Source organism: Streptomyces spongiae (genome assembly GCF_009377185.1).
Lineage (GTDB): Bacteria > Actinomycetota > Actinomycetes > Streptomycetales > Streptomycetaceae > Streptomyces > Streptomyces spongiae.
In genome coordinates this window covers 1-85,155 of the sequence record NZ_VJZC01000003.1, presented here as the reverse complement: position 1 = coordinate 85,155, position 85,155 = coordinate 1, and the positions used below count along the sequence as shown (strand labels likewise).

Annotated in this window: 73 protein-coding genes, 1 pseudogene and 1 riboswitch; of the genes and pseudogenes, 42 read left to right on the top strand and 32 right to left on the bottom strand. The window is 69.2% G+C overall.

What is annotated here, in order from left to right:
• Positions 1-89 precede the first annotated feature (89 nt).
• From FNH08_RS01245 to pdxR, 3 genes are all read right to left on the bottom strand, one after another.
• Positions 90-1,427, bottom strand: a complete 1,338-nt coding sequence (locus FNH08_RS01245; RefSeq protein ID WP_152769344.1) for a GNAT family N-acetyltransferase — start codon at positions 1,425-1,427, stop codon at positions 90-92.
• Positions 1,428-1,567: 140 nt separating this feature from the next.
• Positions 1,568-3,163: an alkaline phosphatase D family protein gene (locus tag FNH08_RS01240; RefSeq protein WP_152769343.1), complete on the bottom strand. Its 1,596-nt coding sequence runs from the start codon at positions 3,161-3,163 to the stop codon at positions 1,568-1,570.
• Positions 3,164-3,344: 181 nt separating this feature from the next.
• Positions 3,345-4,802 carry a MocR-like pyridoxine biosynthesis transcription factor PdxR gene (gene pdxR / locus FNH08_RS01235; protein ID WP_152769342.1) on the bottom strand — a complete coding sequence of 486 codons (1,458 nt, stop codon included), beginning with the start codon at positions 4,800-4,802 and terminating at the stop codon, positions 3,345-3,347.
• Positions 4,803-4,935: 133 nt separating this feature from the next.
• Here pdxR and FNH08_RS53820 point away from each other — a divergent pair.
• From FNH08_RS53820 to FNH08_RS01220, 4 genes and pseudogenes are all read left to right on the top strand, one after another.
• Positions 4,936-5,205: pseudogene (locus FNH08_RS53820) on the top strand (EamA family transporter); the annotation flags it as partial.
• Positions 5,197-5,790 (top strand): DMT family transporter, encoded by a 594-nt coding sequence (locus FNH08_RS53815; protein ID WP_265579721.1) that lies wholly within the window; start codon positions 5,197-5,199, stop codon positions 5,788-5,790. The pseudogene FNH08_RS53820 and the gene FNH08_RS53815, both read left to right, overlap by 9 nt.
• Entirely contained in the window at positions 5,787-6,674 is an 888-nt protein-coding gene (locus tag FNH08_RS01225; protein WP_322723438.1) for an RNA polymerase sigma-70 factor, read from the top strand. The genes FNH08_RS53815 and FNH08_RS01225 overlap by 4 nt, the downstream gene beginning before the upstream one ends.
• A gap of 129 nt (positions 6,675-6,803) precedes the next feature.
• Complete coding sequence (locus FNH08_RS01220; protein ID WP_322723436.1) at positions 6,804-7,565, top strand: GntR family transcriptional regulator; 762 nt, start codon at positions 6,804-6,806, stop codon at positions 7,563-7,565.
• 113 nt (positions 7,566-7,678) lie between these two features.
• On the opposite strand, the gene FNH08_RS01215 is transcribed toward FNH08_RS01220, so the two are convergent.
• The 3 genes from FNH08_RS01215 to FNH08_RS01205 form a co-directional block, all read right to left on the bottom strand.
• Positions 7,679-8,833 (bottom strand): ROK family transcriptional regulator, encoded by a 1,155-nt coding sequence (locus FNH08_RS01215; protein ID WP_152769340.1) that lies wholly within the window; start codon positions 8,831-8,833, stop codon positions 7,679-7,681.
• Between the two features lie 122 nt (positions 8,834-8,955).
• Positions 8,956-9,618: a response regulator transcription factor gene (locus FNH08_RS01210; protein WP_152769339.1), complete on the bottom strand. Its 663-nt coding sequence runs from the start codon at positions 9,616-9,618 to the stop codon at positions 8,956-8,958.
• A 64-nt stretch (positions 9,619-9,682) separates the two neighbouring features.
• Positions 9,683-10,840, bottom strand: a complete 1,158-nt coding sequence (locus tag FNH08_RS01205) for a sensor histidine kinase (RefSeq protein WP_152769338.1) — start codon at positions 10,838-10,840, stop codon at positions 9,683-9,685.
• A gap of 109 nt (positions 10,841-10,949) precedes the next feature.
• Between FNH08_RS01205 and FNH08_RS01200 the strand changes: the two genes are divergently transcribed.
• Entirely contained in the window at positions 10,950-11,879 is a 930-nt protein-coding gene (locus FNH08_RS01200; protein ID WP_152769337.1) for an ABC transporter ATP-binding protein, read from the top strand.
• Between the two features lie 2 nt (positions 11,880-11,881).
• Entirely contained in the window at positions 11,882-12,604 is a 723-nt protein-coding gene (locus tag FNH08_RS01195) for an ABC transporter permease subunit (RefSeq protein ID WP_152769336.1), read from the top strand.
• 29 nt (positions 12,605-12,633) lie between these two features.
• On the opposite strand, the gene mug is transcribed toward FNH08_RS01195, so the two are convergent.
• The 12 genes from mug to FNH08_RS01130 form a co-directional block, all read right to left on the bottom strand.
• Positions 12,634-13,182, bottom strand: a complete 549-nt coding sequence (gene mug / locus FNH08_RS01190) for a G/U mismatch-specific DNA glycosylase (protein ID WP_152769347.1) — start codon at positions 13,180-13,182, stop codon at positions 12,634-12,636.
• A complete protein-coding gene (gene purB, locus FNH08_RS01185) occupies positions 13,179-14,621 on the bottom strand; it encodes an adenylosuccinate lyase (RefSeq protein ID WP_322723432.1) in 1,443 nt (480 codons plus the stop codon). Before purB ends, mug begins: the two co-directional genes overlap by 4 nt.
• A 106-nt stretch (positions 14,622-14,727) precedes the next feature.
• Positions 14,728-15,510: an SGNH/GDSL hydrolase family protein gene (locus FNH08_RS01180; protein ID WP_152769335.1), complete on the bottom strand. Its 783-nt coding sequence runs from the start codon at positions 15,508-15,510 to the stop codon at positions 14,728-14,730.
• A gap of 93 nt (positions 15,511-15,603) precedes the next feature.
• On the bottom strand, positions 15,604-16,620 hold the full coding sequence (locus tag FNH08_RS01175; RefSeq protein WP_152769334.1) for a hemolysin family protein: 1,017 nt from the start codon (positions 16,618-16,620) through the stop codon (positions 15,604-15,606).
• Positions 16,617-17,993, bottom strand: a complete 1,377-nt coding sequence (locus FNH08_RS01170) for a hemolysin family protein (protein WP_152769333.1) — start codon at positions 17,991-17,993, stop codon at positions 16,617-16,619. Before FNH08_RS01170 ends, FNH08_RS01175 begins: the two co-directional genes overlap by 4 nt.
• A gap of 282 nt (positions 17,994-18,275) precedes the next feature.
• Positions 18,276-18,695 (bottom strand): GNAT family N-acetyltransferase, encoded by a 420-nt coding sequence (locus tag FNH08_RS01160; RefSeq protein WP_152769332.1) that lies wholly within the window; start codon positions 18,693-18,695, stop codon positions 18,276-18,278.
• A 117-nt stretch (positions 18,696-18,812) separates the two neighbouring features.
• On the bottom strand, positions 18,813-20,624 hold the full coding sequence (locus tag FNH08_RS01155; RefSeq protein WP_194238323.1) for an ATP-binding cassette domain-containing protein: 1,812 nt from the start codon (positions 20,622-20,624) through the stop codon (positions 18,813-18,815).
• An 8-nt stretch (positions 20,625-20,632) separates the two neighbouring features.
• Entirely contained in the window at positions 20,633-22,579 is a 1,947-nt protein-coding gene (locus tag FNH08_RS53395; RefSeq protein WP_152769330.1) for an ABC transporter ATP-binding protein, read from the bottom strand.
• Between the two features lie 32 nt (positions 22,580-22,611).
• Positions 22,612-23,946, bottom strand: a complete 1,335-nt coding sequence (locus FNH08_RS01145; RefSeq protein ID WP_152769329.1) for a condensation domain-containing protein — start codon at positions 23,944-23,946, stop codon at positions 22,612-22,614.
• A 10-nt stretch (positions 23,947-23,956) separates the two neighbouring features.
• On the bottom strand, positions 23,957-25,132 hold the full coding sequence (locus FNH08_RS01140; protein WP_152769328.1) for a class I SAM-dependent methyltransferase: 1,176 nt from the start codon (positions 25,130-25,132) through the stop codon (positions 23,957-23,959).
• A complete protein-coding gene (locus FNH08_RS01135) occupies positions 25,129-26,994 on the bottom strand; it encodes a non-ribosomal peptide synthetase (RefSeq protein ID WP_152769327.1) in 1,866 nt (621 codons plus the stop codon). Before FNH08_RS01135 ends, FNH08_RS01140 begins: the two co-directional genes overlap by 4 nt.
• A 72-nt stretch (positions 26,995-27,066) precedes the next feature.
• The gene (locus tag FNH08_RS01130; RefSeq protein WP_152769326.1) at positions 27,067-28,410 is read right to left on the bottom strand and encodes a nucleotidyltransferase family protein; all 1,344 of its coding nucleotides are present in this window, start codon (positions 28,408-28,410) and stop codon (positions 27,067-27,069) included.
• Positions 28,411-28,894: 484 nt separating this feature from the next.
• Between FNH08_RS01130 and FNH08_RS01125 the strand changes: the two genes are divergently transcribed.
• The 22 genes from FNH08_RS01125 to FNH08_RS01020 all read left to right on the top strand — a co-directional run bounded on the left by FNH08_RS01125 (position 28,895) and on the right by FNH08_RS01020 (position 60,531).
• The gene (locus tag FNH08_RS01125) at positions 28,895-30,076 is read left to right on the top strand and encodes a trans-sulfuration enzyme family protein (protein ID WP_152769325.1); all 1,182 of its coding nucleotides are present in this window, start codon (positions 28,895-28,897) and stop codon (positions 30,074-30,076) included.
• A gap of 24 nt (positions 30,077-30,100) precedes the next feature.
• Positions 30,101-31,474 (top strand): chorismate-binding protein, encoded by a 1,374-nt coding sequence (locus FNH08_RS01120; protein ID WP_152769324.1) that lies wholly within the window; start codon positions 30,101-30,103, stop codon positions 31,472-31,474.
• 74 nt (positions 31,475-31,548) lie between these two features.
• Positions 31,549-32,805: a DegT/DnrJ/EryC1/StrS family aminotransferase gene (locus FNH08_RS01115; RefSeq protein WP_152769323.1), complete on the top strand. Its 1,257-nt coding sequence runs from the start codon at positions 31,549-31,551 to the stop codon at positions 32,803-32,805.
• A 105-nt stretch (positions 32,806-32,910) separates the two neighbouring features.
• Positions 32,911-33,729 carry an SDR family NAD(P)-dependent oxidoreductase gene (locus tag FNH08_RS01110; protein WP_194238321.1) on the top strand — a complete coding sequence of 273 codons (819 nt, stop codon included), beginning with the start codon at positions 32,911-32,913 and terminating at the stop codon, positions 33,727-33,729.
• On the top strand, positions 33,726-34,706 hold the full coding sequence (locus tag FNH08_RS01105; RefSeq protein WP_152769321.1) for an aminoglycoside phosphotransferase family protein: 981 nt from the start codon (positions 33,726-33,728) through the stop codon (positions 34,704-34,706). Before FNH08_RS01110 ends, FNH08_RS01105 begins: the two co-directional genes overlap by 4 nt.
• Entirely contained in the window at positions 34,703-35,389 is a 687-nt protein-coding gene (locus tag FNH08_RS01100; protein WP_194238320.1) for a dTMP kinase, read from the top strand. The genes FNH08_RS01105 and FNH08_RS01100 overlap by 4 nt, the downstream gene beginning before the upstream one ends.
• An 18-nt stretch (positions 35,390-35,407) precedes the next feature.
• The gene (locus tag FNH08_RS53810) at positions 35,408-37,513 is read left to right on the top strand and encodes a condensation domain-containing protein (protein WP_152769319.1); all 2,106 of its coding nucleotides are present in this window, start codon (positions 35,408-35,410) and stop codon (positions 37,511-37,513) included.
• A 194-nt stretch (positions 37,514-37,707) separates the two neighbouring features.
• Positions 37,708-38,856: an amidohydrolase family protein gene (locus tag FNH08_RS01090; RefSeq protein ID WP_152769318.1), complete on the top strand. Its 1,149-nt coding sequence runs from the start codon at positions 37,708-37,710 to the stop codon at positions 38,854-38,856.
• Between the two features lie 52 nt (positions 38,857-38,908).
• Complete coding sequence (locus FNH08_RS01085) at positions 38,909-39,550, top strand: dTMP kinase (protein ID WP_152769317.1); 642 nt, start codon at positions 38,909-38,911, stop codon at positions 39,548-39,550.
• Positions 39,551-39,755: 205 nt separating this feature from the next.
• Positions 39,756-41,018 carry a tryptophan synthase subunit beta gene (gene trpB, locus FNH08_RS01080; RefSeq protein ID WP_152769316.1) on the top strand — a complete coding sequence of 421 codons (1,263 nt, stop codon included), beginning with the start codon at positions 39,756-39,758 and terminating at the stop codon, positions 41,016-41,018.
• On the top strand, positions 41,015-41,809 hold the full coding sequence (gene trpA / locus FNH08_RS01075) for a tryptophan synthase subunit alpha (protein WP_152769315.1): 795 nt from the start codon (positions 41,015-41,017) through the stop codon (positions 41,807-41,809). Before trpB ends, trpA begins: the two co-directional genes overlap by 4 nt.
• A 900-nt stretch (positions 41,810-42,709) precedes the next feature.
• Positions 42,710-43,822, top strand: coding sequence for a cupin-like domain-containing protein (locus FNH08_RS01070; RefSeq protein ID WP_152769314.1), 1,113 nt, complete (start codon positions 42,710-42,712; stop codon positions 43,820-43,822).
• A 10-nt stretch (positions 43,823-43,832) separates the two neighbouring features.
• A complete protein-coding gene (locus tag FNH08_RS01065) occupies positions 43,833-45,281 on the top strand; it encodes an FAD/NAD(P)-binding protein (RefSeq protein ID WP_152769313.1) in 1,449 nt (482 codons plus the stop codon).
• Between the two features lie 16 nt (positions 45,282-45,297).
• Positions 45,298-46,566 carry a LeuA family protein gene (locus FNH08_RS01060; RefSeq protein ID WP_194238318.1) on the top strand — a complete coding sequence of 423 codons (1,269 nt, stop codon included), beginning with the start codon at positions 45,298-45,300 and terminating at the stop codon, positions 46,564-46,566.
• Positions 46,567-46,600: 34 nt separating this feature from the next.
• Positions 46,601-48,553, top strand: a complete 1,953-nt coding sequence (locus FNH08_RS01055) for an aconitase family protein (protein WP_228033787.1) — start codon at positions 46,601-46,603, stop codon at positions 48,551-48,553.
• Complete coding sequence (locus FNH08_RS01050; protein WP_152769310.1) at positions 48,550-49,587, top strand: isocitrate/isopropylmalate dehydrogenase family protein; 1,038 nt, start codon at positions 48,550-48,552, stop codon at positions 49,585-49,587. Before FNH08_RS01055 ends, FNH08_RS01050 begins: the two co-directional genes overlap by 4 nt.
• Positions 49,584-50,828 (top strand): ATP-grasp domain-containing protein, encoded by a 1,245-nt coding sequence (locus FNH08_RS01045; RefSeq protein ID WP_152769309.1) that lies wholly within the window; start codon positions 49,584-49,586, stop codon positions 50,826-50,828. Before FNH08_RS01050 ends, FNH08_RS01045 begins: the two co-directional genes overlap by 4 nt.
• Complete coding sequence (locus FNH08_RS01040; protein WP_152769308.1) at positions 50,825-52,051, top strand: aminotransferase-like domain-containing protein; 1,227 nt, start codon at positions 50,825-50,827, stop codon at positions 52,049-52,051. Before FNH08_RS01045 ends, FNH08_RS01040 begins: the two co-directional genes overlap by 4 nt.
• Positions 52,048-53,103 carry a GNAT family N-acetyltransferase gene (locus FNH08_RS01035; RefSeq protein WP_152769307.1) on the top strand — a complete coding sequence of 352 codons (1,056 nt, stop codon included), beginning with the start codon at positions 52,048-52,050 and terminating at the stop codon, positions 53,101-53,103. Before FNH08_RS01040 ends, FNH08_RS01035 begins: the two co-directional genes overlap by 4 nt.
• A gap of 1 nt (position 53,104) precedes the next feature.
• A complete protein-coding gene (locus tag FNH08_RS01030) occupies positions 53,105-54,334 on the top strand; it encodes an MDR family MFS transporter (RefSeq protein ID WP_152769306.1) in 1,230 nt (409 codons plus the stop codon).
• Positions 54,335-54,400: 66 nt separating this feature from the next.
• On the top strand, positions 54,401-54,667 hold the full coding sequence (locus tag FNH08_RS01025) for an acyl carrier protein (protein WP_152769305.1): 267 nt from the start codon (positions 54,401-54,403) through the stop codon (positions 54,665-54,667).
• On the top strand, positions 54,667-60,531 hold the full coding sequence (locus tag FNH08_RS01020; protein WP_152769304.1) for a non-ribosomal peptide synthetase: 5,865 nt from the start codon (positions 54,667-54,669) through the stop codon (positions 60,529-60,531). The genes FNH08_RS01025 and FNH08_RS01020 overlap by 1 nt, the downstream gene beginning before the upstream one ends.
• Positions 60,532-60,602: 71 nt before the next feature.
• Here the strand turns inward: FNH08_RS01020 and FNH08_RS01015 are convergent, their stop codons facing one another.
• From FNH08_RS01015 to FNH08_RS01005, 3 genes are all read right to left on the bottom strand, one after another.
• Entirely contained in the window at positions 60,603-61,484 is an 882-nt protein-coding gene (locus FNH08_RS01015) for an LLM class F420-dependent oxidoreductase (protein WP_152769303.1), read from the bottom strand.
• Positions 61,485-61,546: 62 nt separating this feature from the next.
• Positions 61,547-64,114, bottom strand: coding sequence for an ABC transporter permease (locus FNH08_RS01010; RefSeq protein WP_322723426.1), 2,568 nt, complete (start codon positions 64,112-64,114; stop codon positions 61,547-61,549).
• Positions 64,115-64,118: 4 nt separating this feature from the next.
• Positions 64,119-65,021 carry an ABC transporter ATP-binding protein gene (locus tag FNH08_RS01005; protein WP_152769301.1) on the bottom strand — a complete coding sequence of 301 codons (903 nt, stop codon included), beginning with the start codon at positions 65,019-65,021 and terminating at the stop codon, positions 64,119-64,121.
• A 229-nt stretch (positions 65,022-65,250) separates the two neighbouring features.
• Here FNH08_RS01005 and FNH08_RS01000 point away from each other — a divergent pair, with 229 nt between their 5' ends.
• Both FNH08_RS01000 and FNH08_RS00995 read left to right on the top strand, forming a co-directional pair.
• Positions 65,251-65,487: a toxin-antitoxin system HicB family antitoxin gene (locus FNH08_RS01000; RefSeq protein ID WP_152769300.1), complete on the top strand. Its 237-nt coding sequence runs from the start codon at positions 65,251-65,253 to the stop codon at positions 65,485-65,487.
• Positions 65,488-65,491: 4 nt separating this feature from the next.
• On the top strand, positions 65,492-65,869 hold the full coding sequence (locus FNH08_RS00995; RefSeq protein ID WP_152769299.1) for a fic family toxin-antitoxin system, toxin component: 378 nt from the start codon (positions 65,492-65,494) through the stop codon (positions 65,867-65,869).
• Positions 65,870-65,925: 56 nt separating this feature from the next.
• Here FNH08_RS00995 and FNH08_RS00990 read toward each other — a convergent pair whose 3' ends face one another.
• Positions 65,926-66,594 carry a class I SAM-dependent methyltransferase gene (locus tag FNH08_RS00990; RefSeq protein WP_152769298.1) on the bottom strand — a complete coding sequence of 223 codons (669 nt, stop codon included), beginning with the start codon at positions 66,592-66,594 and terminating at the stop codon, positions 65,926-65,928.
• Positions 66,595-66,750: 156 nt separating this feature from the next.
• A complete protein-coding gene (locus FNH08_RS00985) occupies positions 66,751-67,437 on the bottom strand; it encodes an esterase/lipase family protein (protein WP_152769297.1) in 687 nt (228 codons plus the stop codon).
• A gap of 108 nt (positions 67,438-67,545) precedes the next feature.
• On the opposite strand from FNH08_RS00985, the gene FNH08_RS00980 reads away from it, so the two are divergent.
• Entirely contained in the window at positions 67,546-69,741 is a 2,196-nt protein-coding gene (locus FNH08_RS00980; protein ID WP_152769296.1) for a helix-turn-helix transcriptional regulator, read from the top strand.
• Here FNH08_RS00980 and bioD read toward each other — a convergent pair.
• From bioD to bioB, 3 genes are read right to left on the bottom strand one after another with little or no spacing between them, the layout of a single operon-like run.
• The gene (bioD, locus tag FNH08_RS00975; RefSeq protein ID WP_152769295.1) at positions 69,677-70,372 is read right to left on the bottom strand and encodes a dethiobiotin synthase; all 696 of its coding nucleotides are present in this window, start codon (positions 70,370-70,372) and stop codon (positions 69,677-69,679) included. The two genes, FNH08_RS00980 and bioD, sit on opposite strands and share 65 nt — an antisense overlap.
• A 2-nt stretch (positions 70,373-70,374) precedes the next feature.
• A complete protein-coding gene (locus tag FNH08_RS00970; RefSeq protein WP_152769294.1) occupies positions 70,375-71,655 on the bottom strand; it encodes an adenosylmethionine--8-amino-7-oxononanoate transaminase in 1,281 nt (426 codons plus the stop codon).
• Positions 71,648-72,835 (bottom strand): biotin synthase BioB, encoded by a 1,188-nt coding sequence (gene bioB, locus FNH08_RS00965; protein ID WP_152769293.1) that lies wholly within the window; start codon positions 72,833-72,835, stop codon positions 71,648-71,650. Before bioB ends, FNH08_RS00970 begins: the two co-directional genes overlap by 8 nt.
• A gap of 156 nt (positions 72,836-72,991) precedes the next feature.
• Between bioB and FNH08_RS00960 the strand changes: the two genes are divergently transcribed.
• Positions 72,992-74,119: an 8-amino-7-oxononanoate synthase gene (locus FNH08_RS00960; RefSeq protein ID WP_152769292.1), complete on the top strand. Its 1,128-nt coding sequence runs from the start codon at positions 72,992-72,994 to the stop codon at positions 74,117-74,119.
• Positions 74,120-74,220: 101 nt separating this feature from the next.
• On the opposite strand, the gene FNH08_RS00955 is transcribed toward FNH08_RS00960, so the two are convergent.
• Together FNH08_RS00955 and FNH08_RS00950 are read right to left on the bottom strand one after the other, a co-directional pair.
• On the bottom strand, positions 74,221-74,451 hold the full coding sequence (locus FNH08_RS00955) for a DUF397 domain-containing protein (RefSeq protein ID WP_152769291.1): 231 nt from the start codon (positions 74,449-74,451) through the stop codon (positions 74,221-74,223).
• 9 nt (positions 74,452-74,460) lie between these two features.
• Positions 74,461-75,324: a helix-turn-helix domain-containing protein gene (locus FNH08_RS00950; RefSeq protein ID WP_152769290.1), complete on the bottom strand. Its 864-nt coding sequence runs from the start codon at positions 75,322-75,324 to the stop codon at positions 74,461-74,463.
• A gap of 249 nt (positions 75,325-75,573) precedes the next feature.
• On the opposite strand from FNH08_RS00950, the gene FNH08_RS00945 reads away from it, so the two are divergent.
• A complete protein-coding gene (locus FNH08_RS00945; protein ID WP_152769289.1) occupies positions 75,574-76,032 on the top strand; it encodes an ATP-binding protein in 459 nt (152 codons plus the stop codon).
• Between the two features lie 41 nt (positions 76,033-76,073).
• On the opposite strand, the gene FNH08_RS00940 is transcribed toward FNH08_RS00945, so the two are convergent.
• From FNH08_RS00940 to FNH08_RS00925, 4 genes are all read right to left on the bottom strand, one after another.
• Positions 76,074-76,565, bottom strand: coding sequence for a DUF6328 family protein (locus tag FNH08_RS00940; RefSeq protein ID WP_152769288.1), 492 nt, complete (start codon positions 76,563-76,565; stop codon positions 76,074-76,076).
• Positions 76,566-76,684: 119 nt separating this feature from the next.
• Complete coding sequence (locus FNH08_RS00935; protein ID WP_152769287.1) at positions 76,685-77,158, bottom strand: C40 family peptidase; 474 nt, start codon at positions 77,156-77,158, stop codon at positions 76,685-76,687.
• A gap of 3 nt (positions 77,159-77,161) precedes the next feature.
• Positions 77,162-77,348: riboswitch (cyclic di-AMP (ydaO/yuaA leader) on the bottom strand.
• A 353-nt stretch (positions 77,349-77,701) separates the two neighbouring features.
• On the bottom strand, positions 77,702-78,010 hold the full coding sequence (locus FNH08_RS00930) for a hypothetical protein (protein WP_152769286.1): 309 nt from the start codon (positions 78,008-78,010) through the stop codon (positions 77,702-77,704).
• A 7-nt stretch (positions 78,011-78,017) separates the two neighbouring features.
• Positions 78,018-78,653, bottom strand: a complete 636-nt coding sequence (locus tag FNH08_RS00925) for an ATP-dependent Clp protease proteolytic subunit (RefSeq protein ID WP_152769285.1) — start codon at positions 78,651-78,653, stop codon at positions 78,018-78,020.
• Positions 78,654-78,898: 245 nt separating this feature from the next.
• On the opposite strand from FNH08_RS00925, the gene FNH08_RS00920 reads away from it, so the two are divergent.
• The 9 genes from FNH08_RS00920 (at position 78,899) to FNH08_RS00880 (ending at position 85,128) form a co-directional block, all read left to right on the top strand.
• Positions 78,899-79,033 (top strand): lasso RiPP family leader peptide-containing protein, encoded by a 135-nt coding sequence (locus FNH08_RS00920; protein ID WP_152769284.1) that lies wholly within the window; start codon positions 78,899-78,901, stop codon positions 79,031-79,033.
• Entirely contained in the window at positions 79,030-80,895 is a 1,866-nt protein-coding gene (locus FNH08_RS00915) for an asparagine synthase-related protein (RefSeq protein ID WP_152769283.1), read from the top strand. Before FNH08_RS00920 ends, FNH08_RS00915 begins: the two co-directional genes overlap by 4 nt.
• Positions 80,892-81,149 (top strand): lasso peptide biosynthesis PqqD family chaperone, encoded by a 258-nt coding sequence (locus FNH08_RS00910; RefSeq protein ID WP_322723420.1) that lies wholly within the window; start codon positions 80,892-80,894, stop codon positions 81,147-81,149. Before FNH08_RS00915 ends, FNH08_RS00910 begins: the two co-directional genes overlap by 4 nt.
• Positions 81,146-81,571, top strand: a complete 426-nt coding sequence (locus tag FNH08_RS00905; RefSeq protein WP_152769282.1) for a lasso peptide biosynthesis B2 protein — start codon at positions 81,146-81,148, stop codon at positions 81,569-81,571. The genes FNH08_RS00910 and FNH08_RS00905 overlap by 4 nt, the downstream gene beginning before the upstream one ends.
• Positions 81,572-81,631: 60 nt before the next feature.
• The gene (locus FNH08_RS00900; RefSeq protein WP_152769281.1) at positions 81,632-81,907 is read left to right on the top strand and encodes a type II toxin-antitoxin system Phd/YefM family antitoxin; all 276 of its coding nucleotides are present in this window, start codon (positions 81,632-81,634) and stop codon (positions 81,905-81,907) included.
• A gap of 173 nt (positions 81,908-82,080) precedes the next feature.
• Complete coding sequence (locus FNH08_RS00895; RefSeq protein WP_010355509.1) at positions 82,081-82,383, top strand: urease subunit gamma; 303 nt, start codon at positions 82,081-82,083, stop codon at positions 82,381-82,383.
• Between the two features lie 17 nt (positions 82,384-82,400).
• A complete protein-coding gene (locus tag FNH08_RS00890) occupies positions 82,401-82,712 on the top strand; it encodes an urease subunit beta (RefSeq protein WP_152769279.1) in 312 nt (103 codons plus the stop codon).
• Positions 82,705-84,426, top strand: coding sequence for an urease subunit alpha (locus FNH08_RS00885; protein WP_152769278.1), 1,722 nt, complete (start codon positions 82,705-82,707; stop codon positions 84,424-84,426). The genes FNH08_RS00890 and FNH08_RS00885 overlap by 8 nt, the downstream gene beginning before the upstream one ends.
• Positions 84,427-84,444: 18 nt before the next feature.
• The gene (locus FNH08_RS00880) at positions 84,445-85,128 is read left to right on the top strand and encodes an urease accessory protein UreF (protein ID WP_152769277.1); all 684 of its coding nucleotides are present in this window, start codon (positions 84,445-84,447) and stop codon (positions 85,126-85,128) included.
• Positions 85,129-85,155: the final 27 nt, after the last annotated feature.

The window sequence follows — 85,155 nt, the reverse complement described above, 5'->3', positions numbered from 1 at the left end:
GTCCGGGGCGGAGCCCCGGGGATGGGACGGGTAGGGGCGGCGGGGGCGAGAATCCCACGGTCAGCCACCCCACCGCCGCACGCCCCGTACTAGTCCCGCGCCAACCACCCCTCGCTCCGCTCCCGCTCATACGGCAGACGGGCGGCAGCCACCGGCGTCGCGTCCAGGCGGGCGGTGATGACCAGAGTGCCCTCCTCGACCTGGTAGTCGACAGGGAGCCCCAACCCGCGCATCGCGGCGACCATCCCGGTGTTCGAGGACTGCGTGACGGCGTAGACACTGGAGCACCCGGCCTCGACCGCCATCGTCACCAGCCGGCCCAGCAACTCGCCGCCGATACCACGCCGCTGCCACGCGTCCTCGACCAGTAGCGCGACCTCCGTCTCGTCGCCGTCCCACAGCAGGTGGCCGAGACCGACGACCTTCCCCGAGGCGGTCTGCACGGCCAGGGTGCGGCCGAAGCGGGGGCTCAGCAGGTGGTTGAGGTAACGGTCGGCGTCACCCAGCGGACCGTGGTAGCGCATGCCCAGCGTGCGCGCCGAGCACCGCGCGTGCATCGCCTTCGCCGCGTCGAGGTCGTCCGTGTCGGCGCGCCGCACGGTGATGTCGCTGCCCTCCGACAGCGTCAGCACGTCCTGGCTGCGCGGGATCCGCGGACCCAGCCGGGCGTCCAGTTCCACCAGGGCCCTCGCCCGCGCGAACTCCGTCGGCGTGAACGGCAGATACGGCCGCTCCACCGTGATCACCCCGCCCTCCGGCGCCCGCAGCCGCATCACCGTGTCCTCCAGGGCGCCCTCGACCGGGACGCCGTCCTGGCCCCGGCCCGAGCCGGGCGCGGTGGCAGGGAGCGAGCGGATGGTGCACCGGCCCAGCAACTGGCGCAGGGCGAGCGGGAGCTCCGCCGCGTCCAGCGCCGTCCGCGTGGCGAGGCCCAGTACTCGCGTGGGCCCGTCGACGAGGTCGTGGGCGTCGGCCCGCTCGATCCACGTACTGGCGCCGCCCGCCTGCGAGACCGTGTGAGTGATCTCGTTCGCGGACAACTCCTCGGGCGAACGCAGCAGGAACTCGTCCACCGTGCCCTCGGCCAGCGGATGCGTCTGCAGGCTCAGGATGTCCACCCGGTGGCCGGCCAGTGCCGTGCACAGCGCGGCCAGCGAACCGGGTTCGTCCTTCACCGTCGTCCTCATCCGCCACAGCACCGACGCCTCGTCGTCGGCCGTGTCGGTGCCGGACGGCCCGGCCTGCTCCCCCTCGGGGAGCGGCCGGGCGCCGGTATCGTCCGCCGGTGGTGCGTGACCGTGGCGGCGTGACCACCACGAGTGGAACCCTGCCGTGAACAGCGCGGCGAGTTCGGCCGCTTTCCGCCGCCGGTGGTGTACGGGGCGGCCGTTCGCCGCCCGCCTCACATCAGATTCGTTCGAAGTCATGCAACCACTGTGAAGGTAGGGTGTTGCGTGATCGCGAACGCTTTGTGACTGATCGGTAAAGTGTCTTTCCTCACCTTTGTTGCTGTTTGTATAGTTGCCCGCTTTACTGCCTGGTTTTACCGGCCGGCTTACCGCCCGGCTTACTGCCCGACTCGTCCCGGCTGCAGCACCTTCGTGAACAGCACGGTCCCGTCCTGCTCGCGCAGCCGTACCGTCAGCTCCCCGCTGTCACCGTCGATGTCGACCTCGCCGAAGAACTGGTAGCCGCCGGCCGGTGAGACGTTCGAGGCGGTCGGCGCCTTCACGAACACCCGCTCCGGGCCGAACGTGTTGTCGAGGGCGCTCGCCGGGAACGCACCCGCGTTGAGCGGGCCGGACACGAACTCCCAGAACGGCTCGAAGTCGGTGAAGGCGGCCCGCGACGGCTGGTAGTGCTGGGCGGAGGTGTGGTGCACGTCGGCGGTCAGCCACACCGTGCCCGTGACCTTGCGGCGCTTGATGAACCGCAGCAGCTCCGCGATCTGCAGCTCACGGCCCAGCGGCGCGCCCGGGTCCCCCTGCGCCACGGCCTCGATGTTCTTCTTGCCCTCGGTCGTGTCGGGGACGACCAGGCCGAGCGGCATGTCGGCCGCGATCACCTTCCACACGGCACGCGACCGCGCCAGCTCGCGCTTCAGCCACTCCAACTGCTCGGCGCCGAGGATGCCCTGCGGGTCGGTGGTCTGGTTGTCCGGCGAGTTGGCGTTGCGGTACGTGCGCATGTCCAGCACGAACACGTCCAGCAGCGGGCCGTGGCGCAGCACGCGGTGGACGCGGCCGTCGCGCTCACCGGGCTGCAGCGTGGAGATCGGGTAGTACTCGCTGAACGCCCGCCGCGCACGCGCCGCCAGGACGTCGACGCTCTTCTCGGTGTACCGGGTGTCCGAGTCCGCGATCACCTGGCCCGGGTACCAGTTGTTGCGCACCTCGTGGTCGTCCCACTGGATGACCGACGGCACCCGGGCGTTGAAGTCCCTGAGGTTCTCGTCCAGCAGGTTGTAGCGGAAGTTGCCGCGGAACTCCGCCAGGGACTCGGCGACCTTGGACTTCTCCTCGGTGGTGACGTTCCGCCACACACTGCCGTCCGGAAGCGTCGCCGTCGCCGCGATCGGGCCGTCGGCGTAGATGTTGTCGCCGCTGCAGAGGAAGAAGTCCGGGTCCAGCGCGCCCATCGCGTCGAAGATGCGGTAGCCGCCGAGGTCCGGGTTGATGCCCCAGCCCTGTCCTGCCAGGTCGCCCGACCACACGAAGCGCACCCCGTCACAGCGCTTGTCGGATGTCGTACGGAACGTGCCCGTGACCGGCTCGCCGGTGCGGCGCGGGTCGTCCGGGTCGGCCAGCAGGACGCGGTAGTGGATCTGCTCGCCCGACGGCAGGCCGCGCAGCCGCGTCGTCCCGGTGAAGTCCGTGCCGGAGCCCAGCAGCGGGCCGTGCCATCTGGCCGGGTTGCGGAAGGACTCGGTGGCGGACGTCTCGACGATCATCCGGGCCGGCCGGTCGGAACGTACCCACACCAGGCCGGAGTGCGCGGTCACGTCCCCGGTCTGCACACCCCATCCGGCCTTCGGCCGCCCCGAAAGGGAGAACGCCGGTGCCGCACCCAGCGTGGCGGGCACGGCCAGGGCCGCCGACGCGGCGAGAGAGCCGCGCAGCACGCTGCGGCGGCCGGGCAGGGAGTTCGGCGAACGGTGTGACATGAATGCGCCTCCAGGGACGGATCCGGCCAATGTGCAACGCCACAACTACTGGTGCACCGAGGCGCACACGGAAACCACAAGTGAACAACTGGCCCAGGGAGAAAGGGAACCGGTGTACGGCTCCGGGCGCGTCGCATCCTCACACCGCGCCGGGCCCGTCTTCACACCGTGCCGGGCGTCCTCACACCGCGCCGGGGGCGACCGCGTGCGCCAACAGCCGCACACCCTCACGAATCCGCGCAGGCGACAGATGCGCGTACCCCAGTACCAACCGCACCCCGTCGTCCGGAACCCGCCCGTGGTCCGCGAGCGGACGCACCGAGACCCCGGCCGCCCCCGCACGCCCCACGAACCTCTCCAGCGGCCCGTACGCGTTGGGCAGTGCGGCGATGACGTGCAGCCCCGCCGCGATCCCGGACACCTCGGTGCCCGGCAGGTGCTCCTCCAGGGCGGACACGAGCGCGTCGCGCCGCTCCCGGTAGGCGCGCTGGCAGCGCCGCAACTGCCGGTCGTAGTCGCCCCGTTCGACGAAGCGGGCGAACACCGCCTGGTCGATCGTCGGATGGCCGAGGTCCATGGTCCGCTTCCGCTCCACGACCTCCTCGGCCAGCGCCCGGGGGACGAGCAGCCAGCCGAGCCGCAGCCCCGGGGCGAGGGACTTGCTGACGGACCCGGTGTACGCCACCCGCTCGGGGTCGAGGCCCTGGAGCGCCCCCACGGGCGCACGGTCGTAGCGGAAGTCCCCGTCGTAGTCGTCCTCGACGACCAGCCCGTCCACCGCGCGCGCCCAGTCGAGCAGTTCGGCCCGCCGGCGCGCCGAGTACGCGATCCCGGTCGGGAACTGGTGGGCGGGCGTGGTCACCACGACCCGTACGCCCGCCTCCCGCAGCGGACCGGTGGCCATTCCCTCCGCGTCCAGCGGCAGCGGTATGGTGCCGACGCCGGCCGCGGCGTACAGGGCGTCGTGCTGGGGGCTCCCCGGGTCCTCGACGCCGACGGTGCGCACCCCGCGCGCGTGGAGCACGAAACCGAGCAGGGCCGTCGCCTGGGCCACGCCCGAGACCACCACGATCCGTTCCGGGTCCGCGACCACACCCCGGCGCCGCGCGAGCAGTTCCGCGAGCGCCGTACGCAGCCGGGGCAGCCCGCGTGGATCCGGGTAGCCCAGCGCGTGGTGCGGGAGTTCGGCGAGCACTCCGCGCTGTGCGGCCGCCCAGGCGGCGCGTGGGAACAGCGAGAGATCCGGTGTCCCGGGGAGGAAGTCGGCGCGGGCGCCGGGGGAGCGCGGTGCGAGGTCACGTGCGCGGGGGCGTGCGGACCGTACCGCGTCCCCCACCCAGGTGCCCGCGCCCCGGTCGCTGCGCAGATACCCCTCGGCGGTCAGCTGCTCGTACGCCTCCGTCACCAGCCCCCTCGACACACCGAGATCGGCGGCCAGTTCACGGCTGGACGGCAACCGCGTGCCGGGCGCGAGCCGTCCCGTGCGGACCGCCTCGCGCAGCGCCGCCTGCAACGTGCGCCCACGCGCGCGTGCCGGCGCGGAGGCGGCCGGCAGGAGCAGCTCCCACGCGGCCGTCCATGGAGCGGAATCCGCCGGCGGACCGTGCGCCTCGCCCGAACTGGTCCCCGATGACGTCATGAAAGTGGACCTTAAACCGGACCGCTTCCCTTCATAGCGTCACCGCCATGAACGCCACGACCACCCGCGGACCCTCCTCACCGCCCTCGCCTGCGTCCTCGTCGGCGCCTCCTTCACCGCCAACAGCGTCCTCGGCGACTACCCGTACGCGGGCGGCCAGTTCCTGCGCTACGGCCTCGCCTGCCTGTTGCTCCTCCCGCTGGTCGGCCGCGGCGGCACGGCACCCCTGCGGCGGCTGACCCCACGTCAGTGGGCGAGACTGGCGCTGCTCGCGGCCGTTGGCATGGTCGGGTTCAACCTCGCGGTGATCGCCGCCGAGCGCACCGCGGAACCCGCCGTACCAGGTGTCTTCGTGGGCTGTGCGCCCGTGGTCGTCGCCGTGGCCGTCCCCCTCATGGAGGGACGTCGTCCACAGCGGCTCGTCCTGTACGGCGCGTCACTCGTCGCGGCGGGCGCGTTCACCGTCCAGGGGTGGGGCCGTACCGACGGCGCCGGAATCGCCTTCTCCCTGTGCGCGCTGGCAGGGGAGGTCGGCTTCGCGGTGCTCGCCGTGCCGGTGCTGCGACCGCTCGGGCCACGACTGCTGTCGGCCACGGTGTGCGGGATCGCCGCGGTCGAGTCGGCGGCGGCCGGTGTCCTCACCGACGGCACCGCCTGGCTGCGCACGCCCGACACGACCGAGACGGCCGCGCTGCTGTGGCAGGCGGCGGTCGTCACCGTCATCGGCTTCGTCTGCTGGTACATGGGCATGGAGCGCATCGGCGCGGAGCGCGCCACGCTCTTCTCCGGCCTGATCCCGGTGGCCGCCGCCTGCACCGCCCCACTCGTCGGCACGGGCTCGTACGGCATGGCGCAGGCACTCGGCAGCGCCCTGGTCGGCGCGGGGGTCGCCCTGGGGTCCAGGGCCCCCGCACGTTCCGCGCCCGATCCCTTGGTGGTGGACTCGCCTGGACAGGGCGGCACCCGTCGGTTGGGATGGAGAGCGTGACCACCGACACCGCGACCGAGGTCTTCGAAGAGCACCGTCCCGTCCTGATGGGCGTCGCCTATCGCATGCTCGGGCGGGTGGCCGACGCGGAGGACGTGGTCCAGGAGGCATGGTTGCGCTGGTCCGGCGCCGACCGCTCGGAGGTGCGCGAACCGCGCGGCTACCTCGTCCGGGTCACCACCCGGCTCGCCATCGACCGGCTGCGCCACGTGAAGTCGCGCAACGAGGCGTACGTCGGCCCCTGGCTGCCCGAGCCGTACGTCACCGACTTCGCGGACACCGTCCCGGACGCCGCCGAACGGGCCGTGCTCGCCGACTCCGTCTCGCTGGCCGTCCTCGTGGTGCTGGAATCCCTGTCACCCCTGGAGCGCGCGGTCTTCGTCCTCCGCGAGGCATTCGGCTACCCGTACGCCGACATCGCGGCCGTCCTCGACCGCAGCGAGGCGGCCGTGCGCCAACTCGCCGGCCGGGCCCGCAGGCACGTGGACGAGCGGCGGCCGCGCTACGAGGTGGACCCGGCCGAGCGCCGCGAGATGACCGAGCGGTTCCTCGCCGCGGCGGCGGAGGGCGACCTGGAGGGCCTCATGTCGCTGCTGGCCCCCGACGTCCGCCTGATGGGCGACAGCGGCGGCCTCGCCAAGGCGCCCGTTCGGGTCCTGGAATCGGCCGACAAGGTGGGGCGGTTCGTGCACGGCGCGGCCCGGAAGGGCGTACCGGACGCGTCGTTCCGCTTCATGGAGATCAACGGTGCCGTCGCGGCGGTCGTCCTGTCCGGCGACAAGGTCGACAGCGTGTTCCAACTCGACGTCGCGGACGGCCGCATTCAGTGGGTCTACATCATGCGCAACCCGGAGAAGTTGCTGTCCCTGCCGCTCGACCGGTGACCGCCGCGTACGAGGATTGGTCTTGACCAAGGGTGGGGCCCGCCTTATGGTCGCAGAGAAAGTGCAACAACCTTTAATAAACAAGGGCGCCAAAACGCCGCCGGGCCACGGCGAAACGCGGAGGACAGGGTGGGGACCACGCAGCTGGAAACGGTGCCGGAGCCGAAGTACTGGCATCTCAAGACCGTGCTCAGTGAGGCATTGGACTCCGAGTTCTCGGTGGGCGAGATCCTGCCCAACGAACGTGACCTCGCCGCCCGGTTCGGAGTGGCACGTGCCACTCTCCGCCAGGCATTGGAGCAGCTCGAACTGGAGGGCCGGCTGCAGCGCCGCCGCGGCGTCGGTACCACGGTCGCCCCGCCGCGCATGGGCGTGGCCGTCGGAACCGAGGAGCAGACCTGGCCGGGCGCGGCCGACGACGCCTGGCAGCCCGCCGACTGCGCGATGGCGCCCCCGCCCCCGGCGGTGGCCCACATCCTCGAGTCCGTCCACGGCGAGCAGGTGCACACCGTGCGCCGCTCCCGGGTGAGCCGCGGCCAGCCCGTGGCCGCCGAGCTGCTCTACGTGCCGGCGTCCTCCGTGGCCGCTCTCCCCGCCATAGACACACCCTCCGTCACGGCCCGCGCGCGTGCGGTGCTGCGCGAGCTCCAGCACCTGGAGCTGGAGGGCCAGGACCGTGCGGTGGAGCTCGGCTCGGCCAGCGCGGAGGACGCCAAGGAGCTCGACCGGCTGCCCGGCGCCCCCGTCCTCGTCGTCACGACCCGCTTCTTCGCCGGGGGACGCACGGCGGCGGTCTCCGTGGCCACCTACCGCGCCGACACCTGCCGGCTGACCTTCGGCGCCTCCGGCGGCGTCGAGATCCACCACGGCCAGGAGCGCCGCGCTTCCTGACCCCGCGCCCCGATAGGGGCGCGGGGCTGTGTCGATATGCGGCTCCGCCGCGTGGGCGCGCTCAGCCACACACAGCCCGCAGCCGCAATGTCACGGTCACACAGACGGCGCTCTCAGCGGAGCGCCCCCGTACTCCCCACCGCGAACAGTTCCTCCTCCACATGGTCCAGCGCCAGCCGCAGCGCCCCCGTGGCGACGGCCGCCTCGCCCAGCCTCGACAGCGTCACCCTGGGCGGGCGGAGGCAGCAGCGAGCCAACTCGTGGCGCAGGGGATCGAGCATGTCGTCCAGGCCGGGCGCCCAGCCGCCGATGACCACCAGCTCGGGGTCCAGGGCCAGGACGAGCGCCGCCACGTCGTGGACGAGCCGCTCGGTGAAGCGGTCGAAAGCGGCGCGGGCCCGTTCGTCGCCCTCGCGCGCGTGCGCGAGAATCTCGACGACCGCCTTCTCGTCCAGCGGGTGCAAGGGCTTGTCCGTGGTCGACAGCAGCGCCTCGGGCGTGGCGCCGCGTCCCATCAGATGGAGCGCGCCGATCTCCCCGGCCGCACCGCCGTACCCCCGGTGCAGCCGCCCGCCGATCAGCGAACCGGCGCCGGGGCTCAGCCCCGCCAGCACGAACACCACGTCGTCGGAGTCGACGGCCGCGCCCTTCCAGTGTTCGGCGACCGCCGCCGCGTTGGCGTCGTTCTCGACCAGCACCGGGCACTTGAAGGAACGGCTGAGCCGCTCGCCCAGATTCAGGCCCGTCCACCCGGGAAGCGCCGTGCACAGCCGTACCGTGCCGTCTGCCTCGACGATCCCGGGGCTGCCCACGCCGACCGCGCGCAGTGAGCCGCGGGAGACGCCCACGCGGCGCAGCAGTTCCGCGACCGTCGTGCGCAGCCGCTCCAGCCGTTCGTCCGCGGGTGCCTTCTCGGCGACGTCCTTGGACATCGTGCCCAGCACCCGGCCGTCCAGGTCCGCGAGGAGCGCCGTCACCCGGTGGGCGCCGATGTCCAGGCCCAGCAGATGACCGGCCTCCGCCCGGAACCGGAACCGCCGCGCGGGCCGCCCCTGCCGCCGTGCCGCGCCCTCCTCGGCCGCCTGCTCCACGACGAGCCCGGTTTCGACCAGCCCCTCGACCACGCCCTCGACCGTCGGCCGGGACAGGCCGGTCACCCGGGTGATCTCGGTCAGCGTGGCATGCTCCGTGGCGCGCAGCGCGTGCAGCACCACGGCCGAATTGATCCTCCGCAGCAACGAGGGATCCCCGCCGGTCAGCTGCCCCAACGTCCGTCCTCCCAGCTCGTGCGCGTATGGGGCCGGATGGTACTCGTCCTGGCCGAACGCGGCGAGAGCCTCGCGGTCCCGATCCGTGGGCGGGCGCGGACCGGCTGAGCGCGGGCGCCCCGTCAGCCCGGGGCCACGAACCCCGACTCGTACGCCGCGATCACGGCCTGGGTACGGTCACGGGCGCCGAGCTTCGCGAGGACGGAGCTCACGTGCGACTTCACCGTCTCCGTGCCGACGACCAGCCGCCCGGCGATCTCCGCGTTGGACAGCCCACGGGCCATCAGCCGCAGCACCTCAGCCTCCCGCCCCGTCAGCGCGGCCCGCTCCATGGCCACCCGCGCCTCCCGGTTCCCGCCACCGTCGCCGTACTCGGCGGCCAGCTGCCGCACCGACGCCGGGAACAGCAGCGACTCGCCCTCGGCCACCAGCCGCACCGCGTGCACGATCTCGGCCGGCCGCGCCCGCTTCAGCAGGAACCCGTCGGCGCCCGCCCGTAGCGCCTCGTACACGTACTCGTCGTTCTCGAACGTCGTCACCACGAGGATCTTCGGAGGCTCCGGCACCGTCCGCAGCACCGCGCGCGTGGCCTCGATACCGTCCAGCAGCGGCATGCGGACGTCCATCGCCACGACGTCCGGCCGCAGCTGCCGCACCAGGGGGATCACCGCCGCCCCGTCGGCCGCCTCCCCGACGACCTCGATGTCGGACTGCGCCTCCAGCACGGCGCGCAGCCCCGCGCGAACGAGGGGCTCGTCATCGACGAGCAGGACGGTGACCGGCATCCGGCCAGCCTAGATCAACAGTGCGGTACGGGGGTCGGCTTCCAGCCCGCGCGGCCCCCGCCGGTCAGCGCAGCGGTAACTCGACCTGCACCTGCCAGTCGCCCCGGTCCGGGCCCGTGTGCGCCCGGCCGCCGAGCAGCGCCGCGCGCTCCCGTATCCCGCGCAGGCCGCTGCCCCGCCCCGGCCCGGGTATCTCCGCCGTCAGAGGATTACGGACCTCCAGGCCGAGGGAGCCGTCCGCGACCGCGACACGGACCTGGACGGGCACGCTCCCGGCGTGCCGCAGCACATTCGTGAGCGACTCCTGGAGGATGCGGTACCCCTCGCGGGAGACAGGGCCGGGCACCGTCTCCAGGGGCCCGGACAGCTCGGCGTCGACCTTGGCACCCGAGGCCCGCGCCGACTCCAGCAGCCGGTCGGCCTCGGTCAGGGTCGGGCGGCTGCTCACCGGGCGGTTCGCCTCGCGCAGGACGCCGAGCACCCGCTCCAGGTCCTCCAGCGCGGCCCGGCCGGTGTCCTCGATGGCGCCCAGGGCCCGGTCGGTGAACTCCGGGTCGCCCGCGGCCCGCGCCGCGCCCGCCTGCACCACCGCCACGGTCAGCGCGTGCCCGATGGAGTCGTGCAACTCCCGGGCGATGCGGTTGCGCTCCAGGAGCTGATCGGTGCGCTCCTCCAGGGCGGCGAGCCGCTCGGCCGCGGACGGTCCGAGGAGGCGGCGCGCGATGGCCGTGATCAGCTCGCCGAGACCGACGACCAGGCCGTACAGGGCGAGCAGGGGGAGTGGTGCGAGGAGGCCGTACGCCCAGTGCGGCTGCGTGATGTGGTTGAGCAGCGGGTTGTCGTACGGCACGCGCCCGAACGCCGCCCCCGTCAGGTCGTAGGCGAGAACCGGCCCCCAGACGGTGCTGAACATGGCCACCGCGCCCAGGGCCATACGGACTTCCAGCCACAGCACCGTGCGCAGCCGATCGCGCCACGTCGCCGACTGCGCCGTGGAGATCCCCGAGTCCCGCTCACCCGGCACCAGCAGCAAGTGCGCCTGCACGCCCTCGCCGTGCCGCACGGCCGGGATCAACCCGACCGGAAGCACCACCAGCGCGGGCACCCACGGCTTCGAGATGTCGATGAACATCCACACGCTGACGAACAGCATCGGCACCCACAGGTGCAACCAGCGTGTGTACGTCGTCCCCCGGAGCAGCGGGCGCAGGAAGCGGGCCATTGGGACATCGTGCCAGCGGCCACTGACAACGGACCTCCCCCGAGCGGGGGAGACGGTCTCCGCGCGCGGGGGAGGCACCGGGCCCGTTCCCACGGCCAGGCTGTGTGCCATGACCAGCATCGACGTACAGGACCTCACCAAGGAGTTCGGCAGCAAGCGCGCGGTGGACCACCTGACCTTCAGCGTGCTCCCCGGCCGCGTCACGGGCTTCCTCGGCCCGAACGGCGCCGGGAAGTCCACCACCCTGCGCCTGGTCCTCGGCCTGGACCGCCCGACCTCCGGCACCGCCACGGTCGGCGGCCGCGCCTACGCCACGCTCGACGAACCCCTGCGCCATGTGGGCGCCCTGCTCGACGCGCAGGCGCCGCACGGTTCGCGGACCGCCCGCGACCATCTGCGGGCGCTCGCGGTCAGCAACCGCATCGGGCCCGGCCGCGTCGACGAGGTGCTGGAGGAGACCGGACTGGCCTCGGTCGCGCGGCGCCGCGTGAAGACGTATTCCCTGGGGATGCGCCAGCGCCTTGGCATCGCGGCCGCCCTGCTCGGTGACCCGCCCGTGGTGCTGCTCGACGAGCCGTCCAACGGTCTGGACCCCGAAGGCATCATCTGGATCCGTGAGGTGCTGCGCCGCCTCGCCCGCGAGGGCCGCACCGTCCTCGTCTCCAGCCACCTCATGAACGAGACCGCGTCCTTCGCCGACCACTTGGTCGTCCTGGGCCGTGGCCGGCTGCTCGCCGACACCCCCATGCGGGACTTCATCGAGGCGCGCGTGGAGCCCCGCGTGCGGATGCGCACGACGGACGGCCCGGCGCTGCGGGGGCTCCTCGCGCGGCACGGTTACGAGGCGAGCGAGGACGACGAGGGGCGGTGGACGGTGCACCGGGCGCGTGTGGAGGACATCGGCACCCTCGCCTCCGGCGCGGGCCTGCCGATCCTGGAACTCGCCGCCGAGGAGGGCACATTGGAGCAGGCCTACCTCGATCTGACGGCCTCGGAAGCCGAGTTCACCACGACCCCCGTCCAGCCTCAGGAGGCCTGACCATGGCGTTCGCACCCGTCCTCCACTCCGAGTGGATCAAGATCCGTACCCTGCGGTCGATGCTCTGGGCGCTCGGCGCGATCGTCCTCGCCACCACCGCGTTCTCCGCGCTCGCCGGACTCGACCCCGAGGGCGGGGACTTCGACCCGCTGTTCACGGCGTTCTTCGGGGTGAGCTTCGGACAGGTCGCGGCGGTCGCCTTCGGCGCGACGGCCGTCTCGTCCGAGTTCCAGAACGGCGCCCTGCGCGTCTCGCTGTCCGCGGTGCCCCAGCGGGGCCGGTGGTTCGCGGCCAAGGCGGTCGCGGTCGGCGTACCGGCCCTGGCCGTCGGTCTGGTCACGGGCTTCGTGACCCTGACCGTGGGCAGGGCGGTTCTCGGGGACAAGGCGAACGGGATCACCTGGACCGAGAGTGTGCGCGGAGTCGTCGGCTGTGCCGTCTACCTCGCGCTGATGGCCCTGTTCGCGACCGGACTCGCGGCCGTGCTGCGCAGCGGTGCCGCCACCCTCGGCATCCTGATCCCGTTCCTGATCCTCGTGTCCTTCGTGGTCGGGGACGCGTCGGGCGGCGTCGCCGACTTCCTGCCCGACAAGGCGGGACAGGCGGTCCTCCACCAGACGACCGAGGGGTCGCTGGGGCCCTGGAGCGGGCTGGCGGTGACCGCGTGCTGGACGGCGGCGGCGCTGCTGGCGGGAGCCTGGAGCGTACGGCGCCGGGACGCGTGACCTCTGGGACACAGCGCTGCTCCTCCCCGCTAGGCGAGCGCCGCCGCCTCCCGCAACCGCCCGAACTCCTCCGCCATCGTCGCCGCCGTCCAGTGCGCGTTCAGCCCACTGGGATTGGGCAGCGCCCAGACCCGCGTGTCGCCGATCCGGCGATCCTGCGGACCGATGGCGGCCTTGCGGTCGTCGAACGCCGCCCTGTACGCGGTCACCCCCACCACGGCCAGCCAGCGCGGCCGCAGCCGCTCGACCTTGGCGGTGAGCAGGCGTCCGCCCTCCGCGTACTCCTCGGCGGTCAGTTCGTCGGCCCGGGCGGTCGCCCGTGCCACCACGTTCGTGATCCCGAGCCCGTACGCCGGCAACTCGCCTTGCTCGGACGGTTTCATGAGTCGCGGTGTGAACCCGGACAGGTGCAGCACCGGCCAGAAGCGATTGCCGGGGCGGGCGAAGTGGTGGCCCGTCGCGGCCGTCATCAACCCCGGATTGATGCCGCAGAACAGCACATGGAGACCGTCCGCGACGACATCCGGTACGAGACGGTCGCGGGCGGCCTCCAGTTCCGCGGCGGTGAACCGCGTCAGAGGATCGCCCCCGGGGCGTAGCCCGCGGCCTCGGGGCGCTGCTTCACGATCTCCTCGATCCGCCCGACGACCACGGCGACCTGGTCGGCGGCGGCGCCCGTGAAGGACAGCTTGTCGGCCATCAGCGCGTCGAGCCCCGCCCGGTCCAGCGGGATGCGCTCGTCCGCCGCCAGCTTGTCGAGCAGTTCGTTGCGCTCGGCGCCCTGCTCGCGCATCGCGAGGGCCGAGGCGACGGCGTTCTCCTTGATGGCCTCGTGCGCGAGCTCGCGGCCCACGCCCGCGCGCACCGCGCCCATCAGCACCTTGGTGGTGGCGAGGAACGGCAGGTAGCGGTCCAGCTCCCGCGCCACGACCGCCGGGAACGCGCCGAACTCGTCGAGCACCGTCAGGAACGTCTCCAGCAGCCCGTCCAGCGCGAAGAACGCGTCCGGCAGCGCGACCCGGCGCACCACCGAGCAGGACACGTCGCCCTCGTTCCACTGGTCGCCGGCCAGCTCACCGGTCATCGAGGCGTAGCCGCGCAGGATCACCATCAGCCCGTTGACGCGCTCGCAGGAGCGGGTGTTCATCTTGTGGGGCATGGCCGACGAGCCCACCTGGCCCGGCTTGAAGCCCTCCGTCACCAGCTCGTGCCCGGCCATCAGCCGGATCGTCTTGGCCAGCGAGGACGGCGCGCCCGCCAACTGCACCAGCGCGGTCACGACCTCGTAGTCCAGCGACCGCGGGTAGACCTGGCCCACCGACGTGAAGGCCTGGGTGAAGCCGAGGTGCTGAGCGATCCGCTGCTCCAGCTCGGCCAGCTTCGACGCGTCCCCGCCCAGCAGGTCCAGCATGTCCTGCGCCGTACCCACCGGGCCCTTGACGCCACGCAGCGGGTAGCGGCCGAGCAGCTCCTCGACCCGCCCGTACGCCACGAGGAGCTCGTCGGCGGCGGTCGCGAAGCGCTTGCCCAGGGTGGTGGCCTGCGCGGCCACGTTGTGCGAGCGGCCGGCCATGACCAGCTCGCCGTACTCGCCCGCCAGCTTCCCGAGCCGCGCCAGCACGGCCACCGTACGGTCGCGCACCAGCTCCAGGGAGAGCCGGATCTGCAGCTGCTCCACGTTCTCGGTGAGGTCGCGGGACGTCATGCCCTTGTGGACGTGCTCGTGCCCGGCGAGGTCGTTGAACTCCTCGATCCGCGCCTTCACGTCGTGCCGCGTGACCTTCTCACGCTCGGCGATGGAGGCCAGGTCGACCTGGTCGAGCACCCGCTCGTAGTCGGCGAGTGCCGCGTCCGGCACCTCGATCCCCAGGTCCTTCTGGGCCCGCAGTACGGCCAGCCAGAGTTGCCGCTCCAGCCTCACCTTCTGCTCGGGCGACCAGAGCGTGGCGAGCTCGGCGGAGGCGTACCGTCCGGCGAGGACGTTCGGGATGCGGGGCTTGGCTGGCGCAGAAGTCACGTGCACGGATTCTACTGGCGATTCGTGCAGGCCAGGGCGGCGGGGTTCTTCATAGGAAGCTACGAAGCAGCCTCCGGGCCGCTCGGTGAGGTATACGGACCCTTCTCTACGCCGCCGGACCCTCGTACGGCAGCAACTCGGGACGCTTCGCGGGGCGCCCGTCACCCGAAGAGCGTCCCGTCAGGCGGCGGCCGATCCACGGCAGGAGGTACTGCCGGGCGAAGCGGACGTCGGCGGTTCGCCGGGCGACCCAGGCGGGCGGTGCCGTGACCGGCGGTGGCGTGCGCCAGTCGGCGTCCTCCGGCTCGTGGCCGAGGGCCTGCCAGACCGCCTCCGCGACCCGCCGGTGGCCGTCGGCCGTGAGGTGCAGCCGGTCCACGTCCCACAGCCGGGGATCACTCAGCGAAGGTGCTCCGTACAGGTCGACGACCACCGCGCCGTGCCGGGCCGCCAGCTCGTCGACACAGGTGAACAGCTCCTCCATACGCGGCCGGAACCGCTCCAGCACCGGGCCCTGACGGCCGGGGCTGCGCATCAGGACGAGCTGCTCGCAGGACGGGGCGAGCTTCTCGACGGCCTCCGTGAGGAGCCCGCGCACCCGCCCCATGTCGCACTTCGGCCGCAGTGTGTCGTTGAGGCCGCCGACCAGGGTGATCACGTCCGCCCCCATCGCGGCCGCCGTGTCCACCTGCTCGTCGACGATCTGCCCGATGAGCTTCCCGCGCACGGCCAGGTTGGCGTACCGGAAGCCGGGCGCCCGCGCGGCCATACGTGCCGCGAGGAGATCCGCCCAGCCCCGGTACGAACCGTCGGGCAAGAGGTCCGACATGCCCTCGGTGAAGGAGTCGCCGACCGCGACAAGACTGGTGTACGTGGGGTTCTTCTGCATGGCGACAGAGATGGTATCCCGTGCACATACCCGGCGGTCGGTCGGCCTCCATGTCCCACGAAAGCCCTACGAAATCCGACAGTGCCCGCGGACTCAGGCGGCCGGCTGTCCGAACAGCTCCCGCAGTACGTCCTCCATGGTCACCAGCCCCGCGAGCCGGCCGTCCGAGCCCAGCACGGCCGCCACGTGGGTACGGCTGCGCCGCATCGCCGTGAGCACGTCGTCGAGCGGTGTGCTCTCCCGCACTCGGGCGATCGGCCGCATGTCCTTCACCGGGAAGGGCACGTCTCGCGGTGCCGCGTCCAGCGCGTCCTTCACATGCAGGTAGCCGACGATACGGCGTCCCTCGTCCACCACGGGGAAGCGGGAGAACCCGGTCTCGGCGGACAGCCGCTCCAGCTCCTCCGGGGTGACCCCCACGCGCGCGTAGACGACGCGTTCCAGCGGCAGGGCGACGTCCAGGACGGCTGTGCGGCCGAGCTCCAGCGCGTCGTGCAGCCGCTCCTGTGCCCGGTCGTCGATGAGTCCCGCCTCGCTGGAGTCCTGCACGAGACGGGCGAGCCCGGCGTCCGAGAAGGTCGCGGTGACCTCGTCCTTCGTCTCGATCCGCATGAGCTTCAGCAGCGCGTTCGCGAAGGCGTTGATCGTGAAGATCACCGGACGCAGCGCCCGGGCCAGCGTCACCAGCGGCGGCCCCAGCAGCAGGGCGCTGCGCACGGGCTCCGCGAGGGCGACGTTCTTCGGCACCATCTCGCCGAGCAGCATGTGCAGATACGTGGCCAGCGTCAGCGCGATCACGAACGACACCACGTGCCCGGCGCCCTCCGAGAGGCCGACCGCGTGGAACACCGGCTCCAGCAGATGCGCGATCGCGGGCTCCGCGACCACACCGAGGACCAGCGTGCACAGGGTGATGCCGAGCTGCGCGGCCGCCATCAGCGCGGACACGTGCCGCAGGCCCCACAGCACACTGCGGGCCCGGCGGTCGCCCTGGTCGGCGTGCGGTTCGATCTGGCTGCGTCGCACGGAGATCAGCGCGAACTCCGCGCCCACGAAGAAGGCGTTGACGACCAGCGTCGCGAAACCGATCAGCAACTGGACGAAGGTCATCGCTGCCCCTCCTCATGGGCGGAGCCGCCGGAACGGCCGGAGTCGTCGAAGTGGTCGGAGTCGTCCGACACGACCGGCGCGTGCATCAGCACCCGAGCGGCCCGGCGCCCGGAGGCGTCCACCACGTCGAGCCGCCACCCGGCCGCCTCGACGCGGTCGCCCACGGCCGGTATACGGCCCAGTTCGGCCGCGACGAGACCCGCGAGCGTCTCGTACGGCCCGTCCGGCACCCGCAGCCCCACGCTCACGAGCTGGTCGATCCGGGCCGAGCCGTCGGCCGAGTACAGGGCACGGCCCTCGTCGTCGGTACCCGCCGGCGCCAGGTCGGGCGGCTCGTGCGGATCGTGCTCGTCGCGGACCTGGCCGACGACCTCCTCGACGATGTCCTCCAGGGTGACGACGCCCGCGGTGCCCCCGTACTCGTCGATGACGACGGCCATCGTGCGCTTGCCGCCCAACCGGTCCAGGAGCCGGTCGACGGTCAGCGACTCCGGGACGAAGAGCGGCTCGCGCAGCAACTCGGCCACGGAAGTCTGGAGACGGCGCTCGGCCGGTACGGCCACGCAGTCCTTGATGTGGACCGTGCCGACGACCGAGTCGAGGGTGCCGCGGTAGACCGGGAAGCGGGACAGGCCGGTGGCCCGGGTCGCGTTCGCCACGTCCTCGCAGCTCGTCTGGGCCTCCAGGGCGACGACCTGGACGCGCGGGGTCATCACGTTCTCCGCGGTCAGGTCGGCGAGGTTCAGGGTGCGCACGAACAGCTCGGCGGTGTCCGCTTCAAGAGCGCCCTCCCGGGCGGAGTGCCGGGCCAGGGCGGCCAGTTCCTGAGGGCCGCGCGCGGAGGCCAGTTCCTCGGCGGGTTCGATGCCGAAGCGGCGCACGAGACGGTTCGCCGTGTTGTTGAGGTGCGTGATGAAAGGGCGGAACGCGGAGCTGAACCAGCGCTGCGGGGTCGCCACCTTCTTCGCCACGGCGAGCGGGGACGAGATCGCCCAGTTCTTGGGCACCAGCTCGCCGACCACCATCAGGAACACCGTCGACAGGGCCGTGCCGATGACCAGCGCGATCGAGCCCGACGCGGAACTCGGCACGCCCATGGACTCCAGGGGGCCCGAGATCATCCGGGCGATGGACGGCTCGGCGAGCATGCCGACCACCAGGTTGGTGACGGTGATGCCGAGCTGGGCCCCGGACAGCTGGAACGTCAGGTTCCGAGCGGCCTTGAGGGCACCGGCGGCGCCCCGCTCGCCGCGCTCGACGGCCCGCTCCAGCTCACTGCGCTCGACCGTGGTCAGCGAGAACTCGGCCGCGACGAAGGCGCCGCAGATCAGACACAGCAGCACCGCCACCATGAGGAGGAGCACTTCGGTCATCGGTTCACCCCCATCCCATGGTCCGGCAGAGGCGGACGGCTCGCGCGACGTCGCAGGTCACGCGTCCTGGAGGGCCGACTACTGGGAGGCTCGCCCATGGGCGGACGCTCACAACCTTTCCGTACAGGTGGGGATGGTCCACCCATGGTAAAGGACCGGCAAAGTCGCTGGCGCCGTCCAGCCGATCACTCTCCCAGTGGCTTCACCCACCTTTGCCACTTCTCCTCGGGCGCGTACCCCGCCGAGCGCCACGCATGAGGCGCGAAGCTGCCCCATCTGTTCCTACAAGGGCTTGACCCAGCGCCGCCAGTGGTCCTCGCGGTGGTAGCCGGCCGCGGCCCAGGTGTGGTGGGCCTGTTCGTTGGCTTCCAGGACCATGGCGTCGACGCGTCGCCCGCCGAGGGCGGCGAAGCGTTGTTCGGCTGCTTCCAGCAGGGCGGTGGCGATGCCTTGTCGGCGGTGGTCGGGGTGTACGGCGAGCCGGTAGGCGGAGCATCGCCATCCGTCGAAGCCGGCTATGACGGTTCCGGTGAGGACGCCGTCGCGCTCGGCGAGGAGCAGGGCTTCGGGGTCTCGTGTGATGAGGCGGGCCACTCCGTCGTGGTCGTCGCTGATGCTGGTTCCTTCTGCGGCTTCGCGCCAGAACCGGAGCACGGTGTCGATGTCCGCGAGGGTGGCGCAGCGGATGTGGAGATCACTCATGGGGTGAGCCAAGCAGAGCGCTCGTCTGTCTGGCGAACGGTTTCCGCGCCGAGGAATCGAGAGAGCGAGCGCCCCCACCGAACGGACCGACCCGCACGACCGGCGCAAGCCGGTCGCCTAGGCGTATGCCTCCGCCTGTGCCGTGTACAGCTCGGCGTACGTGCCACCCGCGGCGAGGAGTTCGGCGTGGGTGCCCAGTTCGGTGAGGCGTCCGCTGTCGATGACGGCGATGCGGTCGGTCATGTGGACGGTGGAGAAGCGGTGCGAGACCAGGATGGTGATCGCGCCGGTGGCCAGGGCCGCGGCGCGGGCGTGGGTGATGAACTGTTCGAAGAGTTCGTGCTCGGCCTGCGGGTCGAGGGCGGAGGTCGGCTCGTCAAGGACCAGGAGCAGGGGTCGGTCGCGGAGCAGGCCGCGAGCGAGGGCGATCTTCTGCCACTGGCCGTGGGAGAGCTCGGTGCCCTCGAAGACGGTGCCGAGCTGGGTGTCCAGCCCTTCCGGCAAGCCTTCGACCAGGCCGGTCGCGCCCGCGCGCTCGACCGCCTCGGTGACGGCGGAGCGATCGTCGATGCGTTTCAGGTCGCCGGTGCCGACGCTCTCACGGGCGAGGAACTCAAGCTTGGCGAAGTCCTGGAGGGTCCCCGAGCAGCGGCCCGCCCAGGATGCGGGATCGAGTCGGGTGAGCGGGCGGCCGTCGACAAGGATCTCGCCGGAGGTCGGTTGGTACATGCCGGTCAGCAGCTTGACCAGGGTGGACTTCCCGGCGCCGTTGATTCCGACGAGGCCGAGGGTGGAGCCGGCAGGGAGGTCGAGGTCGATGTTTTGCAGCACCGGGGCTCCCGCGCCGGGGTAGGCAAAGGAAAGCTGACGCAGGGAGATGCCCTGGGCGAGGCGATCAGGCGCGGCCGTGCCCTCGCCGCTCCTCACGCCCGCCGTCTCGGCGTACTGGTGCAGCCACAGGTAGTGGCGGGTGACATGCCCGGCGTCGGCGACCTGCGAGAGGTTGAACAGGACCTGGGAGATCTGGCTGCTGAGCGTGACGCCGAGGGACAGCAGCAGCACGAGGTCGCCGAGCGAGGCGCGCCCCGCCGTGAGCAGGTGCAGGGTGAAGGCGAGGCCGGCCAGCAGTGCGCCGACGAACACCAGCCAGCCTGCGGCCTCGTAGCTGACCGCCCGGGCCCGAGCGCGCACCAGGGCGTGGCTGGTTTCCTCCCACTGGGCGCGCGCCCGGCGGTCGAGCATCGGCGCGGAGCCGGCGATGCGCAACTCCTTGGCGGGCTCGGGGCGCAGGCACAGCGCGTGCAGTTCGCGCTCCAGGCGCTCGGACTGGGTGCGGGCATCGAGGACGGTGCGGTAGTGGGCGCGGCCGCGTGCGGCGAGCCAGACCGTGGGCACGGTGAACGCCACGAGCAGGGTCAGTGCCGGGTGGATGCCGCCCAGCAGCACGGTGCTCATCGCCAGGCCCAGCAGGGAGGCGGCACCCAGCGCGGCGCGCCACACGGACTTCGCGAGAGCTTGGGTGCCGCGGCGCAGAGCAGTCAACCGGTCGAGGAATTCGGGTTGTTCGAGGTGGGTGACGGTGGGCACGCGGGCGGTCAGGCCCAGGATCTCGTGGTCGAGTTCGCGCGCCACCCGCACCGTGAGGTCCTGGCTGGCCTCCCCCTGGACGTGGCTGAGCGCGAAGGACCCGGCGTGGGCGAGCACGCCCAGCGCGGTGGCGACGACGACGGCGCCGAACGCGTGGCGTCCGGCGGCATCCACGAGGTAGCGCTGGGCCAGCGAGGTGAACACGGCCGCACCTGCCAGCAGCAGGATCAGCGCGATGTTGACCGAGGCCACGACGGGCGAGGCACGGAAGGACAGCGTCAGCATGTGGCGGGCGATACGCAGGTTCTCGTAGCGGTGCAGGAAACGGGCAACACGGCTCATGCGGCTCATCAGGCAGCGGGCTCCGAATCGTCGTCTTCGTCGTGGCCAGGGGTGGTGCTCGTCTCGTCGAACCGCGCGGCCTGCAGCCGCCACAAGTGTGCGTACGTCCCGTCGGCGGCGAGGAGTTCGAGGTGGTTGCCGGTCTCAGTGATGCGGCCGCCGTCCAGGACGACGATGCGGTCCGCGTCGCGGATGGTCGACAGCCGGTGGGAGATGAGCACCACGCTCACACCGCGTTCCCGGCAGTCCTCGACGACGCTGCGGAAGAACTCGAGTTCGGCCTTGACGTCCATGTTGGCGGTCGGCTCGTCGAGGATGACCAGGTCGCGGCCGTGGGCGGTGGCGTGCAGGGTACGGGCCACCGCCAGCTTCTGCCACTGGCCGCCCGACAGGTCGCGCCCGCCGCTGCCGGTGCGCCACAGCAGTGTTCCCAGCCCCTGCGGCAGTGAATCCAGCAGGTCGACGGCGCTGCTTGCCCCGGTGGACCGGCGTACCAGCGCGTCCAGTTGGGCATCGGGCAGGTCCGCGGTCTCCGGCGCGCCGAAGGCGATGTTGTCGCGAGCGGTGGCCGGATAGCGCACGTAGTCCTGGTAGATGGTGCCGATACGGCGCCGCCAGCTTTCGGCGTCCACCTCCGTCAGGTCACGCCCGTCGACCGTCACGCGCCCGTCACCCGGCTCGTACAGCCCGGCGATCAGCTTGGTCAGCGTCGTCTTGCCCGCACCGTTCACGCCCACCACCGCCAGCACCTCGCCCGGACGGATCTCCAGGTTGAGACCGGAAAGCACGGGGCGTTCGACGGTGGGGTAAGTGAAGGAGACGTTCTCCAAGCGAACTTCGGGCGCCTGGCCGCTGCGCGGGAGCCCGGGCAGCCCGCGCTGCTGGGCGATTGCCGCGTCACCGTAGCGCCGCTCCAGGCGCTGCACAGCCGCCAGCGCCCCCTTGCCGTACTCGATGTCGAAGGACTCCATGCCGGTCTGCGTCACCACGAAGATCCCCGCGGCGGCGGTCAGGCACGTCATCAGGTCGCCCGCGCTCAACTCCCCGCGCGCGGCCGCCAGTCCCGGAACCAAGAACGCGGCCACTCCACACCCCACCGACAGGGCGATCGTCAACCACTGCCGGCGCAGGATGCTGCGCCGCAGCGCCCAGTACGGCGAGCGCAGCGCCCAGTGTGCGTCCGCACGCCGCCCGATCAGCCAGCCGGCCAGGCCGAACAGTCGAATCTCCTTGGCTGCGGCGCTCCCGGCGGCCAACTCGTCGTAGTAGTCGACGCGCCGCTGCCCACCCGCCAGTCGGTCGCTCTCAGTGACCAGGTAAGTCCACTGGCGCCGCTGGGCAGAACGATTCAGCAGCGTTGCCGTGAACAGGAGCACGGCAAGCACCGGGAAGTGAGCGGCCAGTACACCGGCCGACAGCACCGCCCCGAGGAGCCGCCCCAGCACCACGACCGAGCTGAACACCGCGGTCCCCGCCGACCGCACCCACCACCCCTCACCGATTTCCCCGGCTCGTTGCGCGTCGTCCTGGAAGGCCGGTTCCTCCAGGTGCGCGATGCCGCGCGGCCGTATCGCAAGCGCCCGTAGACGGGAGCGCAACGCCCCGTCGATCGGCCGCGACACGGCCACCTTCACCAACTCCGTAAGCGCCCCGACCAGCTGCTGCACCAGCAGCGCGACGGCGATCCCGACCAACGGCGCGGCAAGCTCCGCGAGGCTCACGCCGTGCGCGGCCCGGTCCACGACCTGGGAGACGAGCAGCGCGATCACGGGCATCGTGGTCGCCGCCCCGATCGTCAGCAGCACCATGCCGGTCAGGGAGGCAGGACCCGCGTGGCGCAGCAGCGCGAGCAAGTCGCGCCGCTCGGTGAGCAGAGCGCGCAACTCGCGGGGGTGCAGGGCACCGAGCGTCAGCCGCGGGTCGGGAACGGGCACAGAGGAGTCGTGCGTAGACACGGAGCGCCTTTCACGCGCGGCTTCGTCCACGCTCATGGGATCAGCGACCAGAGTTGGGCAGTCGCCTCTTCCATGGCTTCACGCATCGTGTCCGCGCCCACGCAGGCTTGGTCGAGTGAGATCCGGATGAAGAGAGTCGACCGGTCGGACCCGATGTGCAGACCGAACCGCACCGCGCTGTCCCGTTGAGGGGCCTCCTCATCGAACACCAGGTCCCGCCGGGGGAGACCCTCCGATGAGCCAAACCCGTCGTTGGGAACCGACCGGTACTGGAAGTTCACGAAGTTGGCCACCGGCCCGTAGAAGTCGCGCTTCTCCGCGCAGACCTGGTCGATCAGAGCGAAGACGTTGTCCTGGTCGTAAAGGGAGAACCGGTGTCCCTGCAGCAGCGATTGCCCCGTCCGCCGAGCCAACTGGTCGAGCGGCGCGTGCACGTCCCGCACCCCGATGACACCGTGTTGGGCGAGGCTGCCGACGTACCCGCGCGACCAGGGCAGGACCCGGTTGGAGAATGTCACGCCCAGGGGATAGGCGGTCGCGTCGGAGCAGGCGGAAAATGCCTTGCAGAAGGCTGCCGTGCACAGGGCCGGAGCCGAGACGCGCAGCCGTTCGGCGAGTTCCTCGACATGACGTCCCAGGCCAGGCGCGTGTGCCTGTATGACGGGGAAGCGCGCGCCCTGCCAGACTCCATTACCGTCGGCGCGGAGCGGGAAGAGCCACTCGGGGTACTGCTCAAGTGTCGTTCGCCAAAACCGGAGTGTCTGTTCGTTGTGTGCCTGGCCGTCCGGTGACAGCTCGAAGTGGGCGCGTTGCAAGGGCTGGTAGACGGGGAGTTTTCGTGCCGCAGTCCCGTTGAGCAAGGCATGCAGCTCAGCTTCGAGACCACCGCAGGCGTCCGCGTCCACGAGCAGGTGTGAGATCGCCACGGCGACCCACTGCGGTTCGCCCCCGCAGCTCAGCACCCGAAACCGGACAGGTGGCCCGCCGTCATGCTCGAACGAGTCGACGGACAGATCGGATGCCTCCCGTATGGCCGCTGCACGGGACCATGGGGTGTCGGAGTCCGTGACCGGGCAGGCGAATGATCCGCTCCGCCGCACCACCTGGAGCAGGGCACCGCGGTCGATGTCGATGCGGGTCCGCAACGCCTCGTGCCGTTCGACGAGGGTCCGCAGAGCCGCCACGACGTCTGCGACCGTGCGGTCACGGGGTGCGGGCCACACGCGGCGCATGGTGAACCGGTCCGGGTTGCCGCGGTTGTCGATGACTGCTGCCCAGATGTGGCGTTGACCCCAGGTGCCGGGGCCATGCCTTCCGTCGGCACCGCAGAAGTCGATCCGCGGCGATTCCTGTGCGACGTCCGCCATCAATGCCTCCTCATGCGGTGCTCTGCCTGCTGGCTGGGGGCCACCCGACCAGCACCGGGCCGGCCCCGGGGAGGTCCTCCTCGAAGAGGACGGCGAGGTCGAGGGTGCGCCCGCTGCGGTCCCGTGCCCAGTTCGTGCGAGTCACAGCGCCGTGCGCCAGGGCCATGTCCTGAATGGCAGCCAGTGGATCGTCGTGTCCGACGGGCTCCACAGCGTCCCGTAACTCTCCGATGCTCGTGGTCTCTTGGGCGTCCCGCAGAACGCCCTGCGCCGCGAGCAGTGGCGCAAGGCGCACGTTGGGGACTCCCAGCAGACCCACCGACTGCCGGGCATGCCAGTCGATCCGCCGTTCCGCACCTGCCTCCCAGTCGATCCAGTCTGCGGGGGCGAGGAGCGGGTGTGCCGGCTGGACGTAGCCGATCGCGTCGTACCGGAACAGGTTCATCTCGGTCGGGCGCGTGCCGTCCTTGAGGCGCGACTCGACATGCGGCACCCCGACGGAGTGCAGGAGGGTGGTCAGGTCGTGTGGAACGACACTCCATTCGCGGTCGGCACGGTGGCGCCTGGCCGCAGCTTCACGAGCATCCCGCGCCGTCATGCGGTCGGCACCCGTCTGCCACTCCCGCCAGGCATGGTGAAGTGCGAGTAGTTCCCGATGGCGTACGTCGCCCAGGAAAAGGATGCCCAGGGGGCTCAGGAGGTCTACGGCTTGGCGGAGGACCTCGAGCACGTAGTCGGTGTCGGGGAAGTACTGGAGGACGCTGTTGAGCACCACGCAGTCGTAATCCCACTTCGGAACACGGCTGAGGTCCCGGGCGCTTGTGAGCAGGAGGCAGACGGAGGCTTTGGTCGCCGGCTCCATTCCCAGGCTGAACCGCTGCAGTGCACCGACGGAGAAGTCGAGTCCGCAGTAGGCTTCGACCTCGGGGATCAGCCGGTTTCCCAACAGCCCGGTGCCGCACCCGATTTCCAGGATTCTGCGGGGTGCGTGCTCGAGTATCCGGCCGACCGTCTCATCGACCCATTCGCGCATCTCGGTATGCGTATACGGTTCGGCGGTGTACGTGCTCACCCAACCGCTCGTGTCGAAGTGCGGCGCTGTCTCCTGGGGCCGATCGAGTCGGTAGGTGCGGTCGTAGATGTACCGCCAGGACTGCTCCCGGCTCGGTCGGCCGGCGGTGCTCACAGGGAGATCCCCGCCTCGGCGACGATTTTCGCGGAGTGCGCCACCGTGTCGCCTTCCATGAGGATGCGAGGGACGAGCGGATCGTCATAGTCGAGTCCGAGCCGTTCCGACAGTACGAACGAGATTTCGACGGCAGCCAGCGAGTCTCCTCCCAGGTCCTGAAAGTTGTCGTGCACACCTACCTCGTCGAGGTCCAGGGCGTGTGTCCACATACCCGCGATCAGCTCTTCGAGGGGGCTGCTGGGCTCCTGGAAATCCGATGTGAGATCAGGGCGCGCGTGCCCGGGGGCGGGAAGCAGTTTGTCGTCGACCTTGCCGTGTCGACTCAGGGGCAGTGAGTCGAGGAAGACGAATTTCGACGGTACGGAGCGGGACGGCAGGCGCTGGGTCAGGTGCTCGCGGAGCGTACCGACGAGGTCGGTCATACCGTGCACCGCATCGACGACGACGTAGGCGACGAGCAGAGTGCGACCGGTTCCGGACACGTGAGCTCGCACATGAGCGTCGAGGACTCCCTCATGGCTGAGAAGCGCGTGCGTGATCTCGCCGGGTTCTACGCGCTGGCCGCGGATCTTGAGCTGGTCGTCAAGCCGCCCGCAGTACTCGATCTGGCCGTCGGCCGTGTATCGGCCAAGATCGCCTGTGCGGAACGTTCCCCAGCCTTCCGGGGCTTCGGGAAGGGCGGGCACGAACCGGGCTTCTTCCTCCTCGTCGGCACCGAGATACCCCGACGCCACGCCGACGCCCTGGATGTGGATCTCCCCTTGTTCGCCGACGGGACAGACACAGCCGTCCGGATCCAGGACGTAGAGGCGCGTGTTGGCGATCGGACGGCCGATCGGAACCGGCTGTCGCGGTGCCGCGCTCGCGGGGTAGTGAGTCACGTCGATCGCGGCTTCCGTCGGGCCATACAGGTTGTGGAGCTCGGCCTTGGACTGCTGCGCCAACTCCTCGACGAGCGAGGAGGGGAGAACCTCCCCGCTGGAGAACACCATGCGCAGATCCGGGCACCGACGTGCACCCTCCGCACGCAGCCACATGCGCAGCATGGAGGGAACGAAGTGAGCGACCGTCACCCGGTGCTCGTTGAAGATCGAGATCAGAGCTTCGGGAGAGGTATGCGCACCGGGCGGAATGACCACTGTCGCCGCGCCGGCGTACTGCGGCCAGAACATCTCCCAGCCGGCGACATCGAAGGTGATGGGCGTCTTGAGAGCGACCCGGTCGTCTGCCTGAAGGGGGAAGGTCTCCTGCATCCAACGGATCCGGTTGGCGAAGCCGCCGTGGGTACAAAGGACTCCCTTGGGGTGGCCGGTCGAACCCGAGGTGAAGATGACCTGTGAGGCACTACGCACCCCGATGGACGTGGACTCGAAGTCCAGCTGGGCGAAATGCTCCGAGTCGATGGCCAATGAGTTCCGGTACACATTCTGACCGGCATCGACTACCAGCACAGTCGTCGCGCCGCTCGTTTCCTCGATGGTCGACTGCCATGGCGCAGGGTCGTCCGGGCTGATGGGGCAGTATGCCGATCCGGTCAACGCTACGGCGTGGACCGCGACGAGGAGTTCCGGCGAGCGGTCGATCGCCACGCCGAATACACGGCAGTCGCTGGCCATGGCCGGGGGGAACTCCTCAGCCAGTCGGTGCGCCAAGCCGAAGACCCGCTGACCCAATTCGGCATACGTCCAGGAACGCGCGCCGTCCACCACTGCGATGTGGTTCCCCATGGTCTGGTAGTGCTTTCGCAGCCGCTGCACAATGTCGTCTGCGGCGACAGGATGTACCTGGCCCTGAAGGCGTTCGATGATCTCGCGGTCAGCAGGTGAACATCTGCTCCATGGACTCTTCGCTGACGTCATGACGCTTCTCTCCGTGAACGGATGCCACGCGGTACCTGGGCGGCGTGGATCTCCGAAGTAAGGGTGAACGTTTCAAACAACAGTCGTAGTTACACTGGATTCGACAGCCTCGCTGTCCTCCAGCGCTCCCAGCGTCACCTCGACAGTGCAGCCGAGCCATGTGGGGAGACAGTCGCCCACATTCATCAGCGGGGCGCGCGACGTGCGGATGCTGTCCGGATCGAGCAGCGGTTGCGCTTGCGTACCACACAGCTGGTCCATGGCGCGGAGTGCGTAGTAGAGGGAGGGGGCGAGGTAGGGATAGCGCTGCGCGACATGCCGAACGTATTCACCGTCGAAGCGTCCGTGGTGCCACAACAGTTTCAGGTGGCACAGCGTCTTGAGGCTGCTGTCCTGGAGGAGCGCGGTGTCCACGTAGAGACGGTGGGGAAGTACCCAGGACAACGTCTTGGGACTGAGTGTGACCACCTCGGTGCCTTCGATGTCGACTGTCTGGACGTCCTCCAGCCAGACCTCCTCCGACGGCTTCACACGCGTGCCGATGTCATCGCTCAGATGGTTGAGGCTGTAATGCAGATCGACTGACAGCCTCATGTGCAGTTTGCCGCTGATACGACAGAAGAAAGCGGGGAACAGAGCCAGTACACGCGTGCTTTGATCTTCCAGTTCCGCGGCGGGGACCAGGCGGTCCAGCGGCGTGAGTTGCCCGAAGGAATAGACCGAGTTCTCAGTTGCCTCCAGCACACTGGGGGGCATTTTGTGAGCCCGGCCGGCTCGTAGCCGTAGTGCCGTGCCGTAGCCCAGGTCCTGCATCGCGTCCCTGGCCCGCGTCAGATCATGGCTTCTGACCAGCACGTCCACGTCACCGCTGTAGGCAGGCGTAAGCGTGCGGCCCAGAGCGGCGTTCATGGTCACACCTTTGAAGGCGACGAGGGGGAGTTCGGCGGCGCGGAAAGCCTTTGCGATACGGGCTACTTCGCGCCGATGAGTCCTGTCCATGACCTGGCTGACCCGGTGATAGATCGCAAACGGGCCGTCGGGGGCCGACACTTGACCATGCCGGCCGAACGCCGCGAGTGCAGCGTGAGCAACTCCCCGGTGGCGAAGGAACGCGAAGACGCGATCGATTCCGAGGCGATCGACCAGAGCGTTGAACAGTCGGTCGGCGACAGAGCCTTCGGCGACTGGCAGCGGGTACGCGTGAAGAGTGGATCTGAGAAGGGCGATCCGTTCACCTAAGTCCGGTTCTGTGAGCACGGGACTCCCTGACCTTCGGTGGGGCGACAAAAACGATTCAATTGGTGCTTGCCAGTTGAAGGTGTGGCAACGGCATCTCGGTTCACTAGTGCAAGCCTCTGTGCGAAATATCGAACAGCGTTCAGCAGGGTGCGCGGCTGACACGGTAGGAATCGCCATTACCGCCTGTCAAGCCATGATCAGCATTTGATCTCCGCACATAGGGTGCACACAGGCGGACGAAGTGGCTCCGGTATCACTTCGCACCGGACCCCTTGCGCGGAGCGGAAGCGTGTGCTTCGATCATGAATCGATTTAAGAAAGCGCTTGTTGTTCAGCGTCCGGAGCACGCCGGCAAGGGCTCGGCTCTGTAAATTCCGCGACTTGGCCTGACCGGGTGTCAACGGGTATGGCCTTGCCGGAACCGCAACGCGCTGGACCAAAGCTGATCGCGTCAGCGGACGCGATCCAGTGTGGTGATGGTTTCGGTAGCACCAGACCTCCACGAGGAGTAGGCGCACATGGCAGTCACTGGTCCACACTTACCTGCGCCCGGCGCCGCTCCCTGTCGCGCATACGCAGACCGGACGTTGAATGAGGCCTATCAAGTCCAGTCGATCGTCGTGCGGCGCAGAGTTGCTGCCGGGGCCCGAGGTGTCGAGCGATGAAACCCTCAACCTTCGTTACCCATCCGCCCAGTGTGACGGTTCCCGACGACAATCGAGCGTTGGTGGCACCGATCTATCAAACGGTGAAGTTCACATTCGACAATGTGGAAGAAACCGAGCGACAAGCACATGGCGAGCGCGAGGGGTTCTGGTATTCGCGAAAAACGAACCCAACGCTACGGCAGTTGGAGCTCACCCTCGCAGGACTGCAAGGTCGCGAGGCGTGTCTGCTGACCGCATCCGGTGTGGCGGCGGTGGACCTGACGATGCTCGCACTGTGTCGGCAGGGGGAGCACGTGATCTTCTTCGCCGAGATGTACAAGCCGACGCAGTACATGATCCGTCGCGTGCTGGGGCGTTACGGTGTCCGTCACACGCTCCTTTCGATCGACGACGTCGATGAAATCGAACGCACTCTGGCCAGTACCCCGACCCGTTTGGTCGTGTTCGAAAGTCCGAGCAATCCTGTCCTCAAGGTCGCGGATATCTCACGCATTGCGGCACTTGCCAGGAAGCATGGCGCGCTGACGTTGCTCGACAACACATTGGCAGGCGTTCACAATCACGGGCAGTTCGATGTAGACGTGTTCGTGCACAGCCTGACAAAATACGTCTCCGGTCATGGGGATGTGCTCGGCGGCGCGGTGATCGCGAATCAGGCGATCATCGATGCGCTGCGCACCGAAATGGCAATATTTGGCGCGTCACTCGACCCTCATGCCGCGTTCTTGATGCAGCGCGGGCTGAAGACCTACTTCCTGCGCTACGAGCGCCAGTGCCAGAATGCGATGACTCTGGCGAACTATCTCGAGTCCCGATCAGAAGTATCCGCCCTGCGCTATCCGGGTCTGAAATCCCATCCGCAGCATGAGTTGGCATGTGCGCAACAACACGATTTCGGTTCGATGATCGCGTTCGACCTTCAAGGAGGTCCGGAAGCGGCGCGAAAATTCGCCGAGGCGCTCAGCCTGTTCTCGATCAGCGCGAGTCTGGGCTCAACGGAATCACTGGTGCTGGCGCCGCAACTTCTGCAACCACGCGACTTCGACGCACAACAGACCGCCTGGTCGGCGATTACGGAATCAACGGTGCGCCTGTCGGTCGGAGTGGAAGACATCCAGGATCTGATCGGCGATATCGAACAAGCACTCGCCGCAAGCGGAACTCACACGTCGTAGCGTGGTTCAAAGGGCAGGTAACACATGATAGCGCGTGAGGAGAGCTCGTACTGGGAACGGGCTTGCCATTTCTTCCGCAACACAGGCTTCGCTGAATCAGAGGGAAGCTACTTCATTCACAACAAGAACACCGAAACCGTGAAGATCGGCATCATGTGCCAGGTTTCGGTTTCCGTGAGCGATGGGCGCGTCAGCCACACCGTGGATGGGCAGACGACAACTGCTGGTGCCTCGCGCTCTGACGAGTCGATCTTCAAGCGCGTCGAGAAGCTCTTGAGGAAGGACGCGCCCTGCTTCTTTGTCGTGAGTCCTGATATCCATAGGCGATCTGCTGACAGGAGCCTTCCGCACATACGACTCGTGCAGCCGGCCCTGGAGTTCACCTTTTCGCCCGATCAGGGCGACGGGGAGATCACTTATGCGCAAGACCCTGCCGGCGAGCAACAAGGACGCGTCATGCTGCGCTCCTCTCTGGAACAGTCGCTGTCGGTTCAACCGAATGACTCCACTGATTTGAAGTCGTTCTCTGAACTGGCCACCGGGTGGATTCCCGACGAGGACGATGAGAGCTTTTTTAAGCGACTCGAAAACGCTATCAGCGTTCTGCAGGATCACCCAGACGGCAAGATGACTCTGACCCGCGCCTATGAACGCGAATCGGCGACGACTCGCAGCCCGTTCGAACTGTATGAGCTGCATGCCCGTATGAATGGCGAGTACGCGTGCAGTCACTTCTCGTGCATCCGGGAGAACGTGTTCTCTTTGGGCACCACCCCGGAAAACGTACTCGAGATCGGCGGCAGGACGCTGTCGGTGGACGTCGTCGCGGCGACTTGCAGGTCCAGCGAAAGCGACGAGTATCTGGCCAGGGAACTGTATGGGAACCCGAAGCAGATCAAGGAGCACAGGTCGTCGCTGAAGAGCCGCCAGAACCGCTTCGTGCCATTCTGCGAAGAAGGTTCGATTCGCGTCGTTCAGGATATGCAGGTCAAGAAGCTCCGCAATGTCTGCCACCTTCACTCTGTATTCACCGGCGAACTGCTGCCCCAGGTGACCATCTTCGACCTGATGGGGAGTGTTTTTCCCTTGCTGGGCGCCCGCCCGAAGGAGCTGCTGGCCCTCGCTGACGCGGAGATGACGCCCCACCGTTACTACGGTGGCGTGGTAGGGCATCTGCACCTTGAATCCGGCGGCTGCTTCCTGAACGTCCGCAATGCGCTACTGAAGGACGGCCTGATTCACGCCAAGGTCGGGGTCGGCGTCATCGCGGAGTCGGACGCGCACAGCGAACTGCTCGAGACCCAGGACAAGTTGTCCGGTCTGCTGGAGGCAATTCAGTTATGGGTGGCTTCGGTTCCGTGCGAAACCGGAGCGGGCAACCGGGAAGAGCCCTTCTGAAGGTCGGTCGGGGGCGCGAGCGCGCCGGGCGTCCAGCCCGGCGGAGTTTTGGATCTTTAGGCAAAGGGGGCCACATGCCGCACACGTTGCAAGAATCCGCTCTCGCGTTGAATGGTGGCGAGAGAATCCGAACGGCGGAATGGCCGACATACGACAAAGGCTACGTCGACCTGAGTCAAGGAGACGAGTCCGCAGCGCTGCGAGCCATCCAGAGCCGGCGTCTCTTCAGATATGACAACAGGCCGCACCGCGAGACGGAAGTCGGTCAGCTCGAGCAGGAGCTCGCGGATTTCTTCGACGCCCCCTATGTGCTGGCGTGCTCAAGTGGAACCACGGCCCTGGCGCTTGCTCTCTTCAGCGCCGGTGTCCGGCCGGGCGACGCGGTCGCATGCCCGGCTTTCACGTTCGCTGCGACTCCCAGCGCGATCATGCTCGCTGGGGCGACGCCCGTTGTCGTCGAGGTCGACGAAGATCTGCACATGGACCCGGCGGACCTGCGGGCGAAGCTGACGCCGGACGTAAAGGCAGTGGTCGTCGTGCACATGCGTGGCTTCGGATGCGATATCGAACGCCTGGTCAGCATCGCCGACTCGCACGGAGTTCCGCTGTTCGAGGATGCCGTGCCTGCTCTCGGGGTCAGCCTGGGAGGACGCAAGTTGGGCACGTTCGGCAAGGCGGGCGCGTTCAGCACGCAATCCGACAAGAGCATCAACACGGGGGAAGGTGGCTTCATGGTCACCTCCGACCGCGACATCTTCGAGCGCGCGGTAGTGCTCTCCGGGGCGTATGAACAGCAGATCAAACGGCACACGGACCCGTCGCTTCCCAGCATCTCGGATCTTTCGCTGCCCATCTTCAGCTTCCGCATGGACGAGATCCGCGGAGCCATGGCTCGACACCAGCTCGCCAGCCTGGAGAAGCGGGTTTCCGCATTTCAGGAGAACTATCGGTATGTCGCGTCCCGCCTGGACGATGTGAAGCCGATCCACCTGCGTCAACCGGTTGCCGAGAGTGCGTTCCTGGGCGAGTCGCTGATATTCCGGATACCCGGGGCCACCGAGCAACAAGTCAGTTGGTTTGTGCGGGCGCTCAATGCCGAAGGGATCGGGGCTCGTGGCCTGGGAGATGACTCCCGCCCGAACAACCGATGTTTCTGGAACTGGAGATTCGCGTTCCCCGAGGTAACTCGGGAGGAAACCATGAAGCGTCACCAACGCAGCACGACCTTCCTCAAGGAAACGATAGACATTCCCATGTCCATCACTCTGACGAAGGCGGACTGCGACGACCTCGTCGAGGCGATCACAAAGGTGTGCAACGCCTACAGCTGAGCCCGGATCCGCTGGTAATGGTTTCCGGGCGGCTGGTTCGGCCGGTTCGCCGGACTTCCCACCGTACGGAACTCGGAACAACCTCATCGGAAAGAGGAATGTCTGGTGTTCGATGTCGAAGGAAAAGTGTGCGTGGTCACGGGCGCGGGACGCGGAATCGGATACGCGATCGCCATGGCCTACGCAACCAACGGCGGAAAGGTCGTTGGTGCCGCGCGCAGTGCCGAGGACTTGGCGAAGCTGCAGAAAGACATTGAGAGCGCCGGCGGCGAAGCACATGTTGTGAAAACCGATGTGACGGAGAAGAGTGAAATCGACGCGCTGGCTGCGGCTGCCGTCGAGAAGTACGGCACCATCGACGTTTGGGTCAACAACGCCGGTGGCTTCGTGGACGGCGCAATGTGCGACTGGATCGATGTAGAGCCTGACGCGATGGAAGAGATGTGGAAGTTGAACGTCTCGTCCTATGTGTTCGGCGCCCAGGCCGCCGCCCGCGTCATGCGTGCCGGCGGAAAGGGTGGGTCCCTCATTTTCCTCAGCTCACTCGACGCGCTCAACGCCTGCCCCGGCGGCGAAGGGTGTTATGGCGCCGCCAAGGCCGCTATCACCCACATCATGCAGACCATGGCGGTGGAACTGGGGCGCTACAACATCCGTGTCAACGCGATTGCGCCCGGCCTCGTGCAGACGCCGCTTGTCGAGCCCTTCCTGACGACGCCTGAAATCATCGATCAAAGATCTCAGTATTATCCTCTGGGGCGGATCGGTCAGTCGTCAGACGTTGCGAACGCCGCGCTGTACATGGCCTCCGAGGCGTCCTCGTATGTTTCCGGCGCGACCCTGCTGGTGTCGGGCGGCGCGATTTTCAACTCGGATCCGATCCGCTACCTCCAGGCGATCTCCGCAGAGCAAGAACGGCGATGACGTCCTTCGAAGAGCTACACAATCTGAAGATCCTGCTCAAGAGGAATGATGTCTCGTCGGCAAATTGGGTGGAGATGAGGCAACTCGGTTTCTCGGGAGCTCGGATCTACAAGCAGTCCAACGGCGGGGGCAGGTCCTACGTTGTGAAGGTGACATCGGTCCGCACAGATTGGATCATGCGAGCGACATCGGACGAGAGCTGCCGGGAAGCGGTTCTGGCCGATGTCGCCTGTGTGCGCGACGATCGAGTCGAGTCTCCTGCGATCGGGTCGGCGCAGGACGGCCCCGTTTTTTCGATCTTGATGCAGGACATTTCAGAACATCTTCTGTCGAATGAACGGCTGACCCGCCACCAGCTCGAGGCGATCCTGTCCGGCATGGCTCGTCTGCATTCATTGACGCCGGCAAGCGGGTCCGACGTTCCTTGGTGTTCGATCGAGGACCGTCTCACCCTCTTCAGGCCAGATCCCGCGAAGCTGGCTCGTTTCCGAATCGCCGACGACATTCTGCGTGGCTGGGAGTTGTTCTTCGACCGAGTGCCGGGTGACATCGGGAATCTGGTCCGTTCCCTGTTCGATGACATCAGCCCTCTGGAAAATGCTCTGGGCCGCCTTCCGAACTGTTTTCTGCACGGCGACCTCAAGCTTGACAACATCGCCATACGGCCTGATGGCACGCTGTCCCTGATTGATTGGTCAATGGCAATGACCGCCCCTGCCGCTGTTGATCTGGGATGGTTTTTGGCAATGAACTCCCGTGTCTTGCCGATTTCGCTCGACGAGACAATTTCTGCGTACATGTCCTATTCGAAAATCGAGAACGGATTCCGTGAAATCCACCAGGATTTGACCGTACTGTGCGGGCTGCTGATCCGAGGCTGGCGGAAGGCCCTGGACGCGGAATCGGGAGAGCCTTCCGAGCTTCTGTGGTGGTGCAAGCGCGCATCGAGCGCCTCGAACGTACTTGGAGCGAGATGAACATCCCCTTGATGCCGCACGGGCAGCGGGGAACGCTACTGGCGATCTGCGGCTTCGACGGCAGTGGAAAGTCCACACTGGAGGCGGCGTTGCTGGCCGCGATCACGCCGACGAGAACCTGTGTGCCCGCCTGGGCGCCAACGGAGTGGTGGAGGCAGGACCAGAACGTCCGGCGGAGTCTTTTCGGCGACGGCACCGGGCAAGTGCTTCCGGAGGAAGCCCTTCTCCACTTCAACCTCGCGGATTGCTACACCCATCAGGCCGCCGTGATTGTGCCGGCTTTGGCCCGTGGCGAGGTTGTGATCGTCAACCGCTATCTGTTCGACATGTTGGCTCTGTTCGAGGCCCGTGGCCTGGCTCAGCCCGAGTGGCTGCCCGGTGCTGTCGCTCACATCGTCAAACCGGACTTTTGTTTTGTTCTCGATGGTTCGGCCGAATTGATAGTGGATCGAGTCGTGCGGCGTGACGGAGTTATACCCGGCCGGTTCGATCAGGACATCAAGTTCACAGAACGCTACAACGCGGCGCTCAGACGAATGGCGGAGGAAAATCACCTCACGGTGCTGCGAGTCGAAGCCGACCCCGGAGAAATTTTGCGGCAATGCCTCGACGTTCTGTCCGAGTCAGCTTCATTTGACACGCAAGAGCTTGACCGGAGCGTGGTAAGTGGCCGGAATAACTGATCGATTCATGCAGGATCGATGCCCAAGGGTGGCGTTGTTCGATTTTGCAGATGGAGTGGTTTCCGTGGACATGTCGGCGAGCACCGGATCCGGTTCGTGACCGGTGGCGTGCCGGTCTCCACCGAATCCCGGTCGACAGTGCCTGCGCATACCGTGGATTGGGCTTGGCGAGACCTGCTGGTGGAGTTCCGGCGCCCGGCATTCGACCTCGGCAAGGGGCCCCTGGTCTCGGCGGCCGTTCTTGCGGGAGCACCGGGCGGTGTGCGGAGTCTGATCGTCTGGCACCACGTCGTGGTCGACGCCTGGAGCGCCCGCGTCGTCCCGGCTGAACACATGGGCGTGCTGAACGGCGGCGAGGCCCCGCTGGACGAGGAGCACGGTTACGCGGCCTATGCGCACCGGCAGCGACACCGCCTCGATTCCCCGGAGGGCAAGTCGGCCGTGCGGTCCGCGGGGGAGCGGGCCCGCGCGTGGTCGCTGCCCGGCGATGTGGAGTTGGGCCCGGCTCCGCTGGACTCGTGCGGGGTGCAGGAGCTCTCCGCCGGGCCGGAGGTCTGGGGCCGAGTCCGCGACGCCGCCCGGCGGAACGGGGCGACGACGCTCGCCGTGACCGAGGCGCGCACCCTGGCGGGGACACCGTTCCCCTCCCTCATGGCTGAACGAGGCCCGCGCGACGCGCGCCCCATCGCGCCCCTGGTCGTGGTGTGGGCACCCCGATCCGGCCGCGACGCTGTCCGTCCCCGGCTGGGCGGTGCGCTCGCTGGACGTGGTCCCCCTCGCGGCTCGATGGCCATGGACCGTACTGCTCACGGACCGTGGCGCTCTCGGTCTGTCCGGCCGGATCGAGTTACCGCCCGGTGTCCCGAGAACGCTGGTGACGGAGCTGAGCCTTCGCCTGGAATCCGTCCTGGACGCGTTCTTCCGAGCCCTACGAATGTACGTATTCCGCAATGGAGTGATGATATGACTGCCGCTACGTCAGCACGGCGAGAAGTCGGCCCACACGACGCCCTGCGGCGGGCCTCGGCCCTGGTGCCCATATTGAGGGAGCGATCGGCGCAGGCCGAGCAACTTCGCCGAGTGCCGTCGGACTCGGTCCGGGACCTGCTCGCCTCCGGCCTGATCCGCATCGGCACCCCCGACAGGTTCGGCGGTGTCGGCCTTGATATCGACACGGCGTTCGCTGTCTCCTGGGAGCTCGGGCGCGGATGCGGCTCGACGGCCTGGTGCTACGCGGTCTGGACGACGCACAACTGGTGGCTCGGCCACTTCCCCGAGCAGTGCCAGGAGGAGTACTTCGCCGACGGCTCGGACACGCTGTCCTCGAGCGCGCTCAATCCGGCGAACGGCACGGCCGAACGCGTCAGCGGAGGCTTCCGCGTGTCCGGTCGATGGACCTTCTCGAGCGGTGTCGACGCGGCGGACTGGGTGATGGTGGCGTGCGGCGCGGCCCCCGACGACAGGCTGTGGCTGCTGCTGCCGCGCGTGGACTACGAGGTCGTCGACACGTGGTTCGCCTCCGGCCTGCGAGGCACCGGCAGCAACGACGTCGTCGTGCGCGACGTCTTCGTTCCCGAGCACCGCACGATCAACCCGTACCGCGTCGGTGACAGCGACCGCACGGGGTGGGAGCTGCACAAGCGAGCGAGCTACGGCGTCCCTTTGAGGGTGTTCACCGAGTGGGCGTTGGCCGCACCGGTCATCGGCATGGCACAGGGCGTGGTGGACGAGTTCACGTCGCGGGCCCAACGCGGCGCCGGCCGCGGCCGGGCCGCGGACTCCGCGGCGCTGCGGCTCCGGCTGGCCAAGGCGTCCGCCGAGGTCGACACGGCCCGCACGCTGCACCGCGCCGACGTCCGGGAGATCCTGGACCGGGCCGGCCAGGGCGGATCATTCTCCCCCCTCGAACGCGCCCGCTATGTGCGGGACGCGTCGTTCACCGTCAACCTCTGCGTGCGGGCCGTCAACCGCCTGTACGAGTCGAGCGGCGCCCGGGCCATGATGGACGCCGAGCCGATTCAGCGCCTGCACCGCGACGTCCACGCCGCGTCCCACCACCAGGCGCTCAACTGGGACTTCGCGGCTGAGCAGTTCGGCCGCCTGACGCTCGGCCACGACTCCTGATGAACGCGTTTCTGGCGCCCCGCCGTGAAAGACCGGGGCCGCTTGAATCCGACATTCCTTCCGTCAGAAGGATGCGGAACAAAACCCCGGACGGTTCATTCCCGATCTGAATCGCCTTCCGCTTGAGCCCTTCGGAGGGCAGTGAGATCGGGTTCAGCAGCGCCCCGCACCGCATCTATCGACCGGAGAATCCAATGACTGACAGGCTCATTTCCTGCGACGATCACATGGACCTCAGCCAACTGCCCGCGGATCTGTGGACCACGCGGCTCCCCGCGTCACTGCTCGACCGTGCCCCACACGTCGAGGAACGCGACGGACGGGCGGTCTGGGTGTGCGACGGAAAGGTCTGGGGCCGTTGGGTCGGAAAGCCGTCGGGGAGCCCCACCACGGAGCGGCCGGTCAAGGCGATCTACGACGCTTTCGACCGCGCGGGCATCCACGACCCGAGCCCGCGCCGCGCGGCCGTCGCGGAGCTGCGGCTCGCCGACATGGACCGCGACGGTGTCTCGGCTCAGGTCATCTACGGGCCGGTCCACCAGATCACGACCGACGATCACGAGCTGCGCGCCGCCTGCTACAGCGCCTACAACGACTGGCTGCTCGATTTCTGCAAGGCGGCGCCCGAGCGGCTGATCGGCCTGCCGATGCTGCCGGAGACGCCCGCGGGCGCACTCGCCGAGCTTGAGCGGGTGCGGGAGAAGGGCGGTGTGCGCCAAGTCGTCTTCATGGTTGCCAACATCGACCCCAAGCTCGACGACCCGGCCTGGGAGCCGCTCTGGCAGGCACTCGAGGAGAGCGGCATCATTCTCTCCTGGCACATCACGGCGTTCGCCAAGCCGAACGCACGCGTCGCCGGCAAGGCGGCGAGCGTCTTCGAGAACACCAAGTTGTTCCTCGCGAACTTCGTCGAGCCCTTCGTCGACCTCTTCGCCTGGGGAATTCTTGAGCGTCACCCGGGATTGCGGATGGTTCTGGCCGAGGGCGGTGCGGGGTGGCTCCCTTGGCTGGTTCAGGCACTCGACCACCAGCACGACCAGCTCTGGGAGGCGAAGGAGTTCTGGGCCGACAAGGGCGGCGCAGAACTCGCCACGAAGCCGAGTGACCTCTTCAGGCGGCAGATATACGCGACCTTCCAGGACGACCACGTGGCGATGGCGCTCCTTCCGTTCTTCGGTGAGAAGAACCTGCTGTGGGCGTCGGACTATCCTCACCCCGACAGCGTCTGGCCCTTCTCCCGACAGGCGATCGAGCGGCAGATGGGGCACTTGCCGGCGGATGTGCGCCGCAGAGTGACGCACGACAACGCGGCTGAACTCCTGGGGCTGGGAGGGGCCTCGTAGCGCGTCGCCGCCCGGGCCTGGGACATTCCTCCTCGAACGAAAGGACTTGACCATGCCGAAGCCGATCCCCAAGCGCGCCACCCTGATCGCCTTCGAGGGGATAGACGGTTCGGGAAAGACGACGGCCGCGAACCTCCTCATAGAACGCCTTGGCGCTCAGGGGGTGGGGGCCTCCCTTCACCTGAATCGGAGTCTCGGGCCCGTGCGCGACGCTCTTGACACCCTTGCGCGTGAAGACGGATACCACGACCGGTTCGACATGTTCGGCTCCACCAGTGCGCAGTTCATGGGAGCGCTGCTGAAATGGCGTGAACTGCTCGACATCGAGGCCTTGCTCGCTCGGGAGAACCACGTCGTGGTGGTCGACCGATACATTTACACGCATCTCGCGCTTGCCGTGGCACACAAGACGACGAACGAAATACTTCTGAGGCGTATGTTCGGCGTTTTTCCGACTCCCGACCTCGTGTATTTCGTGGATGTGGATCCGGAGATCGCGGCCGAGCGTGTGTTCAAGCGCGGACGGGACGTGAACTCGCTGGACTTCCTGACGCGACTCCGCGACGGATATATGTCTCTTCCGGAGATGCGGCAGTTCCAGGTCCTGAACGGTGGCGCAGCTCCTGCCACTGTCGTCGATGACGCGTGGCGGCTGATCGAGGCAAAGGGCCTCTTTCCGGTCGAGCACGGCTAAGGGGTCGATGACGGACCGTCTGCCGGAGGACACCAGTGGGGTCCTCCGGCAGACGACCTCGGCTCCGGAAGGGGCAACGCCGAATCCACTCATGCTGCTAGGCTTGCCGAAGGCGCGAAGTCAGTCTGCGTGCCCAGTTTTTCGGGAGAAAGGCACTCTTGTTGTCTGCGATTTCAGTCGCCCGAGCCTGGTAAGGATTTCTGAGATGACCATCCCGGCAGAGCGTTCTCCATGGGCGCCGGGGCGTGAAGGCTACTACGGGGACTTCGGCGGGGCGTTCACACCCGAGGTACTCCATGAGACATTCGCGGAGCTGCGCACGGCTTTCGACGACGCGAGGCGTGACCCGGCGTTCTGGGAGTCCTACGTCGCGTTGATGTCGACCTACGCGGGCCGCTCGACGCCGGTGACGTACTGCGACAACCTCACGCGGGCGTTCGGCGGCGCACGGATCTTCGTCAAGCGGGAGGACCTGAACCACACCGGGGCGCACAAGGCGAACAACGTCATGGGCCAGGGCCTGCTTGTGCAGCGCATGGGGAAACGACGTGTGATCGCGGAGACCGGCGCCGGGCAGCACGGCGTGGCCACAGCGACGATGGCGGCGCGGTTCGGGCTCGCGTGCACGATCTACATGGGCGAGGAGGACGTCGCCCGCCAGCACCCGAACGTCTTCTGGATGAAGCAGCTCGGCGCCGAGGTGATCGCCGTCACCGACGGTACGCGGACGCTGAAGGACGCGATCAACGCGGCCCTGCGTGACTGGGCGGAGTCGATGGACGACACGCACTACGTCATGGGGACCGTGTGCGGCCCGCATCCGTTCCCGGAGATGGTGACGTACTTCCAGTCGATCATCGGCCAGGAGGCGCGCGCGCAGATGCTCGACGCGACGGGCGAGTTGCCGCGCCGGGTCTACGCGTGTGTGGGAGGCGGATCGAACGCGTCCGGTATCTTCGCGGGCTTCCTCGACGACCCCTCGGTCGAGCTCGTCGGCGTGGAAGCGGCCGGCAAGGGGATCGATTCGGGCATGCACGCGGCGCGCCTCGCCGGGGGCAAGGGCCGACCCGGAGTCGCGCAGGGCTACAAGACCGTCTTCCTCCAGAATGAGGAGGGGCTCATGCAGGACACGTACTCGGTGGCGGCGGGCCTCGACTACATCGGTGTCGGCCCGATGCTGGCCGACCTGCACCAGCGAGGGCGGGTCCGCTTCGAGTCGGCGACCGACGCGGAGGTCGTCGAGGCGCTACGCCTCACGATGCGGAGCGAGGGGATCATCCCGGCCCTCGAGAGCTCCCACGCGTTCGCCGGGGCGTTCAGGGAGGTGTCGAGCCTCTCAAGCGCCGACTCGGTCCTCATCAACCAGTCAGGCCGTGGCGACAAGGACATCTTCACCGTCGCCGACGCGCTCGATGACAACGACTGGAAGGACTTCATCCAACGCAAGAGCGCGGGGTACGAACGATGACCGTTACTCAAGGGGTGGACCTCGAGAGCCACCTGCGCCGGCGGCTGGAGAAGAAGCCGCTCCTGCTCATGACGCACCTGGTGGTCGGCTATCCGTCCCTCGAAGCCAACTGGGCGATGCTCGAAGCGATGGACAGCGCGGGGGTGGACCTCGTCGAGCTCCAGATGCCCTTCAGCGAACCCATCGCCGACGGACCGTCCTTCGTGAAGGCGAATCACGACGCGATCACGGCGGGGACGCCGTGGGACGCGTACTTCGATCTCGCGGCGCGCGCCTCGGAGCGGTTCAGCTTCGAGATCGTCTTCATGGGCTACTACAACAGCGTCTTCACCATGGGCGCGGAGCGCTTCTGCGAGAAGCTGTCCGAGGCGGGTATGAGGGGATTCATCGTCCCGGACCTGCCTCCGGAGGAAGCGGCTGACCTGACCGCGGCGGCCCGTGACCGCGAGCTCGCCCCGATCTTCATCATGACTCCGGCGAACTCGGAGGCCCGCCTGGCTGAGATCGGCAGCCACGCTTCGGGCTTCGTCTATTGCGCCGCGCGCAAGGGCGTGACCGGGCGGAAGACGGACCTGTCGGAAGGTGTGGCGGCCTTCTTGGAGAGGTGCCGCACGGCCACGTCGGTGCCGCTCGGGCTTGGGTTCGGGATCAGGACGGCCGACGATGTGCGAGAGCTGCGCGGCCTGGCCGACATCGCCATCATCGGCACGGCAGGCCTCGACGCGTGGGAAGGGCTCGGCGCGGACGGTTATCGCCAGTACCTGAAGGACCTCGTGGCCGAGACCGTCTGACGGCGGGCCAGGCGATTCCAACGGAATCGCCTGGGAAACATTGAACAGCCGTGCCCGGTGTGGCCGCCAAGGGCGAGCTCGCCTTCAGCGATGAAGCGACGGTGCCGGCCGCAGTCCTCAACGAGTGGCTGCGGTCGGCACTTTCGCACGTGACCTCCTGGAAATCTTCCACGACCGGCACCGCGGGCATTCCGCGCTGGGCGTGCTCAGCCCGATGGAGTACGAACTCCGCACCCCGCCAGTAGCCGAATCGGAAGCTGAGATTCCCCTGTGAACATGATTGCTCGACCGGGGCACTGTCCCCACAGCTGCCTGGAATTTGTCAACCTCGCCGCAGTCATGTGCGACACGGTCTCGGACCGCTGAGTCCGTTTTCGAACTCGGCTCTGGACTGTTGGGCGGGCCGGCCCCGAAAAACCCTCGCTGACCAAGGGCGACGCGATCCGGCCAATTGCTGGCAGAGGAGGCTCGAACGGTGTTCGGTATTCCGAACGCGCCGATCGGGCAAGCCGTGGAATCTGCGGCATACGTTGGCTCTTGGTCACGAAAATGCATCTGCCGGACGCCTCGCCGGGGACGAGTCAAGGCGTCAACTGGCCATTACTGAAGGCCGGTTGAGAGCCGCTCGAATCTCACTATGCGGAATGTGCGTTGCAGCCCGCAGGGTCGCGAGACTAAAAAAGACTACGGAAACAACACGGGTCACCACGGGGGGTGTAATGATTCGGGTGGATTAGGCCGTTGGGTCCAAGTGTGCATGAAATGACATGGGCACGGCCTGCCAATTCGCCACCTTCTTTTTTCTCTTCGGCACGCGTGCGGACGCAATCGCCGCGTGACGGCACAGCCTTGCCGATCGGCGGCTGCTTTCCGCTGCTTTCCTACAGCTAAGGACGATCGATGATCTCCGAGTCTCCGAAGACTCTGGACAATGTGACGCGCGTAGCGGACATCAATCCGGAAGACTTCATCGACCGCTTCGTGCGGACCCAAACCCCTGTCGTCATCGGTAACACCCAGGCCGGCACCCCGCTCTCCCGGATCACCACGGCGGAGGCGGCGACCGAGGCATTCGGCGACCTCCGGATCCAAGTGCAGCAGAACTACACCAGCCCGCTGTCGCGAGGCGTCGCGGCGGCTCGGCGGCAGGGTCTCAGCCAGAAAGTACGCAACAAGATCGAGGAGTGGCCGCTCGCCGAGTACCTCGACCATGTGAACAAGAACCCGGACACCGACCTGCTCTGCGTCGAGTACCACACGCCGGCCGCGGTGCGGGAGCTCATGAAGGACCCGAACGTCTGTGGAGTGCCCTGGGCGAGCGAGGATCTCGTCTCCTTCATGTTCGTCGCCAACCAGGGGAACTACGCCCATCTCCACTTCGACGGCGACTTCCGCAATGTGCTGCTCTACCAGGTCTTCGGCCGCAAGCGGGTCGTGATGGTGCCCGTCTCGGCACGCGACAAGATCTCACCGTCGATGAACTTCAGCAAGCTCCTCATCCAGAACATGGACGAGGAGGAGAAGCTGGACCTGCTGCGCTACCTGGGCGCGTACGACTGTGTCATCAACCCCGGTGAGGCCGTCTACTTCCCGCCGTCGATCTGGCACTACGTCGAGTACCTGGACACCGGCGCCTCCATCAACTTCCGCTTCGGCCGGGAGGAGTTCGCGCGCAAGCTGGTCGACGCCAACCGCGTCCCCTTCTATCCCGATCTGCACGCGCTGCTGTCCCACCTCGCCACGGTGACCGACCAGGACGTGCGCGTCGGGCTGGAGGACAAGATCTGGTCCGAGGCCCGTACGGTGCTGGCAACCGAGTACGCGGACAGTGCCGAACGGCACCGGGCGGTGCAGGAGATGTACCGCGCACTCATGGACAGCACGCTCCCCGACGGCCCGCTCTCCCGGCACGTCGACATCGACTGCCCGGTCGCCGAGCAGATGGCGGTCGAGAGGCACGACTCCCCGTCGAAGCTGTGGCGTGAGGAACTCATGCTCGGCGAGCCGATCTGACGGGGCGACGATGAAATTCCGATTACTCGAAGAGCTCGACGAGAGCATCCGGGACAGCCTCGCGGACAACAGGTTCTACGGCCGTCAGAGCTGGGTCACCCCGGCCCGTGCGGCGAGCGGGGACCGCATTCACGACGCCGTCGTCGTGGGCGCCGGGCAGAACGGACTGTCGCTCGCCTACAACCTGCGACTGCGCGGCGTCAGACGGATCAAGGTGCTGGACGCCCAGCCCGAGGACCGGACGGGACCGTGGTCCTCGTTCGCCCGCATGCCCCGGCTGCGGACCCCCAAGGCGCTGCCCGGCCCGGACTGCGACAACCCGCTGCTGAGGTTCAAGACCTGGTTCTGCGCGGCCTACTCGGAGGCCGAGTACGCCACCTTCGACTTCATTCCGCTGCCCTACTGGCGCGAGTACCTGTCCTGGTACCGGCGGGTCCTGGAGATCGAAACGGTGAACGGCACCCGAGTCGACGACATCACCTGGGATGCGTCGGACCAGTGCCTGTCGGTCCACACCGCCGGGCCGGAGGGCCGGGAGCGGTTCCTCGCCCGCAGGGTCTGCCTCGCGACCGGTATCACCGGCTCCGGCCGCTGGTCCGTGCCGGAGGAACTCACCCGGAACCTGCCCGTCGGCACGTACCACTGCGCCTGGGAGGACATTCCGTGGGACACGCTCGCTGACCGCGACGTGGTGGTGATCGGGGCGGGCGCGAGCGGCTTCGACAACGCCGGCCGGGCCGTCGAGGCGGGCTGCCGCTCGGCCACCGTCATCGGCCGCAGCGCGTTCCCGAAGCGGGACGTCTACTTCGAGCTGTGGCGGGGGCGCGACGACAGCGAGGACGTCCCCGAAGGGCGCGGCACCCGCGCCGCCGACCTGCTCGAACCGCTCCTCGCCTACCACCCGAGGCTGGCCGACGCCGACCGGCTGCAGCTCGTGACGGCACTGTTCGAGCACGGCCGCTCGCCGGCCAACCCCGAGTATCTGTCCCGGGTTCGCCACCTCGACCGGATCAGGGTCCTCGAAGGCTGGCCCATCGAGAGCCTCAGCCATGACCCGGCCACCGGACGCATCCAAGTCACCGGTCAGAACGGTGAGTTGAGCGCGGACGCGGTCATCTTCGCGACCGGCCCGCAGATAGGCCTCGAGCACCGTGAGGAACTGCGCAGTCTCACCGACCGCATTCTCACCTGGGGCGACAGGATCCCGGCCGGCTCCGATGCGCCAGCAGACCTCTGCGGCTACCCGAAGCTCTCACCCTTCTTCCAGCTGCAGTCCAAGGACGGCGACGACACCGATCTGAGCCGCGTCTACTGCCTCTCGGACATCATCCACAACACCGTAGGAATCCAGAGTTCCCGGCATGTGGTGACCACGGTCGCCGACCATGTGGCCGCCTCGCTCTATGCCGAACAGTTTGACGACCACATCGCATTCATCAATGGCATCGTCACCGCCTGAACTTTCGGAGTTGAATGTGAGCATCACAGACAAAACAGCCACGCTGCCTGCGGACACCTGGTTCAACTGGAACAGCTACCCCTATGAGGAGACCCAGCGGTCCCTCACTCCGACAGTCACCGGAGCGTTCTTCGACGAGACCCTCCGCGACGGTCTCCAGGCGGCCAACATCCCGATCCCGGAAGTGGATCGGAAGATCGAGTTCATCCACCACATGGTGCGCTGCGGGGTCCGCTCGGCCGACCTCGGCTTCCCCGGCTCGGGACCCGCGGCGGCGCGCGAATGCACCGAGATCGCCAAGTACATCGCCGCGGAGGACCTCCCGCTGGCCCAGGGGTACGCGGGGCGGACCCACCCTGACGACATCGCGGCCATCTGCGGTATCTCACAGGCCGCGGGCGCTCCCGTCGAGGCCTATGTCTTCACCGGTGTCAGCCCGATCCGGCAGCACGTCGAGGACTGGTCGATCGAGTCGATCCAGCAGAACATCCGCGACTCGGCGAAGGCCTGCGACCGCGAGGGGGTCGAGTTCGTCCTCGTCCTGGAGGACACCGTGAGGTGCACCCCCAAGCTGCTCGGCAAGCTGTACGACGTGGCGATCGACTCGGGCGTGCGCCGGGTGACGCTGTGCGACACGGTCGGCACGTCGACGCCGACCGGCACCGAGGCCCTGATCCGCTGGACCACCCGGTACTTTGCCGACCGCGGGCACCCGGTCGGCCTGGAGTGGCACGGGCACAACGACCGCGGCCTGGCCCTGGCGAACTCGCTGACCGCGCTCGCCCTCGGCTGTGTCCGCGTCCACGGCACGATCCTCGGGATCGGTGAGCGGGCCGGGAACACCGCGCTGGACCAGCTGATCGTCAACGGCTACCTCGGCGACCACGGCGACTACGACCTGCTGGCCCTGCGTGAGTACTGCGAATTCGCCGCCGAGGCCCTGGACCTGGCGGTTCCGGAGAACTATCCGGCGATGGGCCGGGACGTCTTCAAGACCAGCGCCGGAGTGCACGCCACGGCCATCCTCAAGGCGCATCAGAAGGGCAGCGACCTCCTCAAGGACATCGTCTACTCCGGTGTCCCCGCAAGCGCCCTGGGGCGCGACCAGGAGGTGCTCATCGACGCCTCCTCGGGAGCCAACAACGTCCGTTACTGGCTCACCACCCGCGGCTACCAGCTCGACAGCGATGTCAGCGATGTCATCGAAAAGGTGCTGCACGCCGCGAAATCCAGACGCGTGGCACTCGAGGACGAGCAGATTAGGCAGATCATTGCTGAGCACTGAGGTTTCGCCGGGCAGCACTGCCCGAACGGTTCGCATGACCGGCAACGTCCTGGTTCTGACCGAGGATCCCGATCTGGTCGCGCGGCAGCTCGACGGGACGACCGAGCTCTCGCCGGAGCGACTGCTGGAATCCCCCCTGCGGTCCAATATCTCCACCGACGAGATGATCCCCGGCTGGTGCTGCTACTGGTACGACAGCAAACTCGGCGACTACGCGTATCTCGGCCTGCGCGACCGGAAGTTCGACGAGGGCGCGGTCCGTTCCTTCGCACCGCAGATCATCGTCAGCGGTGAGGCGAAGGGGTGCGGTTCGTCGCGCGAGCACGCCGTGTACGCCGAGAAGTACGCCGGTGTGGAGATCGTCTTCGCCCGGTCCTTCGAGAAGATCTACGAGCAGAACTGCCGCAACGTGGGCATCCTCACGTGCGACGACTTCGACCTCCTGGACCGTCTGCTGGCCGGTGAGGAGTTGCCGCTGGAGGCGTTCGTACGCCGCTCCAACGCGACGGAACGCGCCATCGTGCAGGCCGGCGGGCTGTTCGCCTACAACCGCGACCGGCAGCAGGGCCCGGACGCGGAGGCGACTGCGCGCTTCGAGCCCCGGCGTCCGCTGAACCCGGTCGAGAAGATCGTCCAAGCGCGGCTGTCGGACCGCAACGCGTGTCCCGAGGACGCCTCGGTCGTCGTCGGAGAGTCCTACTTCGTCGAGACCGACGTGCGGTTCTCCCACGAGTACGTGACCCCGATGGCGGCCGGCATGTTCGCCCAGCAGTTCCCGGCGGGCACGGCCGTCGCCTCGCCCGAGAGCGTCTACTTCTTCCAGGACCACCTGTCGCTGGCCGAAGACGTCCTCAGCCGGCGCTCCAACGGCCTGCAGCTCATCAACCGGGTGGACAACCTCGGCCGCCGCCAGGAGGAGTTCGCCCGGCTCAGCGGCGGTACGTTCGTGGGCCCCGCGGCCGACGGCGGCAGCGAGGCGATCTGCCACAACTACATCATGGAGCGGGTGGCCCTCCCCGGGGACGTCGTCGTCGGCACCGACAGCCACACCTGCACGGCCGGCGCCCTGGGCGCGCTCGCCTTCGGGGTGGGCGCCACCGACATCGCCAACGCCTGGTACAACCGCGAGGTCCTGGTCAAGGTCCCCGAGGTCGTCAGGATCGAGCTGCGGGGCACGCTCCGGCCCGGGGCGTGCGCCAAGGACCTCATGCTGCACCTGCTCGCCCAGCCCGGACTGCAGGGCCACAACACGCTCAAGAAGGTGCTGTACTACACCGGTTCGGGGTGTGCGGGCCTGAACATGGACGAGCGCGCCACCCTCGCCAACATGGCGGTGGAGGCCGGTGCGATGACCGCCCTCTTCGCCTCCGACGAGGTCACCGCCGCCTTCCTGGACGCACGCGACGAGACCGCCAGGAAGGGCGAGGCGGACGTGCCCGCCCCCGACGAGGGCGCCTCCTTCCACAGCGAGGTCGTGGTCACGCTGGACGAGGTGGAGCCCATGGTCGCGCTGCCCGGAGATCCCCGCAACTCCGTGCCGCTCAGCTCGGTTCAGGAGGACATCAGAGTCGACAAGGTGTACGGCGGCTCCTGCACCGGCGGCAAGTCCTACGACATGGACATGTACGCCAGCGTCTTCCAACTGGCCGTTGACCAGGGGATCAAGGTGGCTCCCGACGTCGACGCCTACATCCAGGTGGGCAGCCAGGCCGTCATGGAGTACGCCGTCGAGCGCGGCTATGTGCAGCTCTTCGAGGCCGTCGGCGTCCAGGTGCTGCCGCCGTCCTGCGGGGCCTGCATCAACGCCGGACCCGGGGTGTCAGAGAGCCCCGACGAGGTGACGGTCAGCGCGCAGAACCGTAACTTCCCGGGACGTTCGGGGCCCGGCCAGGTATATCTGGCCTCCCCGTACGTCGTTGCGGCGAGCGCGATCGCCGGACGTCTCAGCTCGGTGGAGGAGATGCTGACCGCGGGGGGTGCCCGATGAGGATCGCGGTGATCCCCGGCGACGGGATCGGTCCCGAGGTCGTCCACGCCGCGCTGCCCGCGCTCGACCTGCTGAACCACGAACTGGGCCTCGGGCTGTCCTACGACGTGTTCGGCTGGGGAGCCGACGAGTGGCTGGCGACGGGCGTCGGGCTCCCCGAGGGGGCGCTCGACATGCTGCGCTCCGAGTACACGGCCGTCTTCCTCGGCGCGCTCGGCGACCCCCGTGTCCCCGACATGGCGCACGGCCGGGAGATTCTGCTCGGCCTGCGCCGCGGCCTGGACCTCTATGTCAACCACCGCCCCAACCAGCTCCCGGACGGGCTGGTGGACATCTACCGGGAGAACACCCAGGGCCTCTACGTCGGCGTCGGCGGGACGGTGCCGCAGGGCGGCGGGGTCGGTGTCGCTGTCGACCAGTGCGTGTACACGCGGCAGACCGTGGAGAACTTCGTCCGCTACTGCCTGGACCGGATCGCCGCCCAGGGCGGCCGGAAAGTCACCCTGGTGCACAAGGCGAACGCCGTGCCGCACACCGGCCGGCTCTGGCAGGAGGTCTTCCGCGAGGAGCTCTCCCGCCATCCCGGGCTGACCGGCACCGACGAGTACGTGGACGCCTTCTGCTACCACTTCGTCCGCACACCGATGCGCTACGAGGCCGTCCTCGCGCCGAACCTGTTCGGCGACATCATCAGCGACATCGGGGCCGCGCTGATGGGCGGGCTGGGGCTGGCCGCCAGCGCGAGCATCTGCCCGGAGACCGGGTTCGGGCTCTTCGAACCGGTCCACGGCAGCGCGCCGGACATCGCCGGCACCCACCGGGCCAACCCCTACGCCGCGGTCATGACCCTGGTGCTGCTGCTCGACCACCTCGGGCACCGAGCGGCCGCCGCCGCACTCCGCGACAGCCTCGACCAGGCGGCCCGCACCGACGCCACCACCCCGGACCTGGGCGGGAACGGCAGCACCGAAGAGTTCATGGTGGCCGTCCTCGACCGGCTGCCCATGGCCATCAAGCAGGAGAAAGAACAGTGAAGGTAGCCCTCGTCGACCCCATCTCCAGCGGAGTCAACCTGGCCGAGGCGCTCCGGGAACGGGGCGTCGAGCCGTACCACGTCTACGGGCAGGCCTGGGCCGGCCCCTGCGAGGCGGACCCCGGCATCGGCGGCAAGCTGCTGCACGAGATGTTCGACGCCACCCGCGCTGCGCTCCAGGAGTACGGCGCCCAGGCGGTGCTGGCCGCCAGCGAGACCGGAGTCGCGCTCGCCGACCAGCTCTCGGCCGCGCTCGGCCTGCCCCACAACACGCCGGAACTGGCGCCGGCCCGGGCCCACAAACTCCAGGAGGCGCGGGCGCTGGAGAGGGCGGGAATCCCCTGCGCCCGTACGGAGTCGGTGTCCGACCTGGCCGAAGTGCCGTCCGTGTTGGGGAAGTTCGAGCAGTTCCCGGTCGTGGTCAAGCCGGTGGACAGCGCGGGCAGTGACGGCCTGGCCATCTGCGCCGACGAGGAGGAGGCGCACACGGCCATCGGGCAACTGCTCGGCCGGCGGAACATGGTGGGCACGATCAACGAGTCGGTGCTCGTCCAGGAGTACCTCGCGGGACCGCAGTACTACCTCAACACTGTCTCCGCTGACGGCCGTCACGCGATCAACGAGGTGTTCCTCGCGAGGGTCGAGGAGTGGCAGGGCAAGCCCGTCCTGCGGGGCCACCACACGCTCTGCCAACTCAGCGCCGACGAGCGTGAGCTGGTGGAGTACGGGCTGCGCTGCCTCGACGCGCTGGGCGTGCGCCACGGCGCCTCGCACATGGAGGTCCGCCTGACCGCGGCCGGGCCCCGCCTGATCGAGACCAACTTCCGCATGATGGGCCCGCTGCTGCCGAGCGACCCGTACGTGTCGGCGCTCGGCCACAGCGCGGCGACGCTCTGGGCCGACGCCGTCCTGGGACGGCAGGCGTTCGACGACCACCTGGCCCGCCCGTACGAGCCGAAGAACACCCTCGGCTTTGTGCAGATGCGCCCGCCGAGTACGGGGGGCGCGCTGCTGGCGATGCCGGGCCTCGACGAGATCCGCCGGCTCCCCACCTTCCACAGCTTCATCAAACTGCCCCAGCTCGGCCTGGAGATACCGGACGCGCTGCTGACCACCGTCACCGGCGGCGGCGCGTACTTCGTCGGACCCACCGCCGACGTCGAGCGGGACATGCGGACCACGTGGCAGTTGGAGAACGACGGCCTGCTGTACGTGACCACCGGTTCGGTGGCGAGCCGATGACGCGCGGTCCGGAGGGTGCCGTGGTGCCGCCGCCTGCGGTACCCGCCGGGCGTGGCGCCGTCTCGTCCGTCATCCGTGAGTCGCTCGCCTACTCCGCCCGGGAGAACATGGTCTCCTTCGCCGGCGGCCTGCCGGCTCCGGAGCTCTTCGACGCCGACGGGATCCGGGCCTCCTACGACCGGGTGCTGAGCCGAGCCGCCGGCCGGGTTCTCCAGTATTCGACGACCGACGGTGACCCGGACCTGCGTACGGCCCTCGCCGAGCGGCTCACCGGCCGGGGGCTGCCGGCCGAACCCGGCAGCCTGCTGGTCACCAGCGGCGCACAGCAGGCGTTGTGGCTCCTCGCCGGCACCCTGCTCGAACCCGGTGACGTCGTGATCGTGGAGAACCCGACCTACCTGGCCGCCCTCCAGTGCTTCCAGCACGCGGGCGCGAAGGTCGTGGCCGCGCCGACCGACCGGCACGGCATCGTCGTAGAAGCTCTGGACGACCTGGTCACCCGACATCAGCCGAAGCTGCTCTACCTCGTGCCCAACTTCCAGAACCCGACCGGGCACACCCTGCCGGTCGGCCGTCGCCAGGAACTGGCGCGGCTCGCCGCGACCCGCGGGTTCTGGATCGTCGAGGACGACCCGTACGGGGAGCTGAGTTTCCATCGGTCCGCGCCCGACTGGATTCGCATGGATCCGGTCGCGGCCGACCGTGTGCTGCTGGTCGGCAGCCTGTCCAAGGTGATCGCACCGGGCCTGCGGCTCGGCTGGCTGCTGGCCCCCGAACCAGTACGGGACCTCTGCGTGAGAGCGAAGCAGGCACTGGACCTGCACACCTCGGCCGTCGACCAGGCCGCTGTCGCCGACTACCTGGCGAACAACGACCTCGACGCCCATCTGAAGCGCGTCCGTGCCGAGTATCTGCGCCGCTGTACCTCGCTGCTGGCCGGCCTGCCGGACGCGCTTCCCGCCGGAAGCACCTGGAACGTTCCCGAGGGCGGCATGTTCGTGTGGGCCCGGCTGCCCGCCGGACACGACGCTGTCGCCCTGCTGCCCCACACCGTGGAGCAAGGAGTCGTCTACGTTCCCGGCGCCCCGTTCTTCGCCACCGACGCCGATCCGAGAACGATGCGGCTCTCCTTCACCACCCATGAGCCGGACGTGATCACGGAAGGACTGGCGCGCATGGCGAGGGCTTTCGACCAGATCCAACAACCCGAGGTGAACGAATGAGCCTGACCCGCATCGACGGTCTGAGCGATCCGCGCTGGGTTCAGCTGTGGTCACAGGACGCCCTGCAGCACGCCCACTACACGTCGACCGGCCTCGGCGTCGGGGCCCACCACTACACGCGGGCGTACTACCTCTCCGAGGACCACGACGTCAATCAACCCCGGGATTCCGCATCGGAGTTCCTCCCTCGCCACGCCGTGGTGCTCGGCTCCTCGGGACCGGTGGCGGGGGTCGCGCTCACGGTGGAGCTCCTCGACGACCGCACGCGCCTGTCGGCGTACGGCCGTCCCGTCATCCTGGTGGAGGACCGCTCGCAGCCGGCGCGCGTCCGCAAGCAGGCGGCCGAACTGCTCTACAAGCACATCGAGGCCGTACGCGAGGAACACGGCGCGGAGCGGTGGCACGCCCGCGACACACTGCTGGACGGCATGCCGTCACCACTCACTGAAGCGATGTTACGGAACGGGGGTGTCAGCAGGCATCACCTGGTGCGGATGGTGGACCTGGAGGCGGACGACGAGACACTCCGCCTGGATCTGCGCAAGAGCTACCGCTACATCATCAAGAAGCGGCCCGAGGGCCTTGAGTTGAAGGTCTTGTCGGCTGCGGACATCACCCGGTCCGACCTCGAACAGTTCGCGAAGCTCGAATACGCCTCCTACCGCCAGAACCTGGTCTCGAACGCGGTGTGGGACGCGATCCTGACGTCCATCCAGAAGGGAGAGGGCTTCCTCGTCACCGCGTTCCTGGACGGCGAGCCGGTGTCCATGGGGTACTTCACGGCCTCGGCCCGTCACGTCGTCTACGTGGCCGGAGTGAACGACCAGGACAAGGCCGGCGTCGGCCTCACCCACCATGTGGTGTGGCAGGCCATCCAGTACGCCCGCAGCGTCGGCTGCGCCCACTTCGAGCTGGGCGAGCTGATCCACCCGGGGGACCACCCCGGCCTGAACGACAAGCTCCGCAGCATCAGCCACTTCAAGGACGGCTTCGGCAACAAGTCCGTCTGTCGCCTCGACGTGTTTTCCGCCCCCCTTGAGGAGGACTCCTGACATGCCGGACCCCTCCTCCCTCGCGGGCGCCTCGCTCGGCCGAAGACTGCGGGCCCTTCCCCGGTCCGCGTGGATCCTCTGTCTGGGCATGTTCATCAGCAAGTTCGGCAACTTCCTGAACGTCTTCCTGGTGCTGTACCTGACCGCGCAGGGACACTCCGCGTTCCTCGCGGGTGTCGCCCTCGGCGCGGTCGGGCTGGGCAGCTTCCTCGGAAACGCCGTGGGCGGGACGGTCGCGGACACCCTTGGGCGTCGTACCGCGATCGTCATCTCCATGTTCGGCGCGACCGTGTTCACCGTGATCGTGCCGGTGCTCACCAACATCTGGCTGATCATCGGGACGGTCGTCCTGGTCGGCCTCTTCGGCCAGCTCTACCGGCCCGCCGCCGGCGCCATCCTGGTCGACTCGGTACCGGCGGAACTGCGGCTGACCGCGTTCACCATGCTCAGGATGTGCCTGAACGTCGGGATGTCGGTGGGGCCGCTGGTCGGCGGCCTGCTCAGTGGCTACTCGTACACCCTGCTCTTCATCGGCAACGGAATCGCCCTGTCGGCCTTCGGCCTGCTGGCGCTGCTCATGCTGCCGGAGACCCGCCCGTCCCCGGATCACGACGCACCCGCTTCCTCCCGGGGCGAGGGTTATGGCGCGGTCCTGCGGGACCGCGCCATGGTCATGTACCTCGTCAGCATGTTCGCGGTCTCCTACGCCTATGTGCAGACCACGGCCACCATGCCGCTGCATGTCCGGGACAACGGCATGGACAACTCGTTCTACGGCCTCCTCCTCGGACTCAACGCCCTGCTCTGTGTGGTCCTCGAACTGCCCCTCGTACGCCATTTGGAACGGCACAACGCCCGCCATGTCATAGCGCTCGGCATCGTTCTCGTCGGTCTGGGAGTCGGCGCGACCGGATTCGTCTCGGGCAAGGCCGCCCTGGCTGTCACCGTCGTGATCTGGACCCTCGGCGAGGTGATCTACACCCCGGTCTCGACCACCTATCCCGGCATGCTCGCCCCTGAACACCTGCGCGGCAGATACCAGGGCGCCGAAGGAGTGGCAGTGACCCTCGCACAGGCCGCCGGGCCGGCCCTCGGCGGTCTCACCTATGCCGCCTCGACGGACCTGCACTGGTTGTCGTGCGCGATCGTCTCGTCGATCGGGGTGATTGCCATATTGCTGGCGCGGCATGAGCGCATCGAGTCGGTGCATACCGCGGAGGTGGCGAAGTGAGGAGTCTGGTGGTAACTCCGCACGAAATTAGCCAGGTAGACAGTCCCGCGGTACCGGAGGAACCCGATGAATGACGCATCGACGGCTATCGGCCGGGTGAACTCCGCGTCACCTGCCGAAGTTGTGCTGCATATCGTCGAGGAAGTCCTGCGGGTGGGCACGGTGGCTCCGGACGCCAGTTTCTACGACTTCGGAGGGACATCGCTTCAGGCGATGCGGATCTGCGTTCGAATCGAGAAGAGGCTTGCCGTCGTGATCAAGCCTGAGGCCCTTCTCGACAGTGATTGCCTCGGTGACTTCGCCTGCTCGGTGGCTGAGCTCAAGGACGCGTGATGACGAATCCCGTACTGATCCATGAAGGGGTATCGCAACGGGCTATGGCGAAGCCCGGGGCAACAGCCGTGATCAGTGGTGCGGAACGGCTCAGCTACGCCGAACTCGACGCAGCCGCAGGCAAGGTGGCGCACGCGCTACGAGAGCGGGGCGTGGCCCGGGGCAGCGTCGTTCCCGTGATCCTGCCGCGCTCGGCCCAGTTGATCACACTGCTGCTCGGAGTGCTCAAGTGCGGTGCGGCCTACGCGGCGATGGACCCGAGCTGGCCGGATCAGCGAGTCCACGCCCTGCTGGAGACGCTCGACCCCCCGGTGCTGGTGGCTGCTGCGCCTTCATCGACGCACACCGCCGTGCCTGTCTGGTCGCCGCCCGCCACCTGGCCGGCTTCTGCGAGCGGCGCGGCCCCCGTGTCCGGCATCAGCGACGCCGATCCGGCCACCGTGTTCTTTACGTCGGGCACCTCTGGTAGATCCAAGGCAGTGCTCTCCCCGCACCGGGCGACGACCCGCCTGTTCCGAGAGCACGCCGACTGGTGGCCAGTCGGCGGGGTGGTCGCCCAAGTGGCGCCGGCGTCCTGGGACGCCTTCTCACTCGAGGTCTGGGGCACGCTCCTCACCGGCGGCACCTGTGTGGTGCACCCGTCGGGCCACCTGCTTCCCGGAGGGCTGCGCACGCTGGTCGGCGCGGCACGGGTCGACACCGTCTTCCTCACCACTTCGCTGTTCAATTTCCTCGTGGAGGAGGACGAGGACTGTTTCCGGGGGCTGCGCCACGTGCTCGTAGGGGGCGAGAGGCTCTCCGCCCACCACGTCCGCACCTGTCTGGAGAGGCATCCGCTGCTCCGAGTGAGCAACTGCTACGGGCCGGTCGAGAACTGTGTGTTCGCCTCCGTCCACGCAATCGGCCGACAGGACTGTGATCTCGCGGACGGCATACCGCTGGGCAACGCCGTTGCCGGTACCGGGATCCACGTGCTGCGGAACGGCCGGTCGGCGGGACCCGGGGTGACCGGCGAGATATGCCTGTCCGGGGACGGGCTGGCGCTGGGGTACCTGACAGATCCCCAGCTGACTGCCGAGAAGTTCCCCACTGTGCGAATGGAAGGGGGCGAACGGCGCGTCTACCGCACCGGCGACCTCGGCTGGCTGGACCAGGACGGTCTTCTGCACTTCCGCGGACGCGGCGACCGCCAGATCAAGGTGGCCGGCCACCGGGTGGAACCCGCAGAGATCGAGGCGGCCGGCCGGGATGTTCCCGGGGTGCGGGAATGCGCGGTGCTGCCCGTAACCGAAAGCGGTGGCAGCGTGGCCCGCCTTGCCATGTTCTACGTCCCTGCGCCGCCGACCGCACCAGGGGAGCAAGGCGCCCCCTCCCCGGCGGCTGTGCGCAAGGCGCTGTCGGCGAGACTGCCCCGCTATCTGGTCCCGCACCTGCTGCGGCCGTGCGCGTCCTTCCCGCTCACCACGCATGGAAAGGTCGACTCCGCGGCACTGCTGTCGTCCCTGACCGTGATCCCGCCCGGCTCCGTCAACAGCCGGACGAGCGCGGAGGCACCGTCGCTGTATCCGATGTCGCATGAGCAGGAGGGGATCTGGCTCGTCGACCAGATAGGCGACGGACCGTCCGGCTACGTGGAGGCATGGGCACACCACCTGCGCGGCGCAATTGACGTCTCTTCCGTGCAGGTCGCTCTCGACGGCATCGTGCGACGCCACGAGTCCCTGCGCAGTCGGCTCCGCATGATCGATGGACAACCGCTGCAGGAGATCGTGCCCCCACTGCCGGTGCCGCTCGTACGACAGCAGGTCACCCCATCGGGACTGCGGGAAGCGGTGCGGGTGGCGGTCTCGGCGCCACTGTCACTGGAGCGGCCTCCTCTGCTGCGCGCGACCCTGCTCGAACTGGGCAAGGAGGAAGCGGTGCTGGCCGTGGCCCTCCACCATGCGGCGGTGGACGGCTGGTCTCTTCAACTGCTCGACGAGGAGTTCAGCGAGCTGTACCGGGCGGCCGTCGAGGGAACCGATGCGGCGCTGCCCGAGCTGCCGTTGCCGTTCAGGACGTACGCGCAGCGGCAGCGTGTGCGGCACACCGATGCGATGGCCTACTGGCGCGGAGTCCTCGCGGATGCACCCATCGAGTCCACCTTTCCGCCCGACCGCCCCCGTCCGGACACGCTCAGCCGCCGCGGCGCGGTAGTCGACTTCACCCTGGACCGCGAGATCACCGAGCGGTTGCACCGGCTGTGCCGTGAGCTCAAGGCCTCTCCGTATACGGTACTGGCGGCCGCCGTCACGGCCCTGCTCAGCAGGCACAGCGGTCAACAGGACGTTGTGCTGGGCGCACCGGTTTCGAGGCGTGAGGGACCCGAGCTGGAATCGATGATCGCCTGCCTCGCCGAGGTGCTCCCCTTGCGCCAACTGGTAAGGCCAGAGCAGCCGTTCAGGGAACTGGTGCTCCGGACGAAGCAGACGATCCGTTCCGCCGTCGCCCACCGGGACGTCCCCTTCACCCGGCTCGTCGCGGAAGCCGGTGTTCCACGCACCCCTTCCCGCTCCCCGCTCTTCCAGGTGGTGCTGACGGTGGACGACGGGCCACACCCCGGCCTGTCTCTACCGGGTGTGTCGGCACGGCGGCTGTATCCGCACGCGGGCACAGCGAAGTTCGACGTCCTGTTCCATCTCACTCCCGAGAACGGAGCCCTGCGAGGACGCCTGGAGTACGCGACAGACCTTTTCTCGGCGCGAACCGCCGAAGAACTGACTCTGCGATTTCGTGAACTGCTGGCCGACGCGGTCGCTCACTCCGACCGGACGGTGGCCGGGCTGGCGATGCTGTCCCGGACGGACCGCGATCGGCTCGTCGGATCCTGGGCCACGGGACCGGAGCCGGAGCCTGATCCGCCCGTTGCCCACGAGGCATTTCGCCTGGCCGCCGACCGATTCCCCGACGCCCATGCCGTGCTTCACGGGGAGGACTGGTGGAGCTACGCGGAGCTGGACGCGGCGAGTACGGCGCTTGCGCAGCAACTGGTTGCCGCCGGGCATGGGCAGGGCAGGGTAGCCATCCTGCTGGAGCGCTCCCTTCGGCTACCGCTCGCTGTGCTGGCCGTGCTCAAGGCCGGCGGCTGCTGTGTGCCGGTCGACCCCGGATATCCAGCGGAGCGCGTCGCCTTCATGCTGCGTGACAGTGAAGCCGGGATCGTGCTGACCACCCGGAACCTCCGGCATCTGGTGACCGGTCGACTCGCTGCCGAGACTCTGCTCCTGGACGAAGCTCCGCCGAACAGCGCCCGGACCGCGCCGGACGACACGTTCCCCGCGCTGCCGACTGTGACCGGGGACGACCCGGCGTACGTGATCTACACCTCGGGTTCCACAGGGCAGCCGAAAGGTGTGGTGATGCCACACCGGGCGCTGGCCGGCCTGATCAGCTGGCAACTGCATCGCACCGGCACCGGCCCGGGCTCACGGACCGCGCAGTTCGCCCCACTCAGCTTTGACGTCGCCTTCCAGGAGCTGTTCGCCACCTGGGCCGACGGCGGCGCCCTGGTCCTGGTCGACGAGGAAGTCCGACGAGACCCCGCTCGACTGCTCGGCTTCGTCAAGGAGCAGTCCGTCGAACGGCTCTTCCTGCCGTTCGTGGTCCTGCAACAGCTGGCGGAATGCGCGGCGGCGGACGGATGGCGCTGCGCCGACCTGCGAGAGGTGGTGACTGCGGGGGAGCAACTGTTCGTCACTCCGGCGGTGAGACGGTTCTTCACGCAGAGCACCGATGCCGTGCTCGACAATCAGTACGGTCCTTCCGAGACTCATGTCGTCACCGCCGAGCTGCTCTCCGGTGATCCCGCGACGTGGCCGGAACGACCGCCCATCGGCCGGCCTGTCCCCGGTGCCAGGATTCTTGTCCTGGACGGACAACTGCGTCCGGTGCCTCCCGGTACGCCGGGCGAGATCTGCATCGGCGGGACCCCTCTCGCCGTCGGCTACCTCGGACAGCCGTCAATGACCGCACAAAAGTTCGTAGCGGACCCATGGGCTGCCGCGCCCGCCCGGCTGTACCGCAGTGGTGACCTCGGCCGGTTCCTGCCGGACGGCCGGATCGAGTTCCTCGGGCGCGGGGATGAACAGGTGAAGATCCGTGGTTTCCGCGTGGAACTCGGCGAGGTCGAAGCCGCCGTAAAAGCGCTGCCTGGAGTCGCCGACGCAGTGGTGACCGCCGGCACGTCGCCGACCGGTGACAGGCGTCTGGTCGTGCACTACGTACCCGCCAGGGGGAAGACGCCTCAGGCGGCGGACCTGCGTGCCCAGCTCGGCCTGCGTTTGCCCCATCACCTGATCCCCGCGCATTACGTGCCGCTGCCGGCCTTGCCGCTCACTGCGAGCGGCAAGGCCGCCCGGTCACGGCTGCCGGAACCAGAGGAAACAGGCGCGGCAACGCGGCCTCGGCGGCCGATGAGCGACGCGGAACGCCGGGTCGCCACGCTGTGGTGCGAGGTACTCGGCACCAACGGGATCGGACCGGACGAGGACTTCTTCGGAGTGGGCGGGGACTCACTGCTCGCCGTACGGCTGCTTCTGAAGGTGCGTGAAGAATGGGGGATCCGCCTCGGCCTGGGTGCGATGTTTGCCGCACCCACCATCGCCCGCATGGCCGCGGTCCTTACCAACGGGGCCGCAGAGACTGCCTCCGCCACGGGCACGGGCATCGAACTGGCTGCCGACATCATCCCGCAGGGCAATGGCGAGCGGGCGACGGGCCCTGCCCGGTGCATTTTCCTCACAGGGGCCACCGGCTTCCTGGGCAGCCATCTTCTGCGTGACCTGCTGGCCCACACCGAAGCCGTTGTGCACTGCCTGGTGCGCTCACCCGGTAAGCAGTCCGCGCAGAGGAGGCTGCGCACAGCGCTCGAGCACTTCGGACTGTGGGACGACGCGTTCGCGGAGCGACTGGTCGCCGTCCCAGGTGATCTGTCGGTCGAGCGACTGGGTCTGGCTCCAACGGTCTTCGATGACCTTGCCCGGCGGGTCGACGCCGTCTATCACACCGGCGCCTGTGTCAACCTCGCGCTCTCCTACGAGCAGCTCAAGGACGCCAATGTGCGCGGCACCGCGGAAGTGCTGCGCCTTGCTGTTCAGCACCGCACCGTTCCCCTTCACCATGTTTCCACGGTAGGTGTCTACTCGGACGCTGACGGGCGCGGTGGTGCCATCCGGCCGGACGATCCGCTGCCGCCGAACGGCACGCTGAGCAACGGCTATGCACAGAGCAAGTGGGCGGCCGAGGTACTGCTGCGGCAGGCTCGGCAGCGCGGTTTACCCGTGTCGGTCTACCGGCCCACTCGAATCTCCGGGGCTGCCGTCGGTGGACTCGGGCCAACCTCCGACTACCTGTGGCTCCTGCTCAAGGGGTGCGTCGAAGTGGGCATGGTGCCCAACGACACCGAAGAGATCTTCGACCTGGTGCCGGTCGACTACGTCAGCCGCGTAGTACTGGAACTCTCGCGGCAGGCCGGTTCCGGCACTTTCCACGTGGCAAGCGAGCGCTTCCTGCGGCTGACCGACGCGGCCAAGTACCTGCGAGTGCTGGGCTACCGGATTTCCGAAGTGCCGCTGGCGAAGTGGCGTCAGGCCGTCGAGAGCGAACCGGCCAATGCCGCTTTCCCGTTGCTGACCCTGCTGCCCGCAGACGTGGGTTCCTCGGGCGGTGATGTCTCGCACGTCTTCGATGCGCACGCGACGCGGCACGCCCTGGCCGACAGGGGGATTCACTGTCCGACCGTGGATGAGGAACTCTTCGCCCGATACGTCTGGGCCTACGTCAGGAGCGGCTTCCTGCCTCCACCCAGGCAGATTCAGGGTGGGTGAGTCATGGAGCGCTGACCCGCCGAGTGGGAAGAACGGGCCGGCCAGTGACGTCACCCTCGGCAGGGCGGAACTCACTCGCCGCGCAGCGCGTCGACGACCGGCGCGAACACCTCCATGTTGGGCTCCAGCACCGTCAGGTACGAGATCCCGTACCGCTCGCGCTGCGCACGTACCTGGTCGACGATCTCCTTCAGTGTCCCCACCAGCACGATCGGCAGCCGAAGTACCTGCTCCTCGGTGAGGTGCGGGATACGGGGCAGCCACTCCTGGACGGCCGCGCTCCGGTCGTCCGTGACGACGACCACCTGGAGGAGCAGATTGAGCTCGGCCGCCTCCTTCCGCCCGGCGGCCAGCTCCCGGTACAGGGCGACCCGTTCGTCCAGTTCCTCGGCGGTGATCGGCTCCAGCACGCCACCCGGCCGCGTCCGGGCGCCCGTGAACGCCGCGATGTCCGCGTGTTCGGCGGTGAGCCGCAGCATCCGGTCGCCGTTGGCTCCGATCAGCAGGGGCACACGGGGGCGCTGCACGGGCTGCGGCTGATGCTCGTCGGAGCCGAGGAGCCGGTCCAACTCCTCGATGGTGCGCCGCAGATGGTCCACGCGCTCGCCCGGCGAGCCCCACGGAAGGCCGGCGCTCACATGCTCCGCCTCCACGTACCCGGTGCCGAGCCCGAGTTCGAGGCGGCCGTCCGTCAACGCGTCCGTGGTGGCCACCTCACGGGCCAGCAGCGTCGGGTTCCAGAAGCCCGCGTTGAGCACGAACGTGCCGAGGCGTGGCTGCTCGGTCGCCTCGGCGGCGGCGACCAGGGCCGGGAACGGGGCCGGCATGCCGAGGTGGTCGGGGACCAGGATCACGTCGTACCCGAGCTCCTCGGCCCGGCGGCACTTCGCGCGCCACTCCTCCGTGGTCGTGGACTGCAGCAGGTTGACCCCGAAGCGGAACGGCCGTGGCATGAACTCTCCTCACCTTCAAGTGACTTGAGTACCGAGGGACTTGAGTACGCCAGGCGAGTACATCACTCGTGTGCGATCGCCGCCAGTACGTTCATCCGGGAAGCGCGCAGCGCGGGCAGCAGCGCCGCCACGATGCCCACGACCGCCGACCCGATGACGACCGCGACCATCGTGCCCCAGGGGATGGCCAGCGCCTTCATCCCCTGCAGCGCCAGCACCTGCTGTATGCACACGCCCCAGACCAGCCCCAGCGCCAGCCCGAGGACGGCGCCGAACACGGCGATCACCACCGACTCCAGCCGGATCATCCGCCGCAACTGCCGCCGGGCGAGCCCGATCGCGCGCAGCAGCCCGATCTCGCGGGTGCGCTCGACCACCGACAGGGCGAGGGTGTTGACCACGCCGAGCACCGCGATGACGATCGCCAGGCCAAGCAGCGCGTACACCAGGTAGAGCAGCACGGCGATCTGGTTGCGGATCAGTTCCTTGTAGTCGGCCTGGTCGCGGACCTGCACCTGCGGATACGGGTCGAGGGTCTTCTCCAGCCGTGAGCGGAGCTGATCGACGCTGGTTCCGGAGGCGGCGTTCACGTACAGCGCCGAGTCCTGGCCGTCCGGCACGTACTTCTCCATGGTCCCGAAGCCGAAGTACAGGCCGCCCTGGGTCCCGAAGCCGTCTCCGGTGTCCTGGTCGGTGAGCGCGGCCACCTTCAGTTCGGCCTTCCGTCCGGCCGGGAACTCCACCGGGATCGTGCTGCCGATCCGCACGCCGTGGTCCTTGGCGAACTCCACGTCCATGGCCATGTCGCCGTCCGCGAGCGCGGCGGCGGTGTCGCCCTCCGCGTACGTGACATGGGCGACGTCGTCGAGCCGCGGATCGTACCCGGCAGCCGTCGTCTCGACCCGCTTGCCGTCCGGCAGCCGTACCGCCACCGGCGAGAAGCGCTGCCGTACGACCAGCCCGGCGCCCTCCGTGGCGCGGACCTTGTCGGTGACCTCCTGCGGGAACGGCTGGAAGTTCTGGTTCTGGACGACGAAGTCGGCGCCCAGCGTCTTGTCGATCTGGTCGTCGAACGACTTGGTCATGGAGGCGCTGGCCACGGACATCCCGCCGACCAGCGCGAGCCCCACCATCAGCGCGGCCGCGGTGGCGCCCGTACGGCGCGGGTTGCGCAGGGCGTTGCGCTGGCTCATCCGCCCGATGGAGCCGAACAGCGCGGGGAAGGCCCCGCCCAGCACCCGGATCACCGGCCGCACCAGGAGCGGGCCCGCGATCACGGTCGCGACGAGTGTCAGGACCACCCCGAGGCCCAGCAGCGAGGCAGCCGACCCGGTCTCCGTGGAGACGACGCACCCCACCAGCGCGGCGGCTCCGGCCACGCCGACCAGCGCACCGACCACCGCGCGCACTTTGAGAGGCCGCCCCACCCCGGCGATCTCGGCGTCCGCGAGCGCGGCCATCGGCGATACGCCCGCCGCGCGCCGCGCCGGGAGGTACGCCGCGACGAAGGTGACGCCGACGCCGACGACGTACGCCGACACGGGCGTGGCCCAGCCGATCACTATCTCCGTGGACTTGAGGTTCATCCCGAAGGCACCCATGAGCGAGATCAGCCCGAAGGCGAGCCCTATGCCCGCGGCGAGGCCCAGTGTCGAACCGACCAGGCCGAGCAGCGTCGCCTCGGTGAGCACGGACCGGCGCACCTGCCGCCGGTCGGCGCCGAGCGCCCGCAACAGGCCCAGTTCGCGGGTGCGCTGGGCGATGAGCATCGAGAAGGTGTTGACGATCAGGAAGATGCCGACGAGGACGGCGATCCCGGCGAAGCCGAGCATGACGTACTTGATGACGTCGAGGAACCCGCCGAGGGAGGCCGCGGACGACTCGGCCTGCTCGCCGGCGGTCTGGTACTCGTACGTGTTCCGCCCGAGCTCCGCCTCGATGCGCTGCTTGAGCGCGGCGTCGCTGACCCCGGACGCGGCGGTCACCGAGATCCCGGTGGCGGCGTCGGGCGAACCCAGCAGCTCGGTCTGTGCCGCGCGGGTGTCGAGGAAGACGAGCGCGGCACCCGGGTTGGTGGTGGTGAAGGTGGCGATCCCGACGACCTGCACCTTGAAGGAGCCCGGCTGGGCGAGCACCGTCAGGGTGTCGCCGATCTTCACGTCCTTCTTCTTCGCGGTGTCCGCGTCGAGGAGCGCCTGACCGGGTCCCTCCGGTGCGTGCCCCGAGGTCAGCTTCACCGGGCTGCGGTCGGTGACGTACCAGTTGGTGGCGATGGTGGGGGCGCCCGTCGTCGGGCCCACCGACTTGTTGTCGCGGTCGACGACCGTGATGTTCTCCACGGCGGCGTCGACATGGGTGTCCGCGACGCCGTCGATCCGGGCGACGCGCTGTGCGAGCGACGCGGGCACGGTCGGCGTCGCCCCCGACGGGATCTGCGACTCCAGGTCCTCCTTGGGGGTCACGGTCACATCGGCCGACGTGGAGGCGAACAGCCGGTCGAAGGTGCGGGTGACCGTGTCCGAGAAGATCAGGCTGCCCGCGACGAAGGCCACGGACAGCATGACGGCCAGCGCGGACAGCAGCAGCCGGCCCTTGTGCGCGAGAAAGCTCCGGAGCGTCGCCTTGAGCACGGCCTCAGTCCTTGTCGGGGGAGCCTTCGGGGGACTTTTCGGGGCTTGCGTCCGGGCGTGGGCCACCGTCGGGGTGGTAGCCGCCATCAGGGCGTACGTCGCCGGGGGAGCCCTTGCCGTCGGCGAAGGGCGCCCGGAGCGTGTCGAAGCGCTTCATGCGCTCCAGCACCGCCTCCGCCGTCGGGCGCTCCATCTCGTCCACGATGCGCCCGTCCGCGAGGAAGAGCACCAGGTCGGAGTGGGCGGCGGCGCCGGGGTCGTGGGTGACCATCACGACGGTCTGGCCGAGGTTGTCGACCGCCTGGCGCAGGAAGCCGAGCACTTCGAGGCCGGCCCGTGAGTCGAGGTTGCCGGTCGGCTCGTCCGCGAAGATCAGCTCGGGCCGGGAGGCGAGGGCCCGTGCGCAGGCCACGCGCTGCTGCTGCCCGCCGGACAACTGCGCGGGCCGGTGGTTGAGGCGGTCGCGCAGCCCGAGGGTGTCGATGACCTCGTCCAGCCACTTCTGGTCGGGCTTCTGACCCGCGATGTCCATGGGGAGCGTGATGTTCTCGGCCGCGTTGAGCGTCGGGATCAGGTTGAACGACTGGAACATGAACCCGATCCGGTCCCGCCTCAGCCGGGTCAGGTCCCGCTCCTTGAGCCCGGTGATCTCGGTGTCGCCGAGCCACACCTGACCGGCCGAGACGGTGTCGAGCCCGGCCAGGCAGTGCATCAACGTGGACTTGCCCGAGCCGGACGGGCCCATGACGGCGGTGAAGCGGCCGCGCGCGATGTCCACGTCCACCGCGTCGAGGGCGAGCACGGTCGTCTCGCCCGATCCGTACGCCTTCGTCAGTGCCCGCGCGCGGGCGGCGATCCCGTCGGCCTCCGCGCGGCCGGGGGCGTGCTCCGGAGCAGCTGTGGGCAAGGCGGCCTCCTCGGTCGGACCAGGTCGTGTCCCGGGTACCGGGACGGACTCCGGTGTCCCCGGCCGAGCCTAGTGTGATCCATCGCACACCCGGAATCCTCCCGAAGGCCCAGACGCCCTCCGCCGCAGGTCGGTTCCCTGATATGCATGTAAGGGGCACCCAGTGCGGGCCTCCGGGCAGTGCCAGCCCCTCTTGCGCTTGCTAGCACTCCGGCGCTAGCTTCGAGGTATGGCCAAGACCCAGCTGAACGTACGGGTGGACGAGGACACGGCCCGCGCCGCCCGGGAGCGAGCCCTGGAGCGTGGGATGAGCGTCAACCGCTACATCGAGGAGCTGGTCCGGCAGGACACCGGCGAGGTGGGACACACCTTCGTCGAGGCCGCCGCCGACTTCATGAAGCAGTACGAGACCGTCTTCGCCGACGAATTCGGATCAGAGCGCGAAGGCAGCCGAGGACAGCACTGAACCCTTGAGCAATCTCAGCATCGACCTCGCCTGGCTCCTGATGATCGCCGAACAGAAGACGCCCGGAGACCCCCAGGTCACCGACTGGGGCGCCCTTGTCGCGGCCGTCGCCCGCCACCAGGCCGAGATCTTCGACGTCCCCGTCTACGACACCCCGCACGCCCGCGCCGCCGCACTGCTCCAACTCCTCCTGCACGTCCCGGCCCTGGAACGCTCCAACGCCCTGTTCGCCTCCGCCGTGGCGTACGCCTACCTGGTCGCCAGCGGAGTGAAGGTCACCACGTCACCCGTCCAGGTACGGGACCTGGCCAGACTGGTGAAGAGCGGCGAGGCGACGCTGGGGGACATCGCCAACGAACTCCGGAGGTGGAGCGCCCCCTAAGGGGCGCGGGGAACTGCGCGACAAGCCACGGACGGCCCGCAGCCTCGGCACAAAACTCAGCCACCCCCTTCGTCGAGCCCGGGCCGCCGAGCCGAACCGAGCACACAAAACGAGGTAGGCATACGAAGCCCCTTCTCGGGCACCAAGAAACTCCGGTACCCCCCAACCTCGAACCCCGCGGAGCGCACCGCCCCGAGAGGGTCCCGCGCCGTATGGCACCCCCCGAACAGCAACGGCCACACCGTACGGTCGAGCACGCGCTGGGCGACCCGCATCCCGCGCCCACCACCACGCCCGTGCTCGAAGAACCGAAGCTCCCCACCGGGCCGCAGCACACGCCGCGCCTCCGAGAGGGCCCGGCGGACGTCCCGCACGCTGCACAGCACCAGGGACACCACAGCCGCGTCGAACGCCTCGCTCTTGACCGGCAGCGCCTCCGCCGCGCCCGGCACGACGTCGACCGGGACCTCGGCATGCCGAGCGGCGTCCACGGCCAGCCGGCGCAGCACGCGCTCCGGCTCGATCGCCACGACCTCGGAGACGGTGGTCGGGTAGTGCGCGAAGTTCAGTCCGTTGCCCGCGCCGATCTCGATGACCCGTCCCGAGAGACCGGCGAGCAGCTCGCCGCGGTAGGGGCCCACCTGTTTCTCGGCCGCCTCGCTGAAACGGGCGTAGAACCGGGCGAAGAGCGGGTGGTGGACGGCGTCCTTGGTGGCGCGGGCCATGTCGGACCTCCCGAGGAGGACGGCAGTTACCGCGATTGTCCCCCGCCGCGGCCCGGCTCACGCGTCGTGCGTGTGTGCCCGGAACGCATGACCGACCCGTGCCGCGCGGCCCCGCGGCACGGATCGGTCAGGAAGTGATCATCGGTCAGGAGTCGATCAGGCGATGAAGTTCCGCACCTGCTCGTACACCCCGTGGTCGTTGTTCATGTCCGTGTGCGAGATACAGCCGACCTCGACGTTCGTCGCCCCGCTGAGGATGGCGGTGGTGTCCGGGGTCAGCGCGTCGTCGCAGTTCGACCAGTAGCTGGCGTACGACAGGCTGCCCGGCGTCTCGTCACCGGAGTTGAGCGCGGTCAGGAAGGAGCTGCCGGTGTACATCTCGTTGCAGGACGTGTAGAGCCACCGGCACCACCCGGCGACGGTCGTGCCGTGGTTCACCCCGGCGGTGGAGACGAAGTCGTCGACGTACGACGTCCCGCCGAGGTTCTTGAGGTAGTACCGGGCGCTGAGCGCGCCCATCGAGTGGACGACCAGGTCGACCTTCGAGGCGCCCGTCCGGGCGAGCACGTTCTTGATCTCCGTGGACAGCTGCTGTGCCGTCGTGACGTTGGACTGGCCCCAGTCGTACGACCAGGCATCGAGCTCCGAGGACGTGTAGCCGTCCGCCAGGAAGTAGTCGCGCCACTCGTCCCAGCTGCTCGCCGAACTGCTGAGACCGTGGACGAAGACGACGGGGTTGTGGGCCGCGGCCCGAGCGGGGGCCGCGGAGAAGGTGAGTGACAGAAGGAGCGTTGAGGCCACGGTCGTGAGCGCCGTGGCGATGCGACGCATGCGGCGTTGCATGAAGCCTCCTGAAACGGGTGGGGTTGCCTGGAGTGTCAGGCGGGTCTACGCGCGGCGCATCGGTGAAATCGCCGGTCTTTACCTGTCGGTTAACTCGCAAGTAACGTGATGAGCGTGGTGACTCCGGTGAACCCCCCACAACTTCCGCATCTCTCGCCACCGCCCCCCGTGACCGCGTGGCCGAGCCCGGACGCCCCGCTGTCCGAGGGCGTCCGCGTCCGTGTGCTGCGCGCCGCCCACGGCGACCCCCGCGCGGCCGTCGAACTCGCCTCGGTACTGACCGACCGCCAGTTGACCGGCCTCGATCCGCTGCCGGCCGAACCCGTCGCCCTCGCGCCCGCGCTGCTGCGGGCCCACCGGCAGGAGATCCGCGCCCTGCCCGACGCCACCCGGTTCCTGCTGCTGCTCGCCGCGGCCGACCAGTACCCCCTCGCCACTCACGCCTTCCTGCGGGCCGTCACCGCAGCCCGGCTCGACATCGGGCCGCTCGACGAGGCCGAGGCGGCGGGGCTCGCCCACACCACGGCCGGCGGGATCGTCTTCCGGGACCCGTGGACCCGTATCGCCGCCTACGAGACCGCGCCCGCGACCGACCGCAGGGAGGCCCACCAGCTCCTGGCCCGCGTGCTGGGCGGCAAGAGCGAGGGCTCCCGCCGCTCCTGGCACCGGGGCGCGGCGGCCCTCGGCCCCAGCCGCCGGCTGGCCGCCGAACTCGGCCAGGCGGCGGGCGACGCGCGCGAGTCCGGCCAACCGGCCCTGGCGTGCGCCCTCGCCGAACGCGCCGCCGCCCTCTCGCCCGAAGCGGCGGAGCGCACCCGGCTCGTGGCCCGTGCCGCCGCCGACGCCTGGCGGTCGGGGGACGGCGACCGGGCCCGCCGCCTCGTGGCCGCCACCGACGACGGCGCCCTCGGCGGACTGCTCGCCCTCCGCGCGGGCAACGCGGCCGAGGCCTTCGACGCGCTGCTCACGGCGACCGTCGCACACGGCAGGGACAACCCCTCCGGCACCGCCGTGCACCTGCTGGCACGTGCCACCGAAGCCGCCATCTACACGGGAGACCTACGACGCTGCCGCGAGGCCTCCGCCGTCGCCGACCACCTCGGGATCGTGGCGCCGGGCACGCTGGAGGGACTGGCCGCCGCGTTCGAAGGGCGGTACGACGACGCGCGCGACGAACTCAAGGCCGCCGCGGGCCGCTGCGGGCCCGGCGGCGACCCCACCCTGCTGATCCACGCCGGGATCGCCGCGCTGCTCCTCGGCGACCACACCCAGGCCGCGACCGCCACCGTGCGGGCCGCCTCCTCCGCCCGGGCCAGGGGCGAGGAGGTCACCGTCCCGCAGGCCATGGAGTTCCGGGCGTACGCCGACTTCTGGACCGGGCGCCCACGGGCCGCCGAAGCCGGCGCGGTCGAGTCGCTGCGGCAGGCGTACGCCACCGGGCAGGACAACGGCGCCTGTCATCTCCAGGCCGCCCTCGCGATGTTCGCCGCCGTCACCGGGGACGAGGAGGTCTGCCGCGAGCGCGCGGAGGCCGCCCGCTCCTACGCCCTGGCCCGCGGGCTCGGGCTCCCCGCCGCCCTGGCCATGTTCGCGCTCGCCTTCCTGGACCTCAGCACCGGCCGGTACGCCGCCTCCGCGGCCCGGCTGCGGGCCCTCGCCGGGTTCGGGCCCGGCCACGGTCACCGCGCCATCCGGCACATCGCGACGCCGCACTACGTCGAGGCCGCCGTCCGTACCGGTGACACCCGTGTGGCCCGCGCCGCGCACGCCGACTACGACCACTGGGCGCGCACCGTCCGCAGTCCCGACGACCTCGCGCTGAGTGCCCGTTGCCGCGCCCTGCTGGCTACGGGTGAGGAGGCCGTCGAGCACTACCGCGCGGCCCTCGACCTGCATGCCTCCGGCACCCGTGACTTCGAACGTGCCCGGACCGAGTTGCTGTTCGGGGGTGCGCTGCGTCGGTTGCGCCACCGTACGCAGGCCCGCGATCGCCTCCACAGTGCCCTGGAGGCCTTCGAGTACTTCGGCTCGCCGCACTGTGCCGCCCAGGCCCGTGCGGAACTCCGCGCCCTCGGGGAGCGCGCGCCGTCCGCGCCCGGTCCCGAGGACCTGGCCGCCCGTCTCACCGCTCAGCAGCTGATGGTGGCGCGGATGGCGGCCGACGGGGCCACCAACCGGGAGATCGCGGCCCGTCTGCTGCTCAGTCCGCGGACCATCGACCACCATCTGCGGGGGGTGTTCACCCGGTTGGGGATCCGGTCGCGGATCGAGTTGGTGCGGTTGCTGGGGGACGGGGATGGCTGAGGCCGGGTGGTGTTTTCGCCCCCGCCCCGGCCGGCAGCGCCCCCAGCAGCGGCACCCCCGCCACCACCGGCAGATCCGCGACGTTGCACCGCGACGCCAGATCCGGCTCGGCGGGCCAGCTGCCGATCACCACACCCGCCAGGTCGAGCCCACGGCCGCGGAGCTCACGTGCAGTCAGCTCGGTCGTGTTCAGCGTGCCGAGCCCCGCCGAGGCGACGACCAGCACGGGCGCGTCCAGGAGCCGGGCCGCGTCCGCCAGGGTGCCGCCCGCCTCGTCGAACCGTACGAGCAGGCCGCCCGCGCCCTCGACCAGTACGAGGTCGTGGTCCACGGCGAGTTCGGCCGCGGCCTGAGCCACGTCCTGAGGCCGGACCGGAGGAAGACCGGCCCGCCGGGCGGCCGTCGCCGGGGCCAACGGCTCGGGATAGCGGGCCAGTTCGAGCGTCGTCACGGCGCCCGCCAGCCGGGCCACCTCGTCGGCGTCGCCGCGCTCGTCCGGCCGTACACCCGTCTGCGCGGGCTTGAGCACGGCCACGGAACGCCCGGCCAGGGCGGCCACCGCGGCGACGGCGGCCGTGGTGACCGTCTTCCCGACCTCCGTGCCCGTGCCCGTGATCAGCAGGATCGACATGCTCATCCCTCCCGCGCCGCCGCGCACACCGCACGCGCGATCCGTGCCACGTCCGCGTCGCCGGTCACGTACGGCGGCATCGTGTAGACGAGGTCGCGGAACGGCCGTAGCCACACGCCCTCCCGCACGGCGGCCCGCGAAGCCGCAGCCATGTCCACCTCGTGGTCGAGCTGCACGACACCGATGGCCCCGAGGACCCGGATGTCCCGGACGCCCTCGATGTCCGCCGCCGGGGCGAGTCCCTCCCGCAGGCCCGCCTCGATCCGCTTCACCTCCCTCTGCCAGTCCTGCCCGAGGAGCAGGTCGATCGAGGCGCACGCCACGGCCGCCGCCAGCGGGTTGCCCATGAAGGTCGGCCCGTGCGCGAGGACCGGCACCTCGCCCCGCGAGATCCCCTCGGCCACCCGTGTGGTGCACAGCGTGGCCGCCATCGTCATGTAGCCGCCGGTCAGTGCCTTGCCCACGCACATCACGTCCGGCGTCACGGTCGCGTGCTCCGCCGCGAACAGCGCGCCCGTACGCCCGAAACCGGTCGCGATCTCGTCGAACACCAGCAGTACGTCGTGCGCGTCGCACGCCTCGCGCAGCACCCGCAGGTAGGAGGGGGAGTGGAACCGCATTCCGCCCGCGCCCTGCACCACTGGTTCCACGATCACCGCGGCCAGCTCGTCGGCGTGCCGTCCGATCGCCGAGCGCAGCCGCTCCGCGTACGCCTCGTCGTACTCGGCCGGGGGCGCCTCCACGAACACCTGCCGGGGCAGCACCCCGGACCACAGCTCGTGCATCCCGCCCTCGGGGTCGCACACCGACATCGGCTGCCAGGTGTCGCCGTGGTAGCCGCCGCGCCAGGTCAGCAGGCGCTGCTTCCCGGGGCGGCCGAGCGAACGCCAGTACTGCAGGCACATCTTGACCGCCACCTCGACCGACACCGAGCCGGAGTCGGCGAGGAAGACGTGTTCGAGGCCCTCCGGTGAGATGTCGACGAGACGCTTCGCCAGCCGTACGGCGGGCTCGTGCGTGAGCCCGCCGAACATCACATGGCTCATCCGCGCCAGCTGGTCGTGCGCCGCCTCGTTGAGCACCGGGTGGTTGTAGCCGTGGATGGCCGACCACCAGGACGACATCCCGTCCACCAACTCGCCCGATTGGCCGGCCAGCCGCAGCCGCACCCCGCTCGCCGACTCCACGACGAGCGGCTCCTGACGGCCGGGCATCGGGCCGTACGGATGCCAGACATGCCGCCGGTCGAGGTCCAGCAGCTCCGGGACGGACAGGTCAGGCATTGGGCGCGAGGTCCGTTCCGGTGCCCCGGCGGCGTACGGCGACCAGGTCCGTACGGGCCTCCTGGGCCGTGGTCGTGGACGTGGCTGTGGTCGTGGACGCGGGGGCGGAGCCGCACACCCCCTGGGAACCGCAGCCGCCGTCGCTCTCGTGCGAACCGCACCCGCCCCCGGCCGAAGCCCGGTGCTCCGGCAGCGTCACCTGGTCCGTGCCCTCCACCTCGAACCCGGCGTCCGCGATCATGTCCAGGTCGGCCTTGCCCGCCTGGCCCTCACTGGTGAGGTAGTCACCGAGGAAGATCGAGTTGGCCAGGTGCAGGGCGAGTGGCTGCATCGTACGGAGATGGACCTCGCGGCCACCCGCGATGCGGACCTCCACGTCCGGGCAGACGAACCGGACCATCGCCAGGATGCGCAGACAGCGCTGCGGGGTGAGGTTCCACTCCTTGGCGAGCGGCGTGCCCTCGAACGGGATCAGGAAGTTGACCGGAACCGAGTCCGGGTCCAGCTCACGCAGCGAGAAGACCACGTCCACCAGGTCCTCGTCGCTCTCGCCCATGCCCGCGATGAGCCCGGAGCAGGCGGACAGTCCGGCCGCGTGCGCCTTGTTCACGGTGTCGACACGGTCGGCGTAGGTGTGCGTGGTGGTGATGTCGCCGTAGGTGGCCTCGGAGGTGTTCAGGTTGTGGTTGTAGGCGTCCGCGCCCGCCTCGCGCAGCCGTTCGGCCTGGCCGTCGGAGAGCAGGCCGAGACAGGCGCACACCTCGACGCCCTCGTTCTGGTCCTTGATCGCCTTGATGGTGCCCGCTACCCGGTCCACGTCCCGGTCCGTCGGGCCCCGGCCACTCGCCACCAGACAGACCCGCTTGGCGCCACCCGACAGACCGGCGGCCGCCGCCTTCGACGCCTCGTCCGGCTTGAGCCAGCTGTACTTGAGGATGCCGGCGGTGGAACCCAGGCGCTGGGAGCAGTAGGAGCAGTCCTCCGGACACAGGCCCGATTTGAGGTTGACCAGGTAGTTGAGTTTCACCCGGCGTCCGAACCACGTCCGGCGCACCTTGCCGGCCGCGGCCACCACGTCGAGCAGGTCGTCGTCGGAGGTGGCCAGCACGGCCAGCGCTTCCTCGCGGGTCGGCAGCTCGCGCCGAAGCCCCTTGTCCACCAGCGTCGTCAGCAGGTCCATGAGAGCCGATCCTGGCCTACGGGGGTGCTCCGGGCCAAGGAGAGATCGCACAACAGAGACGGTTCGACGTGTGGGTATTGCCACATCCTGCGTGGCTCGCTGCCCCGCTAGGGTCTGTGCACTGCCTACAAAGACGCCCGCCCGCTCGGAGGAACCATGGCGTTCGGCTGGATCGACGAACAGGCGGCCGCGCGCCACCGTGCCGGACTGGTAAGGACGTTGCGCCCGCGGCCCGCCGACTCGCCACTCCTTGACCTCGCGAGCAACGACTACCTGGGCCTGGCCCGGCACCCCGAGATCACCGAGGGCGCCGCCGACGCCGCGCGGCGGTGGGGCGGCGGCTCCACCGGGTCCCGGCTGGTCACCGGCACGACCGAGCTGCACGGCGAGCTGGAGCGGGAGCTGGCCGCCTTCTGCGGCTTCGAGGCGGCCCTGGTCTTCTCCTCCGGGTACGCGGCCAACCTCGCCGCGGTCACCGCGCTGGCCCCGCACGGCTCGCTCATCGTCTCGGACGCGGGCAACCACGCCTCCCTCATCGACGGGTGCCGGCTGGCGCGGGGCACCACGCAGGTGGTCGGGCACGCCGACCCGGAGGCCGTCCGCAAGGCGCTCGGCACCGGTGGCGGGCCGGCGGTGGTCGTGTCCGACACCGTGTTCTCGGTGGACGGCGACGCGGCCCCGCTGGTCGAACTGGGCGCTGCCTGCCGGGAGTTCGGGGCCGGACTGCTCGTGGACGACGCGCACGGTCTCGGAGTCCTGGGCGACGGCGGCCGGGGCGCCCCGTACGCGGCGGGGCTCGCGGGCGCGCCGGACGTCGTCGCGACCGTCACACTGTCCAAGTCGCTGGGCAGCCAGGGCGGTGCCGTCCTCGGCCCGGCGCGGGTGATCGACCATCTGGTCAACGCGGCCCGCACCTTCATCTTCGACACCGGCCTCGCCCCGGCGGCGACCGGTGCGGCCCTCGCGGCGCTGCGGCTGCTGCGCCGCGAGCCGGAGCGCGCCGCGCGGGCGCGCGAGGTGGCGACGGAACTCCACACACGGCTGACGGCGTCGGGCCTGGAAGCGGTGCGGCCCGACGCCGCCGTGGTCTCCGTGCGCGCGCCGTCCCCCGAACAGGCGGTGCGGTGGGCGGCGGACTGCCGCGCGGCGGGTCTCGCCGTCGGCTGCTTCCGCCCACCGTCCGTGCCGGACGGCATCTCAAGGCTGCGGCTGACCGCCCGTGCGGACCTCACCGACGGGCAACTCGACCGAGCCGTACGGGTGATCGGCGAGACGCGACCGTGAGTCGGCGTGACACGGCCGTGCGTCGCGATCGACGGAAGTGATCGCAGAAGGCGCGATCGTGGAAGACACGATCGTCGTTGTGGACGTGGTGGTTGATGCGGTCACCGAAGTGCCGCGATGAACCCCTCCCATGCCTCGGGGGCGAACAGCAGTGCGGGCCCGGCCGTGTTCTTCGAGTCGCGCACGGCGACCAGTCCGGCCCAGGCGCCGGGGCCCGGACGGGCCGTCTCGACGCAGTTGTTCATTCCGGTGCTGCGGCTGCTCCGCAGCCACCGCACGTCGTGCAATGCGGTACTGGAGGGGACGTTCCGAGGCAGTGACAGTGCGGACATGGTGCCTCCTTACGCGCCGGCGGCTATCCCGGCGATGTAATCCAACGATTCCTCGGGCGAAAGGGCGTGGATCTGAAGGGCGTTGAAGGCCTCGACATACGCCTGGAGGTCTTCTTTCCGCTCGAGGTAGAGGCTACTCGTCAAGTGGTCGAGAACAACCACGTCCAGGTCAGTTGTGTTCGAAAATGAGAAGATTACGAAAGGACCGGTGACGCCAACATGCGCCCCAGACGTGAACGGCAGCACCTGGAGTCGCACTTGAGGGAGAGCCGCCGCCTCCCACAGCTGTCGCAGCTGCCGCGCCATCACCTCGGGTCCGCCGACCTCCCGGCGTAGCACGGCCTCGTCCAGGAGCGCGTTCAGCTCCAGCGGAGGATCGCCGTGCAGCACGTCCTGCCGGGCGATGCGCACCTCCACCAGCGTGTCCAGCTTGTCCTCCGGGAGGCCTCCCACCGCGGCGAGGGTCACCGCGCGGGCGTACTCCGGAGTCTGCAGCAGCCCCGGCACCACCGAGGTCTCCAGGGTGCGCATGCCGCTGGCCTGGGATTCCAGACTGATGAAGTCGCGGTACGTCGGTGGCAGCACCCCGCGGTAGGCGTGCCACCAGTTCTGCCGTCCGCCACCACCGTCCTCGCCTCCGGCCAGGACCAGAAGCAGCTCCCGTAACTCGGGATCCCGGACGTCGTACGCGTCGAGGAGCCGACGCACATCGGCCGGTTTCACTCCACTGGAGCCGGTCTCGATGCGGCTCACCTTCGACTGGTGCCAGCCGACGAGGCGTGCCGCCTCGATGCTGGTGAGGCCGGCGCGGGTACGCAGGTCACGCAATTCGGTGCCGAGTTTGCGTCGGCGAACCGCAGGACCGTACTGCATGGGTCGTCTCCTTCCGCCCGGCCGCGGTGTCGGGCGACGGTAGAGGATGGACCGAAAGGCCCGCCCAAATACGGTCGGTCGTCGGAGAGTTCACCGCTTCGAGCGACAGATATATGCATATCTTGGTGGATCGGCACCGCGATGGCCCTGGTGATGGCAATCTGGCGCGAAGCACCAGTCCGGGACCGTACTCGAATCCATCCGGCTCCGTGTCGGACTCCGGTCCCGTGGGAAAGGGACGACGTCGCCATGGCAGACCACCAGGAAGCATCCGTCACTCTGCCGAGCGATCCAGCCTCGGTCTCCGCGGCTCGAAAATACGTCGCCACCGTGCTGGCCGAATGGGGCCTGCCGAGCGACACCGAAGTCGCGGACACCGTCCGGCTGATCGTGTCCGAACTCGCCACCAACGCCGTTCAGCACACGTTCGGTCAGTCGCCCACGTTCACCGTGGACATCGCGCTCGACCGTCACGAGCAGTTGAGGATCGGCGTCACCGACAGCCACCCGCGTTTCCCGAAACGTTTGCCCGCGGCCGTCCAGCAGGACAACGGCCGCGGCATGGTCATCGTCCGCTGGCTGACCGCCGAGTGCGGCGGCAGGCTCAGCGTCAGACCCACCCGGGAGGGAGGCAAGACGGTGGCCATCGAACTGCCCTGGACGATCCCTGTCCAGCCGGTCACCGCCGGGGGACAGCAAGAACCCTGAGTTGACGGGGGACCCCCGCGGGGGCTGCCACCGGGGTGTATCTAGCGCCGGCGGAGGCCGGACCGCCGTACGAAGAGGGGCAGCAGCCACCACAACGCGGTACACGCGACGAGCGTGCCCGCCCCGGCGGCGACAGCGGCATCCCGGTCCAGCGTCACGTCCACGACGAGCAGCACGGAACCGGTGAACGCCAGCATGAGCACTCCCAGGCCGACGCTGGCCAGCCGGGAGGAGACCTGCACGATGACCGGCTTGGCGTTCTGCTGGAAGAGCGAGCGGTGCAGCGCGGCCGGGGCCGTGAAGAGCGCGGCCGCGAGGACCGCGAGCAGCAGCGTGGTGACGTAGGTGGCGCGCTGGACCGTGTCGAGGGAGGGGAAGCGCGGGGTGAACGCCAGGGTCAGCAGGAAGGCGAAGAGGATCTGCACCCCGGTCTGGGTGACACGCAGCTCCTGGAGCAACTCGACGAAGTTGCGGTCGGCTCTCTCGAGACGTGTCTCGTTGCGTCCGTGATGGGCACTCTGAAGGTCGGCCATGGACGAACGGGTAACCAACCCGGACCGTGTCACGCACCGGGTGACGGCGGTGAGGTACGTCGCGGGCCGGGGCCCCGAGGGGCGACGGCTGCCCTCACCGCCGTCGCCCCTCGGGCGGGTCAGCGGACCCGGCCGTACCAGACGCTCTTCGTCCAGATCTTCTCCCGCTTCACGACCTCCCCGCTCTTCGGAGAGTGCCAGATCTTGCCCTTACCGGCGTAGATGCCGACGTGGTAGACGCTCGAGCCCGAGTGGAAGAAGACGAGGTCTCCGGCCTTGCGGCTCTTGGCGGAGATGTGCTTCGTCTTGTTGTACTGAGCCTGGGCCGTACGGGGGAGCTTCTTGCCCGCCTTCTTGAAGGAGTAGAGCGTCAGCCCGGAGCAGTCGAACCTCTTGGGGCCCGTGGCGCCCCACTTGTACGGCGAACCCTTCTTGGAAGCCGCGACCTGCAGCGCCTTTGTCGCCGGCGAGGCGGCCTCCGCGTCTGACACGACGCCAGGGGCCACGATGCTGCCGCCCACTGCGGCGATGGTGAGAGCCGAGGCCGTACCGGCCCGGGCCATGAGCGACGGGACACGATTGAGCGCAGTCATGCGCAACCCTTCGTCAGCCGCCTGTGAAGGATGACCTGTCGGATTCGGGCTGGCGAAGTTGCCCGGCCGCGTTGCCGCGGCTTCACCCCAAGGACTGCTCGGAACTGACGCTCCGGCGGCCCGTCGTGCTTGGGTCCTCCACTCCTGCCGATCCACTCCTGTCGACCGGTCATCCGGGCGGCGGCAGGACTCGGCGTCCGCCCGGACCGCCCCGCCGCGGTGGCGGGGGCTTGTCGTCAGATACGGATCTTGACGCAAGAACGTCGAAAACAGCGAACGGAATCGGCAGTTTGTGGGGTTACTCACCACTCAGCCGTTCGGGTGGACAGGCTTTCCCACGCCGGGGAGTCCAGGAGGCCGAGGAGCGCCGGACCAGCGGCGACGTGGTTGATTCCGCCGTTGTGGTACGCGTGTTGCGCAACTTTCCTGGGCCCGTGGGGGGATCGAAATCTGCCCCGTTCGCAGGTACGTTCTCTGGTCCGTTCGGGACCCGGGCCGGACGCCTCGTCAGTTCGGTGCGCGACCCGGGCTCGTGTCGCCCCGTCAACTCTCCGATCCGGGAGGCAGCGCGACGCGTGCCGCACGGCGCTCCCCGTCGAGGACCCGAAGGGCCCGCGCGAGAGTCGGTGCGTGCACCTCGTTCTCGCCCCGGGTGTGCATCAGTTCGAGCGCGTCACGCAGCGCCCTGGACTTGGCGACCAGGGCCTGGGCGGCGCGCAGTCCACGATAGGTGTCGCCGTGGCGGGCCGGATTGATCCGGCCGAGCAGGTCGACCACGTCGAGGTAGCGGTCGATCAGCTCGGCCTCGGCGCGAGTCAGTGCGGGCAGTGGCGGCAGCTCGGGTGGGAGCATCGACGGCTCACCTCGCGCCGGGCAGGGTGCGCGAGGTCTTCCGGCTCGGGATGATCCGGTCCACCAGGCCGTACTCCACGGCCGCCTCGGCGTCCAGGATCTTGTCCCGCTCGATGTCGTCGCTCACCCGCTCCGCGCTCTGGCCGGTGTGCCGGGCGAGCATCTCCTCCAGCATCCGGCGGTTTCGCATCAACTCGTCGGCCTGGATGGCCAGATCGGACGCCTGTCCCTCGACCGGCTCGTGCAGCGCGGGTTGGTGGATCAGCACACGGGCGCCCGGCAACGCGGACCGCTTGCCCGGCGTGCCGGCGGCGAGCAGTACCGCGGCGGCCGACGCCGCCTGGCCCAGACAGACGGTCTCCACATCGCAGGTGACGAACTGGATCGTGTCGTAGAGGGCCGTCATCGCGCTGAACGAGCCGCCCGGCGAGTTGATGTAGAGCGAGATGTCCCGGTCCGGCGCGGTGTACTCGAGGTACATGAGCTGCGCCATCACGTCGTTCGCGGACGTGTCGTCGATCGCCGTCCCGAGGAACACGATCCGCTCCTCCAGCAGCTTCGAGTAGGGATCCATGGTCCTGACGCCCGCACTCGTGCGTTCGGTGAACTCCGGCAGGACGTAGCGGGCGGACGGTCGGGTCATGACGTACCCCTCCTAGCGGCAGTGCCGTGCTCCGGCAGCGCGGTCTCTGTAAAAAATGTACAGGACGTACGTTGTCTGCTGTCCCGTCGGAGTGAAACTCGCGCCTGGCGCGACCGGGGGTGGTGCGGGGTCGCGCGCGTCGACCCCCCGCCTCCGCACTCCGTTGCCCTGTGTGTCCACTCGATTACAGACTGTTGCTCGTCGCGTTGGCGGTGGGTCAACGCGCCGAGAGAAGGGACGTCGGCATGGAGCAGCGCGAGACGACGCCGGAGACGGCGTACGAGGCACCCGAACTGGTGGAGATCGGCGAGTTCGCCGAGCTGACCCTCGGAGGCGGGTACTTCTTCTTCGAGGCCTCGGACTACTTCGGACTGGCGTGAGCGAACCCGTGTCCGCGGAGATGACCTTCACGGTCCTGCCCGACGACGACCGGGCCGCCGCCGCGGCCCGTCTCGTGTGCGCCACGCCCGGCGCACAGGTGATCCCCCACGCGTCGGGGCGGCCGTGGCTGGTGGGCCGCTGGCCCGCCGGCGCGGTGAAGGTGGCCGCCGTCGGGCGGACACGGGTGGCGGTGGCCGGGTTCTGCCCGGTCGCCGCCGGTCGACTGGAGCGGGCGGCCGGAGAACTGGGCGATCTGTCCGGGCTGGACCGGCTGGCCCTCCGGCTGCCCGGCAGCGCCCATCTGATCGGCTCGTTCGAGGGCCGCGTCCGGGTGCAGGGCACCGCCTCCGGGGTGCGCGCGGTCTTCCACACACGGCTGGCCCGCGTCACCGTGGCCGCCGACCGGCCCGACACGCTCGCCGAGCTGATCGGGGCCGACGTGGACGAGTCGCTCCTCGCCCTGCGCCTGCTCACCCCCTGGACGCCGTATCCACTGCGTGAGACCCCGGTGTGGCGTGCCGTACGGCAGGTTCCGCCGGACCACTGGCTGCACCTGGCCCCAGACGGCTCCGAACGCACCGTCCACTGGTGGTCCCCGCCCGAACCGGCACTGACGGTCGAACAGGGCGCCCCCGCGGTGCGCGACGCCCTCACCCAGGCCGTGCACGCCCGCGTGACCAAGAGCGAGGTGGTCAGCACCGACCTGTCCGGCGGGATGGACTCCGGCACCGTGGCCCATCTCGCGGCCGGCGCCTGCCGACACCTCGTCACGGTGCGCACCCCGCAGCGCGACCCCGGCGGCGACGACGCGCTGTGGGCCGGCCGCAGCGTCGAGCGCCTGCCCGACGCCGAGCATGTCGTGCTGGCCTACGCACAGTCACCGACCATGTGGGCGGGCCTCCAAGGGGGTGGCCCGGGGACGACACTCCCGGCCGAGCCGCCCTACTGGGTGCGGGCCGGGGCCAGGTTCGCCGACGTCGTCCGGGCGGTCGCGGCGCGGGACTCCGGCCTCCATCTGTGCGGACACGGAGGCGACGAGCTGTTCCAGGTCCCGGGGACCTACCTGCACACCCTGACGCGGACGAGACCGTGGACCGCCCTCCGCCATGTCCGGGGGAGACGGGCCCTCGCGCACTGGCCCTTCGCGGCGACCTGGCGCGCCCTGGCCGACTCCCGGTCGTTCGCGGACTGGCTGGCGCACAGCGCCCGGCAGCTGGGCCACCCCCATCCCTCGCCCCGCGTCCCGCAGCTGGGCTGGACGCCACCACTGCGCCTGCCGCCCTGGACCACCGCCGAGGCCGCGCGCGCCGTGGACGATCTGCTGCACACCGCGGCCCAGCGTCGGCCCGAGCCACTGGCCGCCGGGCGCGACGCCCATCTCGCGCTGGACGGCATCCGGCAGAAGGGCGCCGTGATCCGCTACGCGGAGCGCCTCATGGCGGCGCACGGCGTCCGGCTCGCCGCCCCCTATCTCGACGACCGGGTGATCGAGGCGGCCCTCGCCGTGCGTCCCGACGAGCGGGGAACCCCCGACCGCTACAAGCCCCTCCTCGCCGAGGCGATGCGAGGGCTGGTGCCCGACGACCTCCTCGGCCGTGCCACCAAGGGCCACTACGGCGAGGACACCCACGACGGGCTGCGCCGCAACCGCGCCGTACTGCTCGCCCTGTTCGACGACTCCGAACTGGCCGCTCGCGGCCTGGTCGACGACACCGCCGTACGCGCCGCGCTGCGCGCCACGCACGCCGACCCGACCCCGTTGATGGCCCTGGAACCGACGCTCGCCTGCGAGGTGTGGCTCCGCTCCCTGTCCCGCGGGTCGAAGCCGTCCATCGCCCCCGCCACCGAAGGAGCCGCGTGACCTTCACCCTGAAGCCCGACGTCACCCCCACCGACACCGAGCACGGCACCGTGCTGCTCGACGAGCGCCGCGGGCGCTACTTCCAGCTCAACCTCTCGGGAGGACTGATCCTCCGGACACTGCTGGAGGGGGCGACCCCCGAGCGCGCCGCCGACGTGCTGCGCGAGCGTTACGGCATCACCGCCGACCGGGCCACGGCCGATGTGCACGCCCTGCTCACCGCCTTGCGCGACGCTCGGCTGGCCACCGCATGAGCACCCCTTTCGCCCTGGAAGGGGCCGCTTCGCCGACCCGGCGGCGCCGGCTGGCGGCGCGGTGCGCCGTCGCTCTCGCCCGTCTGCTGGCCGCTCTGCCGCCGCGCCGGATCCGCGGAGTCCTGCGCCTGGCCCGGACGGGGGCCGCACCGGCGACCGCCGCGCAGGCGCGGGCGGCACGTGACGCCGTCGTCGCGGTCAGTACCCGCTGCGCCGGGCAGGGCTGTCTGCAACGGTCCCTCGCGACGGCGCTGCTGTGCCGGTTCGGTGGGGTCTGGCCGGTGTGGTGCACGGGCGTGCGCACCGCGCCCTTCCGGGCCCATGCGTGGGTCGAGGCGGACGGAGCCCCGGTCGGCGAGCCGGAGCCCGCGGGCTACTACACCCCCACGATGACGGTGCCGCCGCGCCCGACCGATCCCTGACCTGGGTGTTTGGCACCTTGTCCCGTTCGTACCCCACGGATGCCCCGTAAGCTGGGTGACATGGCCTACGAGATTCCGGTGACGCAAGCCAGGGCTGAACTCGCCGACCTGATCAACCGCGTGGTGTACGGCGGTGAGCGCGTCGTCGTGACGCGGCACGGGAAGCCCCTCGTCGCCCTGGTCTCCGCCGCCGACCTGGAGCGGCTGGAGGAGTCGGCCGCGACGGACGAGCCGGTGATCAGTTCGGTCTCCAGCGTCCGTGACACCGGATCGCCCGCGCGGGAACGCCAGCGGTTCGGGATCGCGGCGGAGCATCGCGGGACCAGCGCTTCTTGACGGGTCGGCACTGCGGGAGGCGACGGACCCGTGCCATGAGTGGATCAGGTGTCGGTTAACGTCGTTGAAACGCCACCCAACTAGCCTGCGCCCACGCCACCAGCGCCTTTGCCCGGTGGCTGCGGCAACCGGACCCCGCACGGTCCGGAGCGAGGACTGTGAGGTGGGACGCCGTGCAACTGACCCCGCACGAGCAAGAGAGGCTGCTGATCCACGTGGCGGCCGACGTCGCCGAGAAGCGCCGGGCCCGCGGCCTGAAGCTGAACCACCCCGAGGCGGTCGCGCTCATCACGTCGCACATCCTCGAAGGCGCACGTGACGGCCGTACCGTGGCCGAACTCATGGCGTCCGGGCGGAAGCTGCTCACCCGGGACGACGTCATGGAGGGCATCCCCGAGATGATCCACGACGTCCAGGTCGAGGCGACCTTCCCGGACGGCACCAAGCTCGTCACCGTCCACGACCCGATCGTCTGACGGGGGAGGGGCTGCTCATGATTCCCGGAGAGATCCTGTTCGACGACGGGCCGATCGTCTACAACGAGGGTCGCGAGGTCACCCGGCTCACCGTCCTCAACGCCGCCGACCGCCCCGTCCAGGTCGGCTCCCACTACCACTTCGCCGAGGCCAACCCCGGTCTGGAGTTCGACCGCGCCGCCGCCCGGGGCAAGCGGCTGAACGTCGCCGCCGGCACCGCCGTGCGCTTCGAACCCGGGATCCCCGTCGATGTCGAACTCGTCCCGCTCACCGGCGCCCGCATCGTGCCCGGACTCCGCGGTGAGACCGGAGGTGCCCTCGATGCCTGAGATCTCTCGTGCGGCGTACGCCGATCTGTTCGGCCCCACGACCGGTGACCGTATCCGGCTCGCCGACACCGATCTGCTGATCGAGATCGAGGAGGACCGCAGCGGTGGTCCCGGGCTCGCCGGTGACGAGGCGGTGTTCGGCGGCGGCAAGGTCATCCGCGAATCCATGGGCCAGGCTCGTGCCACGCGCGCGGACGGCACCCCGGACACCGTCATCACCGGTGTCGTCATCGTCGACCACTGGGGCATCGTCAAGGCCGACGTCGGCATCCGCGACGGCCGGATCACCGGCATCGGCAAGGCCGGCAACCCCGACACCATGGACGGCGTGCACCCGGACCTGGTCATCGGCCCGGAGACCGAGGTCATCGCGGGCAACGGCCGCATCCTGACGGCGGGCGCGATCGACGCTCACGTCCACTTCATCTGCCCACAGATCGCCGACGAGGCGTTGTCGGCGGGTATCACGACGCTCGTCGGCGGCGGCACGGGTCCGGCCGAGGGGTCGAAGGCCACCACCGTCACGCCCGGCCCCTGGCATCTGGCGCGGATGCTGGAGGCGATGGAGCAGTACCCCCTCAACATCGGGTTCCTCGGCAAGGGCAACACGGTCTCGCACGAGGCGATGCTGTCGCAGATCCGCGCGGGTGCGCTCGGGCTGAAGCTGCACGAGGACTGGGGGTCGACCCCGGCCGTCATCGACGCGTCCCTGACCGTCGCCGACCAGACCGGCATCCAGGTCGCCATCCACACGGACACCTTGAACGAGGCCGGGTTCGTCGGTGACACGCTGGCCGCCATCGCCGGGCGCGGCATCCACGCGTACCACACGGAGGGCGCGGGCGGCGGGCACGCGCCCGACATCATGACCGTGGTCTCCGAGTCGTACGTCCTGCCGAGCTCGACCAACCCGACCCGGCCGTACACCGTCAACACCGCCGAGGAACACCTCGACATGCTGATGGTGTGCCACCACCTCAACCCGGCGGTGCCCGAGGACCTGGCCTTCGCCGAGTCCCGGATCCGGCCGTCGACGATCGGGGCCGAGGACATACTGCACGACCTGGGCGCCATCTCGATCATCTCGTCCGACTCCCAGGCCATGGGGCGTGTCGGTGAGGTCATCATGCGGACCTGGCAGACCGCGCACGTGATGAAGGGGCGGCGGGGCGCGCTGCCGGGGGACGGTCGCGCGGACAACCGTCGTGTACGTCGATATGTCGCCAAGTACACGATCAACCCCGCGCTCGCTCAGGGGCTCGCGGGTGTGGTCGGCTCCGTCGAGACCGGCAAACTCGCCGACCTGGTGCTGTGGGAGCCCGCGTTCTTCGGGGTCAAGCCGCATCTCGTCATCAAGGGCGGCCAGATCGCGTACGCGCAGATGGGTGACGCGAACGCCTCGATCCCGACGCCGCAGCCGATCCTCCCGCGGCCGATGTACGGGGCGATCGGGCGGGCACCAGCCTCCAACTCGTTCAACTTCGTGGCACCGCTCGCCATCGAGGACGGGCTGCCGGAGCGGCTCTCGCTCGGGAAGAGGTTCGTCGCGATCGAGTCGACGCGTGGGGTCACCAAGGCCGACATGCGGGAGAACGACGCGCGGCCCGAGGTGCGTGTCGATCCCGACAGCTTCGCCGTGCACATCGACGGGGAGCTGGTGGAGGCGGCTCCGGCTGTCGAACTGCCCATGGCTCAGCGGTACTTCCTCTTCTGAGGGCTGGGGTGGTTGGCGATGTCACGGGCTGCGCTACTCGTTCTGGCCGACGGCCGCTTTCCCGCCGGGGGGCATGCGCACTCCGGTGGCGCCGAGGCGGCCGTCAAGGCCGGGCGGATCACCGGTGCCTCGGGGGCGGCAGGACTGGAGGAGTTCTGCCGGGGGCGGCTGCACACGGCCGGGTTGGTGTCGGCGGGGCTGGCCGCGGCGGCCGCGCTCGGGGGTGATCCCGTGGAGCTGGATGGCGCCGCGGATGCGCGTACGCCGTCCGCCGCGCTGCGGGGTGCCGCACGGAGGCTCGGGCGGCAGTTGATGCGGGCGGCTCGGGCCACGTGGCCCTCCGCCGAACTCGACGCGCTGGCGCGGGAGTTTCCGAAGGGGGCGCATCAGCCGGTGGTGCTCGGGCTGGCGGCGCGGGCCGCGGGGTTGGGGGCGGAGGATGCGGCGTACTGCTCCGTGTACGAGTGCGTGAGTGGGCCGGCTGCGGCGACGGTGCGGTTGCTGAGTCTTGATCCGTTCGATGCGACGGGGGTGTTGGCTCGGTTGGCGCCTGAGATGGATCTTGTGGTGCGGCGGGCGGTGGAGGCGGCTCGGCGGGTCGGTGAGGAGGGGGTTGATGCCTTGCCTGCGGCTTCGGCTCCGTTGTTGGAGATCAGTGCGGAGGTTCATGCGGGGTGGTCCGTGCGGTTGTTCGCGTCGTAGGTGTTGTCGCCCCCGCCGCCCCTACCC

What these genes read in the sequence shown, in the direction of transcription:
- FNH08_RS53815 (WP_265579721.1), top strand. Translation starts at nt 5,197, where the DNA reads ATGGAGGGACGTCGTCCACAGCGGCTCGTCCTGTACGGCGCGTCACTC.
- FNH08_RS00970 (WP_152769294.1), bottom strand. Translation starts at nt 71,655, where the DNA reads ATGCCTGACCTGTCCGTCCCGGAGCTGCTGGACCTCGACCGGCGGCAT.
- FNH08_RS01090 (WP_152769318.1), top strand. Translation starts at nt 37,708, where the DNA reads ATGACTGACAGGCTCATTTCCTGCGACGATCACATGGACCTCAGCCAA.
- FNH08_RS01175 (WP_152769334.1), bottom strand. Translation starts at nt 16,620, where the DNA reads ATGACCTTCGTCCAGTTGCTGATCGGTTTCGCGACGCTGGTCGTCAAC.
- FNH08_RS01195 (WP_152769336.1), top strand. Translation starts at nt 11,882, where the DNA reads ATGGCGTTCGCACCCGTCCTCCACTCCGAGTGGATCAAGATCCGTACC.
- FNH08_RS00935 (WP_152769287.1), bottom strand. Translation starts at nt 77,158, where the DNA reads ATGACTGCGCTCAATCGTGTCCCGTCGCTCATGGCCCGGGCCGGTACG.
- FNH08_RS53810 (WP_152769319.1), top strand. Translation starts at nt 35,408, where the DNA reads ATGCCCAAGGGTGGCGTTGTTCGATTTTGCAGATGGAGTGGTTTCCGT.
- FNH08_RS00985 (WP_152769297.1), bottom strand. Translation starts at nt 67,437, where the DNA reads ATGCAACGCCGCATGCGTCGCATCGCCACGGCGCTCACGACCGTGGCC.
- FNH08_RS00905 (WP_152769282.1), top strand. Translation starts at nt 81,146, where the DNA reads ATGAGCACCCCTTTCGCCCTGGAAGGGGCCGCTTCGCCGACCCGGCGG.
- FNH08_RS01125 (WP_152769325.1), top strand. Translation starts at nt 28,895, where the DNA reads ATGAAACCCTCAACCTTCGTTACCCATCCGCCCAGTGTGACGGTTCCC.
- FNH08_RS01245 (WP_152769344.1), bottom strand. Translation starts at nt 1,427, where the DNA reads ATGACTTCGAACGAATCTGATGTGAGGCGGGCGGCGAACGGCCGCCCC.
- FNH08_RS01145 (WP_152769329.1), bottom strand. Translation starts at nt 23,946, where the DNA reads ATGGCGGACGTCGCACAGGAATCGCCGCGGATCGACTTCTGCGGTGCC.
- trpA (WP_152769315.1), top strand. Translation starts at nt 41,015, where the DNA reads ATGACCGTTACTCAAGGGGTGGACCTCGAGAGCCACCTGCGCCGGCGG.
- FNH08_RS01160 (WP_152769332.1), bottom strand. Translation starts at nt 18,695, where the DNA reads ATGAGTGATCTCCACATCCGCTGCGCCACCCTCGCGGACATCGACACC.
- FNH08_RS00955 (WP_152769291.1), bottom strand. Translation starts at nt 74,451, where the DNA reads ATGTCCGCACTGTCACTGCCTCGGAACGTCCCCTCCAGTACCGCATTG.
- FNH08_RS01180 (WP_152769335.1), bottom strand. Translation starts at nt 15,510, where the DNA reads ATGCAGAAGAACCCCACGTACACCAGTCTTGTCGCGGTCGGCGACTCC.
- FNH08_RS01240 (WP_152769343.1), bottom strand. Translation starts at nt 3,163, where the DNA reads ATGTCACACCGTTCGCCGAACTCCCTGCCCGGCCGCCGCAGCGTGCTG.
- FNH08_RS00890 (WP_152769279.1), top strand. Translation starts at nt 82,401, where the DNA reads ATGATTCCCGGAGAGATCCTGTTCGACGACGGGCCGATCGTCTACAAC.
- FNH08_RS01130 (WP_152769326.1), bottom strand. Translation starts at nt 28,410, where the DNA reads ATGGCGATTCCTACCGTGTCAGCCGCGCACCCTGCTGAACGCTGTTCG.
- FNH08_RS01115 (WP_152769323.1), top strand. Translation starts at nt 31,549, where the DNA reads ATGCCGCACACGTTGCAAGAATCCGCTCTCGCGTTGAATGGTGGCGAG.
- FNH08_RS01155 (WP_194238323.1), bottom strand. Translation starts at nt 20,624, where the DNA reads ATGAGCCGTGTTGCCCGTTTCCTGCACCGCTACGAGAACCTGCGTATC.
- FNH08_RS01100 (WP_194238320.1), top strand. Translation starts at nt 34,703, where the DNA reads ATGAACATCCCCTTGATGCCGCACGGGCAGCGGGGAACGCTACTGGCG.
- FNH08_RS01055 (WP_228033787.1), top strand. Translation starts at nt 46,601, where the DNA reads ATGACCGGCAACGTCCTGGTTCTGACCGAGGATCCCGATCTGGTCGCG.
- FNH08_RS01000 (WP_152769300.1), top strand. Translation starts at nt 65,251, where the DNA reads ATGGCCAAGACCCAGCTGAACGTACGGGTGGACGAGGACACGGCCCGC.
- FNH08_RS01030 (WP_152769306.1), top strand. Translation starts at nt 53,105, where the DNA reads ATGCCGGACCCCTCCTCCCTCGCGGGCGCCTCGCTCGGCCGAAGACTG.
- FNH08_RS01040 (WP_152769308.1), top strand. Translation starts at nt 50,825, where the DNA reads ATGACGCGCGGTCCGGAGGGTGCCGTGGTGCCGCCGCCTGCGGTACCC.
- FNH08_RS00980 (WP_152769296.1), top strand. Translation starts at nt 67,546, where the DNA reads ATGAGCGTGGTGACTCCGGTGAACCCCCCACAACTTCCGCATCTCTCG.
- FNH08_RS01065 (WP_152769313.1), top strand. Translation starts at nt 43,833, where the DNA reads ATGAAATTCCGATTACTCGAAGAGCTCGACGAGAGCATCCGGGACAGC.
- FNH08_RS01015 (WP_152769303.1), bottom strand. Translation starts at nt 61,484, where the DNA reads ATGCCACGGCCGTTCCGCTTCGGGGTCAACCTGCTGCAGTCCACGACC.
- pdxR (WP_152769342.1), bottom strand. Translation starts at nt 4,802, where the DNA reads ATGACGTCATCGGGGACCAGTTCGGGCGAGGCGCACGGTCCGCCGGCG.
- FNH08_RS00945 (WP_152769289.1), top strand. Translation starts at nt 75,574, where the DNA reads ATGGCAGACCACCAGGAAGCATCCGTCACTCTGCCGAGCGATCCAGCC.
- FNH08_RS01070 (WP_152769314.1), top strand. Translation starts at nt 42,710, where the DNA reads ATGATCTCCGAGTCTCCGAAGACTCTGGACAATGTGACGCGCGTAGCG.
- FNH08_RS01025 (WP_152769305.1), top strand. Translation starts at nt 54,401, where the DNA reads ATGAATGACGCATCGACGGCTATCGGCCGGGTGAACTCCGCGTCACCT.
- trpB (WP_152769316.1), top strand. Translation starts at nt 39,756, where the DNA reads ATGACCATCCCGGCAGAGCGTTCTCCATGGGCGCCGGGGCGTGAAGGC.
- FNH08_RS00920 (WP_152769284.1), top strand. Translation starts at nt 78,899, where the DNA reads ATGGAGCAGCGCGAGACGACGCCGGAGACGGCGTACGAGGCACCCGAA.
- FNH08_RS00925 (WP_152769285.1), bottom strand. Translation starts at nt 78,653, where the DNA reads ATGACCCGACCGTCCGCCCGCTACGTCCTGCCGGAGTTCACCGAACGC.
- FNH08_RS00960 (WP_152769292.1), top strand. Translation starts at nt 72,992, where the DNA reads ATGGCGTTCGGCTGGATCGACGAACAGGCGGCCGCGCGCCACCGTGCC.
- FNH08_RS01170 (WP_152769333.1), bottom strand. Translation starts at nt 17,993, where the DNA reads ATGACCGAAGTGCTCCTCCTCATGGTGGCGGTGCTGCTGTGTCTGATC.
- FNH08_RS00950 (WP_152769290.1), bottom strand. Translation starts at nt 75,324, where the DNA reads ATGCAGTACGGTCCTGCGGTTCGCCGACGCAAACTCGGCACCGAATTG.
- bioB (WP_152769293.1), bottom strand. Translation starts at nt 72,835, where the DNA reads ATGGACCTGCTGACGACGCTGGTGGACAAGGGGCTTCGGCGCGAGCTG.
- FNH08_RS00900 (WP_152769281.1), top strand. Translation starts at nt 81,632, where the DNA reads ATGGCCTACGAGATTCCGGTGACGCAAGCCAGGGCTGAACTCGCCGAC.
- FNH08_RS00990 (WP_152769298.1), bottom strand. Translation starts at nt 66,594, where the DNA reads ATGGCCCGCGCCACCAAGGACGCCGTCCACCACCCGCTCTTCGCCCGG.
- FNH08_RS01020 (WP_152769304.1), top strand. Translation starts at nt 54,667, where the DNA reads ATGACGAATCCCGTACTGATCCATGAAGGGGTATCGCAACGGGCTATG.
- bioD (WP_152769295.1), bottom strand. Translation starts at nt 70,372, where the DNA reads ATGTCGATCCTGCTGATCACGGGCACGGGCACGGAGGTCGGGAAGACG.
- FNH08_RS01135 (WP_152769327.1), bottom strand. Translation starts at nt 26,994, where the DNA reads ATGACGTCAGCGAAGAGTCCATGGAGCAGATGTTCACCTGCTGACCGC.
- FNH08_RS01205 (WP_152769338.1), bottom strand. Translation starts at nt 10,840, where the DNA reads ATGGCCCGCTTCCTGCGCCCGCTGCTCCGGGGGACGACGTACACACGC.
- FNH08_RS01105 (WP_152769321.1), top strand. Translation starts at nt 33,726, where the DNA reads ATGACGTCCTTCGAAGAGCTACACAATCTGAAGATCCTGCTCAAGAGG.
- FNH08_RS01035 (WP_152769307.1), top strand. Translation starts at nt 52,048, where the DNA reads ATGAGCCTGACCCGCATCGACGGTCTGAGCGATCCGCGCTGGGTTCAG.
- FNH08_RS01120 (WP_152769324.1), top strand. Translation starts at nt 30,101, where the DNA reads ATGATAGCGCGTGAGGAGAGCTCGTACTGGGAACGGGCTTGCCATTTC.
- FNH08_RS01085 (WP_152769317.1), top strand. Translation starts at nt 38,909, where the DNA reads ATGCCGAAGCCGATCCCCAAGCGCGCCACCCTGATCGCCTTCGAGGGG.
- FNH08_RS01050 (WP_152769310.1), top strand. Translation starts at nt 48,550, where the DNA reads ATGAGGATCGCGGTGATCCCCGGCGACGGGATCGGTCCCGAGGTCGTC.
- FNH08_RS00885 (WP_152769278.1), top strand. Translation starts at nt 82,705, where the DNA reads ATGCCTGAGATCTCTCGTGCGGCGTACGCCGATCTGTTCGGCCCCACG.
- FNH08_RS00940 (WP_152769288.1), bottom strand. Translation starts at nt 76,565, where the DNA reads ATGGCCGACCTTCAGAGTGCCCATCACGGACGCAACGAGACACGTCTC.
- FNH08_RS01210 (WP_152769339.1), bottom strand. Translation starts at nt 9,618, where the DNA reads ATGCCGGTCACCGTCCTGCTCGTCGATGACGAGCCCCTCGTTCGCGCG.
- FNH08_RS00930 (WP_152769286.1), bottom strand. Translation starts at nt 78,010, where the DNA reads ATGCTCCCACCCGAGCTGCCGCCACTGCCCGCACTGACTCGCGCCGAG.
- FNH08_RS00880 (WP_152769277.1), top strand. Translation starts at nt 84,445, where the DNA reads ATGTCACGGGCTGCGCTACTCGTTCTGGCCGACGGCCGCTTTCCCGCC.
- FNH08_RS01200 (WP_152769337.1), top strand. Translation starts at nt 10,950, where the DNA reads ATGACCAGCATCGACGTACAGGACCTCACCAAGGAGTTCGGCAGCAAG.